This is a genomic window from Sphingobacterium sp. UBA5789 (assembly GCF_002418355.1).
Lineage (GTDB): Bacteria > Bacteroidota > Bacteroidia > Sphingobacteriales > Sphingobacteriaceae > Sphingobacterium.
Map to the genome: position 1 here is coordinate 403,635 of NZ_DIDX01000007.1, position 115,343 is coordinate 518,977.

A 115,343-nucleotide genomic window follows, 5' to 3' on the forward strand; every position below is an offset into this window, starting at 1 on the left:
TCAACAGGCATATTTTATGATTGAGCAAATACTTCTCATCTATTTCTTGAATGAAACTAAAAAAGGAACTATCATCTTCCTTTTTTGCTTCAAGATCATCAATTAACTTACTTATATCCTCTTCAGAGTTTAGAAGTCGATCTTTATATTTAATTATATCTATCATTTATTCTTGTTTTATCCAGTAATCTAGGTATTTGATCAACTAATTTTTTTCGTTTTTTGCAACTTGATCCTCCTTTCGAGCCAATTCTTCTAATTCTGATCTTGTTTATTCCCATATACCGGGCTTGAGGATTTCTGCAAGCCAAACGAATAGTAATCATCTCTCTGCAGTACCTCTACACCTAATAATTATACGTTATTTACTTAAAAATCTCACTAATTACAGGTATAATACCTAATATTATCAAACCCAATGCAGAAAAAAATTTCTTAGCTTTCTCACCTGCTATCATCGGATCATCGTACACTTTATAGAACAAATTTTTATAAGCAAAAAAAGAACCACTTATAATCATTAAAAGACCCAATATCAAATATTTAAATTCCATTTATACTATTTTTCCTTTGATTTATCAAACAATCTATTCCATACATCAGCCGTTTCTTTTATGATACTTTCCACAATCATATTCTCTCCCTTTTTCACTGCTGCATCACCGACGACTCTTCTCGTAGCTTTAACACCCTGTTCTCCAAGTTCACCAAAAGCGAACTGAACTCCTAACTTAACACCACCGTTAACAATACTACTTCGTGAAAATTCATTAGAAATTACATTACCAAACACTTCAACTAAAGACCCAATAGTACCAACAGATTCTCCAACCACCACAATTTCAGGTTGTAAAGATATAAGACCACTATAAGTTGTTATATCTCCAACAGTTGATGTGGCATCACCAAGAGCACTAATAGGTTCTCCTATCTGTTGAGCTCCGGATTTAGCTGTATTGATTCGAACAGCACCTCCATTAGCAACTGCGCCACCCTCTGATAAATTAATATTTCCTGAACTTCCATCTTTTGTGAGAGATCCTCCCTTGTTCATATTATAAGAGCTTCCGGATCTTGTAGCCACATTAGCAGATTCTTTGACCCAATCTACGTTTGCATATCCTTTATCTTTTGCCTGAGCAACACTTGTTACATTCCTGTCATAGGTGTAGTAAGTTGTTCCTTTTTCTGATTTCCATTTAATCCAATCTTTACTTTCCATCCCATCAGGATCAATAAACCTAATCGGATTGCCAAAAGCATAGTTATAAGGTGAGTGACGACGCATCTTTTCCGCCAAAGGATCCACTCTGATAAACATCTGTACAACTTTAGTCTCATGCGAACACAAAGTCCAGAAAGCAATAAGAACCTGTTTATCAGATTGATACATTAGATTAAGACAGCCCATAAACCAAAGTATTCCTGCCAGTAAGGGAACTTTTGATCTTAATACTTCTTTACATATTCCTCCCAACTGTCAGGATATTCCTTTTTTATATCCCTAAGGATATAAGCAGGAACAGGCTCCTGTGAATAATCCACCCCTCTTGACTTTAAAAAAGTGATAACCTGTTTTTTTTTCTGGTATTCATCCGTGTTCATATCGATTATCTTACGCCTTAAAGTACCAAGTATGTAAATAGAATCTCCTTGTACAGTCTTGTACATAATACCATCATATTTCGCTCCTTTCTCCAGTAGATAGAGTGCTATATCGAATCGTTCATGTGTAATTGCGTCAGAAAGAGGCAAATGAGGAGTATAACTATACCAATCATTATAGAAATTAATATCAGCTCTTTCATCTACCAGTAGTTTAACTTTCTCCAGATTGTTTCCGGAAGAATAAGAAATGGCTTTATTCAGAGGTGTTACCCTGCCCCCATATTCCAGAGAACTATTTCTTTTATAAGGAGTCTAAGCTAAGTTCATAAACATCCCCCAATTCACCATTACATTTTATGAAGATATTCTTAGGAACTTCAGAAAAATCAATTTTGGTGACTAAAGATTGGTCACAGTCATTTTTATTTGTGTTATAAAAGAACAGTTCATTCTTGTCTAACTTCATAGGCAAATCACTTATTGCTCCCAACACATACTTCCCAAAGTATTGTTTTTTACTATCATATAACAAAACAGCACCTGTAGTATGATTATTAGGGCCCCATACACGACCCGATGTAACTACATAATATTTCCCTTCGGTTTTTGTATCAATTTTGCCTAAATAAGTTATAGAGGCTTCATTAATATAACCCTCCTTATCGCTCAGATTGAACTTAAAAGTCTCACCAATAACGCCTTTGGATAAAACAGACAATACAATATCTTCTTTATCTTGAGAGAGTCCAGAACAAGACAAACAAAGCAAAATAAACACCATTAAAAGCTTATTCATAATTCTAATAGTTTTGTGGGCTTGGTTTTACAGAGCTTCTGATCATATCTTTTATAGATTTCAGATAGTCCTGTCCATATTTAGCAGCGCCACCTCCGTTGTAGTTATTAATAGCCTTATCCCATCCCTGAAATTTAAAACTCATTTGATCAGTTTTAGGGTTATATCCGACTCCACCCTTAAAGCCTTTGGTTGCTAAATCTTTTATACCCGCATTAATTGATGTAACAGGACCAGGTACAACCCCTTTTGAAAGACCATAATTCGCTTTATAAGGGCTATAATCTGCAAAATTACTAACACCATTATTAACCTGCATAATATCTTTTTTCTCATTCGCCTCCGCCCCTGTGCCAACACCAGATTCTTGCATTGCAATAGCTTTTACCGTAGTAGGATCTAGATCAGGTATTTGAGATGTAGCAGATGATGGTATTGATTTCCCTCCATCAGTCACCAATGATAGAGAACCTTCGTTTTTATCCATATTGAATACAGCTGTACTTGCCGCTATTTGGTAATCGTATTTTTGATAAACAGACCCTGTTGTATTAGAACCGCCTTTACCTGTTATAACATTAGGCATTGTAACTAGTTGATAATTACCATCCGAATCTTTCACATAAGTTTTAAATTCAGTTTTTGAGATAACTCGGCTTGTTTCTTGTCCCTTTCTATTAAAATACACAATATCTGTTGGTCCCATTCCATCTGGATCAATAAACCTAATCGGATTGTCAAAAGCATAGTTATAAGATGAGTGACGACGCATCTTCTCCGCCAACGGATCCACAACATTCCATCTTCCAATCACAGGGTCATAGAATCTGGCTCCATAGTCCAGTTGGCCACCTAACTCCTCCTGCTTCTCTTTCCCATTATAAAGATACTTATTATTTCCATATACAGGGTTTGGGGATTTCTGTAACCCAAACGAATAGTAATCATCTCTTTGCAGTACCTCCACTGCATTTGTACTTGGGTTACGGTAGACGGTAGCTCTGACATTTCCCAGGTGATCCGTCAGGTTATAACGATAAGTATAAGTGCCGTTTGCATTTCGGTAGGCCACGCCTTCTGCAGTATGGATCAACTCAATCGCTCCGTTCTGGTATTCTATTCCTCCTGCATAATCCCGCTGTCCGATGGTGTTTGCTGTTTTACGAAACTTATTGCTTTTTATAACACAGTGACACACTCCAGCAGCCTGTCAATTATTAGCTAGATATACCACAAAATATAGGAATAGACAAACCGTAATCAGTATGTTTGAAATTAATAAGGCCAGATTTTTTACAAGTATTTTCTTTTTGTATAGGAATAGCAATATCAAGATCTGTAGAAGCAAAAAGCAAAGTGATAGCCACAATGAAGATCTATTATTTGTTGCTCCCGTACCAAAAACTAAAAAATCTACTAATACATCAATGATGGATAAAAGAATATATACTCCAACATTCAATACTATTGAAAGTATATAAAAAAATATTTTTTTCATATGATTATTAATTTACCGTTACTTTTATCCCGTAAGACTTCATTTGGTTAATAAAATCGTTTATTAATTTACTATTATCTCCCTTGCTTTTCTGATACGCTTTTATAAATGCACCGACCTCAGTTGTAAAGGTTTTATTTCTATGAGAGTTTTTTACCTGTCCTGCTTCTGTACTAGTTCTAAAACTTGTATTATTTCCCATATCATTTCCTGAGAGCATATCCCAATTATGATCGATAGAAAATGAATTTACTTCATTGGGGGCATCTATAGAGTTTGATTGGTGAGGTGCCAAGTTCAACACATAGTCAATAACATTGTTTGGATCTGTAAATTGATCTGCATTTTTCTTAATTAGCTTTAAAAGAGCATCAGTATAGCCAGCTCCAAATGCAGCCCCTCTACTATGCGTATAAATTTGAATTTTCTCTGTAATTTTACCACTCAGAGGATCTCGCTCTAACATAGAGAGAATTTTCTGAAAGTCCGCCCTTGCGGCATTTTGTCCCCCATTAAACCTGTCAGTTGCTCCAATTGCATAGTAATTACTCATAACCCTCTCTCTATTGCGAATTACGCCTCCTCTATTCCCATCAACGAATAAGACTTGACCTCCAGGATTGGGTATTCCTGAACTTGCAATCGTTCTCAATAATTGTACATCCCAATAAGATTTATTTCCTCGTTCACTGTCACTGTCTGTATTTCCATTAATGTAGATCGGCAATTCACCATCCGTATCAATAAAGTTAACGGGGCTATTTAATGCATAAACATAAGATGAAGACATTTCAACTAGTTCTGCTTTAGGATCCACAACATTCCATCTTCCAATCACAGGGTCGTAGAATCTGGCTCCATAGTCCAGTTGGCCACCTAACTCCTCCTGTTTCTCTTTCCCATTATAAAGATACTTATTATTTCCATATACCGGATTTGGGGATTTCTGTAACCCAAATGGATAGTAATCATCTCTTTGCAGTACCTCCACTGCATTTGTATTCGGATTCCGGTAGATGGTGGCTCTGACATTGCCCAAGTGATCCATTAGGTTATAACGATAAGTATAAGTGCCGTTTGCATTTCGGTAGGCTACCCCTTCTGCAGTATGGATCAACTTGATTACTCCATTCTGGTATTCTATTCCGCCGGCATAATCCCGCTCTCCCGTGGTGTTTGCTGTTTTTCGAAGTTTATTGCCACCTGCATCATACAGGTAGGTAATCGTGTTCCCTGCTCCTGTCACCTGCTGTGGTAGATTCAGGTGATTGTAGCTCAGATTCATTCCCATACGGTCGGTCTTTGCATTGCCGTTTTCATCATAGCTGTAGCTGCCATTGATACCACCCGATACGGTATTTAGTCTATTGCCGGTATAGCTGTAGCTGATCCCGGATCCATCACGGGTAAGTTGGGTGATATTACCCATATCGTCGTAGTTCAGGATTTCAGACATGCCGGATGTAGGACTGCTTCCAGTGGTCAACCGGTTCAGTTTATCATAACTGTACACAAAGTGCTGATTGAGGCTTGTCGTCTGCCCCCATTGCTGTTCGGAGATGTTGCCGTTCCATTGTGCTGCTGCTCCTTTGACCGGATCCTGATAACTGAGCTGCTGACTAAAGTGAGGTGAAGTAGTGTTTGTCATCCATCCCCGCTCATTGTACCGGTAATCTGTCGTATTCACAGGGTTATTTCCCTGTTGATCTGCTCCTACTGTCTTTGTCTTGAGCTGTCCGATCTCATTGTAACTGTTGGCCAGTAAGGTAATTTCTGGTTGACTGTTGATCTGTTGTCTGCTATTGACCAGACGACCTATATGGTCGTATTCGTTGGTGGTTATTATGGTAGTGGTTTGTCCGTTAACGGTATGTCTGCGGATGCTGCTTTCCAGTTCTCCGGTGAAGCTGTAGCTGTTGTCCGTGATATCTGTACCACCAATATGGTTCTGACTCTTGCTCTGGATTATTCTGCCATAGTCGTCATAATAGTGGGTGGTCAGCAGCATAGTACCTGTGCCCAGGGTGGTGGTTTTGGTGCCGGTCAGTAAGGTCTTGACCCTTGCTCCGGAAGCCTGATTTCCTGCAGGAGCGCCAAAGCTGTTCTCCGGAAAGTCATACCGGTCGTAGTAGTGGATCGTATGGTAATACGCAATATTCGTCGGAAAGACAGCATTGGTATACCCCTGATCTGTGGTTGTCGGGTTTTCCCAAAGCCGGCCTGCTGTCTGGCCATTGCTGTTGATCTGGGCAGTAAGCGCAGCTGCACTCTCTGTGCTGGTATAGATACCGGTCATAATCACCCGGCCGAATGCATCGTATTTGCTGAACAGCCATTCTCCGGCTGCTCTGCGGTTGGCATCACGGCTCAGTACTATTTGGTCATTGTTATTATACACCAGCTCTTCTTTTCCTTTGCCCGGGATCTTTTTCTCTGTCAAGCGTCTGCGTCCGTCATATTTATAACCATAGATGTATGCATCGTAGCTGGGGTCTGCAGCATCTTCACTGAATGTGTTTACAGTTACTGCAGGAGGGACCACATAGCGAAGATCGCCGAAGTCATCGTAGACATAATGCGTCTCCAGTTTTTTGCTATCTGTTTCCCACACCCGTTTCAGGACTACTCTTCCATCAAAGTCTTTGTATTCTTCTACGGTGCCACTCTTGCCACTGCTCCAGTTCTCATCCTTGATGGTGGTTTTATATAGCCTGCCCGGTTGGTAATAAGTGGCTGTGGCGCCGTTTTCGGATGCATTGAGCTGCCATAGTTTCACATCATTAGTTTCATTGGTGCCATAGTCTGTACGTACGGTATGGCCTGAACTCAGCTGCCAGGCTTCGCCGGGTGAGCCTTGAGCCTGCACCCGGTTCAGCGGACTGTTCTCAAACTGGGTTTCCGAATAGGGATAGCCTGTTTTCTTTACTGCTGCATCCCAACCGGAGGTAGGATTATAGAAATTCATTACATCCACTCCGGCTGTGGGCTTATAGCTGCCATCCATGCTTGCAGAAGTGGCATAAGGAAGATACTTTTTGCTCTCTCTGCCGAAACCGTCGTACTCTGTATGCTGTACGATGTCCTTGTGGGTAGGGGAAGCCATGACCTGTACACTCTGCAGTGGCCGGCCTAAGCCGTCAAAGTACTGTACTGTCTGGTTCTCCTCTTCTACGGTGCGGGACTGGGATAAGTTTGCGAGCGTCACCCCTGCCTTGCGAAAGGTACGTGTCAGGATATAATTCTGGTTACCACTCGGCTGGGTTTGTAAAACCGGATGTGTCTGCAGGCTGCTGCTGGTATAGATCCGTACCGTACTGCCTGAAGGGATATGGAAGCCCGGCTTCAGGGTAACACTCCCACTGGCTTTGATCTGACTCTGACCGCTGTAGCTGGTCAGAATCAGACCCGTATTTTGTCCCTTAACCGTTGATAGGGTTAGCAGGATTGATAAGGTTAATATCGTGGATAAAAGCTGTCTTTTCATAATCGGACTTATTAAGGGCGGTAATGGTAATGGTAGCTCTGTCTGAGCTGCTGAAACTGATCCAGAATGTGCTGCAACCGTTGCAAACCATCATATTGATAATACTCCGTCTGCCCTCTGGCATCGGTCTTACTTGTCATGCCGACCAGGGGCTTGTAGGTATAAGAAGTGATCTGAGAATTGCTTAATCTGGAATTATTACGGAGTAAATCAGAGACAAACTTAAGTTCCTGATCAGACGGAATTTTATTTTCGAGATCTTTTAAAATTTCATTTCCGCCCATAACAGAAACTACAGTATTGATATCTGCATTTTTAATCTCAAAAATGGGATATGAACCTCTATAACTATATAGGTATATGGTATAGATGCCGTCATTCCTTTTGTAAGACATCACATTAGCATTCCCGGAATATTTATTAACAGATAATAGGGATTCATAAATATTATTTTTCAGATTACGCGACTCTACGCTACCCAGAACAAAAAAATGAGGATAGGGATTAACGTAATTATATTTATCTAAAATGAAATTTGAAGAAAAAACGGTCTTTTTTTCAATTATTGAATTCAGCATATTTCGCTGAATCATGTTATTTACTATACTATTTCCAGTTCCTTCTACATCTGAAGTATATGTATTCTCTTCTGAATAACTTGTTCCGTCACTTCGGTTGACAATCTTTTTTATGACCTGATATTTATCATTATAAAAAAGATTTGTACTGGAAGTTAGTGGATTACTGAAATTATCATAATTTTTCTCCCATATATTTTTCAATCTTCTTACACCAGAATAAATAGGGTAATCAAAAATATAATAATCTGAATATTGATCAGTTAGTGCAACAAATTGATCAGCACAGCCCCCTCTGACGACTCCTTTTCCAATCTCAATTCCTTTTCCTACAGACCTTTCAACATTCTCATAATCATATAGGGATTCTTTAGTGAGTACATAAGAGCCGTTAATCTCCTTAAATACAGAAACTGACTCTACTTTACCATTTGGCCATGAAAACGGAATCTGATATATAGTATTAGGGTATATAGGGGATCCATATAGACCACGATCCGTAAAAACAGTATACTTTGAAACCATTTTACCATTTGCTTTATTCATATTTGTGGTGTATTCGGCTACCTCTTCATAACAAATCGGATTTCCGCTAAAAGAACTCAGATTATAAAAAGAATTTCCCAGATAAACCTTTCTTTTAGTATTACATCTTGTACAACCTCCAAAACCGCCCGAACTTCCCGTAATATATTCTCCGGTATATGCATAGCCTATTTTATTAAACTGTGCTGAAATAATTATTCCGGTTCCTTCTTCCTGCTGTCCATATCTAAAATCTTTAGCTACAGCTATACTATTATCAGCATTATAGTTAACTATTCTCCGTACTCGCAGTCCAAAACCTTCCCCGATTTCTTTAACATCCTGTTCAACGGGGATTTTTATTGTAATCTCAGCAAATGCTCTCCTGTTTCCGATAGCCTCGGCATAAAGCTGATACTTTCTTCCGGCTATCAATGGAGCAACGTCGTTTCGCAAAAGATCATTATGAGGATCTCCACCCATTACAAAAATAACCTGATTTGTAGTTAAATCAGTTAAACGTATAAACGGTCTGCTGTTGACTCCCGGCAAATCTGCAAACTTCCGGATATTAACAGTCATTATGGCGGGACCTGTTAAACGCTCTGGCATAGTAAATGTAAGTGAATTAACCGGAGTCATATCTCCATTTGCGACACAGGATATGTATTCATTTGACTGCTTTCTGTAACTTTTGACAAACTGATTGTTTGAATACTCAAACACGGAATATCCTTTTGTTGGATAAGTAACCTTCTTAAGTATTCCGGCTTCTATATGGGCTGAGGAGATATCTCTTTTCGCAGATCCGACATTGACTATATTCTGATTCACTATATCTTGTCTTGCTTTTAACAATGATGTGTTTGTCAGTTGTCCGTTATAGTATCCCCACTCGTCCTGAGCAAAACTATTTACTGCAGGCAATTTTATTTCACTGTAGTCAAAACGATATTTCTGGTCTTGATCTATTGTAAGGGAATCCAGTTTCAATCTTTTTTTCAAGAAACTGTTCGTCACATTTTCATTTGCTGTAAAATAATCGGTATGAAAATCTATTGTTCTGATCTTTTCGTACCTACTTAAGTTAGGGTTTACAGCGTAAACCTCCATTTTACTTAATTTCCTTCCACCTCCATCCTCACGATGATCTACAGAAGTAAGTTCAATATAACCTAAACTAAAGCTGATTTTTTTAAGTCTCAATGAAGTGTATTTCCGGGTTGTCATTCCACTGATTTCAGGTCCCAGATTATATATGCCGGTACAATTATCATCTGCCTGATAACTTTGCGAAAAACTATGTGAATATTCCTGTGTCGGATAGGAATCACTTATGTATTCAAACTTTATAGTATCTGTTTTATCAGCAGATATCATTTTGGAAAGATACCATGTAGAGCAACCGCTGGGAAGAGGTACATCCCCACGAAAATAAGCCGATACGTATTCTTTGTCATAAAACTGATATTCATTCCCATCTTCATCTGTCAGGATAAAACTATTTCCATTATCCTCTTTTACCTTTACAGCATTAGATTCTATCATCTCGACCTGACCTCCGGGAGTAAATATAAATTTGCCACTCCGACCATTTATATTGAAATAGAAATTGTCCGGTTTTGTATCCTCATAACCCTCTTCAATCCTTTTTAAGTAATTCAGATTATTTTGGGTTGCACCCTCACGTACTATACTTTCCACAGATCGGAGTCCGATACTTTTGAATCCTGTAGGTCCAAAATCATCACCTCCGTTTATTGTTCTGGAAACAGCTCCACCTAAATCCAATACCCAACCTAAACCTGTCCATCCTGATCTTTCATCAACCCGGACTCCATTAAATGCAACATAATTTAAGGTAATAGGTAACCTGAATCTGGAGGTTCTCAATTCATATAAAGGGATAGTAAGATTGGTTTTTCCAGAATTATTATCCATTTTATATTCTCCGAAGACGCCCAATCCTGCTGCATCAGGAGAAGGTGGAATAGAAACAGGATTTACAACCTTTTGTTGCTGACCATATATCGGATAACAACATAAAATCAATAAACAAACCGATAGATAAATACGTATTTTATTGTAACATAAAATAGATTTTAACACCATTTTTAGTATGACATTTAACATAATAGCAATTAATAATTTATTTCAATAAAAAGTCAAAATACATCCAGATATAATTGATCATAATCAATACCGTTAGCTTCCTAAAGCCGATATGATATATACATTTAGGTACGGGTATTATTTATAGTAAATTTCTTAAGAAACAAATAGCAATAAAAATTCTACGAAAAAAATATTACTTAAACAAAACAAATATAACGCAATTACAACTAAAGTAAAACAAAATTTAAAATAAAAGAAATACCACAACCCTTACAGATGCTACATTTCAAAAAATAACCCCTTAACTATTCACCCCTATTCATCAAATTTCTTATCTTTATGAAATAATATTAACCCGAATATGAAGATACCATTCCTTATCGCTGCTATAGCTTTGTTTAGCTCATGTGCTGATTTTATAGAGTACCCTTTAGAGAAGGAACAGGTAGCTCTTCTTGGTCCTGCAGACAATTTTTCTACTGCAGATACACTGATTACATTTTGGTGGAACACACATCAGGATGCCAAAGCTTACAGACTACAGATAGTAAGTCCGGATTTTGAAAAGGTCGGAAGTGATGTTATCGATACACTGGTTGCAGGAGATAAAGCCAGATTGCCACTCAAAGCAGGAGCTTACACATGGCGTGTACGGCCGGAAAATAATGGCAGCGTAGGGATTTACACTTACCGCAAGCTGGAAATCAAGGCAAAGAATTAAATGAAAAACAAAGCACTGACATATGGACTCATTATTGTAGTGATCGCACTGTGGGGCTATATTATCTACACCATATTCGCTTCAGTATCTGAAGACAATACAACTGCTGTTATACGGGCTTCAACAATAGAAAATGAAACTGTCAATCTCAACTATTACCGGATCAAAGATGATGTACTGCTGACTCTGGATTATGAAGACCCTATGCTCAGAGGCATGGATATTCCTCAGGAAAATATAGATGCACCAGCTGTAACCAGCACTAATCCTGCTCCTTATTTTACTCCGGCTCCTGTACTTCCACAGACTAAAGTAGATTATCTGGGTTACATCGAAAATGAAAATGGCAGAAATGCAACAGCCATCCTGGCTATACAGGGGAAACAACATATGGCCAATGCGGGAGATCAATTACAGGGTGTAAAAGTGCTACAGATCAAAAGCACTTTTGTAAAAGTTCAGGTAGACGGCGAATCCAAAATTATATATAAAGATGAAGATTAGAATTTATTTAACCTTGCTCGGCCTTTCTCTGGTTTTATCATCGGGAGCGCAGAAAAGACAAGAGGTACAATATAACCGTTTTACCATAAACGGTGAAGACGGGTCAAAGCAGACTTTTTTTGCGGAAGACAAAAGAATAAATTCAAAATCTGACAGAATATATTCCTGGTATGCCTCTAATAAAATAACACGTACTGCCGGAGGATTCAGCGGCAAACTTCTCGACGGAGAGTATACCCGCTATTATCCCAATAAAAATCTCGCTGAGAAAGGTATTTTTAAGTTTGGCCTTAGAAATGGTTTATGGCGTAGCTGGTCTGCTGAAGGTCTGCTGACTAAAGAATCCAACTGGGTAGAAGGTATAGAAACAGGTGCATTTGTCCAATATAACTCCGATGGCAAACAGGAAAAGAAAGGAGAACTGAAAAACGGAAAATTGCACGGTGCTATCCAGCTATTTTCCGGATCAGACAGTACATCTGTACAGTACTACAACGAAGGAAAATCCATCTCCGAGGAAGAGTACACCAACAGCAATCTATTCCGGAAGTCCGGCAGTTATCTTGGTCGTACATTCGGTAAACTGTTTAATAAAAATAAAGAACCCAAACAGAAATAATTATGCTGAAGGCCGCAGCATTACATCTGGCAATTATTATCTCGCTGATCATAACGCTTATTCTGGGATCTATGCTTTATCTGGCCTTCTTCTTCAGAGATCAGACAGCACGATTCAACCGTTATGATCTTCTTCAACAGGAACTGGAAGCTGGTATCACCATTATGCAAACGCTTGATTTTCCATATACCTCCGGAGACAGTGTTCTGCATTCTGTATTGTATTCCGGAGACTCCATTTCGGTGAACAAGCAGCAATGGGGAATATTTGATATCGGATATGTCAGAAGCTATATTCAAAAAGACACTCTTCAGAGAGTTTTTATGATGGGTATACCATTGCAGGATAGTCTTGTTCTGTATGTAGCGGATGAAGACCGGCCGATATCTGTAAGTGGCAAAACCGACATTGTGGGAAATGTTCAGCTTCCTAAAGCCGGAATTCAGCCAGCCTATGTGGATGGCAAATATTATTCCGGACATAAAGATATTGTACAGGGAAAAAAGAAAGACAGCGAACGTCAACTTCCCAAATTACAAAAGAAACGGCTGGATCATATACAGCAATTATATGATCTGCTGGATAATGAAGATTTAGCTTCTATTCCGTCAGGCAGTTTAAAGGAATCCTTCTACAGGTCTGCAGCACAATACAGAAGTATGGAAGCACTGAAACTGACTGCAGACAATATATCCGGACATGTCATTTTAGTAGTGGACAGCACTTTACATATCTCCTCCAATTCGGCTATTCACAATGCCATAATTGTAGCGCGATCCATCAACATTGAAAAAGGTTTTAAGGGCAGTGCCCAATTCTTTGCTTTGGACTCCATTATGGTAGAAGATGAGGTACATCTGCAATTTCCATCTGTCTTGGGGATTGTAAAATCGTCAAAAGAAGATTCAAAACCTCAGATACGTATTGGTAAGAAATGTCGTATCGAAGGAACAGTGTTCTATTATGAAGATAAACGATCGCCTGTACCAGCTGTTGTCTCGATAGGAAAAGAATCTATAATTTCAGGTGATATGCTTGTATACGGCATGTTGCAGTATGAAAAGCCTGTACAGTTTATAGGGACTACTTATTGTTATCGTTTTCTTGTCAAAACACCGGCTTCCATTTATGAAAACTTCCTTATCGATCTGACCCTGGACCGCAAGAAATTAAGTCCGTACTACCTTCGCTCTTTTTTATGGGATCCTGCACAGAAAACAGTTTCTGCTTCACTTCTTCAGTCGCTGAACAATGGTCAATAAGATGAATATATCTTTACGGGCATCTACTCTGGTGGAGGTGCTGATTGCATTACTGATTATTATGTCTGTATTTGCAGCAGGAATGGTTATATTCGCTAATATAAACAAAGCATCCCGAAGCCAGACACAGCAGCAGATAAAAATGCAACTCAAGGATCTGCAAAAAGAATATGAAAAGTACCCTGTCACAACGGAAGAACATATCATCAGAGACAGTATTGCCTATACCATTCGTATTGTGGCCAGTCAGGATTATCCCCGATTAAAAAGAATAACGGCTTCTGCCCGACATCCTCACAGCGATCTTATTTTGGACAGTTTAGTGGTATTAAAAGAGAACAGAGATGAATAAGGATAAGTTAAAAGCATTTACCCTGATTGAGATTACGATAGCAATGCTTATAGCAGCTGTAGTAATCGGTCTCTGCTATTATACGTTTCAATTGTTTATGAATCTGTCACATGAACAGCAGCAAAAGAAAAATGAGCAGTTTCAGGCAGAGCTTTTACAGCATCTGCTTGTCCGGGATTTTGACCATGCAAGAGCTATTTATCTGGAAGATGAACGGTTAACAATACAGGATAGCAGCGGAGAGATAAAATATACACTCTCTGCAAATCATATCTTACGAAACCAATATAATCTTCGTACAGATACTTTTCAGATGAAAGTACTGGAACACAAAGCTGAATTTGAAGGTCCCAAATTACCCGACCCAAATCTGATCAACAGACTTTCCTTACAGCTGCAGCAGGAAAAACAAACATGGAGTCAATCCTTATCTAAGAACTATACGGCACAGCAGCTGATGCGTATAGAAAATCTGCAATACTCTTTTAATTAACACGACTATGCCGAATATTGACATCTCCCAATACAAGAAAAAGAAAAAAACGACAACTGCGGGACGACCTGTTACTGATCAGGAAGCAAGCATATGGTCGTTTATGAACAAGGATATCAGTTTTGGAGATGGTCAGTTACCGGATCGTAAAAAAGAAGAATTTTACCTTGAACTGAGCACGCTTCTGTTGTCAGGAGTAGACCTGAGGACATCCTTTGATCTGGTTTTACTGGAAAAAGAAAAATCCAAGAATGGAAAAATTTTTACCGGCATAAAAGATGAAGTACTGAAAGGAGATGCACTTTCTGAAGCCATACGTAAGACAGGTAAATTCAGTGATTATGAATATTACAGCATCAGGATCGGAGAAGAAACAGGCAAATTAGGGCAGGTCCTGAAAGAACTGGCTCAGTTTTATAAAAATAAGATCAGCCAGCGTCGCAAGATTGTATCCGCGCTAACTTATCCAGCTATTGTATTTTCAACTTCAATAGGAGCTGTATTCTTTATGCTGAAATTCGTTGTGCCTATGTTTGCAGATGTCTTCACCCGATTTGGTGGTCAGCTCCCCTGGATCACGGCTTTTATACTCAAGGTTTCTAATTTTCTGGATCAGACATTCTGGGGATTTATCCTGATTGTTTTTACTGTAATCATTATTGCCTATGTCAACCGTAAGAAGCTGTGGTGGCGAAAAGGTTATGCCAAAGTACTGCTTAAGTTACCTCTATTCGGGGATATTATACGCAAGATACATCTGGCCAGATTTGCCAATACTATGCGCCTTTTGGTCAGTACAAATACACCATTACTAACATCTATACAGCTTGTACAGCAAATGGCGGACTTCTATCCTATTGAAGACTCTTTACGGCAGACTGAAGCACTTATTATGCGAGGAGAATCACTACACCAGTCATTAGGTAAGTTTTCCTTCTATCCGGCCAAGATCGTACAGCTTATCAAGGTTGGAGAGGAAGTAAACCGACTGGATTTTTTCTTTGAAAAAATAGCTGATCAATTGACCGAAGAAGTAGAATACCGTACCTCCACTATCTCCAATTTACTGGAACCTTTTATTATTATTTTTCTCGGATTAGTGGTCGGTCTGATTCTGATCGCCATGTACCTTCCGATGTTCCAGATGAGTAATAGTTTTTAGAATAATCAAAATGAAATTCATACTTTACTATCCTTATTTTTAAGTTTAAATAATACGTTTTATTCTCTGATAGCTCATTCTAAAGAACCAGTTATCTGTTGAAGTCCTTTGTTTGCATATTTTTATTTATCTAGACTGTGATATTCAGGAATTAAAAAAAACAATTTTCTGAATATCGCAAGGATTCCGGATGATTTTCATTTCAGCTGTCCTAGATAAATTAGGGTAAAAGTAATATCGCACAACAATGATTCTAACTATTTATCTTTTTAACTTTCTGTTATGATATATCACGTAGCTTACATAAATTAAGATTAAATAATAATGTATTTGAAATATTCTTGAAGGGTAAAATTCCAACATTTTTTCATATGGTCTAATCTTTCTGTAATCAATTCCTACATATTCTAAAAACAAAGGTTCTACAAAATCTGTTATTTTGTTTAATGATAACAGGATTAATAATGAAATAAGTATTAGACTTATTTTTATTTTAGGCACAAACTTCACAAATATTATTTCGCCAATAATAACAAAGCTAATTACGCCAAAGAAAACTACTTTCCAAATATCCAAATTTTCCGAAAACAAAAGTGTTAAAATCTTAGATGCCTGAAAACTAAAATCAATCACTTCCCTCAATAAGAAAACAATCAAAATTCCTTTTAGCAAGATTTTATTTGGCATTTCATTTTTCATCAACTTCTTAAATTTATAGTCTAATATTTCAAAATACTAATTTACTTTGCTTCTTCTTGTTGTTATAAGTGGCATTCAAATACCATGAGTGTCCCCTTTTTAATTTTGTCTTTTGCTACTTTTTCTTTTTTAAAGCTTTCCGATATTTCTTGACGCGGTTAGAGGGTTTTTAACAATATCGCCAACCAATTCTTTGCCATTAGTAGGCTAATTTTATTTATTCACTACTAAATGTTATTATTTAAAATATTATTCAATAATAAAAATCAATTTCTCCTCTAAAAACACTTCCATTTGTAATAAGTATTTATCAGCATCTTCAAGAGTCACACTATTTCCTTTTGTTGCATTTAAAATTTCCAAAGGTGTCCAGAAATCATACCATTTCATAATAAGATCTTGATCCTTAAATTCTCCTGCATATAATGCTCCTTCTAATTCGTTTACCAAATCAAAAAAAAATAGTTTTCCAGTACGAAAACCTGCGATTAATCCAATCATTTTACGCCAAAGTCTAGATTGATGTTTGCTGAACTGCATATTAATTTCCAATTTTAATTATAGTAATTACCTGCCCCCACTCCTTTTGTAGTTTTTAAAGATTTATCAGCTCCAAAACCCGCAAATAATGTCCGAATTTCTAATAGTGCTTTATTAAATACTAATAATGTTTCATTTTGCCATTGTATAGATTTTTATTTTTCAAATTCTTGTTTCAAAAGTTTCTTTTTTGGAGGGTCTTGTTCATTCTGATCCAAATATTCATTTTTCAATTGACTGAACATAGCTACAGCATCTTCTTTGGTATACTTGAATCTTCCCTCGATTTCCTCAACAGCCATCCCATCAGGATCGATAAAGTATATCGGATTGTTAATAGTTTAGTTATATAGAGACCAATCTCTGTATTGCTCCGCCAACGGATCCACCACATTCCATCGTCCAATCTCCGCATCATATAACCTAGCCCTGTAATCGTACTGGCCGCTTAACTCCTCCTGTTCTTATTAGCCAATTCCCAGATTATCGGAAAGTAATTACAATACTTATCATTTCCATTTCACTACTATATCACTTCCACAAATAATATCTATTATATTGTTAACATTTCCTATTGAATAGTGTTTCAGTCCCCAATCCTCAAACATTTCCCTACTTTCCATATGAAACCATTTTAAATAACTGGAATTATCAGAGGTTACAAATCTCCTGTAGGATGAGTTTTCATATAATGTTTTTAATCGAGCTCCCTCATCAACAACTCGATACGCCATTACTCCTTTAATATTAAATTCTAATATTTTATTATCCTCCATTTCTGCTAACCGAATGGTGAGTATACCTTCACTATCCGATAAACTTACAAAATACAAATCTTTAGGAATTGGAGTAATAATAGGTTCCCATTTTATAAAATCATTCATAATTAATATGTAAATTTTGTTTCCTTATGTTTTGTTGTTGGGTTATAAATTTCTATAATAGGTCCATCATCTTGGGAACTATGATCTTTAACATTTAAAGTTTTTCCTCCTGTTTCTCTTCGCCAACACTTGTCAGCCCACTGTGGCTGATAAGGATACTTATTATTTCCATATACAGGATTTGGGGATTTCTGCAAGCCAAACGACTAGTAATCATCTCTTTGGTAGGCTGTATTTATTATTTTTACCATAGTTGCAGACTCTTATTCACATGAGTACGTTAGGAAGAAGAGTAGAATCTACTTTAAAATTAATTTGTATAAGCTTTTCACGATATCCGTATAATTTTCATTTTATTTAACGTGAATAATACCTATTCCGGGGGTAATCAGAAACAAAAATATTTATAGAAATCGTATAATAAGCGAATTACGCCTATAACAATAAAATAAAACCAATATTTTTTGAGTGCAGACCAACCATCATATACAGAATATCGAACCATAAGTCCTGCTGCTATAAAGAAAGCAGAAATAAACATGCTTATTAAATACGAAAGTTCCATGTAATTAATTAAAAAATTTCATAACGAAATACAGGCCGCAAATTATACAACCAACATACTATTGAAATCCATAACCGTATATAATTACTGGGCAATATATCTGTTCTTGTTTCATCATAAACAGGAGATTTCTTTCCTTTTATAAAAACTTTAAAAATAAATATTGATATCAAAAGCAGTCCTACCCCAATTAATAATTCTTCATATTTTATCATCACTTATTTTTATATTTATCTAATGTCTTGTCCGTATTATTTTTCGTCATGATAGGCTCCACCCTAATCCAACTTCTGTCTCTCTCTGACTAACTTTGATCCCTGAAGCATGGTAGTTTAAACTGAATGGCAGGCTCTTGCCTCCAACTGAAATTTCAAACAAAGGGATGGAAACAGGAAGTACACCAGTGTATTCTGCTGCAGGATACACCCCATACTTCCCAAGTTCTGCAGCATTTGGTGGTTGCGGATCAGGTAAACGAATTACTTCAGGCTTTTGCCCTGCCGGGCCTTGTGCTCGTGTTTCATATTGTGTTAAAAAAACACAAACAATTGAGATAACAGTGTATAAAATATGGTTACTTTTCATCAGATTCTATTTTAGGTTTATTCTGTTCAGTTGTTGCTCAATTTCAGAAATACGTTTATTCTGTTGCTGCAGCTGATTTTCCTTTTCAATAAGATGAAGCGTCAGCTCTTCTACTTTCTTCAGTAGAAGTTTGTTCATTTCGCCTAATGACACACCTTCCTTTTCGGCTTCTGCAGCCTTTGGCATATCCGGCAGATGACCATGTTCTTCGATGTAAGTCTGAAGCTCGGAAAGCGATCTCAACTCATAGTCTTTCTTAAATACATAATCCGGCCAGTTGGCAGCTTCTACTTTGACTTCCTGTGAACGGATTTTACCGTTTACTGCCAGATCATACTCCCGCGGGGTACTGGTTTTGATACCAACTTTTCCGGAGAAATAGGCTACATCAGCCTGACTTTTATTGATTCCCAAAAGTGCTTCTATGGTCGGCTCATTACCATCTACAACTTCTGCTCTGGGACCGTAAAAATATTGACGATCATTTGGATTAGTATCGTAATGAAGATAAGTTCTGTGTAAAGTAGTGGTGGCTAAATCAGGAAACTTAAAATCCTGTATTTCGGCGACCTTGGTTCCTGTGACACCATCGTATATACCTCCGTAATATGTTGTTGACGGATCAGCACTTCCATGAATATAGCCAACGACCAGATACCATCTATCCAGTTCGGGTAAATCACCATACCAGAAATAAGGATTAGCATCAGGTACATTATTAAGTGTATTTACATTCCGACAACCAAAGTAACTGTAACCATCTGTAGAATTCGTTTTCTTCAACCAGACCGTAAATCGATACATTTTCCGATGATCGATTTCAAAAGGTTTGGAATTCCATCCCGCATTCGCATCATTTATTCCCCCAACTCCTTTCCATAATATTACGCGGTTACCATAGGGTCCGACACCCCATTCTCTTATACTGTTACCTGGATCTCCATGCACCTCCAAAAAAGCAGTACTTCCGGTACCCGGCACCCAATCACTGAGATTTACAATGTTCTGGGCAAGGGTATAATGACAAAGCAGCATAAAAGCTATAAAACTGGTAAGAGAAAGTGTGATTTTCATATTCTATTTTTTCTGAAGTAATAACTGGTTTATCTGCACTTGTTGTACTTCACTATTCTTTTGCATTTGCAGAATATACAGCGTCAGCTCTTCTACTTTCTTAAGCAGAAGCTTATTCATCTCACCTAATGACACCCCTTCCTTTTCGGCTTCTGCAGCCTTTGGCATATCCGGCAGATGACCATGTTCTTCGATGTAAGACTGAAGCTCAGAGAGTGGCTTTAGTTCATAGTCTTTCTTAAATACATAATCCGGCCAGTTAGCTGCTTCAACCTTGATCTCCTTTGCTCGGATATTTCCATTGACGGCCAAGCGTTCTGTTGGTGTAGTTGTACCAATACCGGTATAGCCATTAGCTAAAACTGTAACTTTGGAAGCCCCGTTTGTAATAATGGAAAAGGGATGATTGGTATGCGTACCGACTATACCTCCTGCAACTGCTCCATAATACCCGCTTTCATGTGACCACAGACCACTTCGCACGACTCCTGTAGTCACCAGCATCTTGGCATGTCCTTCTCCGTTGACCTGAAAAGCTCTATGCCAGCCCTCGTTGTTCTCAACTACTGTTGTACCTACACCGATATTGCCATCAGGCTGAAATACCATATAGGTTTTATCAAAGTTCTTTCCGATATAAGAAAACTTCTCAGAACTAATCCCATTACTATGATTACCGTATGAACCTAACATAATAAATGTCTGGCTTCCATCCTGATTGGATATACGATACCCTCTGGACCATCCACCACTACCTATAAAGTTCATATTCATATTTATCCCACTTGCAGGTGCATCCAAACCAATCTGCACCCGATAATCCTGCTGTGCAGATACTATTTGAGTAAGAAGTAAACCCAGAGCTACTCCTGCTGATTTTATAGTTTTCATATTCATTATTTCTCCTCCAGTTTTTTTAATCTTTCAACCATATCAGCCAATTGCTGCTCATGCTGTTTTTGAATTTTTTCTTTTTCTATAAGATGCAATGTCAGTTCTTCGACTTTTTTCAGTAACACCTTATTCATTTCCCCCAGAGAAACTCCATCCGTTGCAACCTGCTTAGCAGAAGGAACTTCAGGAAGATGCTTATGTGTTTTGATATAGAGCTCCAGATCTGATAACGTTGGTAAAGTATAACGTTCTTCAAATACATAATCCGGCCAGTTGGCGGCTTCCACTTTGATCTCCTGCGCACGGATATGACCGTTGACGGAAAGAAGTTCACCTCTGGAAACAGTTGTTCCCAATAACAATCTTCCTTCTGCATCCAGACGCATACGCTCAATATTGTTATAGGTATTAAAGGTTAGAAAACCTCCTGTCGCATCACCCCCTCTTAGAAAATTAATAGAACTGTTAATGTATCCGTAAAAGGAGTGTTCAAGAGCAAAACTTTTCCACCCATACTGCGTACTGTATTGGGTACCATATCCGCGCACGCCCAGAAAGGTACCTTCTCCTGTAACATCACCTTCAAGCAACCGGCCTAAAACCGTTCCCAATTGGCCATTATGAATATAAGGGGCAGCTACATCCAATATCGCTTTTGGAGAGGTTGTTCCTATTCCGACCGGACCTGAAGCCGGAAAGGTATTAGTCTGTGCAACTCCCTGTACAGACATTACAACATAACACAGCATAGCTATTACTCCGGTTCTGGTTAACTTTCCTAAGATAGTTTTCATGTTTTTGAAATTTAATTTTTCTTTAACGTGTCAATTTGTTTTTGTAGATCAATAATATACAGCGTTAGTTCTTCGATTTTTTTCATCATGAGCTTGTTCATCTCCCCTACCGAAAGACCGTCCTCTTCTATCACTTTAGCAGAAGGAACTTCAGGAAGATGACCATACTGTTTAATATGGTTTTCTAAGCCTTCCAGAGACTGTAATTTATACTGAGGCTTAAATACATAGTCCGGCCAGTTGACGGCTTCTACTTTGACTTCCTGCGAACGAATCTTCCCATTAACGGCAAGATCATACTCCCTAGGTGTATTCGTTTTGATACCTACCTTACCTGAGAAATAAGCAACTTCACTCTGTCCCTTATTTATACTCAGCAGCGCTTCTATTGTTGGTTCATTACCATCTACCACTTCCAGTCTCGGAGCATAAAAATATTGATGGTCGTTAATATTGGGATCATAATAGAGGTATGTACGATGATTGGTATGCCAGCTGCCAGGCAAAAATTTAAAATCAACCATATCTATCACTTTTTCTCCTGTAGTACCATCGTAAATTGCTCCAAAATGTTGAGTGGAAGGATCATCCGCAGCGTGAATGTATCCGACCAGCAGATACCAGCGGTCCAGTACCGGCAGATCCCCTTGCCAGAAGTAGGGATTATTATCCGCCACATTATCGAGTCCCGCAACAGATACACAACCAAAATAAGTAGTCCCGTCGCGTGAATTTGTTTTTTTGATCCAAACAGAAGAACGATACATTTTTTTATAATCTATTTCTACCGGGTTACTATCCCAGCCTCCGTCACCGTCAGCATTTCCTTCCGGACTCGCTTTCCAGAGTACGACCCGATTAGCATGTGGCCCGACTCCCCATTCTCTTGTATTTTCGATCGTCTGACCATTCTGATTAAACATTCCAGCTGAGCCAGCTCCTGTCTTCCAGTCGGTTAGATTTAATAAATTCTGTGCATAAGATAATGATGATGACCCAGCCAGCAAGAGTCCAAGTAAGTAGTATTTTATGTGCATTTTCATGTTATTTCATATTATTTTTAAGTTCATTTATCTCCTGGCGCATTTCTTTTAATTCCCTGATTTCCTTATCCTTTTCTATCAGGTATAACGTAAGCTCCTCAACCTTTTTAAGCAGCAGTTTATTCATCTCACCCAGCGATATTCCTTCCTTTTCAGCTATCTCTGCTTTCGGTATATCCGGAAGGTGTTTATTGTTTTTAATAAATGCTTCTATTTCAGAAAGGGATGTCAGCGGATAATCTTCTTCAAATACGTAGTCCGGCCAGTTAGCTGCTTCGACCATGATCTCCTTTGCACGAATATTGCCTTTGACAGCCAGTTTCTCTGAAGGTGTGGTAATACCGATTCCCAAATTACCATCTTCATTTAATACCATTTTAGGAATACTCCAATTTGTAGAATTAATCTTACTTGTAAAGAATTTAATAGAGTGGTTCTCTGTGGAAATTGCCCCTAGTTGTCTGAAATGTCCGGAGTAAATATTCAGATCATTTCCATATGTTCTTATCTGTGCATCATAAGTATTTTCTATCCCTAATTCTAAGCTCGGATAATTGCTATCTGATCCAATACGCAACCCTACAGTCCCATTAATTCCCCCAGCACCCAGATTAATATTTAAAGGTGCCAACGGTGAAAGTGTACCAATTCCTGCATAGCCGGTAGTTGGAAACGTATTCGATTGAGCCATTACCCATGAAGCACTTGTACTGAGAAGTGCAGTACACAAAATTCTAATTCTTTTTTTCATAATTTTCTATTTTATCCAATCGCTTAAGAACCATATCCAACTGTTGCTGTTGCTTCTTAATAATGGTATCCTTTTCAATCAGATACAGCGTCAGCTCTTCAATCTTTTTCATCATAAGCTTGTTCATTTCTCCGACAGATAGTCCATCCTCTTCTATCTTTTTAGCAGAAGGGACATCCGGAAGATGTTTATTGGTTTTAATAAATGCTTCTATTTCAGGGAGGGGTGTCAGCTGATAATCTTCTTCAAATACGTAGTCCGGCCAGTTAGTTGCTTCGACCTTGATTTCTTTTGCACGGATATTACCGTTAACTTCCAGTTGCTCTGTAGGCTTGGGTATGCCAATACCTACTTTTGCGACAGTATATAAATCAGATTGCAGTGTGTGCTCTTCCGGCAATATCTGTTTAACAGCATGAGCAGGAGGTTCTGCTTTTTCAAAAGCCGGTTGCCATTGCCCTGCCACTGATTCCAGATTTAGCACAGCATAAAAACCTGTATAATATGGAAAAACAGCATAGAAATCCCATGTATTCTGATTGGTCTGTACAATGGTCAGCTCCGATATAATCTTTGTTTTTCCTGTAATATAATAAGTACCAGCACCGTAAAAATTATCGGTATGATGAATTCCGTTACTGGTTCTGAAATGAATAAAACATTCGCCATTCTGGAGAACATCGGCATTATATCCTTTTCCGCTAAGAATACTGATCCGGGCATCTGCACCTCCCTGAGGCAGGGTCAGTCTTCCAAATTTATACCATCCGGGAAGATGTTCTGAATTTCCCAGATTGAAATTCTGAGCATACACATTGGACACCAATACAGCCATAACTGCAGTTAATACGATTTGCCAGAAAATTACTCTTCTCATTTTAGTATCCTTTTGTTAGTTCGCAGCTTCTTTATTTCTTGCTGCTGACTATGGATCTGCTTCTTCATTTCTGTCTGTTCATTTTTTAATTGCTTATTGGCAACAGACAATTCTATCATATATAAAGTAAGCTCTTCAACCTTTTTGAGCAGGTCAATCTGAAGATCACCTACGTTAATACCATTCCGGTGCATCTCTGCCGCTGAAGGAATATCCGGCAGATGGCCATTTTCTTTGATAAATTGTTGCACACTCTTCAGATCCGGTAAGTTATAACTTTCTTCGAATACATAATCAGCAGTTTTTGTCGTTTCCACACGTAGCTCATGCGCTCGTACTCCACCTACTACATCCAGACGATACTCCGGATCGGAAGTCCCGATCCCAATACGCGAGTCCGCAAAAAAACGGTATGGACGTATTGCTGTATTCGCTTCGAAAACAGCTTCAGACATAGTGATTCCTGATTGCAGCGGAGCTATATAATTTTCATGGAGCAAATTCATACGGATGGTTACCGAAATATCATTTCCGAATGATGTCAGGTGGTAGACAGGGATAACGGAACGAACAGAATCAAAATCACCGATATTCCATTGTAAGGCAAGCGGTTCAGAAGCAATTGCAATCTCAGAAGACTGACTAAGGTAAGTATTAACGGTCCCTCCACCATATACGATATCTATTCTCTTTGATAACAGCCCACGGTTCAGTTGATAATTATATCCTCCGGTAAGGGAAACTTCTACAATACCGATAAAGGGAAGTCCCTTTGGAATCTGAATATAACTGACCATTCCGGATTGGTTATGCGGAAAGGAAACGGTAAAAGATTTTTCAAAAAAATGCTGACTATATCCTGCTGAAGGCCACAACATTATGATTAACAGCATGCAGCTATAAAGCTTCCTTAAATTATTCATTTTTAATTATTTATTTTTTTAAGTGCTATAATTTCTTTTTCCATTTCAGTCATTTTTTCATTCAGTTTATGAACTTCCTTATCCTTTTCAATTAAATAAAGCGTCAGCTCTTCGATTTTTTTCATCATCAGTTTATTCATTTCTCCTACAGACAGACCTTCTTCAGCAATCTTTTGAGCCGACGGTATATCCGGAAGATGTTTATTGATTTTAATAAATGCTTCTATTTCCGGGAGGGGTGTCAGCGGATAATCTTCTTCAAACACATAGTCCGGCCAGTTAGTTGCTTCGACTTTAATTTCTTTTGCACGGATATTACCGTTGACGGACAGTTTTTCCTGTGGAGTAGTGGTACCAACTCCAACATATCCATTAGTCAGTATACTTAAATGATCTTTATCAAAATGTCTTATACTAAATTTTGATGCCAGCTTTTCAGGAAATTTAACTAATGACCATTGACCAAATCCGGTACCTGTTGTTCCTGCTATAGCTCCCAAAGCAATGCAAGAATAACCATATTGAGAACTGGGTAGCCGAAGGTTTTCATTATAATTATCACCGTTCTTATTATAAATAATTGCCGTTCCCTGGACTTCCAGTTGTGTTTGTGGATTATTCGTTCCTATTCCGACATATCCTTTCCCATCAGCTACAATAATTTTTCGCCATGCTTCCCAACCGGCATCGTATCCGGATCTTATATAAAGATCAGCATCTGTAAAGGCTAATTCATGAGCCTTACCTCCTGAATCATCTCCCCAGCCTCTGATGCCTAAAACGGTAGAATAAAACCCGGGAGCATTTAAACCCAGAACAGTGTTAAATTTAAAAGAAGGCTTAAGTTTAAAATTGTATTGCAGAGGAGTAGTAGGTGTACTTCTACTATCTTCCACACTTAACTCCTGCTGTCCATATACCGCGGAAAAAGCCATAGATAAGAAGGCAAAACAAATTATTTTTTTCATTTTAAAATAATGTTGGGCCGACCGAAACATTTCACTCAAGGGCTGTAGACTTTCTGTTTATCTGAAAGAAAAAATAAAAAACCGAATAAATATACTCCTAAGGAAGAAATTAAAAAGTGATCAGCAATTCCAATAATAAAGATTAACGACTCTAATATAAGAAATTTTTTAAAACGAAACGCAATTTATTATTTTCTTCATCATAAGTAAACGTATGAAGGTCAGGTATTAAGCCTGTGCTTTTTATTTATTAAATAAACGGATTTGAAATAATAGCAGGTTGCTATTTTCTTTCGGAGAGGGACTAAGGATATAATAATCGGTTTGATAAGAATAAGTCTGCCTCATAAGCTGTGGACCTTATCTGACAAAAAGCTAAAATAAAGAATATAATCCGCTTGTAAAATCAGGCAATATCTTCAAATCAACCGTAAGATAAAATGCCATCTATACCAAAGGCAACATGCTTATTTTTCTTCTTTGATTAAGATCTGATTCAGTCTTTGGATCTCTTTATCTTTCTGAATCAGATACAGTGTCAGTTCTTCTACTTTCTTCAACAAGAGCTTGTTCATCTCGCCTAATGATACACCTTCTTTTTCAGCCTGCGCTGCCTGCGGCATATCGGGAAGATGACCATACTGAAGGATAAATGTTTCTAATTCGGATAACGGCTGGAGTTTGTATTCCTGTTTAAATACATAATCAGGCCAGTTGTTTGTCTCCACTTTGATTTCCTTAGCACGGATATTGCCGTTAACGGATAGCTTTTCTGCCGGCTCTTCAAGGCCTATACCAACATTTCCGTTGGTCAGAATATTTAAATGTCCGGTATGGAAATGTCTTATACTGAATTTTGATCCTTGTGCTTCTGAAAACTTAACTAAGGACCATTGACCATACCCTGTACCCGATGCTCCGGGTATAGCGCCTAAGGCAATGCTGGCTGAGCCATATTGAGAACTTGGAAGACGCAAATTTTCATTAAAATTATTACCATTCTTATTATAAATGATGGCTGTACCATTAACTTCCAGTTCCGTACCCGGATTCAAAGTCCCAACTCCAACCTTACCATTCGTCTCCAGCAATACCCGACTCCAGGGTCTTCCGGCATCATTATCTGTCTTGCGAAAGTATAGTTGCTGATCTACAAAGCTTCCCGAAAACTGCATGGCATAATTATTGGCCGGATTACTGTGTCTGACATCCAGCAGATGCCACCATCCTGTAGCAGAACCTGGAAAATTGACCGGTGCATTAGCTTCGTAAAATCCGGAAGTCGCTCCCGCATCTCCCCGCAGCCCCGCATCATTTCTAAGTTGTGCTACCCCCGGAAAAGGTGATAAAAGGGTCGCCATTATAAATACTGCTAATTTTTTCATTATCTTTTATTCTTTAGCTGATTGATTTCGCCGGCTTGCTGATCTACTTTTTCTATAAGCATATGTACACGTTGTGACAGTATTTCCTGTCGTTTTTCTTTCTCAATCAGGTGCAAAGTCAATTCTTCTATCTTTTTCATCAAAAGCTTGTTCATCTCTCCTACAGACAGTCCATCCTCTTCTATCTTTTTAGCAGAAGGGACATCCGGAAGGTGCTTATTAGCTTTGATAAAAGTTTCTACTTCAGCCAGAGGAATTAGCTTATAATCTTCTTCAAATACATAATCCGGCCAGTTGGCAGATTCGACTTTGATTTCTTTTGCACGGATATTACCGTTCACAGCTAAGCGTTCCGTAGGCGTAGTCGTGCCAATACCTGTATAACCATTGGATAAAATAGTGACCTTAGACACTCCGTTTGTAACAATAGAAAATGGATGATTGGTATGTGTTCCAACCATACCGCCTGCGACAGCCCCATAATATCCGCTGCTGTGGGACCACATACCAGTTCTCACTGCATTAGTCGTTACTAATAACTTGGCATGATCAGTTCCGTTAATCTGAAGCGCCTTTTCCCACCCTTCATTATTCTCAACAGTTGTTGTCCCTATACCAATATTTCCATCCGGCTGGAAGATCATAAACGGACGATCATAGTTCTTACCTATATAAGAATAGGATTGAAATGATTTTCCTGCTGCATCGAGATACCCATTTGTTCCTAATTGAATAAAGGATTCTGAATCATCATTGTTGGATATACGGTATCCTCTTGCCCATCCTCCGGGCACTCCGGTTCCAAAATTTGCTAGTAGATTAACACCATATGCAGGTGCATCTAAACCAATCTGTACCCTATTATCCTGTTGAGCAGAGGCGATGTGTGTAAAAAAAATACTTAGGGCTATTCCTGTTGTTTTTAAAATTTTATTTTTCATTGCTTTTCTTCGAGTTTTTTAAGTCTTTGTGCCATATCGGCTAATTGTTGTTCATATTGCTTCTGAATCCTTTCCTTCTCAATCAGGTGCAAAGTCAGTTCTTCTATCTTTTTCATCATGAGCTTGTTCATTTCTCCAACAGACAGTCCATCCTCTTCTATCTTTTTAGCAGAAGGGACATCCGGAAGGTGCTTATTAACTTTGATAAAAGCCTCTACTTCAGCCAGAGGAATTAGTTTATAATCTTCTTCAAATACATAATCCGGCCAGTTGGCAGATTCGACTTTGATTTCTTTAGCACGGATATTACCGTTCACAGCTAAGCGTTCCGTAGGAGTAGTCGTGCCAATACCTACATTACCGTCTGTATTCCAGATTCCATTTTCAGGAAACATTACAACTCCATTAAAAGAGTTTTTGTATTGCAATTCGACGATCTCACTGCTACTTAATGCTTCATCAGCCGTGGCCCAACTTGTGTAATATACAGGGGTATTATTAAAACCATGCGTAAACGCATCAACAAAAAAACGTAGAAAATAGCTTTTATCATCTATAAAAATCACCACCTTCCCGTTTTCCTGAGCTAAGAATATTCTTGGTGAGTAAGAACCTGCGGTAGATACAGAAGACGCCCATACTTTAGGTAAGTTTGCATCATTATTAAAGATGTAAAACACAAGAGTTAAATCCATAACTTCACCATTCCCATAGTTGTACCCTTGAATTTTAACAGTCGGCATATCAACCTGATGCATAAAAGGAATATTGGTTTTTATTTTCACACCATGTGTCGGGACACCATTATAAGAATATTCGACTAAGTTGCGATACACCTGTGCCTGTATGGTTAATTTTGTACCTGCCAGATAGAGCATTAATAGTATACAAAAAGCCGTTTTTTTATTTTTCATCTTACTTTCGCATTAAGTTCTCTTTTAGTTGTTGTATTTCTTCCTGAAGCACAACAATTTCTTGTTTTATTCCTTTTAAGTCCCTGATCTCTTTCTCTTTCTCAATCAGATGCAAAGTCAGCTCTTCTATCTTTTTCATCATAAGCTTGTTCATCTCTCCTACAGACAGTCCATCCTCTTCTATCTTTTTAGCAGAAGGGATATCCGGAAGATGCTTATTGGCTTTGATAAAAGTTTCTACTTCTGTCAGAGACTTCAGTTTATAATCTTCTTCAAATACATAATCCGGCCAGTTGTTAGTTTCCACTTTGATTTCTTTAGCACGGATATTGCCGTTGACCTCCAGTTTTTCGGTAGCATCCCGTTTACCAATCCCGATATTTCCGGCAAAATAATTGGTAGCTTGTCCCATAACATGAATAACACCATCCGTATTGGATCCCCTCGAATTTACATACTCTTCCACACTGGTCTTGAAGGTATGCGCAGGTCCGCCTTCCTCTTGATAAGGTAATATATTTTGAACATTATCATATATTCGGGGAGATTGAGCGGCGTTAGATACATAAAAATATGTCGAAGCTCCTTTTAACCATATAATAAATTCCTTATTGTCACTATATCTAGTTGCATCCTTATACCCGGCAATAAATGGAACAATATCGACATTACCATGCCTGCCCTGATAGATATCCGTTTCAATAAAATGGGAACCATGTCCCCAAAGCATATTATGTATACGAAAACGTGCGATCATCGACCCCCTCCATTCTTCATCATAATGGGTATCTGACCGTCCGATTTCTATTACTGTAGCAACGCTGTTTCCCCAATTATTATCCTGAAATATTACCGGATAGAATTTATCCTTGTCACCGTTCACAAAAAATGAGGTAGTAGCAACTTGTGCATCGACCAAAGTGGTTAAAACACTTATCCATAAGACTAGAAGTATTGTTTTCATGTGTACTTTTTGTATTGAAATTTTAAAGATCTATTTATTTTGAAAAGCTCTGAACTGCGTCTTTAACGTATTCAGCTCTTCCTGTTGCGTCTGCAGTTGCTTGTCTTTCTCTATCAGATGTAAAGTCAGTTCTTCTATCTTTTTCATCATAAGTTTGTTCATTTCTCCTACAGAGAGTCCATCCTCCTCTATCACTTTGGCAGAAGGGACATCCGGAAGGTGCTTATTGGCTTTGACAAAAGTTTCTACTTCAGCCAGAGGAGTTAGTTTATAATCTTCTTCAAATACATAATCCGGCCAGTTGTTAGTCTCCACTTTGATTTCTTTAGCACGGATATTACCGTTGACAGCTAATTTATCCTGCGGAGTAGTAATACCAATTCCAACATTCCCGTTATCCATAATGGTAAACCTGTTGGCACAGAGGCCTCCTGAATTACATCCTGTTGCGTCATATGCCCAGAACTGCAGACTATTACCATATGCACCAGCCATGTTATATATTCTCCAGTACATGGCTGCACCATTAGCTGTTTTTGCAGGATTGCTAAGTAAAATAGTGCCTCCTATATTTGGATCAGAAAAAGTAGATATTAATGTACCTTCTGCAGAGATATGCCCTTTTACATCCAGCTTTTGCTGCGGGTCATCAGTACCTATTCCGACTTTACCATTTGTCTCCAGCAATACCCGACTCCAGGGGGTAGCCGGATTATTATTTGTTTTCCGGAAGTATAAATGCTGGTCAAAAAAACTTCCCGAAAACTGCATGGCAAAGTTGTTATTAGGATTTGAGTGCCTGACATCCAGCAGATGCCACCATTCACTGGCTACACTTGGAAAATTAACAGGGATATTTGCATCAAAAAATCCGGAAACGGCTCCGGCATCACCCCGCAGCCCAGCATCATTTCTGCTCTGTGACCATACGAGTATTGGAAATAAGCTTAAGGCGATTAAAAGTCCGGCAAATCTTTTCATTATCATTTATTCTTTAGTTGGTTAATTTCGTTAGCCTGCTGATTTACTTTTTCTTTCAGCATATTTACATCCTGTAAAAGTGTTTGTTGAAATGTGTCCTGTTGTTGCAGCTGCTTGTCTTTCTCAATCAGATGTAAAGTCAGCTCTTCTATCTTTTTCATCATAAGTTTGTTCATCTCTCCTACTGACAGTCCATCCTCTTCTATCTTTTTAGCAGAAGGGATATCCGGAAGGTGCTTGTTGGCTTTGATAAAAGTTTCCAATTCAGCCAGAGACTTCAGTTTATAATCTTCTTCAAATACATAATCCGGCCAGTTATTAGTCTCCACTTTGATTTCTCTGGCACGGATATTACCGTTGACAGCTAATTTATCCTGCGGAGTAGCTGTACCAATTCCTACGTTCCCGTTTGCCTTGACAGAAACCAGATTAACCCAACTAATACCAGTCGTTCTATTCCATATCTGCCATGCATCATCTACAGGTCTGACTCCATAAGCAAAAGATCCTGACTGAATATCATCCGATCCATTATAGGAAGAAATTATATCCATATTGGGGCTATCATCAGTTCTTATAATTGAAATATAGTCTTTATCATTTGTTTGATTTTTCAAAGTCAAAAATGTTTGTGGATTATTTGTTCCGATTCCGACATAGCCATTAGCATCTGTCGTAAGAATTTTCCGCCAGCCTTCCCAGCCGCTATCATATCCGGACCTTATATAAAGATCATTATCTGTAAAGGCTATTTCGTGAGCTTTACCTCCGGAATCATCCCACCAACCTCTCAAACCCAAAACAGTAGAATAATTCCCGGGTACATTTAGTCCAATATCGGTGTTGTACTTAAAAGAGGGTTTCAATTTAAAATTATAGTGAACCGGAGTGGATGCTGTACCTCTACTATCCTCCATACTTAATTGCTGCTGACTATATACCCCATTTATGGCCACACCTAACAGCGCAAGACAAATGATTCTTTTCATTTTTAATTGATTTTTACCGAATCTGAGAATTTCACTCCTATAGCATTTCCAGTCTTTTACAAGAAAATAGTAATCCCCGTAAACACCTTTCAGGAGAAAATTAAAAATTGATCTGTAATTCCACTAATAAAGATTAACAGCCCTAATATATGAAATATTTTAAATAAAAAGAAATTTTTTACACCCATCATCATATTCCAAAATAAAACCGTAATAGATTAAACCTTTGTTAGTTAACTGTTAAATAAATTGACAAAAGAACAAGAATTGAAAACCTTCACGGAAAAATCAGTTCAGATTAACCGGTACCCGGGTTATATCATATTTAGCATTTTTTGAGCGAATCAATCCGGTTGTATTATCGCAGATTTTTTCCATAACAAAAAAAGCCATTCCGGAATCCGGAATGGCTTATATAAACAAATTGTAAAATAAAGGTATTCTAGTGTTTGACAGACATCTCGTCTACATAATCCTTATTCGGCTCGTAATCAGCTTTCATTAAAGCTTCATAATCAAGCTTCTCATGCTGACCAAAGCGTTTCTGTAAACTGTCGAATATCGAATAGACAACAGGTACAATTACCAGTGTCAGGAATAAGGAGGAAAGTAACCCTCCGATAATTACGATCGCAAGACCTCTGTTCATATCTGCACCCTCACCCGTAGCTATCGCAATCGGCACCATACCGAATACCATCGCAATAGTAGTCATCAGGATCGGACGGAGACGGGCATGGTTGGCCGCAACTAATGCATCATGTGTATTGTCACCGGCGTCTTTACGCATATTGGCAAAATCGACCAATAGAATCGCATTTTTACAGACCAGACCAATCAACATGATAATCCCCAGAATCGTAAAGATATTCAGAGAAGTATCGGTAAGAGCCATTAACAGTAATGCTCCGATAAAAGACAACGGTACAGAGAAAATAACGATAAATGGTGTGACAAAACTGTCATATAGAGACACCATCACCAGGTAGACAAGGATAATAGATGCTAACAACGCAAATCCTAATGTACCGAAACCTTCCTGCTGGTTTTCCATATCACCACCCCACATATAACTCACTCCTGGTTTACGCGGCAACTCTTTAAATTGTGCTTCCCATTCTGTTGCAATAGTACCGGAAGGACGTCCGATAACCTGCGCCTGTATAGATACAGAAGGAGATTTATCACGACGTTCCAATAAGGTCGGACCCGAACTGTAACTGATTGTTGCAAATTGCTCCAGACGTATTTTCTGACCCATATTATTGATAAACAACAGGTTTCTTACGTCTTCAATATTCTTACGGTCTTCTTCTCCAAAACGGATGTTAATATCGTACTCATACTCTCCGGCTCTGAATTTACCATCCGTGTTACCACTGAAGGCAGTCTGCATGGCCATACCTACTGTAGAAAGTCCCAGACCAAGAGAATTCATCTTATCGCGGTCCACCTGTACATTGATCTCCGGGTTACCATCTTCAGATGTCAGCTTGACCTCTGTAGCACCCTCAATCTTACGCAACTGATCAGCCGCTTTATTCGCAAATTCAAGAGCATCTTTCATATCCGAACCGATTACAGTCATTGTGATAGGTGCCTGTTCAGCTCCCATCATACCAACGGTTACTGTTTTCACTTTAGAACCGACAAGTTCTTTTTCAAGTCCTCTCTTCAGTTTGGCCCCAAAAACTTTCGTACTCTCTGTTCGTTCCTTCTGGTCTATCAGAATGACATGGATCTCGGCCTTGTATTTCGTACCGGTAGTTCCTCCCATACCATCACTCGATTGTCCGACAGTCGTAATCGTACGTTTTACTTCCTTAAATTTAGAGATATAAGCTTCAGCACGCTGCGTCATAAAGTTGGAAGATTCGATAGAAGCATCCTTATTCAGTTCCAACTGCACCAAAAATTCTCCTTTATCCGAAGACGGGAAAAACTCTCCACCTATATATCCGGCACCCACCAGACCTAAAGATGCGACAAAGACGATCAATACAACAAACAGGGTAATTACCTTATTTTTGCGGGAATCGATACACCATTTCAATAAATCTGAAATACTGTGTGTAAAAGCTGTCAGACCAGCTTCAAAACCGTGTATGATCTTACCAAAGAAAGTATGCGGATTGATATGTTCTAATTTACCAAAGCGGGAGTATAACCACGGCACTACGGTGAATGATACCAATAAAGATAATCCTGTCGCAATAATAACCGTCACACAGAACTGAGCCAGGATATTAGCAACCAGACCACTTGCCATTGCAATAGGAAGGAATACCACCACGATTACCATAGTAATCGCTGTTACTGTAAATCCGATCTCCGCCGCTCCGTCATATGCAGCTCTGATTTTACTCTTACCCATCTCCATATGCCGGTGAATATTCTCCACGACTACGATCGCATCATCCACAAGAATACCAACCACGAGACTAAGTCCCAGAAGACTCATCAGGTTGAGTGTATAGCCCATCAGATAGATACCGATAAATGTTGCAATCAGTGACAATGGAATCGCTACCATGACGACTGCCGCATCCCGTAAACTGTGCAGGAAGAATAACATGATCACACCTACAAGTACAATCGCCAGGAAAAGGTCAAACAAAACGTTATTAGCCGCTTTCAGCGTATATTCAGATGTATCATTCGCCACCAGGACTTTAATACCCTGTTCAGCATAATCCTTCTGTACCGTTTCAATTGTTGCTTTTACAAGCTTACTCACCTCTACCGCATTGGCATCAGATTGTTTTTTGACCTGCATCAGGATGGTGTTCTGCTGATCCAGACGAGCGATCTTTTCAACCTCTTTCTGACCGTCTTCGATATCTGCAATATCACCAAGCCGGATCGGAATATCCAGAGATTGTCCTCCGCTACCGGCTGCTTTAGCCGTAATAGGCAGATTACGCATATCCTCAATAGATCTGTATTTACCGGACAGCCTGATCAGGATCTGACTACTTCTGGTCTTGACGTTACCAGTAGGGAAATCCAGATTGGATGATAAGATATCCTGCTGCACCTGAGCGATACTCAATCCGTAACCTTCCATTTTCTTAGGATCTAGCGTTACTTTGATTTCACGCTCCTGTCCACCGATCATATCTACCTGTGCAACCCCGGTGATACGGGAGAAGATAGGCTGTATTTTCTTATCCAGAAGATCGTAAAGTTCTTTCTCAGACAATTTGCTGGTCACGGAAAGATTCATGATAGGCATGTCATCCAGTGAAAATTTAACCAGAGAAGGAGGATCCACATCATCCGGTAAATCTTTCAGGATAGCATTTATCTTACGTTGTGCATCATTCAATGCGTAGTTGGCATCTGCATTATCATTAAGGGTAATCATCACTAATGATAAACTCTCATATGACTTTGTCTCTACACGTTTTACGTTTTCCAGGGAAGATATCGCATCCTCAATTTTCTTGGATACCGTATTCTCTACCTCAGAAGGTGAGGCTCCCGGATACACCGTCTGTACTGTAATAACGTTGACCTCAAACTTAGGAATCAACTCGTAGCTTAACAGCTTATAACTAAACAAACCGCCCAGCGTAAGTATAATAAACAGTACGATGATTATACTGGGGCGCTTTATCGAGATTTCTGAAATTTTCATGAAATATCTTTTGTTTCAAACAATTATTTAATAATGCTGATCGGCGTATTGTTCAGCAAGTTGATTTGTCCACTTGTAATCACGATCTGACCTGCAGAAAGTCCGTCCAGCACTTCTACATAGTCACCGAAATTGCGTCCGGAAGTGATCGTCTTAAGGACTGCTTTATTGTTTTCATTGACAAATATCTGATTGGAACTTACACTACCAACGAATGCTGTTCTAGGGACAGTAAGTACCGGTAATAACTGATCTGCACCAAATACTGCAGTACCGTACATACCTGCACGAAGTTCATTGTTAGGATTGTTTTTTACCTCGATCTCCACAGGGAAATTAAGACTTCCGTCTGCTTTAGGAGCAATGAAGGTAATCTTTCCTTCGAAAGATTTGTCCGGATATACACTTGCAGTAATTTTGATATTCTGACCAACTTTTAGCTTTACAACATTCTTCTCGTCAACATTCACTCTTAGTTTCAACGTACCGACATTCACCAGTGAGAACATTTCAGTACCCGGAGATACATAAGTGCCCGGTTCGATTTTACGTTCGTTGATCGTTCCGCTGATCCCTGCTCTTACCGTTGCATCAGAAGCATTCAGCTGCGCACTTTTCAGGTTATTCAGATCACTCTCCATTTTTAATTTGGCCTGATCCAGTTGTTGCTGTGTCACACCTCCTGTCTGAAAAGCATTTTTGTATCGTTCATAATCTGCTTTAGACGTGTTATAGGAAGCCTGTGCATTCTGTGTATTCACATTAAGCTTGTCTCCTACTACAGTTGCAAGTACTTGTCCTGCGGTCACAAAATCACCTTCATCGACCAGTACAGTTTTCACTCTACCCGGTGTTTCGGCAGATAATCTCATCTCTTTAAATGGCATAAATGTACCATTAGAAATATACTGGGCATTCATTTCGCGAACAGCAACAGTATCAATACGTACAGCTACCGCTGCATTCTGTTGTGCTACGATTTCAGTTTCCGCTTTATTCTTTTCTTTATTCTTATTCAAAATAAACATAATACCAGCCAGTGCTGCTACTATAATTACGATGGTTATGATTGTCCGTTTCATCTGTGGTTAATTATTCGTTGATAAGTGATTTTAAATTCCCGTTTGATTTAATAATTTGTATTTCAGCAACTTTGTAGTTCAACAAAGCTGTAGAATGATTGTTTTGAGCTTCAGCATATGCCTTTTCTGCATCCAAAAGATCTGTTAATGTAGCCAAACCATTTTTATAGTTATTCTCGACATTAGACAAGACCTCTTTTGCAAGTTCCATATTTGCCTGTTGCATATTGATGTTCAGAAGGCTGTTTTTCAATTGCTTCTGTGCATTATTCGCATCGGTCATCAGACTTAGTTTTTTATCCGAAATATCCACATCCAGCTTATCGATATCGATCTGTGCCTGTCTTACTTTAGAGCGTGTCGAAAATCCGTTGAATATAGGGAAGGAAAGATTCACACCGATGGAAGCAAAATTCGCCCATACCCCATTGTTGTTAACCAATGGAAATTTCTGTCCGAAACCGGCATATCCATAGCTTGCCTGTAGAGATAAAGTCGGATAATACTGAGCTTCTATTGATTTTTTATTGAATACATTCAGTTCTCTTTGTGTAGCCAGCAATTTTATCTCCGTTCTGTTATCCAGTTGTGCTGTATCCAGATTAGCGATTTTAAGATCTATATTAAATGTACTTTTTGGCATCTGAATATCTTTATTGACATCCATACCGATCACAAATTTCAGGGCATTCTCTTTCAACTGGATTTCATTCATCTTTTGCAATTTGGACGATTCCAGATTGTTAACTGCTACATCTGTACGGTCCAGATCTATTTTTTTAGCCAGTCCGTTTGAATATGAACCAAAGATGACATCACGTGTTTTCCGGGTACTTTTGAGATTGCTCTCTATAGTTTCCAGTTGCATTTTTGCCTGATATACATCGTAGTAACTGTTTGCTACACGCTCGATCAACTGTTCTTCCGTCATTTCATGATTGATCTGATAGAAAGCACGGGTTGTACTTGCGGCTTTCAAACCCGTAAATACCGATTGGTTAAAGATCTGCTGAGTCAGTGAAACGGTTGGAGTCGCCTGCCATTTCTGTCCCATCTCGACTAATGTCGTTCCGCCTGTCTGTCCTGTAAAATCCGGAAGAGCAATTTTCTGTATAATCGGATTGTAGGTCAAACCTGCACTCAGGTTAATTTGAGGTAAAGCATTGGAACGCACTTCGCTGATCTTATTTTCTGCATTGATTACATCCAGTTTTGATTTTTTAGCATCAGCTTTATTCTGAAGCGCATACTGTATGGCCTCTTTGAGTGTCAGTTCTTCCTGAGCATGTGCAGAACCGAAGATTCCGAAGCTCAGCAGGACCATTAACAATTTGCTTATTCTATTCATATTTATATTTAGTATGTACATTGTGATTGTCTTCTCTATTTTTTGCGCATGCCGTAGAACATAATCTCAGTGACCTCTTTCTGTCTTTCCAGGATATCATCCAGATTATCAATACTCGGATAGCCCTGTATAATATTGGTCACATTTCCCATCAATCCTAGTCCCCGCATAGTATCGCTGTAATTTTTGGCCAGATAACGTGGATCCAGATCGGCTAATTCGCCCTGTTCCTTGGCCTTTTCAAAGATTTGACAATATTGATCTTCATCCTGCTGAATAAGAGAATCTATCTCTAATGAAATACTCGGATCTTTGATCCAGTCTACATTTTCAAATATGTAGAACATGTAATATTTCTTTACGAAAAAGGCCCTTATATCCAGTAATCTGTTCAACAGTACCAGTACCCCTCCTTTTTCGGTATTCATGGCATCCCGTTCCACAACATCCATTTCAGCCACTATAGCCAGAATAGAATCTTTGATCAGGGAAATTTTATCAGGAAAATAGTAATAAAGATTAGCTTTTGTCAAATGCACATCATCCGCTATCTCACTCATGGTAGTTTTCGGAATACCGAAATGAGCAAAGCGTTTGAGAGCGGCTTTAACAATCTGGTTTTTCTTCTTTTGTGTATTATCCATTTTTTTATTTTTGACTTTTTACAAATCAGGGTCAAAAGTAAAAAAAGAGCAACAGAAATCAAATTCCAGAGATATAATCTTGAAAAAAGTATTAAAAAAAGACTTTAAGATGACAATTATCCCTTGTGAAAGAAATAATTAATCTTCATGCGAAAATGCTTTATGGAATTTGCGTTTATCGAGTTTATATAATCGGGCGGCCCGATACGACACACCTTTCTGAAATTCAGAGAGTTCCTTCAGGAAGCCGTAATTGAGCATTTTTTTTCTAAAATTACGTTTGTCAAGCTTCTTTCCAAGGATAGCTTCGTAAACGAGTTGTAATTGGGTAAGAGTAAATTTTTCAGGTAATAATTCAAAAGCTACCGGACTATATCCGATTTTGCGTTTTAATTTTTCTAGGCTGAGCTCTATAATTTGTTTATGGTCAAAAGCCAGATCAGGAAGTTCATGTACAGAAAACCAATTGGCTTGCCGCATATAAGATGTCACGGGTTTTACTTTGATCTTGGCATGATCCAGTTGCATAAGTGCAAAATAGGCAACAGTCAGAATCCTTCCCTGCGGATGACGTTTTAATCCGGCTAATGCGGCCAGTTGCTCCATATAAATATCTTTCAACCCTGTATTTTCATACAGAATACGCTTGACCGCGTCCTCCATTTCTTCGTCATTGTTTACGAAAAAACCAGGAAGAGCCCACCAATCCTTGAAAGGATATTCATTTCTTTCTGTCAATAAAACTTTTAAATAACCGTCATGGAAGCCAAATATGACGCAATCAATGGTGAAATTTGTAAACAATGCTCAATAATTTATTAGTTTAAGACTTCTAAAAGCTAGACCTGCATGAATTTACACATGCCTTATACACAAGTATCCGTTAAATATAGCAAAGTAACAAAAAAAATAATCAAAAAATTTAATAGTGTAAAAAATACACTGTATATTCGTGAAACCTGATTAAAGAAATAAACACGTGAATACAATATCAAATATAGGAGTTTTTACATCCGGAGGAGACGCACCGGGCATGAACGCCTGCATTCGTGCAGTCGTACGTACAGCAGTCTACGAAGGGAAGAAAGTGACAGGCATATACCATGGTTATCAGGGTATGCTGGATGGTACATTTGTCGAAATGAACAGCCGCTCAGTGAGCAATATTATCCAAAAAGGCGGAACCATCCTCAAAACGGCAAGATGTATGGAGTTCAGAACTCCGGAAGGAAGAGCCAAAGCTTATGAAAACCTAAAAGCACAGGGCATAGATGGTTTAGTCGCCATCGGCGGTGACGGTACATTCACAGGAGCAGATTTTTTCTCCAGAGAATATGATATCCCGGTTATGTGTATACCCGGCACGATTGATAATGATTTGTATGGATCGGACTATACATTAGGATACGATACCGCTACAAATACAGTTATTGATGCTATAGATAAAATTCGTGACACTGCAGCTTCTCATGGCCGCCTGTTTTTTATAGAAGTAATGGGCCGTGATTCAGGATGCATCGCGCTTAATGCCGGTATTGCCGGAGGAGCCGAAGCCATCATGCTGCCGGAGAAAGAAACAGCTATAGACGAGCTGATTGATCTGCTGGAACGCGCAGCCTTTAAACAAAAAACTTCAACTATCGTTATCGTAGCCGAAGGGGATAAAAATGGCGGTGCATACAATGTAGCAAAGCGGGTCAAAGAAAAATTTGATTATTATGACACAAAAGTTAGTATATTAGGGCATTTACAAAGAGGGGGTTCTCCAAGTAGTTTTGACCGCGTACTGGCGAGTAGAATGGGATATGCAGCTGTAAAGCACCTCCTTCAGGGGAAAACCAGAATGACGGTAGGCCTGAGAGGAAATGAGATTATCCTGACTCCTCTGGAAGAAGCCCTCAATAACAAGGAATTTAAATTAAGTAACGATATGTTAGAGATCTCCCAGATCATGGCGATCTAGACATATTATCTATAAGCAATATGATTGCAGTCGTTTTTAGTGGATCAAGGTATGCGGATTGGCGATTGGCCGATAAGAGCCGTGTTGTCAGTGGTTTCAGAACCACAGGAATCAATTCTTATATTCAGGATGAAAGATTTATTACCCAGCTCCTGAATAAGAATACGAACCTGATTAATTATGCAGAAAAAATAAAGCGCATTTATTTTTTCGGTGCGGGTGCATCGTCTCTGGAGAGACAATCCAAAATCAAAAAGGTATTCGAATCTTTCTTCAAAAATGCAAAGGTAAAAGTCAATCATGATGTACTGGCCTCTGCTATCTCTACTTTCGGAGATGAAAAAGGAATCATCGGTATACTGGGATCCGGATCCAATGCAGCATACTATAACGGCAGGAAAATACTGAAGAACAATTTCGGAATGGGCTATATTCTGGCAGATGAAGGTTCGACAAACTGGATAGGCAGACAGCTATTAAAAGATTTTCTAAGCGGCACTATGCCGGTAGATATCCGAGAAAAGCTATTATCCCGTTACAATCTGGACCGGAAAATTATCCTTGAAAAAGTCTATAACCATCCCAATCCCAACATTTTCCTTACCTCTTTTGCTGACTTCGTACAGGAAAACAAAGATGAACCTTATTTGTCTACTATTATAAAAGAAGGTCTGTTCTTGTATTGCGACACCTATCTTGTACCGTTAAGCGAGCGCTATCCGGATCACAAGATCAACTTTACCGGATCTGTAGCGACACATTATGCAGATTGGCTGAGAGATATAGGCGAAAATGAATTTGGCCTGGAAATCGGAACAATCATTAAGGAACCCATTCACAACTTAGTAAAATATTATTTAAATCTCAATAAAAATTAAAAAGATGAAAATTGGAATCAACGGATTTGGTCGTATTGGCCGCTTAGCATTCAGAGCTGCGATCAATCGCCAAGATGTAGAAGTAGTAGGTATCAATGACCTGGTAGAGCCAGATTATATGGCATATATGTTGAAATACGATTCAACTCATGGTAAATTTGACGGAACTGTTGAAGTAAAAGACGGCAACCTTGTTGTAAACGGAAAAACTATCCGTGTCACTGCAGAAAAAGATCCGGCTAACCTGAAATGGAATGAAGTAGGTGCTGAAGTGATCATCGAATCTACAGGTCTTTTCCTTACTCAGGAATCAGCACAGAAACACATCGATGCTGGTGCTAAAAAAGTTGTTATGTCTGCTCCGGCAAAAGACGACACCCCTACTTTCGTAATGGGTGTAAACCACAAAGAATTAAAAGCTGATCAACATATCGTTTCTAATGCATCATGTACAACTAACTGTTTAGCTCCTGTAGCAAAAGTATTGCATGACAATTTTGGAATTCTGGAAGGTCTGATGACTACTGTTCACGCGGTTACAGCAACTCAAAAAACAGTAGACGGTCCTTCAGCAAAAGACTGGAGAGGCGGACGTGGTGCTTATCAGAACATCATCCCTTCTTCAACTGGTGCTGCTAAAGCTGTAGGTCTTGTATTACCTTCTCTGAAAGGTAAATTGACAGGTATGTCTCTTCGTGTTCCTACTGCTGATGTATCTGTAGTAGACTTAACAGTACGTCTGGAAAAAGGCGCTTCTTATGAAGAGATCAAAAAAGCAATGAAAGATGCTTCAGAAGGCGAATTGAAAGGTATTCTGGGTTATACAGAAGATGAAGTAGTTTCTACTGATTTCTTAGGTGACGCACGTACTTCTATCTTCGATGCAAAAGCAGGTATCTCTCTTAACGACAACTTTGTAAAAGTTGTAGCATGGTACGATAATGAGTGGGGTTACTCAAACAAAATCGTAGATCTTGTACAAGAAGTAGGTAAATTATCGTAATCTTCGATAGGTTTACACCTTATATAACAGAAAAGGTCATGGTATCACACCATGACCTTTTTTAATTAAAGAAGGAATAATAGATGATGAAGCAAAACATCACCACAATAAATCCGAATAACCTGATTTCCTTCGACTTCCTCATCATCTGTACTATAGATGCAGGAAAGCTAAAAATTCCATAAATAGTGATTATTGAGTACCCACTACGATTGTAAGGGAGGAATAGACCCGGAGGGGAAGCAAACTGATGTGCCAATAGCTATGGAATCAGCTATATGGCTTTATTTTCGATATGTTATTGTTGCAGTTAATGAAGAAAGTAACTAATGAGAAAAAAGAGAGGTCGCCAAAACTCATGTTATCGGACAACCTCTTTTTCTTCTGTACATATTATTTCATTAAAAATCCGCCACCGATCAGATCGTTTCCTTCGTAGAATACGGCTGATTGTCCGGGAGCGATTCCCTTTACATGATGTTCAAAATCCACTTTCATAATATCACCCTGTTGCGTAATAGTAGACAATGCACCGGAATCCTTGTAGCGTATTTTTGTCACAGCTTCCATCGGCTCGGAAAGACTGGCATATTTCACCAGATTAATATTACGAACATAAGCTTCCGCTCTTTCCAGTTCATGCTCTTCTCCGAGCATCACAGAGTTACTTTCAGGTAAGATCTCAATCACAAACATTGGTTTTCCCAATGCTATTCCAAGACCTTTACGCTGTCCGATTGTAAAATACGGATAACCGATATGCTGACCTACAACAGTACCGTCAGAAAGGATAAAATTACCCGGACCTACCTTTTCATCCAGATCAGGCATTTTATGTCTTAGAAATGCTCTGTAGTCGTTATCCGGCACAAAACAGATCTCATAGCTCTCTGACTTATTCGCCAGCTCCATTTGTCCCATATCCGCAGCCATCTGACGGATTTCCTTTTTAGTAAAACTTCCCAACGGAAACTGAGTACGTGCCAGATTCTCCTGTGTCACTCCCCACAATACATAGGATTGATCCTTATTCTCGTCTCTCCCTTTGGATATCACATGACGCCCGTTTTCATGCAGGCGGATATTAGCATAATGTCCGGTAGCGATAAATTCGCAATCCAGTTTATTTGCACGCTTGATCAGCGCTTCCCACTTGATATGTGTATTACACAATACACAAGGGTTTGGCGTACGACCTGCAATATATTCATCTACAAAATTGTCGATTACATAATCTCCGAATTCATCCCGGATATCTAATATAAAATGTGGAAATCCATAGTTTACAGCCAGTGCACGTGCATCATTGATGCTATCCAGACTGCAGCAACCTGTCTCCTTGGATGAACCGCCTGAAGATGCATAATCCCAGGTCTTCATCGTGATCCCTATTACTTCATATCCTTGTTCGTGGAGCATTACGGCTGCGACCGAACTATCCACTCCACCGCTCATTGCTACTAGTACTCTTCCTCTTTTACTCATTTTAACGTATTGAAGTGCAAAGATAAGGCTTATTTCAATTGCAGCGTGTTTATTTGGTGTAATTTTATCTTAATCAAAATCAATGCTTTGTCGATTATATGTAAAATAATTGAACCAAAAAGTTTCGGAATTCAAAAAAAGAACATACATTTGCAACGCAAAGAAAAATTATTCTCTGCTGCAAAAGGTGCCATAGCTCAGTTGGTAGAGCAAAGGACTGAAAATCCTTGTGTCGCTGGTTCGAATCCAGCTGGCACCACCTTAAAATCTGACAAGAAACAGATTCAAATAAAAATCTTGGTAAGGTGCCATAGCTCAGTTGGTAGAGCAAAGGACTGAAAATCCTTGTGTCGCTGGTTCGAATCCAGCTGGCACCACACACCTGAAAAGCTTCGGAACTATCCGGAGCTTTTTTTAAAATGTTCCAATTGGGAAATTAGCTCAGCTGGTTTAGAGCACTACCTCGACAAGGTAGGGGTCACTGGTTCGAACCCAGTATTTCCCACATTCTTTTCTTAACTTCACCCTTACATGACAGAAATAGACAAAGTTGCCCTGATATATATTCAGGATCGCAGGATTCTGACCGCACGTTCAAAAGGAAAAGACAAATATTATATTCCTGGAGGTAAACGGGAAGCCGGAGAGGATGATACCGCAACACTTATACGGGAAATAAAAGAAGAGCTTGATGTTGACATCATCCCTTCTTCTATCCGGTTTTGTGGCATTTTCAAAGCACAGGCCGACAGCCACCCTGAAGGGAAAATAGTCCGGATGACTTGTTATTCCGCCTTGTTTGAAGGGGAATTATCGCCTATGAGTGAAATAGAAGAGCTCTCTTTTATGTCTTCCGCAGATGCAAAAAAGTGTTCAGCTGTAGATGAGATCATCTTCAGACATTTGCTGGATGAAGGGTTGATTGACTAATCTTAAAGAATATCCCTGACATCCAGATTAGTTCCGTAATATTCTTTAAGTAGTCTGCCGTCTCCGTGTATGGTCCATATCTGAAGGGGCTGCACCTGATCTACGTAATCCAGAATATCCTGCCAGTCTACATGATCCGAAATATACAATTCTATATCATTGTGCTGCTGCAAACGCTTCCATCCTGAAGCAAATGCCCGTTGCACCTTAGTGGCTCTGAAATAGCTGTTAAAAGTCATCGGAGGTACTAAATAAACCTTATCCGGCTCCCCCTGTTTCATGACCTGCCTGTTGTAAGGCTCATACTTCATAGGGAAATTACCCAACTGATCGTAGATGCGATGGAAGGGCAATATATTATGATGCACGAGTACATGCCGTTCGGGGCAATGCTGATTTAAGAGTGCTGTAATCCGCTGTGCTTTACCCAGAGCATAACACCCCAATAAAATATTAAAAGGACGATCCTTGAGCTTCAGAATCTCCGCCACTGCATCCGGATGACTCACTTCCGGATTAGCAAAGGTACTTTCCGTAATCAGCACATCAGCTTTTACAATATGTACAGGCTCACATGTAGGATCCGAATCGATTTTATAATCTCCTGTGTAGAGGTAACGAATACCTTTATACTCCATCAGTATCTGTGCAGAGCCCAGAATATGCCCCGCAGGGATAAAGGTCAGCACGACTTCAGCAATGTTAAACGATTCTTCAAATCTTTTTACAAGGAAGGTATTGAGAGGTTGCTTACTGTATCGGTACTGCATAAAAGCTGCAGTAGCTTCAGTAGCTATAATCTGCGCATGTCCTTTGGTCGCATGATCACCATGTGCATGTGACACTACGTCTATACGTACAGGCTCTAAAGCGTCAATATAAAAATCTCCGTAACGGCAATAATATCCTTCTGGTCTCCGAACTAAAAAATCGGCCAGTATATCGGGCATAATTTGAATTTAAAATGTTAAAAATTGTTGATGCAAATGCAGTACCTGTGGTAAAAGAGGCTGTATACCATCGTTGATTACGATAAAATCTGCTAATTCAGATTTTTCTTTGTCACTCATCTGCTTACTTATTCTGTCCCTTACTTTCGCCTCATCGGTATGATCACGGGCAACGACACGGGCTATACGGATATCTTCGGGAGCTGTAACCAGTATGGTATAATCAAGCTGACGGTAAGAACCTGTTTCAAAAAGCAAGGCAGCTTCTTTTAAAGAATATGCAGCTGTCTGCTTTTCCGACCACTCCTCCCCTGCACGAATCACAGCAGGATGCACAATACCGTTCAGTAGTTTCAACTGAGCCTCATCTCCAAATACTTTTGAAGAGAGAAAAGCTCTGTTTAAAGAACCGTCTTCAAAATAGGTTTCGTTTCCAAAAGTCTTTTTCAATGCAGCCTTTACCTCTTCGCTTTTGATCATAATATCTTTAGCTTCCTGGTCAGCATTGTAAACAGGTACTCCCAATACTTTAAAAATATTACAGATAATACTTTTACCGGCACCGATACCTCCTGTGATTCCTATTTTCAATCCCATATCACTATCTTAATCTGCTTGTTTGTTATGTTTTAATATTCCTGTAGCAGGACTATTTATTTACGAATGAAAAAGTCTACATTCTGAGGTTCTACACTCACGACCTTACAATAAGGCGGTATCTTGGTCAGAATGACAGGAAGGTTAGGAACTCTGTTTTCTTCCCAGTCTTCTATATCTACTACTGCTTCAAAGTCCCGTTGCGTCCATTTATTATAGTCTTTAAGCGAGACAAGGATAATTACTTTAACCTTAGTAGGTAATGTTCTTACGGAAGTATACTTCTCGGCATTTTCGACCTTGATCGGAAGTTCCATTACTTTCTCTGTCAGCTCTCCCACCGGGATGGTCACTTCCGCATAGGCAGGATATACATTGATATTTGCTTTTTGATTACGATCCAGATACGCCATTGTACGGATATCGGCATTGATTCCCGTTCCCCGGATAGTGTCGGTTTCCCAGGACTCAATATTAGCCACATCTTCCAGAGGGCCTGTTATCGTGACGTATTCAGGCAAACTCCTGGTATCACCGATAATACCGTACTGCTTTGCAAAATCCACACTGTATACCGCTTTAATCGGCACCTTGCGCTGTGTTTGTTTAGAAAAATCGAAATATAACGTATCCGGACTTACGGATACCACATGCTTATCACTTGGAAATTGCCTGTTGATGAAACCAATCTGATTGGAGAACACGATCCAGTTGCGATTTTTCAGTCCGCTCAGATCTACCTGAATATTAGCCGTGTCCTGTCTGAAGCGTGAAAGCAGCAGTTTCCAGCCACTCATTTCGACCTTTAGACTGACCGTGTCAGACTGCAGCGGATGAAAGGCTTTATTGTCCGGAAGATTCACGTACTGAATTCCGGCCTTCATAGAATAAACGTATTTATTGGAAATGGCAAATAAAGTCCACGCAATAAAAGAAATCAGAATACATCTTAAGAAGATGGAAATTTTTCTTTTTTGGGATTTATTAAAACGTCTTAAAGCCATATGTCACAAACTTAAGCATTTTTCACCTTTGATCAGAAGATGAACAGTATTCTTCACAAAAAAGCCGCCAAATTAATATTTAGCGGCTTCCTCATCAAAGAACACTTTCGTGACTTCTTATTTTTCTTTATTAGCATCATTAGCTGCTTTGGAAGCATCCAATGCAATTGCTGATTTATCAAAACGGATCTTAACTCCTGAACCTACATCAACAAGGAAAGTAGTTTCACTTACTTCCACGATACGTCCATGAATACCAGCAGTAGTTACGACTTTAGTATTGACACCTAACTCTTCAATATATTTCTTGTGATCTTTTTGTTTCTTCATCTGTGGTCTGATCATAAAGAAATAGAAAACCACGATGATTAAAATCATTGGAAGGAATGTCATAAAACCACCGCCTGATCCACCGGCTTGTAAGAATATTGTACTTATCATTTTTGTGTGTTATTTATTTTTATTTCTGTTCTAAAATTAATTAGCTTTTTGCACTTCACCTCTTAACTGTACTGTAGAGATGCCGTTGGTTGCATTAGACATGACCGTCACGATCTTCTGCTGTTTACCAACCTGACCTTTACTGTCAAAGGCAACTTTTACTTCACCTTTCTTACCCGGCAATACAGGTGACTTGGAGTAGTTAGGTGTAGTACATCCACAGGATGCATTTACCTCAGAAAGAATAACCGGAGCCTCACCTACATTGGTAAATGTAAATGTATGCTGTACGATTTCCCCTTCTTTAACCTGACCAAAGTCGAATGCGGTTTCTTCAAATTCAATTTTACCCAATGCTTCCTGTCCCTTTTGCTGCGTTGTATCTCCGGCAACACTATCACCCTGTGCTGCCTTTGCAACGTTTGTTTTAGTACTGTTACCACAGGCGCTTACCAGACAAGCCATTGACAATATACCTGCAAAAGCTAATTTGTTAATTTTCATTTGTATTAATCTTTTAATCCACGACCTTGTTTACGGATCCGTCCCTGCTGGTTCAGATCAGCCAATATTTTGTCTAAGATACCATTAATAAATGTATTACTTTTCAGTGTACTGAAAACTTTTGACAATTCTATGTATTCATTGATGGTTACTTTCACCGGAATAGACGAAAAATTGATCAGTTCACAGATCGCCATACGCATCAGAATAGTATCCAGCAATGCTATACGATCAGCTTCCCAGTTTTTGGTTTTAGCAGCGATCAGACTTTGATATTCTTCTCCGTAACGGATTGTATTTGCCAGCAGATCCAACACAAACTCTCTGTCATCAAGCCAGTTTTGTGTCAATTCCGCCAGTTTATTCTGTTGTGGAATCTCACTGCTGAAATTTTTAAAAGTCTTGGCGATCAAAGCCTGCAGTACTTCTTTGTCAACCGGCCAGTTGATGAATTTATCCTCAAAGGTCTGCTCAATATTAGGCGACTTCAGAATAATCTTCTTAAAGATATGTTTGATAATATCTTTTTCAGTAGCAATAGAGCGGTCTTCCGACTGCAGATATTCCAGATAGATATCCGATTCCTTGAGCTGAGCAAAGATAGAGCGTACAATCTCGGGGTCAAAGCTCCAGTCCACCTTATACTTCTTGACACCTTCCAGATAATCTCTGTTTTGTCTCAAGGATTCGATGAACGTATTGTTGTTCAGTCGTGTCGTCAATGACAAATCCTTTTCCGTAGGCAAGAATTTATTCGCACGGCCTTCGGCATCGATAAGTACATACTCGGAAACCTCATCCAAAAGATTCAGCGTCCAGATGTACATTTCATACACCTCATCCACACTTTTTAAAAGTGCCTTTTCATAATTTTTGACCTGCTTGTCCGATGACAAACTGTATGCATACAATGTCTGCATCACTTTCACCCGTAGGTGTCTTCTATTTAACATAATTTATAAAGAACGATTTTTAATATAAGAACGATTGTAAATTTTCAGAAAACACTAACGCTTGATTTTCTTTACATCAGCGATACGTTGCTCGGCAATCTGATTTGCAGCGACCAGCGTAGTTATACTTTCTTCTCTTGATTTTTGAATCACCTCTCTGGTGATGGTATATATATTACGGATCAATGATTCAGTACGCTCCGAACCATATCCTTCTAATTCTGAATAACAGCTGATCAAAGCTCCTGAATTGATCAGAAAATCCGGCACATACAAGATATCATGCTCTTTCAGCATACGAGTCGTTTCCTGCTCGTTTTTCAGCTGATTATTTGCAGATCCTGCAATTATCTTACAACGCATACGCGGAACAGTTTCTGTATTGACAGTACCGCCTAATGCACATGGTGCATAGACATCCACATCCATTTCAAAACTTGTAGAATCAGTGATAGGTTCTGCTTTATACTTTGCCGCAATTTTCATTTTGCGTTCTTCAGTCATATCACTGACATACACACGTGCATTTTCGTTTCTCAGCATAGCCACCAAATGCTCTCCCACACTACCGACTCCCTGTACAGCTACCTTACGGCCAGCAAGACTATCGTCACCGTAAAGCTCTTTTATAGCCGCTTTGATTCCGTAAAAAACTCCTCTTGCAGCAAAAATTGTTGTATCTCCTCCCCCGTTCAATGACTCCGGGAGACCAGCTACATAGTTTGTTTCGGTGTGAATATATTCCAGATCTTTTTGAGTAGTACCGACATCGATAGATGCGATAAAGTTACCATTCAGTCCTTCGACAAACTGCCCCAGTCTTCTCAACAGGATCTCAGTCTTGTCTGTACGGTGATTACCAATGATAATGGCACTTCCTCCGCCGAGGTTCAGGCCAGCTACAGCAGCTTTGTAAGTGATCGCTTTTGATAAGCGAAGCGCATCTTCTATGGCTTCTTCAGTCGTATTGTAAGGAAGCATTCTAACTCCGCCTATCGCTGGTCCAAGGGTGGTATCATGGATAGCCACGATAGCTTTCAGACCGACTGCCTCATCATTACAGAACAATAAATTTTGATGGCCAAACTGACCCATCATTTCAAATAGCGACGCATTACTATTTTGCATAACAGATAACTCTTAAATATAGTTAAAATCAACTTTTACAAAAGTAGAAAAATAATTACACTCCACTGGATAAAAAAGCCAAATAAATGCGTTGTATCAATTAATGACAGTAATAAAACTATAGGTTCGCCAAGTTTATTGAATAATACTGTATTTTTGTTCCTGAACTATGAAGGAGCTCGCTTACCTCAATAAATATTTTTACAAATATCGCTGGAAACTTATTCCGGGAACTTTGTTTGTTATTATTTCGAATTACTTCGGTATCCTGCCGGCAAAAGTGATTCGTGTAGCCTTTGATCTCGTCAAAGAAAATATTGATCTGTTTCGTCTGTACGAAGGTTTTGACAGACAGGAGATCGTCTATCAGGTGTTCGGCAGCAGCCTTTTATTTTTCGGTTGTATAGTATTGATCCTTGCTATACTAAGAGGAATTTTCCTTTTTATGATGCGCCAAACGCTGATTCTGACGTCCAGACATATTGAGTACGATCTCAAAAATGAAATATACCAGCATTATCAAAAGCTCGATTTTGCATTTTTCAGAAGAAACAATACCGGAGACCTTATGAACCGGGCTACGGAAGATGTCAATCAGGTAAGAAACTACCTCGGCCCCGGCATTATGTATGCGATCAATACAGTTGTGCTATCCATCATGATTATCTACGCCATGTATGATGTCAACCCTACATTAGCGACCTATTCCTTGCTGCCCATACCGATTTTATCTGTTATTATCCTTGTCATTAATAAAATTATCAATCGCCGGAGTGAGCGGATTCAAAGACAATTATCCCAGCTCTCTTCTTTTGTACAGGAGACTTTTTCAGGTATACGGGTAATTAAGACGTATAACCGTGAGCAGGATAAAATGAAATCTTTTGCGAAGGAAAGTAATGTGTACAGAGACACTTCTCTGGCTTTGGTAAGGATTCAGGCTATCTTCTTTCCTTTGATCGTATTTCTGATCGGATTAAGTACCATTATTACTGTATATATAGGCGGACTGGAAGTAAATAAAGGAACTATTACAGCTGGTAATATCGCTGAATTTATTATTTATGTCAACCAGCTTACCTTCCCCGCTATGTCTTTAGCCTGGGTAACTTCACTGGTACAACGTGCAGCAGCATCTCAAAAAAGGATCAATGAATTTCTAAAGACAGAGTCTGATATTAAACAAGGTCCGGTTGAAAAAACACTGGCGGGAGATATAACCGTTAAAAATATCAGCTTTACGTTTCCGGAGACAGGTATCAAAGCCATAGACAATGTTTCTTTTACGCTCTCTGCCGGTAAGACGCTGGCCATCATTGGCAAAACCGGTTCGGGCAAATCTACTCTGGCAAACCTGTTGATGCGTATGTTTGATACCGATGCGGGAACCATTACTTATGACGGAACGGATATCAGGGCGTTCGATTTTGAAAATCTGCGTTCACAGATCGGTTACGTACCACAGGAAGTCTTTTTATTTTCAGATACGATTGCCAACAACATCGCTTTTGGCCTTGATACATTTACAACAGATCAGGTCGAACAGGCCGCTAAGGATGCTGCTGTATACGATAATATCATCGCTTTTGAAGAGGGATTTGAAACCTCAATAGGTGAACGTGGTATTACCTTATCCGGAGGCCAGAAACAACGTGTCTCCATAGCACGGGCATTAGTAAAAGAACCCAAAATTCTGATTTTTGATGATTGTCTGTCAGCAGTTGACACCAAGACAGAAGAGCAGATACTGAATAACCTGAGCCGCATTATGAAAGGAAAATCTTCTATTTTTATTGCGCACCGTATCTCAACTATCAAAAATGCGGATCATATCCTTGTACTGGATCAGGGACGCATTGTGGAACAGGGTTCACATGGGGAACTGATGGCTATGGGTGGAGAATACTACGAATTGCATGAGAAACAGCTTCTGGAAGCAATATAGTCTGACAGCTTCCCCGGATTATCAGATCTGCGGAAAGCAATAAAACCGCAATACGTCAACAGGCAACTGCATTTCTGTTTAATCTTACTATAAGTACGGCTTAGATTGCATCATTCATTCATTGGCTTTCACAGCAGAGTAAATATCTGTAAGGAAGCTCTCTCATGGCTCATCACTATATATTGTATCACTACAGCATTTATTTCTTTGTACACAAAAGGACTATGAATGGTTCTTTATGCAGGAATGCTGAGAACACTTCCTTGAAAAAAAGTAAAATCAAGAATACCATCATCACCTCGAATATTGAAAGTTAAAACAGAACGTCTTTTTCTTATCATAAAGCACAAAAAAAAGCCTTTCGGAATTCCGAAAGGCTTTTTAATGATTTTAGGCGAAGCCTTATGCTTTCTCTTCTGCAGGAATTACAGAAACATAAGATTTGTTATTTGCTTTTTTACGGAAAACTACTTTTCCATCTACTAAAGCAAACAATGTATGGTCTTTACCAATACCTACGTTCAAATCAGGGTTGTGTTGAGTACCGCGTTGGCGAACGATAATGTTACCAGCGATAGCAGCCTGACCACCAAAAATTTTGATACCTAAACGTTTACTATGTGACTCACGGCCGTTCTTCGAACTACCCGCACCTTTTTTATGTGCCATTTCTTTATCTTAATTTAAGACTAATGTCTGATTAAAAATTCAATTATAATGTAATATCTGTGATCAAGATCTTAGTGAACTGTTGACGGTGTCCGTTTTTCTTTTTGTAACCTTTACGGCGTTTTTTCTTGAAAACGATCACTTTTTCACCTTTCAAATGAGACAAAATTTTAGCTGAAATCTTAGCTCCTTCTACACTTGGTGTACCAATTGAGAATTTACCTGCATTTTCTGCTAACAATACATTGTCAAATTCAATACTAGCGCCTTCATCTCCTTGTAAACGGTGCACAAAAAGATACTGGTCTTTTACAACCTTGAATTGCTGTCCTGCTATATTTACTATTGCGTACATTGTTAATAAATTATTTATGTTTCTATTTAATGAAGGGCAAAAGTATAAACTTTTTCCCAATTTTCAAACATCTTTTATTAAAATTTCTCTACCACACTCTTACTCTGTTCTCAGGCAACACATAACTCTTGGCATTCGGCTGTATATCAAAGGCTTTATAAAAAGCTTCCATATTGTACAGCGGACCGTTTACTCTGAATTCTTCAGGACTATGCGGATCCATTTTCAGACGGAGACGCATTGTTTCGTCACGTGTTTTAATCCGCCATACCTGTGCAAATGCCAGGAAGAAGCGCTGATCAGGCGTAAAGCCATCTATTTTATCAGTGGTTTGCCCTTGTTTAGTCAGCTTGAAAGCATCAAATGCAATACTCAGACCACCGATGTCTGCAAGATTTTCACCCAGCGTAAGCTCTCCGTTGACATGCTGGTTGTCCAGTAATGTAAATCCACTGTACAGATCGGCTACTTTTTTGGCTTTCACATTAAACTGGTCTGCGTCCGCTTTAGTCCACCAGTCATTCAGATTACCGTCTTTATCGTACTGCCTTCCCTGATCATCAAAGCCATGTGTCATTTCATGACCTATAACTGCTCCGATGGCTCCGTAATTGATAGCATCGTCTGCATGGAAATCAAAGAACGGAAATTGAAGAATTCCGGCAGGAAAAACAATTTCATTATATGGCGGATTATAATAGGCATTCACCGTAGGCGGAGTCATCAACCATTCCGTCTTGTCTACCGGCTTACCCATTTTATTTACCATTTCCTTGTATGCATGGCGTTCTGCAGATTGGAGATTAGCGTAGTAAGTATCTTTGCTGATCTCTACATCACTGTAATCTTTCCATTTATCCGGATAACCAATCTTTTTTGTAAATGCTTCCAGTTTTTCGATAGCTTTCTTTTTAGTTTCCGGAGTCATCCAGTCCAGCTTTTCAATACGAGTGCGGTAAACTTTCTGAAGGTTATCCACAAGGGTCATCATACGCTCTTTGGCTTCCTTCTTAAAGTATTTCTCGGCATACAGTTTTCCAACGATTTCACCCAGACTTTCATCAGCAGCACTTACCATTAGCTTCCAGCGTTCCTTCTGTTCTTTCTGTCCATTAAGTACTTTACCGAAGAAATCAAATTTGGCATCTCTGAAGCTTTTTGGCAATGCGCTGGCGGCATCATTAAGTGCGTCCAATTTTAGTTTCTGTTTCCATACATCTAAAGGTTCTGACTTCAAAAGCGTATTGAGTGCTACGTAATACTTAGGCTGCTGAACGAGTAAGGTATCCGTTTTAATAGACAGACGGGACAAAATATCCTGCCAGTTGAGGTTTGGAGTCTGTTTTTGAAAAGCGGCTACAGCAAATTTGTTATAATTCTTTACCGGATCCCTCAGTTCTACAGGGGTGAGATGGGACTTAGCGATAGCTGTTTCCAGCTTTATAATATTATCCGCATACAGCTGAGCCGATTTCTCTTCACCGCTTAGCGTAAATAATTTTACAATATAGGCTTTATAGGATTCCAGTATTTTTTTTGACTTTTCATCTTTATCCAGATAATAGCTCGCCTGCGGAAGGTTTAATCCTCCCTGCACGAAAGTAGCGGCATTTTTATTGGAAATCCTGTCATCCGAAGCTACATAAAAGTGAAACAGATCTCCGTTTCCTTCTTTAAAACCATCTGCACTGAATGCAATGAGTTCATTGATATCTTTCAGCGCATTGATCTTGCTGATCAAAGGTTCAACAGGCTTTGTACCCAGCTTTTCAATAGCCAGGGTATCCATTCCGCTGGCATAGAAGTCTCCGGCTTTTTGCGCATCTGAGCCTTTGGCGCTGTTTGCTTTAGCAGCTTCTTCCAGTATAAGATGCAGTTTGGCTGTATTCTCATCCTGCAGGACATAGAAAGATCCCCAACCTGTTTCTGAAGCAGGAATTTCTGTTTTCTTAAGCCACCCTCCATTGGCATATAAGAAGAAATTGTCTCCCGGACTAATGGTTGTATCCATACCGCTGACATCGAAAAAATTAGTTCTTACCTCTTCAGATGTAGACGTACTGTTGTTGGATTGGCAGGAGCCAAGCACAGCTAGTGCCGGCAATACCGCCCATAATTTGTTTTTGGTAATCATATGATGTGATTTAACAAAAATAAAGGTAGTGATAATTAACAAGTTGCCGCAAATGTTATCTTTTCTTTTATATTTTTATACGGATTATGCAGAAATGTTTTGGTTTATTGCCGGAAGATATTAATTTTGTGGCTCCTAACGGAGAGGTGTCAGAGTGGTCGATCGAGCACGCTTGGAAAGCGTGTGTACCGCAAGGTACCGCGGGTTCGAATCCCGCCCTCTCCGCAAAACCTTCATCTTTCGATGAAGGTTTTTTTTATGCATTGCACTTGCTATTTTCAGCAAGCAATTCACTAACTTCATGTAAAATAACCAATTAGAAATGAAGAAAGTATCCGGCTACCTGAAGGTAATTATTTTTTATCTCTTCACATTGCTCGTCTTTATCGGCTCTTCCGCCCTTACAAAGCAAAGCTCCTTACCGGATTTATTGTCTTTAATCACTGCACCTATATTTACTTTTATTTTGATTTACTGGTTTGTACGAAGTGACAAAAGTGTACTTTCCAAAAACGGGTTAGGCTTTGATGAAAAGAGTCCGGTAAGGTTTGTATCCGGATTTGGTATTGGCGTGATTATGGTGCTGCTGATGACTATAATTACCATCACATTCAGCGATGTTACTTTTACCCGATCTCAAACATTTAATCCTAATATTCTATCCCTGAATATCCCCCTGTTTCTTTTTGTTGCTTTTCGTGAAGAGCTAGTCTTCAGAACATATATGCTTTGGAAATTAAAGACAATGACCGGATCTGTGGTTGCCATGATTATCGTCACTGTTATTTTTAGTATTGAACATCTGTTAGGCGGATATTCTGTTGTAAATGCATTTCTGGGATCTGGACTGGGCGCAATCCTGTTTGGGTTTGCTACCTTGAGAACAGGAAACATTGCACTCTCTATCGGAATTCATTTTGCCTGGAACCTAACACATTGGCTGTTTGGATTCAAGGGTAACACCGGATTTTTAACAGAAACAGTACACAAAGGAACCGAACAACAGGTTGAAACAATTGCATTTATCGGGTATATAGCAGCAATGATAATGGGAATATGTATAGTTTATGTATTCTTTAAGCCACAAAAGAACAGGGAGTATAATTAAGAGGTAAGATATAGATAAGAATTTACAGATTGATTCTATCCTCTGGAAAACTCAATTAAGCTATTTATTTTCTTCGCAACAGTACTGTTGGTCGGCATCACACAATTTATTAAAAATGACAAAAGAAAGTAAGTACAGTAAATGATGCCTTAATTACTTTGATTATTCCTTTACGAAGGCATCTCTTTAATCACAAAAAATACTCCTTTAGACGTATTGCAGTGTAAAACTTATGCATCTAACTTTGTTGAAAAACTGATAAGCCCATATTTAACCACCCACTTATGAAAAAGCTAATTACAACACTACTCTTTGGTCTTCTCTGCGTATCGTTATATGCACAGGATTTGGAACCCTTAAAAGACGAAAATGATAAAATCGCTTTCTTTGATGAAAATGAAAAAGCCGTCACTCCATTCAAATATGATGGCGTAGGATATTCCGGAGACGGCTATTACGGAGTAAAAGCTAATAGAAAATGGGGATTTATCAATGAAAAAGGAAAAGAGGTTATTCCCTTGATCTATGATGATATAATGGGTTTCAACGAAGGCTTCGCACCCGTAGGACGAAATGGAAAATGGGGAGTGATAAATAAAAAAGGACAAGAAATTATTCCTACAAAATATGACAATATACCTCGTATATATGAAGGACTTGCACAAGTTGAAATAAACGATAAATGTGGTTTTCTGGACAAGACAGGAAAAGAGATTATTCCCTTAAAATATGACCTGGCTTCTGATTTTCAAAATGGATATGCTCGTGTAAGACTGAATGATAAGTGGGGACTAATTGACAAAAAGGGTAATGAAATCATTCCTCTGAAATACGATGACGTATCCGGATTCGAAAATGGTAAAGCTGAAGTCGTAGAAAATGGCAGGAAGTTCCACATAGACAAATCGGGAAAAGAGGTGAAATAGGAGTTCTCCAAAAGAATCCTTTATTGTCATTATTCCATCAACGGTACAGTTACAATCAATAAAATAATAAAAATGCAGTATCTAAATTGGATACTGCATTTTTATTTCCTTCCATTTGTTACAAAAAATCAGACCTATAAGTTATTTAATAATTTATTAATCAATAAATATTAAAAACATTCCCTATATGTAATTTTTTTATTCTATTTTTATATAAGATTCTCACTATATCTATGTTATGATTAAATTACACTCTTACCTTATTTTGTATTTGACTGTTCTCACTGTAGTATCATGCAAAAAAAATGGTATCGACGAACCAAAACCACCAATAATAGAGCAGCAGGCACGTTCAAAAAAAGAGATTGTTGATTCTCTGAAAACTGACCTTGTAAAAAAGGGGTATTCCATATCCAGTCAGGTTATCAATCAAGACAGTACAAAAGTAAATTTCCGGGTTTCCCGTGCGAATAGTATAAAAGAATTCGGTGTTTTTGAACCCGGGGGTAGCTCAGACCAAAAGACATATCCGGATCTGTATACAGGCAGTGTTTTCAATGGAAATGTATTCGTAAAAGATGGTGTATATTCTACGGGATTACCCCTTGAAGGAAAAACGTTACCTCTCAATCAGGATATTGTAATTGTCGGAAAGGATAAAGTCAAGATAGCTGAAGCAAAGCAGTTGGAACTCCGAAATTCCAGTCTCAAACAGTTTCAATCTGATATATTGAGACAAATCGGTGAACCCGGTATAAATCAGCATGTAGGGGATGTATCCCTCAAAACCGGATTCTTCTCCAGTTTTACTGATGTAAAAGACTCTGTATTCTTTAACAGATCTAACATGTATTTGGACAGCTTTAAACCGGGTGTAGGATTACTGGAATACGCTCCGGATAATACACCCGTACCGGGAAAAGGTGTTTTTGCGTTCTTCAGACAAGACTATTACAGTATACAAATAGATAAAACAAAGGCCGGATGGAAATTCTTAGAAGAAGAGTTAAGTAATGCTTTACAAGTGGAGCGCATGCCAATTTTTATAAATTCCATAACTTATGGACGATATGGATTTGTAACCATAGAAGGTAACCAGTCACAAGAAATAATGGCAATGCTAAATAAGGCTATTGCTAATTTTGACAGTTTATCTGAATTTGAACGTACTATTTTAAGCAAGTCCACTATACGCTGTTACTTTTTTGGAACGCCTGAAGACTGGAGATTCAGTCAATTGCTTCAGTCATCCTTAGGAAGATTACAGTTGTTTACTGAAATCATGAATCAAAAGACCTACAAATTCAGACCATTTGGAGATGCTCCAACATTCTATTCCTTTTCTTCTGTGAAAGACAATTCAGCATTTATGGGTTCTACTTTAGAAAGAGATATGGAATTTGACCTGAAGGATATTTTATAGGCTTGCTGTTTTAGCCGATAGCGAGGTTAAACTTGTATTAAAAATTAAGTCAGGGCGCTGTATTATTCTTAAATGCAGCGCCCTGACTATTATAATAAAAACCAATCATCAATTTGTTATTCCTGGAAAAGCTGCATATATCTACTTTAGAAGATAAATCTTTATAAAGTGTTTGAATGTTAGTTTTGAGAAAAAGTCATTTTGGTAGGAATAAATAATATTTTTAAATTAGATCATGACTAAAAACAGCTATTTGTTATTATTTATATATTGTTTATTTATTAATTATGGTTGTTCGCAAGCTAAAAAGAACGACATCGAACAAACCAGAGCTGAACTAGAGGAGTATATCGGGGAATCTGAAAATATGATCGATTTAGCACAGCTGGAGTTTAGTGTAAAACCTGTACAAGCAAATTCGAACAAAGCTTTTGACGAAAAAGACGAGCATAATTTTACAGATCAACAAACACAATATCTTTCGATAGATGATTTCCTTTCGACAGTAAATAAAGATTTTTTCATGACGACTGAAGTCGGAAAGCCAAAGAGTTTTGTCTCAATTTCACTTAATCTATTGGAAGCAAATGAATTGTTAGGATTAGGAGATGGTGTGGATGAAGTTTATGCAGTGGCGCCTCAGTTTAAACCAAGTATATTACATTTCTGGGATGGAACTTCAGCAGATGCTAAGTATAAAGCAGATAAAAATGTAGAAGAATTAGAGTATAACCATTTTCTGGTAGATGCTATAAAACCTATACGCTCTGTTGATTTTGATGTTGAGTTCAGGCATCATATTTCTACTTCTTATCGATTGGATAGCTCACATCCAAAAGTAAAAATTGGGAACGATTGGATAGAAATGAAAAACAACGCTGAAGGCGAGGTAAAATTGAGCTATCCAAAATCTTTGTCAGAGAAGCTTAACGATGTACAGGGTTTTTATAAGAACGATAGGGCATTTAAGAAATCAGGAAGTAGTTCCTACAGTATTTCATCTGCAGAAACTATAATATGGTTAGAAAAATCACTACCTGTTTATAAAGAAGCAATTGCGTTAATTGATCAGCAAAAATTAAAGTCAGATCAGGAAGTTGACGCCTTTTTAAAAAGTAAACTACCTAAAAAGCCTGCTGAAGATGCTCAAATGGAGTTTGCAAAATATTATTTCTCAGGACCTGTAAACTATATAATGGTGTATGTGAAAAATGACAAACCGCAGCACGTCACTAAAAAAGTAAACGTTAAATTGCTAAAAGAAATAGAAGCAATTGGTAAAGAGGGTTATTTCACAGCCGTTGACGGAGCCGAAGAATTGAAGGGCATAGTCAATGTAAATGGTGATTGGATTATCAATCCTATTTACGATGATATTAAAGCGATGGGTGAAGAGAAATTTAGCGTAAGAGAAGGCAGGATTGGCACACCGAAAAAATTAGATGCCAAGAACAAGAAATTCATTGATTTACTACCTTAAAAATTTAACAGGACATCTGTTATTTCCAAATTGAGCTTGTCAAAGTCTTCCGAATACTTTGACAAGCTCAATGAAACAAAGCCGTGCTAATTTATACGATTTAGTTTTCTAATGATGTGACCATAGCTTTAATGGGGAGTATAAACAAAAAGCACAGCCGCTATATTTCACATAGATACAGCTCCAGGACTATTTAAAAAAACCAATCATCAAATCTGTTATTCTTCGAAGAGCTCTACTTCCGCGTTCTCTTCATTTATAAGAATAACATTTCCTGTAAATTTATTGTCTTCCCATACTTCAGCCAGATACTTATTATCCAGATAGGCGGGCATATCCCCACCTTCTTCCGTGTTGCTATGAACATACACCAGCTTAGCAGTATCTACACGTTTTAATTTAGCCAGAAACTTCAGGTGTTCACTCTTTAGGGTAATGTTCACCAATTTCTTAGTGTCAAAAGCCTGATCTTTAAATATTACAATACTCATAATTTCATGTATTTAGTATATTTCTTTTTGATCACTCTATATCATCTTCCGTTTCCGATCGTGAATATTGAAAAGGGCATATTCAAGGGAATGATGTTACACAATATAACAATTTCTGATGGGTTTATTTTCATAAGCAGGAAATTATTTCAGATCATCCTCCGCATTAAGTTCTTTTATATGAAAATCTTACTTATTAAAATTTATCCCATTCTTATTCCATCGGTTGTAGAAATAGGGTAAAGATTGCTGAAAGCGTTCATAATCCTTATTTTCAACTTTAGTCCACCCAACCTCAGCATAGGCGGCTATACGCGGAAATGTTTGCTTATACATATTGTTTAGATCAGATATCCATTCTCCCCACATCTGACATCCCAGACCTAATATCTTAGCATGGTATTGTTTATCCAGCCCCTCAGGAACAGGGTCAAAGCTATAAGCTTTTTCCAGAGAAATATCACTGTAATCCAGATAAGTAGCTTCATGATAGGAATTAACAATGTCATACCCATTGCGAGCTGCATCTTTCATCATATCGACATTACCTTTCCAAAACTGAATAATAGCTGATTTTGAAAGTTTACCCGTCACAGGCGGAGCATCCTGATTATAGTCATGTAATTTTGCACCCATAATATCATTCCATCCCATCATACGCTTATTATTTTTTTCCAGAAAATTGGAAATATCATTGGTAAACAGGAGCTGAAGATCGGCAGGCGAAGTCAATGCATGCTCTTTCATGTATGCCTGTACTTCGGGAGATTTGTTCCAATGATCATATTTCACCTCATCTCCTCCGATATGAATTACCGCAGAAGGGAACATATCTATTACTTCTTTCAGTACATCGTGAAGAAATTCTATAACCTTTGGATCTGTCACATCAAATATGTCGTATTTGACACCAAAACTTGTGGGAACTTTTATAGGAAGTTTTGTAACGCCCAGCCACGGATAGGAAGCTATTGCGGCACTGGCATGTCCGGGCATCTCTATTTCCGGCATAATGTTGATATGACGTTCTTTGGCATAGGCTACAATTTCTTTTATATCTGCACGGGTGTAATGACCTTCTAATGGTTTTCCATCATACTTCGTACTGTTCCATCCTCCTATTTGTGTTGAATCCCGTCTTCCACCAATTTTCGTGAGGTTCGGATATTTTTCTATGGCCAGTCGCCAGCCCTGATCTTCAGTCAGATGCCAGTGAAAAACATTCATTTTCAGTGCAGCCATTTCATCCAGGAGCTTTTTTACCACAGCTTTGCCTTTGTATGCACGGCCTTCATCCAGCATATAGCTCCGCCATGAAAACCGTGGTATATCACTGATGAGTACAAAGCCAACTCTGGCTACACCGGTTTCCTTTTTCACTAACTGTCTTAAAGTCTGGATGCCGTAAAAAATACCTGTTGAAGAAGGAGCTTCAATCAAAACACCTTTATCATCGACTTGCAGACGATAACCCTCAATACCCAAATCATGCTGTAATGTTTGATTAAGTAACAACCGAATACCTGCACGTTTCGCTGATGTGACTTTGGATACTTTCACCCCCTGCTCCTCTTCTAAAATCTTTGCTAAGCTGGAAATCTCATTATCCAAACTCCTATTCGCATAAATACCAATATTGTTATTAATTAAATATTCACCCTGCCTTTGTGATACAGAAGAAGGTCTCGGTATCACATCGATAGCCTTCGCATTTAAAGATAATACAAAGACTGCCACACAGATACAGCATACTACTTTACAAATTCTACTCATATAGTTATTATTTAGATTTTAATATAATCAGAACCTTTAAGCTCATAAAACTTTTTGCAATTATTTGCAAAACTTAAGCACACTTCTTAACTTAGACAATAATCACACTAAGAAAACAACAGCTTTCTTAACAAACGAATATAACCATTAATCTAAACAACAGCAAATCACCAATTGCTGCAATTATATTGATCATGAAACCTTATCCTACTCTTTCGGACAAAGAGTTAATTATATTGACAAAAAAAGATAATCAGCATGCTTTTTCGACTCTGTATAGCCGGTATAAACTGATTCTGTCGGTACATGCATATCAGAAAACAGGAGATTTGGAGCAAGCTAAAGATCTGGTTCAGGAGCTGTTTACAAATCTATGGGACCGACGTAATACATTACCGGATATTATAAATGTTCAGGGATATCTGCATACCATTCTCCGTAATCGTATACTGGATTATATAGCACGTCTTCGCGTAGAAAGTAAATATGTAGATTCACTTCAGGAATTTATAAATACAGGGCAATATGTGACGGATCAACATGTAGCAGAGACAGAATTTACACGATTTATTGAACAAACAGTCCATGCATTTCCTCCTAAAATGCGCAAAGTGTATATCATGAGCAGACACACACCCAAAAGCCACAGAGAGATTGCTGAAGAATTGGGTATTTCAGAATTTACTGTAAAAAACCATATAAAAGCAGCACTGAAAATTATCAGAAGTAAATTAGATCATTTGCTGACGATTTTGTTATTTATCTAACAGCAGTCCTCCTCTTAAAAAATTCGAAGCATTATACACTTTTAATCAATAATCTAAACACACTCTTCTCCTACTATAATGACCGGATACGGGCAGCATTACTGCTAAATATACATTCTACATCTTTAATCAACTGAAAAGCAGCTACACTAAACTCCAGACGAATACCACTTTCCAGCTCTAATTGTTTCTCTCTGTTATGGATACATTTTAAATATTTAAGATTTACAACTACTGATCTGCTCACCCTTATAAAGTAAGGATGAGAAAGTTCCTCCAGAACAGTTTTAATATTTTTTTTGATAATATATACTTTCTGATTTGCCTTGATCAACTCCGTATATGCTCCTGTGGAAATACAGTGTGTTATATCCGCTGCAGAGATCACAATCGTTACATCTCTTTCTTTAATCAGATACCTGAAAGATTCTATATTATCCATATCATTTGAATACGTTTATTACTGTTCCTTTTCTTAACAACATCATTTATTTTTGTTAACAAAAGATCCTCTTCATCTTTGATTTGTAAAAATAAAAATGGTCCCTTTGGAACCATTTTTCACCACCCATTTATGTGACATATTCAGGAAAATTCCATTTCCAAAGAATGTTCAATAATTTAAATTCAGCACGCAACAACTTTCTTCCCAAAAAAAAGTTGATAAAAATGACTACGTATGTCGACCTGTAACGTATATTTTACGACCCTTGACCTTGAATTTCACCTCTCCTGTAAGTGTCATGATTTCCAGGATATCCTGAACATTGCTAAATCGTGACAACGTACCGGAGAATACCTTACCCTCCATATCTCCTTCATACACTACCTCTACATCATACCATCTGGAGATTTTGCGCATTACACTTTCAATATGCTCCGCATTGAAGTTAAAATATCCCTGTTGCCAGGCTAATGCTTCATCCGGATCAAAGTTTTTTATTTCTGTTTTATCCGTACTCTTATTATAAACCGAACTCAGTCCGGGTTTAAGAACCAGTTGTTTACCCTTAATTTCAACTTGTACTTTACCCTCTATCAGCGAAGTCTGCGCAAACGATTCATCGGAATAAGCAAAAACATTAAACCGGGTGCCCAAGACCGTAATCTTCTGATCATCAACCTGCACAACAAAGTGCTTACCATTTTGCTTTTTAACCTCAAAATAAACCTCTCCGCTGATCTCCACCTTGCGCTCTGACCCGACAAAAGCTGTAGGATATCTTATTGAAGAAGCAGCATTAAGCCAGGCCATTGTTCCATCAGGTAACCGAAGTTGAAACTGCCCTCCCTTTGGTGTCCGTAAAGTATGATAACTAACAGCAGAAGTGGTCTTAACGTCCCCATCGTTATATTCCAATTTACCATTGCCCACCTTTGTCGCCACAAACTTTCCATTTTCATTGATCTCACCTGAAACTGTATTTTCCAGATCAACTTGTGTACCGTCTTCCAGGATAAGTATTGCCTTATCACCCCCCGGAGTAATACTGTTTTTAGTTAGGGTTGATGCAGATCTGACAGGCTCACTGTTTTTTTGCATCATCCATACTGCTCCCATAATAATTAATATAACAGCAGCAGCAACAGCCGATTTAAGCCAGAAGTAATTACTGTATCTTGTTTTTGAATTTTCATTCATCTCAGATAACAACCTTTTATAGATACGACTCTTTACTTCGTCAGCATCTCCCATTATCGTTTTATCCCATGGAATATCTACAAATTGAAAGTTATCTTTGTAGGTCTCCAATTGTTGCAGTTCTTCCTTGCTGCAATTACCACTTGTATATTTTTCATACAGCTGTATATATTGTTCCTTAGATAGCATTGCTTTTCATATGAGGTTTAATAACCAGATAGAGCCTTTTTTAATCTTACACACACATAAATATTTGATTTATTTTTTTAATCTTTCAAAAAAGGCTGAAATATGTTTGCTTATAGCTTCACCTGTGATAAACAAAGCCCGTTGTAAACAACGGGCTGAGCGTCCTAAGGACTTAGATAGTTAGTGTTCAGATTCTTATGTTATATAAAGCAGATCCAAGTCTGCCATGTTTGATAATCTCTGCACTATGTGTAATTAAATAGAGACAATTTTAAGCACACACACACATAGATATTTAATTTTATTTCCAATTTTATTTCATTTTCTAAATTTTAGCTATATTTACAATAGTCTCATTTTAAAAATTATCACATCCAAGAATTATAGTTGTCAGTGCGTATGGAGTCAGGGAAGAAGTCATCAATTAATAATCTAACAAAGACCGATCAGGAGCTCTGGTTTTCCATCCAGACACAAGACTGTCAATCTTCTTTTGCTTTACTTTTTGATAGATATTGGTCTTTATTATTTCGGACTGCTTTTTCTTACCTGAAAGACAAGGAACAAAGTGAAGAGATAACACATGACATTTTTTTTAATATCTGGAATAAGCGTCATCAATTGCAGATTACATCATTTCCTGCCTATCTGCATGCTTCTGCCAGATACCATGTATATAAATACATAAGAAATAAAGAAAAATCCCGGTTACAGTTTACGGATGACTTGTCTGCTATCAGCCATGACACAAACTATAATATAGCAATTGATAAATTAGAATCTGAAGAACTGGACATTACCTTACGCAATATCCTGTCAAAACTTCCAAAAAGATGTCAGGAGATATTTATCATGAGTCGATTCGAAAACCTTAAGAATGAGGAAATTGCAGAAAAACTACAAATTTCTCAAAGAACTGTTGAAAATCAAATCACCATCGCATTGCGTCATATCAGAGAGCATTTGCATAAAGCCATTATTGCCTTGCTGGTTCTGCTGAACCATTTGTAAATCAGAAAGCATTCAGACTCCAAATTTTGAAAATTAATTAAATAAATAGTTTTATTATAAACAGAACCAATTCTATACGAGCCTCCTCTTGTTTTTATTCAATAAATTCTGTAATGTTGCATAAATAATTCTCTCACACTAACGGAGAAACATATTCTTAATAATAAACAATAAAAACACTAATGTTTAACAACTTTAGGAGATAGTGTTATGCTCTTCTTTAACTGTAAGCAATGGTCTGTGCTGATTTTTAAATTAAAAACAGAACAACACCTGAGCTCCGGCAATGAATGGTGTACATATACTCATATAGTTAATTCATTTACGCTTTTATAGTTTTCACATTAGGCATATGGCAAACAGAATAATTTCAAAATATGTTAACAAATGTCAACAAGGAATATATTAATTGCTGATAGTCATCCTGTTGCAAGATTAGGTCTTTCAACACTTTTAGAGCAATTTCTCAATGATATCGATATTTATATAGCTGGTAATTTTGAAGAATTGCAATCCATGCTTCTTGTCGTTAAATACGATCTTCTTATTATGGAAATCGAATTGCCGAATTGTGATTGGGTATCTATAATTGATCAGATTCTGGATATACAAAATGACCTTAAGATTATTCTTTTAAGTAAGAAGGATATAAAATTTCTGACTTCATCAAATTCTATTAAAAAGACATTCGGGTATGTATGTAAAGATCAATCTATAGAGCATATACGAGATGTCATACAAACCGTATTATCAGGAGCCAAACATTTTAGAAAAGAGAAAAGCAACAAGCGGTTTACTTTAAAAGAATCAAATAACGATACAAAATCTATTAGTATAATACTGTCTCCCCGCGAGCTGGAGGTTTCTTTTTTACTGGTAAGAGGATCGAGTATAAAGGACATAGCACAATTGCTGAACTTAAGCAAAACAGCTGTGAGCACCTATAAAATCCGGTTGTTCAAAAAACTTGGAATCAAAAACATAGCTCAATTATACAACTTGCTCAATGATAAACAACAGCCAAGCTTTTATAACTGAGATTCATTATTATACAAAAAGCCCCGTCACCGGGGAGATGCAGGGCTTTTTAACCAATTATTAACCTAAATTATGAGTTAGATATTATTCAATATGCGTGCCAAAGTTACTCAGCAGCTGCAATTATTCTGTTACATTACTTCGTTTTCCTGCTTCCAATAACGGAATATTAGCTTCTGTAGGTACATAAATAATCTGACTAATGGTTCCGGCTTTCAGGGCTTCTCCAAATGCTCCAATAAATTCCTGCTTACGATACTCGGGATATTTTTGAGCAGCCTCCCCCATGATTTTAATTGCTTCCGCCTGTAAAACAGCAGCTTCCTTTTCAGCTCTGGCCTGCTCAATCAGTATCTGACGGGATTGAGTGGCCTCTGCCAGTCGTGCTTTACCGGCCATTTCCTGCTGCCATACAGAATACTTGGGTAACCCAAACATCAATCCTACAATTACTGCAATAGCTACTACTGCAAGTAATATTAAACCTTGTATTTTCATATGTATATAATTTTCAGATTTTTCAGTTCATAAGTTAATGAACAAAAATAAGGACACAGATTGGAATTAACTATCTGTTTTTAATTCAATTTCCGCATACGGGTATTATCCGGTTCCGGTTTAAAGGCACCGGCAATTCTTGATTGCCTGTATTCCAATGGAGTACACCCCCGGATCAGATTAAAATTGCGGTAAAAAGAAGCTTTTGAATTGAAACCACATCTCTCAACCAGATTATCTACATTATCTGTAAAATCCTGATTTTCAAGAATTCGGCATGCATATTCGATCCGGAGCAAATTAATGTGTTTGTTAAAATTACTTTTAAAATATCGGGCAAAAACCTGAGAAAGGTGATGCTTAGGAATCCGGGTATGACTGGATAATACATCCAGACTAAAGGTATTGTCCAGATACTTTTCCGTATTCAGATATCTTGTTATCTTTATTGCATAGGCCTCCATCTGCGAACTGTCCAGAGATGAACTTTTATAACTGGGATACTTCTCTTCTGTTATTTCATTATCTGTACCAACACTCTCCAGGAAAAGTAATTTGAAATAATACAAGTATAGAAAAATGACCGTGATAAGTACAGGTACAAACAACAAGAAATTAGATAGATTGGTAAGCAGCATTTTGGACTCCTCATCTGCATCAAAAACATCAATTACCAGAACTGTTAATGAAGACAATCCTCCTGCCGTGGCAATCCAGTATAATCCCCTGGAACGATAATGTTGACTATCCTGATGCAAAGCCATATGAATCCATATGGCGATAGAATAGACAAGCCATGAGCACGCCACAATATAATCATGCAGATCATAAAATAGAGTGAGGTATGTTTTTTCAGAATCAAATACAATGATAAAATAAAAAACACAGGCTAATCCAAATGGAATAAAATGAAAGAGATACCGGTAGGATAATTTTCTCGTATCCGAAATGACGCATATCAGATATAACAGCGGTCCATACAAAAACTCAAATGGGGCGATTTTGAACATGAGTACATTATCGACAGATGTACTTCTGAATATTGAATTGTGTATTACATGAATCCCTGCTACGATCAACAGCCCTACTCCTACCCAGTCGAATGCTCTACGCTCTTTCAAAGAGTAGATAAGATGCAGGGAGAGCAGACAAGCTGTCATCAACAGGGTATAAACAATATAAATCATCATGCCCATAACAAGAATTGATTGCGTATATCCGAATGACAAATCCTAAATGTATGCTTCAGACACGGCCCTACTGCATAAGGCGACGTATTTTCCTCGCTTGCGTAAGGATACACAACCTGACAAAAATTAAAATTGTACAGTCTAAATTCAGAAGTTAATATTTCCATCAGGTTGATATTCCGTCAAATGATTACATTATCACTTTTTCGGAGTATTGCTTAACATGCTGTTAAAACGAATAACAAATATACCTTACCTGTCAGGATTAGGGGAATTAAAATAACGTAAGTATGCAGTAAATCAAAAAGTTGTAGCTATACAGCTACAAAACAAAGGTAGAATCGTATTTCCTATAAATAAAAAATGCAGAACCTTAATTCTGCATTTTAAAACATTTAATCTTTACAAGGATCATATGCTATCACACTTGAAATATATCGGCAATACTGGCTTCTGCATATCCTGCACTCGCAGTCATGCCTTTACCTCCTATACAAGTACGGATATGAATACGCTCGTCAATATTGTATTCCAGAATACCGTCTTCATGTTGTGCATAGAAACCGGCCCAGCTACTTGCGAGCTGATTGATATCAAAATTCACTATTCTCCCGGCCTCTTTTAGCATAAGTTCATTAATGTAGGAATCTAATGAAAATCCAAGGTCATCAAATCTTGAACCAGAGGAATACTCATGTGAATCTCCAATAATAATGCTGCCATCCGGAGCCATCTTAAAGAGTATATGTATGCCGTACTTCTTGAGTTCGTCATAATGTGCTGGTGTCGCTATTTTACCAAAAGACGTACAATTGTCTACAAAGCTCTCATATCTTCTTATCGTAAGACCTGTCAGAATATTTCCGTTAAGACCAATATCTTTTAATGGTTTTGTGCGCATCATCTGCAATTTACTGATAACCTGTCCGCTGTTCTCGAATAATTCTTTGAAAAGGAGTTTAAATTCATATCCGCAGCACAGAACCACTTTATCAGCCTGCAGTTTTTCACCGTTCGTTAATACCACTTCCGCAGTCGAACCCGTTACTGCACAATCAATAACCGGCGCATCAAATCGCAACGTATAGTTTTTAAATTTCACTTTCAGATATTCCTGTAATCTGCGAATCATGACCAGTGGTTCAACACTGAGCTCCTGTGCAAAAAACAAGGCCTCTCTTGCATACGAATCTTTTATAGCAGGATATTTATCCGTTATCTGCTGCTTATTTAATAACTCCTGTGTATATCCCAGTGTATCATAGTAATTCTTGAGTTCATGCAGGAGTGTCTGCTCATCTTCATCAGATGCAATATATACACTTCCGTTACTGCGTACAGAAAGATCAAATTCCTGCTGGATTTCCTGATAGATATCCAACCCTCTCACTCCATATCTAAACCATTTACCAGACATTCCGGACGGAACTACCTGACCAAAATTGCGAACAGTGGAGCCTACCGGAAAATTATCTTTTTCCAACTGGAGTACTTTTTTACCAAGCTTCAGGGCATGATAAGCATGAAAAGTACCCAGAATCCCCCCACCAATAACAATTAAATCATAAGATTGCTGTTCCATTATTCTTTTTCTTTATTAAAATTTAGTAGAAATAATACTTCGGCTGAAGTGTTCATTTACGTTTAAATCCTGCGTTTGTATAAATATATTCTTTTTTGATTTTGTTTTATTTGCAAAGTAAATCCATGAAGCTATCACACAACCTGCACCTATGACAGCCATCACAAATACCAGCTGACTAAAATACATAGCCCAGCTGATTTCAACAGGGCTGAATTCCTTGATGACAAGAATTGAAAGACTTCCCAGGTATCCGATAGAATCGGCCAGATACATGATAAATCCTATATTCCCTTTTACATGAAAATTGGCAATCATACGTTCAAAGAAAATGGCATTGTACGGGATGTATGCCATGTAAAGTCCCAGACCTACTGCGCTCATCCATGCTACACCTCCGATATACTGTCTGTCGAAGAGGTAAGTGGACAATCCGGCAATTACAAATCCACAGAAAATCAACAGATGAATAGCTTTAAAAGCTTTCAGATTGTCTTTTACCAATATCAAGAGACTGATTAAGATCAGTACAGCAATGGATATCAAGCCATCTACCTTTGCATATATATGATTATCCTGTACATGGATCATCTGCCATATTTCGACCTCAAAATTATCCCGTATATCCCGAAGAGCTGTCAGCATCACATAGATCCCAATCGTGATAATGATCCCCGGCAGAAAAGCCATTAGAAATTTTCTGCGTTGCAGCGCATTCATAGGCTCTCTTTTGGTTCTTAGCCTTTCATCCTCTGCTGTTGGCATGGGAATCATTTCCAGACAAAATACACTGATCAGAAAAGGTAACATAAAAACTAACCCGGTACAAAATGGCATCCAAAACTCATTAATCGAAAATAAATCCATCAATGTCCGCCCTACAGTCTTGACAAATCCTGAAGCAAAGATCAGACTGACAGACATGACAGCTCCCATGAACTCTGTACTTTTACGTCCTTCCAAATAGCTAAAAACTAACCCCCAGATCATTCCTAACGGAAAACCATTGACAGCCAGACACAGGATATTATAAGGTGCCGGTATAAGTGCAAATCCAAGTAGCCCTAACCAGGAGATACCAATTAAAGTCAGCAGATACTTTGCTCTGTTCTTGCCTTTCGATTCTGAAATAAAACGTATACCATAAAACTTACTGCACATATAGCCCAACATCTGTACGACAACAAGCCAGACCTTATAATCCAGTCCCAAAAATTCAGCTTCGTGAAATGTGGCTGCCGCAAAAGATTTCCGGAAGGCGTACATACTCGTATAACAGCTAAAAGCTGCCAAAGCCGCAAAAACGGAAACTATCATATAATTCCAGTTTGATGCTTTGTTTCGTAAGAACGTGAGCAGTTTCATAACTATTACCGGATAATAGGTAAGATATCGGCGATAGAATCGATAATATGTGTCGGTCCGTATGGTTCAAGCTCGCTTCGTGAAAAGGAGCCTGTAGTGACGCCAACCACATATTTACAACCTGCCTGGAGCCCCTCATTTATATCTACTTCCGTATCTCCTACTTTAGCTACTTCTTCTGCAGAAATAATTCCGAATTTGTCCATCATCCTGTAAATCATATAAGGATAAGGACGTCCGGCTTCTACTTCATCGCTGGCCACCATGATATCTATTTTGTTATTCCAATCCAGTCTGTCTATGATAACCTGTGCAATATCTTTTGAAAAACCGGTATCCAGCCCGATGTGTACACCTGAAGAACGAAGCTGCTCAAAAGTTTCTTCAACGCCTGGCAAAGGTGTAATATCCGGTGATGTATGATAAAAATCCAGCATCAGCGCAACAAAATCGTCATGAATAATATCGATTAATTCATCTGTAATTTTCGTTTTATCCTGCTCATATTTTTCCAGCATCATACGTATCGCTACAGGTTTTTTGTACCCCATAATAGGGTTTACATCTTCCACACTAACATTATAGCCTTGCTTAAGCATAGCCTCTGTAAATGATTGTCCAACATAATTTTTGTCTTTGACCGTAGTTCCGGCCATGTCGAATACAACGAGTTTAATTGCCATCCTTTGTTTTTATTAATACTTTGTTTTAAAAGATTCATTCAGTAGGCGCTTATTAAAAAAGCGTTTAACTGCATTTCAAAAATAAAATTCAGATATTACCTAAAAACTAAACTTTTGTTAAGTATTTGTAAACAAATAAAATTAACAAAAATGCCTTAGACAAACATTTAAACACTATTTATACAACCAAAATGACATAGAAAAACGAATATGTTTACAACTGTTAAACATAAAAAAATGCATACTCCTGACAGGTTTGTCAGGAATATGCATTCATTAACTATACAGGCCATCAAACCCGGAAATTAAAAAAATGCGATTAAGCATACAGAAATCAATTTGAAAAATTATTCTGAACTGATTCCTGTAGCCTCATCAGTACTTACCACCCAAGTGTCTGTACCAGATTACTTCCTTCCAGTACCAACTGACTGTTGGCCACCGGATAATAGTAATACTTAGGTTTAACAAATTCTTTCTTTTTGTCTCTTGCTATGGTAAACATGATATGACCGCTGTTCCCGTTTTCGAGATAGATAGTCGTATTATTACCATTCGCATCTTTGAGATAGTACAACGTGATGTTCTTTAATTCTGCTTCTGTAAGATGACTTATCGGTCCTGTACTGGTCGCTGATTCCAATATGGCGATATCTACTTTACCGTCTCCGGTTACATCCATAGGTCCTAATGCTTTTACATACATTCCCTGTTGCTGATCTGCAAGCCGCTGCCCGACTTCCCATCTGAAAACATCTCTGTATCGCTGACCTTCGCATGCCAGCTCTACACGTCTTTCCCTACGAATTTCCAGAATCAGACCGATATCACCTTCATTCACATTGCTGTAATAAGCTTGTTGTTTGGGATCTATTGATGCACTCACCTGACTAAGGATCATATTCGGCATGCCTACCCGGGCACGCAACTGATTAACAGATTTATCCAGATCGGCCTGATTATTCAGAATACCCAGCTCTGCTTTTGCTTCAGCAAAAATCAATAATACTTCGGCGTATCTGAATACAAATGCATCTGTATATGCAGCTTCCCAGCTGATCATGTCCGCTACTTCCGGATAAAATTTTATCTGATTGTATCCACCTAAGGTCGGTTTGAGACGATGAGGAGCAGTAGCATTTACAGCCTGAAACCCGGGTTTCATAAATGTTTGCTCAAATCGCGGATCTCTGTTTACAAATACTTCATCAATATTTTTAGTTTTATAATCCGGCTGATCCGTAAAGCGACTTCCGTCTTTCATCAGATAGCTCTCCATGAGTGTCTGGCTTAAAGCCCATTCGTAATCCAGTACCGTATGCGCATTTCGTCTGCGTCCCAGATCTTTATCGTAATCTATAAACAGGATCGTTTCCGGATTTGCCTGCAGATTCTGACTGATAAAAAGATCACGGTATGCCCGGTTTACTCCTCCGGTTTTACTGATCTGAAACCCGCCCTCATTTATTATTTTCTCCGATGCGGATACCGCTCTTTCCAGAAATTTCTTGTAACTGTCTTTCAAGCCCAGATAGGTATGGTATTTTCTATATGTACCTTCCTGTAATGCAAATTGTGCTAACTGAGCCAAAGCTCCCCATCTGGTAATTGTTGATTTATGTCCGTCAGGCTTTATATTCGCTGCTGCAAATTCAAGATCCGCCATAATTGAATCTACAACCAGGGCACGGCTATCCTGCTTTTTATTAAGCAGTTCATTATCTCCTGTACCCATTGTACTGCCATACCACGGCACATCGTTATACGTATTGACTTTATCTATGTAAAACCGTGCTCTGAAAAATTTAGCTACCCCCACATAATGATTGACATCTTCTGCTTTTGCATTTTTTACCCGTCCGTAATTTTCCAGAAAAAAGTTGATATTCCGAAGTCTGGTCCAACTCCATACAGATGCATTCTGAGGTGTAACTCCTCCCCTCATTATTTCATCAATAGTACTTCCTGAATTGTGATGTGCTAAGTTGTCCGTACCTAAATCCGCAATAGGTGCATCCAGATATCCGTAAAAACCATCCGTATATGTCTTTAAATCTGTAATACTGGTAAAAAACACCTCTGGTGTAATAGATGTAGTCGGATATCTATCCATAAAATCATCATTACAGCCTGTCATCAGAGACAGTATTCCAAGCAAAGCGCCTCCTGCTATTATCTTTCTTATTATATTTTGCATGATCGTGTTCCTTTTTTAGAAAATAAAATTTAGGCCTAAAGAATAAGTTCGCTGAAATGGATAAGCCGTTCTGTCTCCTACGATTTCCGGATCCAGATAGTCCATGAGTTTGGTAAATTCAAACAGATTTTCTCCGCTTCCGAATATACGTATGCGCTCTACCCCCCATTTGTCTGTCAGATATTTGGGTAATGTATACCCTACAGTCACGTTTTTAACACGCAGATATCCTGCATTCTGGATATATTTGGTCTGCGTTGCTGCCAGTTCGATTCCACTTTGCTCAGCAACATAAGATTTTGGTCTTGGCAGATAAGCATTAGGATTTTCCGGAGTCCAGTGGTCCAGATTAAATTTAGTAAGACTAGCCCACGGTTGTGCATAAATACCCCAGAAGTAATGATCTCCACCAGACGGATAATAATTTCTTTTACCTACACCTTGCAGAAATACGCGGAGATCAATACCATTCCAGGCCGAACTCAGATCCAGACCATAGGTGTACCGTTGTCTGGAATTACCGATAATTTTATAATCACCAGGATTAGCAAGTGTCCAGTCGCCACGGTTTACTTTGCCATCTCCGTTGATATCCGCAAACTTCAGATCACCTGGTTCGAGTCCACGCGTTCCCGGATAAGAAGTGACATCATACTGATTCGCATGAGCCGCAATTTCTTCTTTAGACTGGAAAAATCCTAAAGTGGTCAATCCCCACATTTCTCCTATTTCCTGTCCTACGTAATAATCGTTCAGATTATTCTTGGGATTATTGTATTTTTCAATAAATGCTCTGCTGTCTGCCAGATTAAATCGTGCAGAGAAAGAAAGAGGCTTATGTCCGAGCATAAATTCTTTATTATAGCCCAACGTCAGCTCCCAGCCTTTGGTCATCAGGTCTGCTGCATTCTCAACTGGCACACCTACTCCAAGTACAATCGGTAAAACACGACCTGCAGTCAGCATGTCTTTTGTATACCTTCTGTACATATCAAAGGATCCGAAAAACTGATTATTAAACAGGCTGACATCTACCCCGAAATTGGATTGTGTAATTGTCTCCCAGGTAAGTGTTGAGGATACCAAACCGGGGCTACTCACAATTGGAGGACGTTTGCCATCCAGAATTACACCTGTTCCTTTTGGCATATTAGCGATATACGGATAATAATTATCCTTAAGATCCTGATTAGCCAGAGATCCGTACGAAGCCCTCAGCTTAAAATTATCAACCGTATTTTTAAGGGGTTCAAAGAATTTTTCCTGAGAAACTACCCATGCTCCGGAAACAGACGGGTTAAATGCAAAGCGATCCTTTTTAGGGAATCTGGATGATCCGTCATACCGCAGATTAGACTCCACTATATACTTATCTTTATAGGAATAATTTAACCTTGCAAATCCTCCTCTTACCGCCCAGGCATAATCTAAGGCTCCTACAGTAGGGATCTCTCCTGTCGCCAGACCAATAGTAGGAAGAGAATTGGAAATTAACTGATCTCTGGATGCAGAAAATCCTTCATATATACGTTCCTCCTGATTAAAACCAAGCATGACCGAAAAGTAATGATCTTGAATTGTCTGCTGATATTGCGAATAGATATTGTAGACATTGTAACGTGTCTCATCACTATTATTGGAAGCCATACTGTTAAAATTCTGGCGATTTAATATTCCTGGACCTGTACTGAACTGTAGTGGTAACTGAAAGAAATGACTTTTACCGGAAACTCTCCGGAATGTAGCATCTCCATTCAGACTCCAGACGCCTTTGATAAAGTCTATTTTCGCACCGAAGCTACTCTGGAAATCATTTACCCGTTTAATACTTCTTCCGCCTTCCGCAACAGCACCTATCATATTGACCCCTGCCTGCGTGTATGTTCCGTCAGGATTGTAGACCATATCCAGAGAAGGTTGACGGTTTACATTATGCCAGTACAGATAACCCTGGTCTATTGCAGACGGCTGATCGTATTTATCATTTGTATACGTTGTATTATTTGATAAGGTAAACCAATCCGTTATTTTATAATCACCTTTGGCTCTGAAGTTGTAACGGTCGTATGTATCAGGGCTGATTCTCAACATACCGTTCTGTCTGAAATATTCCCCTGAAATATAATAGGAAGAACGTTCATTTTTCTGTGATATACTGATGTTATTGGTATAAGAAGGCTGTGCATCTTTATAAACTTCCTTAAACCAGTCTGTAGATCCCAGATAGATGTAAGCATTCGGATTTTGCGGATCTGTGATCACACGAGGCAAAGAAGGATTTTCACTTAGCTGTTTACCATATTCCAACATTTTTTCGTCATACAGATTATACCAGGGTGCAGACATTATATTCCGGTACTTCATGACTTCATACGGATCATCTTCAATCTGTACGGAGCGGGTAATTGCTTTTGCCGCAAAAATAGAATTTAAAGCAATCTTAATATTTGCACTAGTCCCTGCTTTGGTAGTGACCAATACAACTCCGAATGCCGCTCGGCTACCGTAAATCGCAGCAGAAGCCGCATCTTTGAGTACCGTTACACTAGCGATATCCATTGGATTCATACGGTTCAGTTCATCATTGGTTGTAGGTACACCATCGATGACAATCAGCGGCCCTCCTCCCGAAAGCGAGGTATATCCCCTCACATTGATCTCAGGAGAACTGTTGGCTCTTCCGCTGGTAGGTGTAATATTCAGATTGGCCATAGCTCCCTGCAAGGCTGTTCCGACATTTGTAATCGGACGGCTATCTAAGAATTTTTCACCAATCTGATCCACAGCTCCGGAAAGATTCACTCTTTTTTGTGTACCGTATCCTACTACGATGACTTCTTCCAGGTGGGATTCTTCAGTTTCCATACGCACATTGATCTCATTTTTGCCTGATACGACTACCTGCTGGTCTTTGTATCCTATAAAACGAAACAGGAGTATTCCTTTTTCAGGAACACGGATAGAATACCTGCCATTAGCATCCGTTTTGGTCGAAAGACCAGCGACTCCCAATACAGATACCGTGACTCCACGCATGACACCAGTCGAATCACTGACAACTCCCGAAATTTCATTATCTGTTTTTTTTCTTTCTTTGATGACAATAGTACCTCCCAGAATCTCGATGGCTAAATTCCGATCCTTAAGTGCACGATTCAGCACAACCCGGACATCCAATTCGGAAGCAAATACATTGACGCGGCCTGCACGCTCCAATAATTGTTCATCATAAAAGAAACGTAGCTTCGTTTGTTTGGTTATCTCCTGAAGTACATTTTCTATTCTTGCGTTTTTCATGGAAAGACTCACTTCCTGCGCATATCCTGATGCTCTGGCTCCTAGTGTACACAGCAGGACCAGAATACAAATTAACTTCATAGTTAGTAGGACTTTAAAAACAAGTGGATTTGATCGACTTCTCCAGTCAACTTGTTCTATTAATGGAGAAAAAAAATTCATAACTTTGAATTGTTAAAGGTTAATAAATCAATAGAATTCACATTTCAATTAAAAATTTGCCTTTTTCAATACAGGGGGTGCTCCAACACCTCCTTTTTTTATTGTAAAGGCACTAAATCAGAGAGGTCAGGTTCGATTCATATTTTTGTGGTTTGGGTTAATAATTCATATCATTTACTATTTCACGATGACTTTACGTCCATCTATTTCAAATCTGCGTTGTGTTGCTGATGACAGGATATTCAATACTTCAGACAGTTTAGCCTCTCTGCTGATAGCACCTTTATACGTTGTATTTACGATTAAAGATTCCGCATTTACGATTTCAACATCGTACCATCTGGCCACCTCCTTAATAATTTCTGACAGATTATCACTGTCAAAATAAAATTCACCACGCTGCCAGGCTGTATTTTTTTGAATATCAGCTGGTGAGACTGCAACTTCACCACCTTTTATGAGTGCTTCATTTCCGGGAGATAACAAGGTTTCCTTTTGACCGGAAATAATCTTCACCTTTCCTTCTACAAGTGAGGTACTGATCTCATCCGTATAAGCATTGACATTAAAACTGGTTCCCAGTACTTCTATTACAGATCCGTTCAACTCTATGCGGAAGGGTCTGTTTGGATCCTTTGCAACATCAAAATAGGCTTCTCCGGATAATTTTACTATGCGCTGGTCTGAATGAAATACTGTAGGATACGACAGTTCCGAGGAAGAATTAAGCCATACATTTGTTCCATCACTCAAAGTCAGCTTATATTTCCCTGCTTTCGGAACCTCTACTGTCAGTAATCCATTTTCTGCAGTCGAATGCAGGTTGTGATCACTCACCGAATCTATTGCTGTTTCACGCTTGCCATTGGGGTAAGTAATAACGGCATAGGAAGAACCGGGCATAATATCATTTTTATATTGTCCGCTGGAATCCGGAATTACAGCCGCCAACTCCACAGCGTGGGATGTATAATTACTTTTCCAGTATATCCCTAATAACCCTCCCATGACAACAAGCATAACCGCAGCAACAAGCAGACGCTTCCATGTAAAGAATCCTGAAGATGTTTGTGTATCTTCTTCCCGCTCTATCTGATCAAGGATTACCGACTTTGACCTTTTGAGGCTATCTGTACTATCCTGCTCTGCAGAAGGCAGTTCATCCCCAAAAGAATAAAACCATTCTATTACCTGTTGCTCCTCTTCAGGAGTACATTGACCATTCAGATATTTCTGTAATAATTTTTTAGCCTGCTTATTGAGGTTGTCTTCATTCATACAACCTTATAACCTGACTAAACAGAGAAAAGTACCGAAGAAAAATAAAAAAAAATTAAAATATTATTTGACAAGTATTTTAAGCCGCGACATGGCCAGGGAAATATTGTTTTTGACGGTTTGTTCAGAGATTGATAATTGGGAGGCAATATCTTTTATGCACATATCTTCTCCTCTGCTGAGGTTAAATATGGAGCGCATTGTGACCGGCATTTTCTGCACTTCATCTTCCAGTAATTTGGCCAGTTCCTGAGCCATCAGTTTATCCTCCGTATTGTGCAGACAAATTATATCCTTTTCTGCTTTGACCTGTAATTGTTCAAAATGCTTTACCCGCTTTTCACTTTTGACCATCCAGTCGATCACTTCGTAACGTGCAGCTTTGAAGAGATAAGGATAGATCGAATCTCCCACTTCTATATTGGCACGTCTGTTCCATAATGACAGAAACACCTCCTGTAAGATGTCCTCCGTATCTGTAACGGAACGTATTCTTTTCAGGATAAAACGAAAAAGTATATCCGAGTACCTGTCAAACAAAATTGAAAAGGCTTGTGTGTTGTTCTTTTTAATTGCATCGAACAATTCTTTATCAGACCACGTATTCATGACTTTCCATCCCAAATTTAAGTATTCTTTACCTGTGAAATAGTGTATTATCCACAGCACAAAGTTATAATTGTAATGCTAAGCTAATGTTAAATCAATGTTTTTCCAAAAATAATTATATCCGGAAGAATGAAACCATTGTGTAAAGTAAAACAGTGGGATAAAGTTTTTTTCCTTAGCCGGAATAATTATATAAAATAAAGTATGATCAGGCCCGGCACTCTGCTTATAATGACTAACTATTTTTACAGTCCCATTGATCAGGCTTTATCCTGTTCAAAAAAATACACGATCAACATACTTGCTTTTTGTGTACCCGGATTACGTGGAGAATGAGAAAGTCTTCCGTCAAACAGTATAGAATCTCCTTCTTTGAGGTGTATTACTTCATTTTCAAAAATGTATTCCACCTCTCCTGCCAGAATATATTTGTATTCAAAGGCCTCTGTAGTGACCATAGGACGGTTTGCATCCGGCTCTAATTCCAGAAGTACAATATCCATTGTAGAATTGACGATGGAGGTGGTAAAGATCCTTCTGTACATAAATCCCAATGCATGTTCTTTTTCAAAGGGTTCATATTGTTCTTTACGTCGAACAATAACTGGCCCTAAATCTCCATCAGATGTAAATCCTTTAAAAAATTCTGTAAGGTCAATTTCCAGCGCTCCGATAATATTAATCAAAACCAAGAGTGAGGGAACAGTCCGGTTATTTTCAACCTGAGAAATTAAACCTTTACTTACCCCTGCTCTGTCGGCCAGATCCTGTATAGTAATACCTTTTCCTTTACGTATTTCTTTAATTCTTGAACTTATCTTGAATATGGTGTTATCTTTCATTTGTGTATCATTTACTTTTAATACCTGCTCGTCAACCAACAGTTACATTCGCATTTGTTTGCGTTTGTCAAATCTATGTTACAAGAATATTTTCATATTTTAAGGCATCTCTTTCAAACATAATAAATAAAATCAAAAAACGGGTCCTACATGCTCCCTTAAAAGGCTTAATAAGAGCTAAAAAGCCAATATTAACAGCAATTTAACATGTGGCTAACAGAAAAAAATCAGCTGTTTTTTTTATTCTTCTGAAAATCAATATTATGTTTAAAAACTATGTTAAATTGTATTTAACGCATACTATTCGGAATATACTACCCGTTATATAATCAAAGATTTATTTGTCCGATCAAGTATAACAGGTACAAATAATATATCATAAACGGAAAGCCCGGACAGTATCGATACTGTCCGGGCTGTTTATATTAGAAAGATACTGTCAATTTCTTATCCGAAAACAATGTGTCCGTCACCCAGCTCTTTAATTTTTGCCAGCGACTCTACCTGTATATCCGGAATTGCCCTTAACAATTCTCCTCCCTTTTGAAAAGATTTTTCGATGATAAATCCCATTGCCAGCAACGTCGCTCCAGCTTCCTTGACCAGATCATAAACCCCTGAAGCAGCATTTCCGTTTGCCAGAAAATCGTCAATAAATACAACTCTGTCTGAAGGTCCCAGAAAGTCACGGCTTACACAGATATCATATGTCTTGTCTTTAGTAAAAGAGTAAACCGAAGATACCAGCATATTTTGCATAGTTTTAGGCATTGCCTTTTTAACAAATACAACAGGGAGCTCCAGCAGATACCCCAGCATAATGGCGGGTGCAATACCACTTGCTTCAATGGTGATAATTTTATTTACAGAAAGATGGCCAAAACGTCTTACAAATTCTACTGCGATAGATTTCATCAATACAGGATCCATCTGATGATTTATAAAACTATCTACTTTCAGGATACCTCCTTTAAAGCTCTGCCCGTCCTTCAAAATTCGATCTTTCAATATATCCATATCATTTACCTCTATTATAGTACCTTTTATTCTTTTGTCAGGTACTTATTCGCTGAAAAATGTTGCAAATATACAATAATCCGGATACGGGATTATGTATCAGGATACTTTAGCACACTTTTTGTATATCTCAGCTATTACAAATTCATCTTTGGTTTACTCGGATTATTTGATTTTGCTTTGAAATAAAAAAAAGTGGCAGTATATTGAATTAAAAAACAGGCACATCAGGATGACTTAGCAACAGCTATCTAAATTATGAAACAAACAAAACAGGTTTATTTAACTTTTTACCTCATACTCTTATTATCTTCATGTACCTCTAAAAAGAGTCCTGAACAAACACAAGAAAACAACAAAAAGGATTCACTGGAACAGGTAGCCAAAATGCAAAAGGAAGCCGAACGGCAGAAGCCCGTTGAAGCTGCAGATATCAACCTGAAAAAAGAGTTTCTCTATGACAAACATAGTCTGGAAGATACTTATCCCTACAAGGATACTACCCGTAATTTTCAATGGGATAAGATAAAAGAACGTCTGGCATATGTCGTCAATTTTCAAAAGAAAACCGGACAATATGCTATCCTTCAGAACTATAAAAACAAAAACAGGGAAGCTCCTGTTGTCAAGCATTTTGAGCGTAACGCTTATACCCGCGTATCCGATTCTCTTGGAGTGGAGCGCTATCAGTCAGCCCCATTATATGTTGTCGGTGAAACGGACCAACCTATCCGATACGGAAGAGACGGCTCATTGGTCAGACTCATGAGCAGCGATACACTGGATATGGTCAAGATCGAAGGCATTTCATTTGACGGAACCTGGGATGTTCCCAAAAGGTATGTCAAAGCCATCAGTGATTCCACGACTTTCAATCATGTGGTAGTAGTAGATGTGCGCAATCAGAATATATGTACATTAGAAGGTTCGGGTAAAGACTGGACCATACGGAGTATGAATCCGGCCACTTCCGGCAGGCATAAACCACCTCATGCTCAGGAGACACCTGTAGGTTTGTTTATGATACAGGAACACAAGTCTAAAATGTTTTATTATAAGGATGGAACAACCACTATTGATGGCTTTGCACCTTATGCGAGCCGTTTTACCAACGGAGCATATATACATGGCATACCCGTCAATAAACCGGCTACAGCTATTATTGAGTACAGCGCCTCTTTGGGGACAGTTCCCCGTTCACATATGTGTGTCCGCAACGCTTCTTCACATGCAAAATTCGTCTATAATTGGGCTAAACCCATGAATGCACTGGTCATAGTGATAGATTAACGTTATTTAACATTTTGAAAATCATATTATTACTACCTTTGTAGTGGAAAATTGTGATTTTGTGTTATGATTAGATTTTTGTATATTTTCTCGTTAGTATTGTTTACCTCGTCATCAGCATCTGTTTATACAGGTAAGCATATTGAAAAAAAAACCGTTGTAAAACCAATTAAAAAAGTATCTCCTGTTCAACAACTGTACGCCAGCATGCATCTGGAGCCTATTCTGAAATTAGAGGCTTTTGAGCAAGCTATGCGCGGACGGAGTATGTTGTCAACGGATAACAGGGACACGATGACGATTATTGATTTTACACTCCCTTCAACAGAAAAAAGACTGTACGTACTTGATCTGAAAAACAGAAAAGTACTTTATCACAGTCTGGTGTCGCATGGCCGCAACAGCGGCGAAAAATTTGCGACTTCTTTCTCCAACCGCAACAATTCGTACCAAAGCTCACTGGGTTTTTATGTTACAGAAAAGACATACCAGGGTGGTAACGGGTATTCGCTTGTGCTGAATGGTCTGGAAGAAGGAATAAATGACCATGCAAAAGAAAGAGCTGTAGTAATGCACGGTGCTGATTATTGCAGTGAAGCGGTCATTGCCTCTACCGGACGTCTGGGTCGGAGTTATGGATGCCCGGCACTTCCGCGCGAACTTAATGCAGAGATTATCAACACGATTAAAGAAGGAACTCTTCTTTATATCTATGCGGATAATCAGAATTATGCGGCTAAAAGTGACGTTCTTAACCGTGAATCTTCACTGATTGCGCAAAGGGATATTGAAAACAATGAAAAACATCATTTGAATTAGCATAGCTTCTCAAGAGGTATGTTTGAAGATGTTAAAATCAATCCGATTTCAGAAATAGTCTGGACTATGGGTTTATTTTAGCATCTTCTTTTTTGATGTAATATTCCAAATAGGTCAAATTCCTCTACGGAACTATTTTCTTCACTGAAAATCGAACAGCATTTTGGGCTGTTCTGAAAGGATTTGTATCTTTAGTGCTTAACACTATGCGTATATGATCCGGCTGGTTCCGTTCCGACAATCTAACTTTGAGCAATTAATTCAAATGGTGCCAAGTGAAGAATTACTAGTACAATTTGCCGGCACTATTTTTTCATTTCCACTTACCGTTCCACAATTAGAATTCTATCTAGGTGATCCTTACAGACTTGCTTTTGCAGTTTACACGTTGTCTGAAAACAGATATATAGGTCATGCAGAATTGTACAAGAGCGAACAGCTTCAATATAAGATCTGCAGAATATTAATCGGGACATCCGAAGACAGAGGAAAGGGCTATGGTTCTGCATTGATTCATGCCTTATGCAGCTATGCATTCTGCGATCTGCAGGCCGAAGAAATCGAGCTAAACGTATTTGACTGGAATACGGCAGCCATACACTGTTACCAGAAGAACGGGTTCTCCTTTCGATCTGAAAAGGATAGAATCATAGCATCATCTACCGGACAAGTACTGAATTCTCTGAATATGGTATTAAAAAAAGAACTATTTAACAAATCAAATCAAGCTAACACAGATCTATCCCATGAGTGAACACTATATACAGGATGAAACTTTTGAAAGAATGGACTATACTTCCCTTGCGCTGGCAAAAGGAGAATATGACAATTGTACATTTATCAACTGCAATTTTGCGGAACAGGATCTTTCGGGATTCAAATTTATAGACTGCAGTTTTAAGCATTGTAATCTGAGTCTCGTCCGTCTGGAAAAAACAGCACTACGCGATATCCTGTTTGAGGATTGCAAAATGATAGGCATACGCTATGAAAACTGCCTTGATTTCGGACTCGCCTTTTCATTCAAACGATGTCAGCTGCAGCATTCATCTTTCTATGGGCTGAATCTAAAGAAAATAGTTTTTAATGAATGTTCCCTTCAGGAAATAGATTTTTCGGAGAGTGATCTTTCCCAGTCAACTTTTAAAGATTGTGATCTGCTAAGGGCCAGTTTTTATCATACCAATCTGGAGAAAGCCGACTTAAGATCAGCTTACAATTATTCAATCGACCCTGAAAATAATAAACTTAAAAAAGCCAGGTTTTCAGTTTCAGGAATAGCCGGACTACTGGATAAATATAATCTTCAGATTGAACATTAATTGACACATATCTATTGCTTATTTGGCTATATTTGTGGCTATGGATGCAGCTGAACTAAAACAGTATTTTTCAAGCCGAGAACTACCTACCGAAATCCGAATAGCCTCACACATGGTGGTGACAAATATTCCCGAATTTTTAAGAATAAGCTTTATATGCGTGGATATGTGGGAAAAAGATGTAGAAAAATGCCCTTCGTGGGTACGTTTACAATTGCTTAAAGAAGCATTGGAACAGTAAACAATTTATCTCTTTTATACTCTCCTGTATTTAAGAACTTATAAGAATCAAAAAAGCACGTCTTTGCAGACGTGCTTTTTTGATAAAGATCATTATGGATTAGAATCCGTAGCGTAAACCCAACTGAAACTGGTAGGGATTACCGGAAGGATTGACAATTCCGGAGTTGTTTACACGGTAATTGAACTGTTGTTTTGTGACATCAAACTGAGGTACAGCAGGTGTTCCTGTTTCTTTATTCTCAGGTATTCCCAATGCATACAATGCCTGTGAACCCAAAGATTCGTTGACTCCCCAGTCTTTCTTAAAGAGGTTACCAAGATTAAAAATATCAGCTGATACTTCCAGTGATTGTGTACGTCCAAATTTGATTTTCTTCGCAATACGTAAATCTACAATTCCGTAGAAACCGTTTACACCGCCGTTACGCTCAGCTATTTTACCTGAATATTTCAGGATATAATCTTTGAGGCTCTGACTCGCATTCGGATTATTCAGAAGATCATTTAACCCGGCCGCAACATTGGCTGCTGTGTTGGCACTGTTCGGATCAAATATGTAAGCAAGATCGTTCGTATTAGATACAAAGTCACCGTTGATATTACCACCCGCAAGTAAGCTGTATCGTGTACCACCGATTCCGGAGTAACGTACACCGACACTCACACCGTAGAATGTAGGTAAGGTACCATAGAATACTACTTTATGTCTGAACTGGCCGTTTGAATAGCTCATTTTACTCAGATCACGAGGATCATCTTTTACAGGAAGAGAAAGAGTAGCTGTATTTGCGACGTTACCATTGTAAGAAGTATTATCTTTTGTATCATTCCACGTATAGCTCAATGATACAGAGCCGTCCTGAAAGTATTGATATGATCCATCCACGACTACGGCGAATTGATTGATTTTACCTTCACTGTTCAATTCCAATACACGGCCAAATTTGTTACTGATACGCCCTTGTTTCCAGTCAGCAGCACCATTTACAATTGCTGTAGCCGGCACATAAACGCCACGGTTGTCTTCATTCGCTAATCTGAAGAACGGATCTGCGACCATATTGCGGTCTACATACATGTAGTTATTACGTCCTAATGTCGCAAAACCTGTCACCCCTACTTTTATACGATCATTGATGAATCGGGTGTAGGAAAGATTGGCTTTGTATACAACCGGAATCTTTGCATTATCGGAATACGTATTGATGGTTGGAACCTGAAAAGCTTCCAATGTCGGAATACTACCCGGATTCTGACGATAGGCATTAAAATCCGGTCTTGGTACATCCGCACCACGTACGTCTACAGTTGCAAAATGCTTTCCATCAAAAGTCAGGTTATTGATGGTCATATAGTTGTTGATGTCTGAGGCAAAGATACCTGCTCCGAAACGGAGGAAGTCAGTTTTGTTTTCATTGACATCCCAGGTAAACTGTACGCGGGGTTGTACTACAAATGATTTCAGCTTATTATCAGTGCGAACTCCTACTTCAGAAAGTAACAGTTCATTCAAAGGTGAAGTCGGATAGTGGCCATAATCCAGACGAAGACCTGCTGTCATATCCAGACCTCTTGCAAGTTTGGTCTGCATCTGTCCATAGATACCGGCATTAAAGATAGATCCGGTTACCGTTGGATCAGCCATTAAAGGTACCTCACGATAGAATGCATATGGAGTCAGATTATCAAAGTTTTGCAATGCCGTAAACTGATCACTTGGTCTGAACTGAAAACGTCCGTTAACCTCACTGCCATAAAGGGACTTCGCATGCGTATACATAAGGTCTACCCCAAATGTATAGTTTATTTTATCCGTACTTAGATACACGTTATCCACCAGTTGGATTACATTATTTGTAAATCCTTCCTGAGCAAAACGGTGTCCTCCAAGCTGCACATTAGTAGCCAGAGACTTTCCGTCTACAGGAGAAGCGATGTTCTCAACAATAGCTCTTGGAATATTAGCTCCCGGAAGCTGATCACCCGGGCTGCTTTTTTGGTAAGTGTAAAGATGTTGTACTTTTAGTTCATTGGTCAGTCGTGGTGATAATGATGTACGCAAAGTTGCCAGCAAACTGTTATCTATGTTTTTATCATTCCCGTATGATTCAAACATATTAATAGCTGTATTATCTTCCAGTCCTAATTTGTTTCTGTCGTTGGTATAATTATCACGGATGGTCAATAAATTTTTCTCATTGATCTGCCAGTCTATACGTGCAAATACCGCATCTGAGCCACGGGTTTTGTCAAATGATCCGTATTGTGCCCCTTCTCCCAGACCATATTTATTCCGACCTATATTTACAAACTGATCTAAAGTAGCACGTGTAATATTAAAACGACTTTCGTCTGTTGCAGATTGTACATCAGCGATAATCAGAGGACGTGCATCTCTTTGATGATCCCAGGCTACAAAAAAATGAAGTTTATCTTTGATAATAGGACCTCCCAAAGTAAAACCATACTGATACGTAGAAAACTTATTGCTGCGTTTGTTACCACGAATATCATACGGACTGGATAACCAGTCTGCACGAGCATATGTCCAGGCACTTCCGCTCAGTGTATTTGTACCAGCCTTAGTCACGGCACTCACTGTCCCCCCGCCACTTCTTCCATAGGTCACATCATACTGATTGGTAACCACTTTGAATTCACGGACAGCTTCGATTGAAATAGAATATGGTGCACCGCTACGGCTGGTAGTAGAACCTGCAGAAGTCGGATTTTTTGCAGTCATACCGTCGATGGTAAAGTTAGTGGATGAACCTAATTGACCTGAAAGATTATCTCCTCTGTTTAACGGCGAAAGATCCATAAGAGAAGTAAAATTACGTCCGTTCACCGGAAGTTTTGCGATATCTTTTGCAGATACGGCTGTAGCTGCTCCGAGATTCTCGATCTTATTTTTCATAGAATTGGCGGTCACATCTACGATATCCAGTGTATTACTGGATTCTTCCATCGGAATGACAACGCGAATGATATCTCCCTGATTAAGCATAAATCCGTTACGGACCTGCTCACTATATCCTACATATGTAGCTCGTACTACATAAGGGCCTCCCAACGGAAGTTCTTTAAATGTAAAATCGCCGTTAGCTGTTGTAGATGTTTTGGTGTTGAATCCTGTAGATTCGTTTCGGATCTGTACAGTCGCTCCTGCTACTGCATGTCCTGCCCCATCTGTAATCTTTCCGGAAATACTGGCTTGTGTCGTTTGTGCCATGACGTCATAATGACCCCATAACAATAAGCATAAAATAGTAAGTAAATATCCTTTCATATACATTGTTGATTGATGGGGCTAAAATAGTTGTAGCGTATTAACTTATGACCACCAATAGATTAACAAATGATTTAGAAAGTGTAAAGAAATCTTACTCCTTTTGTTTAATGAGATAAGCGCAGCGGCGAGCTCCTGCTACTATATGGCTAATACGATTTACTGTTACCTGTGTACCCAGTACAGACTGAAAAGTGTTAAGTTCATTATCACAGAATCCCTGACACTGTGAAGCGGCCGCACAGATAGGACAATGATTTTCGATAAAAAGATATTCACCATCTGCTTCGCTTCTGTATTCGGCCATATACCCTTCCCGCTGACGAATATCGACAAGTGCTTCTATACGCGGTTCGAGACCTCTTATCCCGGTAAGATGTCGTGTGTAACGGTCCAGAATTTCTTCCCCGTTAGCTTTTATGACTTGCTCTAATGCTTTTTCTCCTAATGTCTCCCGGATAGTACGGATAAGATTAACAGTCAGATCTGCATGTGTATCCGGAAAACGGGATTGTCCTTTGGAAGTCAGTGCCCATATTTGTTGTGGACGTCCCCTTCCTTTTGATTCCGTAGTAGACTCTACCAAACCTTCATTCGCCAGTTTTAACAAATGGAAACGTGCGCCTTCAGTAGTCACTCCCATCTCTTTGGCCAAAGCAGTCAACGGAAGTGCCCCTTTGGTTTTGAGTATCCAAAGTGATTTTTCATTATCCGGCAAACTATTATTCATAATAAACAAAGTAATTATTTGGTTTAATAAACAAAGTTAATACCTTTGTTAAACAAAAACAAAATTACAAAAATTATGGCTTATCAATTACCGGCTCTGCCTTACTCATACGATGCATTAGAACCTTTCATCGACAAGGCAACCATGGAAATCCACCATGACAGACATCATCAGGCTTATGTAGACAACCTGAATAAAGCTCTTGAAGGTCAGACTACTCCTGAATCTTTAACAGCTTTACTGGAAAATATCAGTAACTATTCTCCTGCTGTACGCAATAATGCAGGTGGTCACTACAATCATGAATTATTCTGGAATATTCTTTCTCCATCGGCCCAGACACAACCACAGGGAGCACTTGCAGATGCCATTCTGGCTAATTGGGGTTCTTTAGAAAATTTCAAAGAACAGTTTGGTCAGCTCGCAATGACGCGTTTCGGCTCTGGTTGGGCCTGGTTATATGTCAAATATAATGGCAGTATTGCTATTTGTTCTACTCCTAATCAGGATAATCCACTAATGGACATTAATAGCACAGACAGAGGATTCCCGATAATGGGTATAGATGTGTGGGAGCATGCTTATTACCTAAAATATCAAAACAAAAGGGCTGATTATCTGGCTGCTTTCTGGAGTATTTTAGATTGGGAAGCGGTATCCCGAAATTATGATGCTATACGTAACAGAAAATCATGACAGGAGAAATTGTGAACAAGGTGCAGCAGACAGGTATCATCGGTCTCGATCTTATGGATTATGCACCTCAGGTATCTTTTATACAACTGGACATCAAAGATATGTTGTATATGGGGATGATGCTCAAAGAGAAGGAATTCAGGGAAAAACTGCAGCAACTGGATTTCTCTATATTCAAAGGTAAGGCCGTCACTATTATGTGTTCTTCGGATGCTATCGTTCCACAGTGGGCGTATATGCTGCTGACAACTTTGCTACGCCCTTATGCATTCAGCCTATCCTTTGGTGAGGAGGATCATCACTATCAATCACTTTGGACCAACGCCATTACATCTGCCGATTTTACTCATCTCAAGGAAAAAAAGGTAGCCGTCCGTAACGATATCAAAGTCCCCGAAGGAATCTATATGGCTGTTACATCCAGATTATTACCGTTGGTTTCCGGACTTATGTATGGGGAAGTGGGAATGCCAAAAGTCATTTACAAAAAATAATACAGGTTATGAACATACTTATTTTTAACGGAGCTCTGGAGAGAAGACCATCTTCTACCTCACATAGTATCATTCAATTTTTACAACAAACACTGGAAGAAAATGGGATCCATTCTACCGTATTCAATCTGGCAGGATCTGCCATACCTCTATTTGATTTTACTCTTTCTAAAACACCGGTCGCTGTAGAGATTATGGCGCAGCAATTCAGAGAAGCTGATGCGCATATCTGGCTTACCCCACTCTACCATGGCAGTATGACAGGAGTGATGAAGAACTGTCTGGATTGGTTAGAAATATCAGCAAAGGAACCCAAACCTTACCTGACAGACAAAATGATCGGTCTTATTTCATGGGCTGATGGCGGACAGGCACTTCAGGGTATTAATGCCATGGATGCTATTGCTAAATCTTTGCGTGCCTGGCCTGTACCTTTCAGTGTACCGATCGTAAAACCGTTATTGTATGAAGAGGGATTGCCCGGGCAGATTACTAAAGTATACCAGCAAAAGCTGCAGCTTCTGATCCATATTCTTGTCAGCAAGCAGATATCAGCAAGATCTCTGCAGGACAATGATGTTACACTTTAACATCTCTTAACATTTCGACGCACACTATAGCGATTCTGACAGCGTTATAGTAGTGTAAAAAATGACTTTTCATAATTTAGGTTAATAATTGATAAGATCCTCATTCATCACCCCGGTGTTTGAGGATTTTTCATTTTTCACTCCTCATGGGCAAGATTTCATCAGTTGGTGGGGACACCAACTGACGCCGGAAAGTTTCACTATACTAAAGATCTTTTATTTTCCCTTTTTGCATTTGATGATATTCTCACCACCAAGGTTTTAATAGTTGCTGCAGACGGCAACTGGCGCCGGAAAGTTTCACTATGCTAAAGATCCTTTATTTTTCCATTTTGCATCTGACGAAGTTCTCACCAGCAAAGTAATTATTCCGTAAATCAGGTTCTAAACACAGATCTTAAAATAAAAAGAGAGCCTGAAGTTAGTTCAGGCTCTCTTTGCTCATAATCCGTATCAGGACATAACTTACTTAAAACAGTTGATATAAAGCATGTATATCCCCTTGCTTCAGCTTAATTTCCCCTTTCAAAACAGACCAGTCAGCTGTTGTTCTTGTCGCACTCAAAGTGATATTTTCGATATGATTCCATGCCGATCCGGAATCTTTTTTTACAAATATTCTGTTCCAGCTATCTTCACGCAAATGCATATAGAAGTAATTCGGCACATTATTTCTGGTATCTGTAAAGTCTGCAGGAGTTCCGGTATTCAAAGCTATTAGATCACCTTTTACCTGCTTTTTGAATTTGTAGAACATCTTTTCAGGCAGATAAGCTGCTAAATGTGGAGATGAACGTATGACAAATTGCAGATCCGGCACCTCAGCTTCCCTGACCTCCTTCTTCTCCGACATCTCAAAATTATCATCCAGATCATAGGTGACAATTGTATCGATCTGTTTGACAGGATCTTTCTTCCACTGCATATCTACATAGCCTCCAAGATATTTGGAAAGTGTATCCACCGGAATCTTATGCTTCTCCAGACTGTCTTTATATTGGTTTAAAACAGGTCTGAGATCAGCGTTTAACCATCCATAGGCTACACTTGACGTATCCAGCTGACGCGCTGTTGCCTGCTCCGGTGCATGCCATAAAGCGGTATATATATTACCTTCCAGTTTGATATTCCCATTATAAAAGTTTGTCTTTACAACAGATTTATTCTGCAGATCTGTATACAGCAGATCTGCTTCCAATGTATCTAACTGCATGGATTTGGCAGTGGTGAGATTTTTAATATTCTCTAACAGATCACGCATTATGGTAAGACGTTCTGCCGCTCCCAATCCGAATCCAACTACAAATCTGTCCTGACTGAATAAAACCGCAGAACGTTGGTTTCGTGCCTGTACAAAATAGAATTGGGTTCCTTCCACTAATACGGGTTCCAGCGCAAAATTGACTTTCAAAAATTTAGCAAAAGCCTCCTTATCTTTCAGTGACTGTATAGTATAGTAGGTATTTGGATCATTCTGTAGTGAAAACAGATAGACATTCGCCGGGATATCCCATCCGGATTCCCAGATCTTAATCCGCTCCAGGCTATCTCTTTTTGGTTCTTTTTTACCACCAAAGTAAGTGCCCGGATGAATCAATGCATTTTTCGCAAGTGAAGTCAGCATCCGGTCAACAGAGATACGGACTACAGCTTTACTCTGCACATGTATCTGTGCATCTCCCGAAGCAGATTGCCGCACAGTCAGATACCCCCACACGCCCAACACTACTACAATAATCACAACCAAAATCCATAGGAATACCTTTTTCATGCGCTTCTATCTATTTTGCTGTTTTAAGAAAAGAATCTATTGTACCCATGATAAATGAAACTGCATTCTTTCCTTTTGCCGGAAATTCGACAGACATCTCTCCACTGATCTTATTCCCTTTCATACCCGGAGAAGCAATATAAACCGGACCATATTGTTCCAGCTCATTAACAGTCTCCTGCATCTCTGATATAACAGGAACATTCAGATCTCTTAATAACTGAGGAATGCGGGATGTATTCAGAAAAGCAAGGAAACTGTTTTTCTTCAATAACTTGGTATATGTTGATCCTGCTTTTTTGTGAATTTTATTATCCCGTATATCTTTTAATTCCTGACGGTCATTTCCTACGAATACAATTCCGTTATTGATCAGTACAAACGCATTAAAATCTTGCCCTCTCTTACGTACGAATTCGTATACACCATCATTATACAGCACGACCTTTTCTTTCAGTCCGACTTTCAGCAATTGTTCAAAAATTCTGGGATCCGCAGAAGAGAACATCCACAAAAACTTAGGAAGTTCTTCCATTTTGGTACGTTCTACTGGAATACTATTATAATCTTCATCATATTCGTAGTCTGTATATTTCACTTCTTCTTTGACGACACCATTCAACACAAACAGGTTATCCCCAGGAAATACTTTAGCGATCGCTTTTTCGTCCAGCAGGATATCAAATAAGGTTGTACCTAAAGTCAGTGCTTCTTTGTAATTAGGTAGAAGAGAAGCATAATAGCCTTCCATATACTTCGGCATAAACTTCAGGTAAGCTTCTGTATTGATATTTGCAGAAATCACACCAAGTGCATTTTGATCTACGTATTGGTAAAACTTAGGGTTTGGTTTTTTCTTATAAATATCTTTATAATACCGAACCAGACTTTTATCCACTTCCATATCTGCGACCAGTTGCAGTTTATTACCTTCAACAACAAGATTAGCTGTCAATTCTCCTAATCCAAACTTGAATTTGGAATCATACAACGGGTCGAATCCGGTAGTCAGATACAAGAAGTATTTTGGGAAATAGTCATTGTACAATCCTTGCACACTCTTCACCCAGATATTAGCAATCGCATTTGGATTCAGACGTTTTGCAAATCCGGTATTGGAAAAGTTATTCGCTCCCTGCGCACTAATAATGGTGGATAACCTTTGATTCATCGCCTGAGTAACAATGGCACTTTTGATGGAATCATCATGTACAACCATTTTATAATAATCCGTTTGATCCTCATCATCCTCTTCACTGTCATCATAAGGTACATCCATTACGATTTCGGGAACACCGGTTGGTGGTGTTTCTATCTCCGGAACAGCGATGACTTCAGGAGATTTAGGCGGAGATATAGGGACAGACAGCGTTTTTTCTTCCGTGAGCTCTATAGCTTCTACTTCAGGCACCTCTTCTGCCATTACAGTATCTACCTGCACATCATCATACATATCAGCATAAGTAGTATCCGCCATTGCAGAATCTACCTCCACATCATCATACAGGTGACTCAGTCCCCTGCTTTGCAGACCATAGCGTCCTGCAATACTATCTTGCTGAAAGTATTCATCTGTAATGATTCCTGTCAGCATATACAACGTATTGTTGTCCCAGCTCACACGTGTCTCGCGATCTTTAGAATAGAATGTCTGCATTCCATCTACCATCTCGATCTTTTTATGCGCAGGGATCATAGCGCTGAATTTTTTGGCATCCGCCAATGGAATCAATGCACCTATATAGTTAATACTATCGTTCTTAAGGTTATAAATATAGGCCTGAGAAGAAAGATTTATTCCAAGATCCTCGATGTTCTTTACATTTCTAAAATTGCTTTCATCCATCTTTTTGAAAAATCCGGCCTTTCTCAATGTTTCATTAAAGTCCTGAGGATTGGCAAAAGAAAAGAATTTCTTTGTATCAAGAGTGACAACCAGATTGGCATCTGCAGGTATTTTACGAACCAGATCCTGTGCATAAGCGCTTACAGAGACAGCAGTAGTCATCAATACTGTAAGCAAAAATTTCATATTCATATATTAATATTGGGTTTTTACTAAAAAATAGCGGTATTAGTTCAATTGTATTCGGTTGGACAGATCTATCTGTCCGTTGATCAGATTTACGATACCTGTCTTGAGCATTACAGCCTTTTTATTAGGTGATACTTTAGCGCTGGTATTTTCCTGTTTTTTCACCGGATCTGTAAATCTGTAGATACTGGTGTAATAGGCATCTTTAAATGCGTTTTGATTTTCAGCATTCAGTTTTCCAAATTCCTTTTTTCCTTCCGGAGAGAACTTGTAATTACGTGTAAATGCTTTTTTACCGGAGTCGAAAGCATAGCTGGTATGCCCCGATACTTTAACCTTAAAATGATTAGAAAGTGTAGTTGTAAATGCATTCAATGCTTTTACATCTGTAAAGTCACATTTAATAGAGGCAATAAAGTTTGTAAAATCGACCTTTGAACTAACATTGGAGATACCGGGTGTCTGTTTTAATAGTTTGACGATGGTATTGATTTCTGTCTGAATCTTGGATTTGGATGGAATCTTTATACCATTGACCTGATCAAGCATCATCAGTGAGGATGCTTTTGTTTTGCTTTTACTCAGATTTAGTGTTGCCTGAATACTTCCGGATCCATTGGACTTTAAATCAATTTCTTCTACGATATCCAGACAGCCCGTCAGCGAAAGAGATACGACAAAAAGTATAATACAACTTACAATTCTTCTTAACATAAAAATGTGTTTCTGTTAAAGATATAAAAAATTTGGTTTTGGCCTTTAAATTCTGCACTTGAAACAGCCACAAATGAATAACAAACATCGATCCAAGATCCTGTTTATGGATTATAATTAGCCATTTTCAGGGATAAGGAATCATCAATCTGCCAAACCATTTACTTTCCTGATTGTTAATATGAGGTACATCACATTGAATACCTCTGCTTATGGATATTGCTTATACGTTGAAGAAAAAGGACGGGCCTGTATGGGCCTTTGCTGTACATGATGGCCATGAGGTGCATAAAGATTTGCAGCAATTACTGCATCTCTCCTCTTCAGAACGCCTGCGCGAAGAGGATCCTTACACGGCGATGCTCACAGCTATTAATGTCAGTCAGTTCATAGTAGCTACATCCCGTTTTCAGGTTGATCTGAATCGTCCTTTAGAGAATGCGATCTACCTCCATCCTGAACAGGCCTGGGGCTTACAGGTATGGAAGACGCATCCTGAGGAAAAACAGATTCTTAACATACAGCATGCATATCACAGCATACTGAGCGAGATAGGTTTACTGATAGAAGAGACTATCCGGCAATACGGATATTTCATTATTTATGACATCCATAGTTACAACAGTAAACGTTCCGGTCCGGATGAGATCACGGACACACAGACGAATCCGCAGATCAATGTAGGAACTATCCATAACGATCTTAAGTGGAAACCGCTTATCAATACGTTCATTTCGTACATAGAGACACAAAAGATTGACGGCCAAAAAATTGACATACGTGAAAATGTTAAATTTTCAGGCGGCAATCTGTCTAAGTGGATCAACGAACATTATGGATCATACGGATGTGTATTGTCTATAGAATTCAGAAAAGATTTTATGAACGAATGGACAGGTGAGCTGTATCCCGAACATCTGGAAGAACTTCGTCAGCTATTGGAGCGCTCTGTCGCATTCATGGTACCGGATCAAATCAATTAAAATTATGGAACAGGCTAAATCAATACAGAAAGCTATTCAGGCGATCAAACAAAAAGAGCCTGTACATATTCAGTTTGCCGGAGAAGGCAAGCTGGTTTTCAAACGGATCAACCCTTTTCTGCTGGTATACCGTATACCCGAATCCGGCAAAGATCAAATGATATCCGCTCTCGCCAAATCTGAAGTTTCGTTTCTGATTGGTAAAGAAAAGGATATGAATTTTCAAAGCATAGTACAACCTGTCGTACGTCAGCTCATTGAAGAATTTGGCTCCTGCCTGCTCATAGAAATATGGAGAGAGGAGGATCTGGAACAGGATATTGCGATTCATCTGTCTCAAAAGACCGCTCTTAATATTGCAGAAAAACTGCGTAAAAGTTTACAGAGCAACGATGATCCGTATATTCATCTCCGAATAGATCTTCAGAAAGAAACAAAATTTCCAAAACCAGCAGGAACTGAACCTCTGATTGATCCTCAGGCTCCTGAATTTAAACAATTACTGGGACTGGGCCTCAGCATTAAACCAAGATATATAGATCATAGTACAGGTAAACCCTATCCATTGATCCTGAGAAGCTACCGCGACACTTTCTCAAGAAGCATACGCAAGAGTTTTCTTGAATTTATACGGGTTCATACTTCGATGAAAGTTTCACAGTTTAAAATGCTGGGAACTACAGAACTGCAACCTTTAGTATGGGAAATAGATCGTGCGTTAGCACAGGAAAGCCAACGGTTTGATTTCTTATTACTGGTGAGTCCTGTCAATTCACACGAGGCCTGGCTGCAATTCAGAAAAGATAAATTTATGAAAACACCCCGGTTTCAGTATCGACCAATGCCGATAGACCCTGAACTGGTGAAGCGAAACCTATATAATCTGCGTATAGAAGATCTGGATGACCCGACCATTGCTTATCTGTTTCGTGATAAACGTAAAGAGCTGGATGCAATGATGACTATGCTCATGGATAGAGGTAATAGCGGATTCTTACATGGGAGTCTTCAGATATTCGGCAATGTGGACGACAAATTGCTCGAAACGGCAAAGGCCATTCTGGTTGTTTACGGATCGGAGGGCAAATCTGCAAATACAAATGCCGAAATGCTCAATGCACAGGAATTTGCAAAACTGGCAAGGGAAGAGCTTCGCTTTTTGCAGCAACAACTCCCTGCCTTGGAAAGCGGAGTACGCGTACGGGAGGACATCTCGGGAATTATGGTCAATCGCGGAATACTTAATATCAGCACGCATTATCACATAGAAAAATCACGGGCTTTGGCACTTTTGCAGCATGAAGTAGGCACACATATTGTTACTTATTTCAATGGCAAATCTCAGCCATTCAAACTCTTTAGTCTGGGAGTTCCGGGCTATGAGCAGCTACAGGAAGGGATGGCTGTATTTTCTGAGTTTATGGTTGGCGGGCTTACTCCCGAAAGACTTCGTATCATCGCTGCACGTGTCGTAGCTGTACATCATATGCTTGCCGGAAATTCGTTTGTGGATACGTTCTTCCTTCTTGTGGAAGATTATCTGTTCGATGAGGAAACAGCTTTTCATATGACAAGCCGCGTATACAGGGGTGGCGGCCTTACAAAGGATGCACTCTACCTTAAAGGATTATTAGGTATTATCGAATATATCAGGCAGGGACGTAATCTGTCTGCACTGACTGTAGGTAAAATAAGGGAAGATTACATTCCTATCGTAGAGGAACTTACTCAGCGTGGGCTGCTTCTTGCTCCTGTCCTCAAACCCCGTTACCTTTCAGAACCCTATCTTCACAATATCAATGCTATCACACAAGGTGGTAATATTTTCAACCTTTCGAAGTTCTAAAACACATCTATCTATATATGAAAATCGCATTTGTTATTAATCAGACACACAAAGAAGAAGCAAGCTTTACAACTACCTTGCTGGCATTAAGGGCCCTGCAGCGAGGACATGACATCTGCTATATCGGATTGGCAGATTTTGTTTATCTGGAAGAAGAAAGAGTAGCAGCTCATGCCAGATCTGTAGCTCCTTCACCGGATATCGCAGATACTAAACAGCTTCTGGAAATCCTCCGCACAACGGCCAAACTACGGATTGAGATGGACCATATTGATGTCATGTGGTTAAGATTTGATCCGGTACTGGATATGATCGGCAGACCCTGGGCTGCTACTATGGGACTTCAGTTTGCACAGCTTGCACAAAAACAGTCTGTCTTTGTTATCAATGATCCGCATGCGTTGATTGGCGCAGAAAACAAATTGTATCTGGAAAACTTCCCCGAGGAAGTCAGACCCAAGACTATGGTAACCAGAAGCTATGAAGACGTACTGCAATTTTTTGAAGAACAGGATCAGCATATTATTCTCAAGCCTTTGAAAGGTTCCGGTGGGAAGAATGTATTTCTGGTGAATAAGAATGAAGTCAAAAATCTAAAACAGATTGTGGAAGTAATCTGTAGGGACGGGTATCTGATTGCACAGGAATATCTGCCTGAAGCTCAAAAGGGAGATATACGTTTTTTCCTGCTGGATGGCGAACCTGTGGTTGTAAACGGGAAATATGCGAGTGTCAATCGTGTACAACAGGCTGGAGAAATCCGAAGCAATATCCATCAGGGAGCCAAAGCCCAGGTTGCGCATATCACTCCTGAAATACTGACCCTGGTAGGGAAAGTATCCGAAAAACTAAAAAATGACGGTATGTATTTTGTCGGACTCGACATCGTAGGTAATAAGATCATGGAGATAAATGTATTCAGTCCTGGTGCATTACCTCAGGCTTCTGCGCTTAATGAAGAAGACTACACAACTGTTATCATTGAAAATCTGGAGAAAAAGGTATCTTTAAACAAAAAAGATTAATATAGCCAATATGCTTATAAATACCTTGCAGACACTGTTTGAGCGGGATCTTCAGAAATTAAGAATAGAAATCCTCCTATATAAACATGAAGAAAACCTTTGGATTATAGACAAGGGAATTGCGAATTCTACCGGAAATTTATGTCTCCACCTTATCGGAAATTTAAATACATATATAGGTGCAGAAATAGGCAAAACAGGATATATACGTCATCGGGAGCTGGAGTTCTCCCTTCGGGATATTCCGCGGACAGAACTCATCCGGCATCTGGATGATACGATAAAGATAGTTCACGATGCTCTGAATACATTATCTGAATCAGATCTTCATAGCGAATATCCGATAGTGGTATTTGAGCAAAAGACATCGGTCATGTATTTTTTAGTACATCTTACTACTCATCTGACCTATCATCTCGGTCAGATTAATTATCACAGAAGGCTACTGGATGACTGATCCTATAAAATAAAAAAAGGTAATGATAGATAATCATTACCTTTTTCTTTACTACAGGTAATCCTGTTTTAATTTTAAAACCTGTCCTTCAAAATGGATACCATCCCATCCATTGATCATAAACTGTCGGATATTCTGATGATCTGCTCCCTCAGGTGTTTCCAGCACAGCTGCATAATGCTCTGCAAATAAGGCCAGGGTCTGATCCTGTGTAAGTCCCTGATCCCGGGCAAATGCAAATATTTTGGCACTCCCCTGATTTTCGCTCACTGCGTTATGTTGCAATCCGTTTTGAAAAGCAGCTGGTGTATATTCATAACGCAGAGCAATGTAAGCCAGCACATCTGCAAATCTGGCCTGTCCGGCAGACAATTGAGCAAGTAATTCTTCCATATAATGATGTATTTTATTTATTCCCGATGCGAAGTAAAGATTTTTTGTTCTTGTAGACGAATCTACTTTGGCTGAAATTCAAATTTACTATTTTAGACGGAACGAACGAAGTGGAATCAGGAAATCAAAACAATCAATTTAAGAGCTATAATTCTGTTTTGGAGAATATATCGAAGCGCTTACGCTGTAATTTACGACTACTTTATTATAGAAGTGGAATCGGATCAGAGTCGCGGGGGGAATTACAGCGTGCGCATTCGACAATTATGAAAAAGAACTTAAAAAAAAGCTTCAATAAGCCTTTTTATCAAAAAACTTGCAAAATCTGTGGGTCAAAAAAACACAACAGATCACAAATTACTTTTATTTAAAAAAATTATAAATATGTTTTCATTAAATCTATATGAATTTTTTAAAAAACGAAAACAAACCTTTTAAAATAAATATTTTCACTTTATCAACATTATCAACAATATTAAAGATAATATTTTATTATTCCAAATTTGGAATAATAAAATTCACAAATATGTACTCTTTTTGATATACATGGCAGAGCAGTATATCGATAGAGAAATATTAAAGATGATTCGTGATAATCTCTGGAAGATTGCTAATGAGAAAAAAATTACACTCGAGGATATACAAGACCGAACCGGCTTCAGTTACAGTCAGGTATACCGAATAGTCAGAGGCAATAATAATATCTCCCTAAGCGGACTTATGGCTGTTTGCAGAGCGTTAGAAATTCAGCCAGTCCAACTTTTCGATTTCCAACTGGACATACCTCCTTATCTTCCTATACGCAAAAACAGGAAATAGTATTACATCCCCCAACTTATAAAATAAGTATCTATTATACTGATTAATAACATGTAACATATCTTTTGAAATACAGAGATATTAACTGTATTTCAAGAAGTTAAGCATATTCCTTTGTAACAATCTGCATTATTTTCGACTCAAACATATGATGTTTAAATTAAACATCATATGTTTGTACAGTTTTTATAAAAGATCATGATAAAACAAAAAGAAAGACTATCAGATCAGGTGTATACACGAATCAAAGAAGATATACAGAAAGGCTTATACCTGGCCGGACATAAAATTCCCAGTGAGAGTGAGCTCATGAGTATCTATCAAGCGGGACGTTCTACGATTCGTGAATCTATCAAATCCTTAGCCCGCTCGGGTATACTTGTAGTCAAACAAGGTGACGGCACTTATATCCGGCGACTAACAGAAGAGTCTGCTATAGACGAACATCTGCGAACGGCAAATTTTGAAGAGGTGAATGATGCCCGCAGACTATTGGAAACAGAACTCGTGCGCAGAGCCTGTATTTTTGCCACTTCTGAGCAGATTGATCAAATAGCTCATTATCTGCAACTCCGAAAAGAGGCCATTCTCGCAGAAGATAAATCAGCCTGTATTCATGCCGATATTCAGTTTCATCTCCAGATCGCTTCTGCAGCTAATCATCATGTATTCTTTATTTTATATCAGAATTTTACACATCTAATTTCTAATTTTTTTCAGGAACGTGAAACCCGCGGAATCAGCTACTTTGCGATGAGTCATCATCTGCATGAACAGTTGTTTTCGGCCATCAAAACAAAGGATGAGCAACAGGCTCTTCATGTATTGACTCACATCCTGACTCATAATCATTCATAATGACAATTCTTATCTTTTCACTTATCCTGCTTTTGGGAGCTTATTTTGCCGGTCTTTTGGGATCACTGACCGGATTAGGAGGCGGCGTTATTGTCATTCCCCTTCTTACACTGTATTTTCATGTAGATATCCGGTATGCCATAGGCGCAGCTTTGCTGGCATCTATCGCTACTTCATCAGGCGCTGCTACAGCCTATGTAAAAGAGGGTATCACTAATATCCGACTCGGAATGTTTCTGGAAATCGCGACCACGCTGGGTGCCGTCATCGGAGCGCTCGTAGCGATCTATACTCCGACGAATACTATTGCGGTTCTTTTCGGGGTAGTTCTTATCTTTTCCGCTGCCATGACTTTGAGAAAGAAAAATGAGAGTGCACTTACGGAAGGAAGCAAACTGGCAGAAAAGCTCAAACTCAACAATGATTACCCTGTGAATGGTCAAAATGTCTCCTATAAACTGACTAATGTCGCCGGAGGCTTTTCGATCATGACATTGGCAGGGGTGATATCGGGACTATTGGGCATCGGATCAGGAGCGTTGAAAGTATTAGCGATGGATGGTGCAATGCGCATTCCGTTTAAGGTAAGTACGACGACCAGTAATTTTATGATAGGCGTAACCGCCGCAGCTTCGGCTGTAGTATATCTGCAAAGAGGATATATGGATCCTGGCATCGCTTTTCCGGTGATACTGGGTGTACTCGCCGGAGCATTCACGGGCTCTAAGTTACTCACCCGAATCAATCCCAAAGTATTACGCATCATCTTTGCTGTGGCCATCACTCTGGTCGCCATCGAGATGATATACAATGGTCTTAATCATCAATTCTAATCATATGAAAAAAATATTTTCCAAAGACTACTGGGCAGATCAGGATATCGAGATACTCGTAGGTCAGATATTAAGAATCGGTGTTATCTCTGCTTCCATAGTCGTTGTCATTGGAGGTATTGTTTACCTAATTGCGCACGGGCAACAACTGGTACCGGACTATCAGCATTTTGTAGGTGAAGGTGAAGTTAATACCACAATAAGTGGCATCCTGCACGGTGTAGGTAAATTTCAGGCACCACAGATTATTCAGCTTGGTGTCGTTATTCTTATTGCCACTCCTATTTTACGGATTATCTGCTCGCTATTTGGCTTTGTACTGGAAAGAGACCGTCTGTATATTATCATCACCTTTATTGTACTGGCAATTATCACTTTTAGTATACTGGGTGGAGTGAAAGGATAGGAAAACAATACAACCATAAAACCTCTCCTTAGAAAGGAGAGGGAATTGTGTCAAAAACGGTTTTTCTTTCTACCTGGCTGCTTCTGAAAATAACAGTTCTTTTAATTTAGGGTTTGAAGGACGCGGAGCATCTACAGTAACAATTTTTCCATTTTTATCAAACACTAAAAATCTTGGAATGCTAGTGATGTTGTAATACTTAGAAAAGTCGTCATTTTCCCCGGCAAATAACTGTACTCCTCCCAGATCTTCATCTCTGATCATTTTAAGCCATTTGCTTTTATCTTTGTCATCATCTACTGAAATACTTATCAGTTGAATAGGTTTTCCTATAATATCCTTTTCGAGCTGTTTTAAATACGGAAACTCTGTTCGGCAAGGACCACACCATGTTGCCCAGACATCGATTAAAACTACTTTTCCTTTAAAATCAACAAAACTAACCTGCTTATCCTCCTGATCCGGGAAGTTAAATTCAAATCCATCTGTTCCCCGCTCGTACGTTAGTAAAGGTGCTATTAAGGTTACATTTTCTTGTTTTTGTGTTCCGGTAAGCACATACTTACCAAATCTATCCGTAACAGCTTTGTACATCTTGTAATCTTTAATCCCTGCTAAATATTCCAGCACATGATCTCCCTTTAATGTGTCATTTGGAATGTAATCCAGGGCTTTAGTCAGCCCCTGATCACTTACTTTATCTCGCTCCATATTTATCCAGACTAAGGACGATAATATCTGCAAACCATATGGGTAATTATATATTTTTCGTGTATCAGCAGCTAATTCCTTTATTTTTATTGCATTATAAAAAGCACTATATTCTTCAGGACGGGGATGTACTGTCCGTGGACTGCCTACAAAACTGGTAGCGTAGTTAATCAAATCCATTTCCATGATGTCACTCATTTCTCTATCGAATGTGCTATTACCTGTAGCCTTTCCTTTAAAAAAGCTTTTAGATTTTGCGACTATAGTCTCCTGTTGCGGAAAATAATCAACGTAAGTGCTATGTACACGTGTAAAATGAATGGCCTTTTGAAACAACGGATTAATGAAATCGAACCATTGTTTCAGCACAATATTTTCCTTTGAATTCGAGTCACCGTTAAGGATATAAGCTGTATCTGTCAGCGTTACATCCAACTGATCTCCACCTTTAAGATAAAACCGGTAATTGCTGTTTTGTAAATATTCTTTACCTGTTCCTATTACATAAATCCCTTCGTATTCAGGATAAAAGAGAAACCCAAACTTTCCATTTTTTGCAGGTATAATATTTGCAGTTTCTACAATTCTACCCTTGCTTACCTTAAATAGCCGGACGGGACCTTTTTCTGCTGTAAGTTCTCCTCTAATTTGTACAGGAGCCACATTCTGAGCCCAGAGGCATATCGACAGCAGGCTCAGAAATATAAGAGTTAAGATTTTTTTAATCATTTAATATAGTTTACATTGATAAATACGTTGTCATCTGTGGGATACTATCGTTTATTTTTATACTCCAGATTTTTAATTTTGGCAAAGCCTTTATACTCTTTAGCATATGTATTATTTACAAAATCTCCGGTATTGCCAATATCAAATTTGTAAAGTTTACCTTCACCAGCCTGATAAGTAGCTGCGACAAACTGTTTATGGTCATCCGGATAATCCACAACCATACTGGTTGATTGCTTAATTTTGATAGCTGTTATTTCCGCATTGGCGGGAAAGGCATAGACTAACCTTGATTTTTGAGCAGGCAGATCGAGCAGATAGATCTTATTCCCTACTGCATAATACATGTGAGGGTATAATCCGGAAAAAGCAAAAAGCTTAGCATATAGAAGTTCGGACGCCTCCTTCACTTCATATTTATCTACTGCAATAACATCTGTAAAATAAGAGGCATCTATCGTATAGACAAAGAAATGATCATCGTTGTTATTTTTCATCAGACAATTAAATAAACTGCCGGAATTAGAACCGGCTCCTCCGAAAATCAATTTTTTACCGACATTTCCTGGATCAAAGGCAGATCCAGATGAGTTTGAAAGTTCATATATCGCTGAGTAGATATGGCTTAGAAAACGTTGATTCTTCGTGTCATAGAGTATGGCATAATCACCAAACGTGAAGGGGAATATATAGGGTGAAATTTTCCAGTCTCCCTTTATCGGTGCTCCAAACTTTCGGTTTGTATTATCATTGATTTGACTTAATGAATAAAACTCATTATCGTTTACCATATAAGCGGCAGCTCCTACTCTTCCGTACTCATAATTCTGTACATTGACAGTGGACGGAGTAGTAAAGAACCAGTCTTTCAAACCATTGATTTTCTTAAAGCCGGCATAATTTATCTCTACTGCATTCTTATCCGCCAAAACAAATATATGTTGAATGCCGCCATAGCCCTCATTCAGTATGCGTATCGTATGACTGTTATCGGGTAGATTCTGACCATTATTAGCCATTTGATAAAGGTTATGAAACACTTCTTCTCCGGTATTAATCATTGATATTTCCTGTTTTCCGGTTGGCAAATCTTCCAATACCATCCAGCCTTCTCCCAGTCTGGTATTGACCTCTACCCTGTATTCTTTAAAAACGGACACACCCGTTCCGGGATCTTTGACTGTATAAAGTACCGTATATCTGCCAGGTACTAAATCTATCCGGGCGTCCAATTCTTTGGAACTGCCAATAGGATAAGAGATATCCGGATTGGAATATGCATATGCCGACCAGGAATACTGCAGTTTACTTTCATCTCCAGCTATAGTTTGTTCGAGTTTTGGTGACAACTTCAGATTATCATATTGAAATACCCACACGGATTCTCCGACCGTATCTGTAATAATGATCTGATTGATTGATTTCAAATCATAATTGCCTTTATCTTTGGAGCAACCTGCTATCAGCAATATGCATATTCCCAAAAGTATATTAATATATTTTTTCATTGTTGTTTAATTAAAATGATCAGGGAAAAATAATCTCCTCTCCGTCTTCATCCATCAATGTTTCATTGTGCAGTGATTCATATTCCAATAATGCATTTTTACAGGTTTGGACAATAAACATTATTTCACTTTCATAATCTTGGTTGAATGCAGTATATCCGGTATTTTCTATGATAAACTTGTATTTGGTATTACTGTACTTACCAAAATAATAATCGCTCCATGTAGCCGGCCGGGAAAGAAAATTGTTAATTCTGATCAGGTAAGTAAGCTGACTGACAATACCGGGTTCGAAATCATCTGAAGCTGTAATCTTTAACCACAATCTGCTTTCTTTAACTTTGAGTGAGGTTGTTTTTTTTACCAATACTGGTATCCGGCCTTCAAATTTATTAGCCTTAATCAAAGCAGGAAGGAGTTCATAACTTTCTTTATCCGCATCTGACACTGCCATCAGTTCGTAGTTTACTTTGCGGTCCCGTTCTGCCGCATCACCCATAATCCTGATCGGAATAAAAACAGTATCCATTCTGGCATAATCAGGTAGAACCGCAAATGAGTAGGTGACACTGTCTCTTGTAAGAAACGTTGCCAAATTTATCAAATTGGTTTTATAGATATAAACCTTAGCTTTTTGTTCAAAAGACATGAGTTGATCCCTTTGACAACTCACACTTAAAGATCCAACAAGAATCATTATCAGATATACATAATTTTTCATGATGTTCGTTTTTTATTCCGTGGTATATTCCGTTTCATTATCCGGCACAGGCAACACATATACTTTGCTGCTTACGTCAGGACCATAACCTTCTATTTTTAATCTGTTTTTACGTTTGTAATAATAAAACAGCTGTCCCTCCTGATAAAATTCCTTTTTATATTCCTTAAATATTTCGTTTTCAATCGCCTGATCAGTTAAATTTTTCGCCAATGTTGCCAAACCTCTGTTTAGTCTTACCTCATTTAGAAAATCTATTTTATCAGTACTGACAGTACTGGTTTCGGCGCAGATGTAATACATCTCCGAGAGCCTGATCAGAGGTATTCTTTTTATGGTAGTCGAACCGGCATTGCTACCAATATCATCAAACCGGTACTTCACTGGGTATCTTGCAGCTGTAACACCATCTGACTTCCATAAAAAAAGGAATCGGTAATCGGTACTTCCGCCCGAACTCAATTCATAACGATTATTGGTAAAACCGGAAGTATTAGTGAGGACATTGTTAAAGTTGACAAAAGATCTGAACAGTTCATCATTAATATCTCTCAGATCAGCCACATAAACGGCAAACAGATGTTCGGTACTGAAAATCCTGTCAGGACTGGAATTGCTGCTGATAGAAGAAGAGCTAATAAAAGGAAATATTTTCGCATCTATTACCTCCTTTGCTTTTTGATAAGCTATCGTGTGCTCATTTCTATACAAATATATTCTGGCCATAAGCCCGGTTGCAGCCCAGTAGTTCATATGATTACGGGTATTGGCCTTGTACATTTCACTATTTCCGTAATATACATTTTTGTCAGAGGCCAGTAGTTTACTTGCTTCGCTGAGATCATCCAGGCATTCCTGCGTGAATTGTTTTAAACTTAGGACAGGTTTGACATTCATGTTAAACTCCCTGCTGTAAGGAATAGATTCCGCATCCATATTATTAAGCGGCACCGGTCCAAAAGCTCTTAGCAGATCAAAGTGGAGAAAGGCTCTTAAAGCCAGTGCTTCTCCTTTAATGATCTCATAATTAATACCAGCAAAAACATTCTTTTTCTGGTCTATCTGCCTGAGCAAATTATTAAGATTAGCGATGGCCTTGTAAGAAGAAATCCAAAAATTATCAATTTTACTTCTCGTGCCTATATCAAGATAATTGTAGTTTCTTGCCTGATAATAGACGTGTGTATTGATACTTACATTATAATTCTGTGCCAATACATCCATGAGTCCCATTGTGAATTCCTTTCCATAAAGATCAACGGAGCCTAACTGGGTATAGACGCCCGTCATAGCATCTTTAAAACCTTGTTCATTTTCAAACAAAACGGTCTCACTTACTTCCGTTTTGGGCTTCACATCAAGCCATTTTGTACATGCTGTACCACTGAAGATCAAGATCAGTGACAAAAGCAGATTATATATTCTTTTACGGTTCATATCAATAAGGTATTAGAATGAAGTACTTAAATTGAATGTAAAGTTTCGTGCAAAAGGATAATCAAGTCCCCGTTCGGCTTGTATACTTCCAAATCGGAGTAAGGTATTCGCCTGAAATCCTATCCGTGTATTCCTTAATCCCCATTTAGCGGTAGTTTTGTCAGGAAAAACATATCCGAGTGACAGACTTTCAAGCTGCAGAAAGTTATCCCGCTGAACAAATCTTGAAGTCGTATTAGTGGGAGTCGTAACGGGAAACCCATCCAAATCCCGGATACCCTTAAAAAAGGTGCGGTCACCCGGATTCTGCCATCTTCCCAACAGCACACGTTCATCAACATTGAGCGCCAGATTAGCATTTTCTATCCGGTCAGCCAGTGTCTGATTGTATAGTTGTCCCTTCCATTGGTAATTAAAGTAAAGACTTAGCTGCAATCCTTTATAACTTAAATTAGTACCCATATTCCCCCTTAGTGTGGGCAGGGCATCCCCGACAATCACCTTATCGGAAGCACTCCAGTCGTAAGTGATATCTCCGTTGGTCTTGATATAGATCTCCTGTCCGTTACTGGGATCTATTCCTGCGGAACGAACAGCCCATATCGCATTGACCGATTCTCCCTCCTGAAATCTGAGCTGAGGCCTTACCTGCTTTAGTGATCCGTTAGGATTCAGTTCAGCATCATTTTCCTCGTTTGTCTTTTTCAGGGAATTGGAGATTTCCAGTATTTTATTTTGATTATGGATACCGCTTACAAATACACTCCAAGTGGTAGATTTTGTCGGATTCCGGAGGATAATAAAGTTGATATTTCCTTCAATACCCTTATTTTGCAGCCTTCCGACATTTTCTTTATAGCTGCTTACTCCCAGTGAGGGTGGTGTATTGATGTCTAACAAAAGATCGTTTGTAGTTTCTATATAAGCGTCCAGACGTATGCCGATTCGGTCGTTAAATAAGGAAATATCAGCTCCCAGATTTTTTTTCAGGGTTTGCTGCCATTTCAGTGCTTCATTGCCGTATCCCATCAGCGAGGCTCCCAGCATACCTAAATAATCTTTCGAAGTATTATACTGATAGGTACTTATCCCCATAAAGGGTGGAAATTGCTGATTACCTGTAGTACCAACTCCAGCCCTGATCCTGAATCTGTTAATAACGTTTCCTGTTAATCCTGCTATGAACTTCTCTTCGTGAAGGTTCCAGCCTACACCTGCAGCCCAAAAAGGCGCAAATCGGTTTTGGGCACCAAATTGAGTCGATCCGTCCATATTAAAAGAAAAATCAGCAAGATAGCGTTTGTTGTAGGTATAGTTAAGACTCGTAAAGGCAGAGACTCTTCTGCTAATGTTGTTTTTACCTGAAGGACGGCTGTCTTTGAGATAGCTGTTTCCCAAAAATACCTCATCAAGTCTGGTATTCGGAAAACCGGTAACGGTGATACCATAACTTTCACTGGTTTGCTGAGCAGCTGACAGACCTAACGTACCAAAAAAAAGATGCCTATTAAGACTGCGGCTATAATCCGCAAAGAGACCGGCATCATACGCCATAAAACTCCCGTTACTTTTGGTATACCTTCCCCGGTTAAAATATTCAAGTGAATTATAATTGGTAATGGTAGCAAAAGCAGTATGATCGGCCGGTAAAAAAAGATCGGACTGGTCTTTCTGACTGCTAATTCCCAATCTTCCACTTAACCTCAGACCATTGTCAAGCCGCCACTCCAACATGGTATTATTATTAAAGCCTGTGTATTTGGAATAGTTTGCTGTCCCGAGTGTAGCATTGTACATAGGATTGGTATAAACTCTCTCAGAGTTTCCGTAACCGGGTACAATGGTGACTTCCATTATCTTTCTGAGTTTGCCGTTTTCATCATAGGGTGACCAGTACTGATTGAGTGAAGAATAATTGCCGAAACTTCCCCATGGTGATTCATCGGCACGATTGGCACTAAGGTTTAGTTGATTTCGCACCAGAAGGCCTTTCTTCCGATACGATAACAACATTCCGCCTTCATAATTTTTTCTGGACGAGCTCTTCATTACCCCACTGTTTGCGGTATATCCAAAATTTACGCCATAGCGAATAAACTCATCTCCACCCTCCACATACAACGATTGTTTGTTTCCTATACCGACCTGCAAAGGTTGATACAGCCAGTAGGTATTTACTCCTTTCTCCACATCTGCTCTTCTTTTCGAATACAACCTATCATAATAAAGTTGATTTACTGGATCTTGCCCCCGGTCCTTATACATACCTGCGATCAGCTCGAGTTCAAGTTTGTCTGAGGCATTCAGTAATTTATAGGAGCTAAGATCAGGACCTGTAATCTGCAGCGTTGAGGTATAATTAAGCTGGAGTTTGCCTTCTTTAGGGCGTATGGTTTCGACCACGATTACACCGTTTGATGCTCTAGAACCATATGCAGATGTACCCACTGCATCTTTTAGGATAGTAATACTGGCTACACGGTTAATATCCAGATCATATATCTTTTGCAGACTCACTTCAAAACCATCTAATATAAAAAGAGGCATACTGGGATTAGATATATAAGCCGACATAAAATCAGCTCCGGAAGAAGGGATAGTGGAAGAAGCTCCCTGCGTTGGAAAATTATTGGTACCACGCAAACTGATTTGCGGAAGAGTATTAGGATTACTCCCCATCTGTATATTATCGGGCATACGGATGGCCGGGTCAAATACTTTCAGCGCCTGCAATACATTCATGCTGTTTACATCTCTGAGTTCTTTGCCGGTCACAGTGGTAGCTGCTCCTGTAAAGTTTTCAATGGGTCTGGAATAGAGTCCAGTGACTACTACGCCATCCAGTTCATTACTGGATAACTTTAAGACGACCGGGATAACTTTTTCGTTACCGGGTTTTATCTTGTATACTACATATCCTAAATGTGTAAAGATTAACTCTTCATTGCTATTGGGAATACTAATGCTATACTTTCCTGAAAAATCAGTAATCGTTGTAATTTTACTGTTGGCATAGCGGACGGTTACTCCGGATAGAGGTTTGTTGCTTTCATCCGTTACCCAGCCAGTAATAGTCGTTTGAGCAAATGAAATAAAAGAAACCGTTTTTTTTGCTGAGATTTTAGCTTTAATTATAATACTATTATCATCAATTTGATAATCAAGAGGTTGATTTATAAAGCAGGCGTCTAAAGTCTCCTCTAATGAAGCATTGCTTACATCTACACTTACATTTTGAGTTTTTTTCATAAGCTCCGTACTATATACAAAGTCATATCCGGTTTGCTTACCTATCTCTTTAAATACTTGACTAAGCGGGACATTACTTTTGTGTAAGCTGATTCTCTGTGCGTAAGTGGCTGTACTGATTTGTATAAAAAATGTGGTGAACATAATTACAGTCAGATGAATACGCATCAGACATCTGGTCTTATTTATATGCCGGATCTGACATGAAACCAAATGGTCCAGATAAAATTTCATACATTTAAGTTTAAATCCCTATTTTTTGGAAAACGGGGATACGGTTAATAGTTAGTGTGATTGAGGTTGAGTTAAAGTATCAGCAGATAAAACAGCTGGATATCCCGGGCAGGGCATTCTTTCCGTTCAGCTTTGATCTGTCATGTTTAAGAGATTTATAGCACGATCACCCTCCTTCCTTTTATTTGAAAATCAACTTTCCCCGTTGATTTCAACAGATTAAGCGTTTTTATCAGCGGTCTGTTAACAGATATTTTACCTCCAAAAGTTGCTGTGTTTAATTTATTGTCATATTCAACTTCTATATCATACCAGCGGCCGATTTTTCGCATGATGCTGTAGATATCCTGGTCTTCGAAACTAAATTGTCCGTTTTTCCAGGCAACAGCTTCATCGGTATCTACGTTGGACAATTGCAGGGTATTTCCGTTATAAAAGGCCTCCATTCCGGGCTTTAACAGAACATCTGCAACAGCAGCGTTGTCAGCATGTATCTTTACAGAACCTTCCAGAAGTGTTGTACGGATATAGCCATCATCCAGATAACTGCTTACATTGAAATGCGTTCCTAAAACTTCTATAGATTGCTTTTCCGTAGTCACAATAAATGGATGTCGTATATCTTTTGCTATCTCAAAATAAGCTTCTCCTTTTAACCGTACGGTTCTCTTTTGTTTTCCGGAGAAAGACCCCGGAAAGCTTAAAGACGATTCAGCATTCAAAAACACACGTGAGCCGTCAGATAAGCGTATCTGCCATTGCCCGCCTCGGGGAGTAGATACCGTATTCTCCTGATGTTTTTCTGCACTTATATCTGGAGCAGTATAAACAATTTCTCCATCGGCAGTCTTAATAACCCTGACACCTGATTTCTGAACCAGCTCACCTTGCCCGGCATCTTCAAGAGAGATTTGCTGACCATCAGATAAAGTCAGGATAGCCTTGTTCCCACCGGGTTTTATTATGTGGCTCTCATTTGAAGGTAAAACCTCATGTTTACTATAATACAACAGTACACCTGTAGTTATCAAAAACACTAAAGATGCAGCTACCGCAATACGTTTCCAGCTTACCCCTATTTTTTTAATGGCTTGTGGCTGTGGTTGAACATCCATAAGGAACATCCAGTCTTCAAAAGATAAGTCTTCTGTTGTTTTTGCTTGATAGCGGATATACCATGTATGCAGCAGAGACAGTTCCTCCTGTGTACATATGTTTTCATTATATTTTCTCAGCAATTCTCTGGCTTCCTGATTTTTCATAAACAAGGGTTATATACTATGGTTTTAGTATATGACGGCAATGCCCCCATGCAAGGGCTAGTCAGTTTTAAAAAAAATAACAGAAATATTCTCAGGGAACCTTATAAAGATATCAAAACACTAATTACCAGCACTTTAATAAAAAATACAGAAATAGATTTTTTGTATGTAGATATGAATAAGGTTTGTGGTTGAACAAGACGAGGTAAAGAAGTAATGGAGATGAACATGAAGTAGTTAAATTTCATTATTATATGATGTTATACACTCAGGTTAATACTCTTATTTTTACTTTTTGCGCTATCCGGGGTTTCTGTCTGTAAAACTCACGGTAAAAATCATCAATACCTCCCAGATCGTGATGAATAATGATATGCTCCTTACGGCTGCTGTATAGTCTGATACTCCCTGTATAGCCATTATAGACCGCATGTCTGATGTCCTTCCAGTGAAAGACTTTTGCTTTTCCCCACGTATTATAACAGGTTATATGATGCTTATTATAAAGTACGGTATGTACATAATATAATTTCAGATTATAGATTCCCAGGATACCAAACAGAATAAAAATAGTGATTGCCAGTATTGCAGCAGGTGCATCAATCTTTGAATAGTCATATAACACTCCACCTACAATACCGGCACAGATCATCAGACAGCAATATCCAAAGTACATATAAGCAGCATGCATACGCATCTGCAATCTGTTGTCAGCTGTACGGATGGCCTCAGCAGACGTATTTATACAACGGAAGATGAAATAACAGAGTAGTCCTGCTATAGCTATAGTCACAATGCTTTTCATAGGTTAGCATTTTAGGATTAATAAATCGGAGCGCATAAACTTGAGGGTTTATGATCCGAATACAAGATAAGTAATATTATCATAGTAATTAAATATGATAAACTAAATATTTTTACATCAAACGAATAGTAGAAATTGAAAGTAATATTAATATATCCGGACAATTTGATACTTTTGGATGCTGATATTTGCAATCAATTATTAAATACCTATGAGTTCTTCCCAAAAAGATGTTGAACTATGGATTGAAAACTATTCCGGATCGTTACTGAGACAGGCTTATTTTTTATTGGCCAATAAAGAGGATGCGGAAGATCTGGTACAGGATGTTTTTATGACAGCATTTCTGATGAAAGATCGCTATC

At 38.7% G+C, this 115,343-nt stretch carries 105 protein-coding genes and 4 tRNA genes (1 of these 109 only partly in view); 40 read left to right on the top strand and 69 right to left on the bottom strand.

What is annotated here, in order from left to right:
- Nucleotides 1-559 precede the first annotated feature (559 nt).
- From B4B65_RS19125 to B4B65_RS19150, 6 genes are all read right to left on the bottom strand, one after another.
- Nucleotides 560-1,393, bottom strand: coding sequence for a hypothetical protein (locus B4B65_RS19125; protein WP_293917958.1), 834 nt, complete (start codon nucleotides 1,391-1,393; stop codon nucleotides 560-562).
- A 56-nt stretch (nucleotides 1,394-1,449) separates the two neighbouring features.
- Entirely contained in the window at nucleotides 1,450-1,755 is a 306-nt protein-coding gene (locus B4B65_RS19130; protein WP_293917960.1) for a hypothetical protein, read from the bottom strand.
- 154 nt (nucleotides 1,756-1,909) lie between these two features.
- On the bottom strand, nucleotides 1,910-2,404 hold the full coding sequence (locus B4B65_RS19135) for a hypothetical protein (RefSeq protein WP_293917962.1): 495 nt from the start codon (nucleotides 2,402-2,404) through the stop codon (nucleotides 1,910-1,912).
- 4 nt (nucleotides 2,405-2,408) lie between these two features.
- Nucleotides 2,409-3,602, bottom strand: coding sequence for an RHS repeat domain-containing protein (locus tag B4B65_RS21720; protein ID WP_409590174.1), 1,194 nt, complete (start codon nucleotides 3,600-3,602; stop codon nucleotides 2,409-2,411).
- 307 nt (nucleotides 3,603-3,909) lie between these two features.
- Nucleotides 3,910-7,386, bottom strand: coding sequence for a DUF6443 domain-containing protein (locus tag B4B65_RS19145; protein ID WP_293917964.1), 3,477 nt, complete (start codon nucleotides 7,384-7,386; stop codon nucleotides 3,910-3,912).
- A gap of 11 nt (nucleotides 7,387-7,397) precedes the next feature.
- Nucleotides 7,398-10,430, bottom strand: a complete 3,033-nt coding sequence (locus tag B4B65_RS19150; protein ID WP_293917966.1) for a hypothetical protein — start codon at nucleotides 10,428-10,430, stop codon at nucleotides 7,398-7,400.
- Nucleotides 10,431-10,965: 535 nt separating this feature from the next.
- Here B4B65_RS19150 and B4B65_RS19155 point away from each other — a divergent pair.
- The 7 genes from B4B65_RS19155 to B4B65_RS19185 are packed head-to-tail and all read left to right on the top strand — an operon-like array spanning nucleotide 10,966 to nucleotide 15,717.
- A complete protein-coding gene (locus tag B4B65_RS19155; protein ID WP_293917968.1) occupies nucleotides 10,966-11,325 on the top strand; it encodes a hypothetical protein in 360 nt (119 codons plus the stop codon).
- Nucleotides 11,326-11,829: a hypothetical protein gene (locus B4B65_RS19160; protein WP_293917970.1), complete on the top strand. Its 504-nt coding sequence runs from the start codon at nucleotides 11,326-11,328 to the stop codon at nucleotides 11,827-11,829.
- The gene (locus tag B4B65_RS19165) at nucleotides 11,819-12,448 is read left to right on the top strand and encodes a toxin-antitoxin system YwqK family antitoxin (RefSeq protein WP_293917971.1); all 630 of its coding nucleotides are present in this window, start codon (nucleotides 11,819-11,821) and stop codon (nucleotides 12,446-12,448) included. Before B4B65_RS19160 ends, B4B65_RS19165 begins: the two co-directional genes overlap by 11 nt.
- Nucleotides 12,449-12,450: 2 nt before the next feature.
- The gene (locus B4B65_RS19170) at nucleotides 12,451-13,710 is read left to right on the top strand and encodes a hypothetical protein (protein WP_293917973.1); all 1,260 of its coding nucleotides are present in this window, start codon (nucleotides 12,451-12,453) and stop codon (nucleotides 13,708-13,710) included.
- 1 nt (nucleotide 13,711) lies between these two features.
- Nucleotides 13,712-14,062, top strand: a complete 351-nt coding sequence (locus B4B65_RS19175) for a type II secretion system protein (protein WP_293917975.1) — start codon at nucleotides 13,712-13,714, stop codon at nucleotides 14,060-14,062.
- Nucleotides 14,055-14,555 (top strand): type II secretion system protein, encoded by a 501-nt coding sequence (locus B4B65_RS19180; RefSeq protein ID WP_293917977.1) that lies wholly within the window; start codon nucleotides 14,055-14,057, stop codon nucleotides 14,553-14,555. Before B4B65_RS19175 ends, B4B65_RS19180 begins: the two co-directional genes overlap by 8 nt.
- A 7-nt stretch (nucleotides 14,556-14,562) precedes the next feature.
- Nucleotides 14,563-15,717 (top strand): type II secretion system F family protein, encoded by a 1,155-nt coding sequence (locus B4B65_RS19185; protein ID WP_293917979.1) that lies wholly within the window; start codon nucleotides 14,563-14,565, stop codon nucleotides 15,715-15,717.
- A gap of 261 nt (nucleotides 15,718-15,978) precedes the next feature.
- Here the strand turns inward: B4B65_RS19185 and B4B65_RS19190 are convergent, their stop codons facing one another.
- The 24 genes from B4B65_RS19190 to B4B65_RS19305 form a co-directional block, all read right to left on the bottom strand.
- Nucleotides 15,979-16,416: a hypothetical protein gene (locus tag B4B65_RS19190; protein ID WP_293917981.1), complete on the bottom strand. Its 438-nt coding sequence runs from the start codon at nucleotides 16,414-16,416 to the stop codon at nucleotides 15,979-15,981.
- A gap of 249 nt (nucleotides 16,417-16,665) precedes the next feature.
- A complete protein-coding gene (locus B4B65_RS19195) occupies nucleotides 16,666-16,956 on the bottom strand; it encodes a hypothetical protein (protein ID WP_293917983.1) in 291 nt (96 codons plus the stop codon).
- A 155-nt stretch (nucleotides 16,957-17,111) separates the two neighbouring features.
- On the bottom strand, nucleotides 17,112-17,258 hold the full coding sequence (locus B4B65_RS19200) for a hypothetical protein (RefSeq protein WP_293917985.1): 147 nt from the start codon (nucleotides 17,256-17,258) through the stop codon (nucleotides 17,112-17,114).
- Nucleotides 17,259-17,465: 207 nt separating this feature from the next.
- Complete coding sequence (locus B4B65_RS19205; protein ID WP_293917987.1) at nucleotides 17,466-17,840, bottom strand: hypothetical protein; 375 nt, start codon at nucleotides 17,838-17,840, stop codon at nucleotides 17,466-17,468.
- Between the two features lie 826 nt (nucleotides 17,841-18,666).
- Nucleotides 18,667-18,990, bottom strand: a complete 324-nt coding sequence (locus B4B65_RS19210; protein ID WP_293917989.1) for a hypothetical protein — start codon at nucleotides 18,988-18,990, stop codon at nucleotides 18,667-18,669.
- Between the two features lie 6 nt (nucleotides 18,991-18,996).
- Nucleotides 18,997-20,064, bottom strand: a complete 1,068-nt coding sequence (locus tag B4B65_RS19215) for a tail fiber protein (RefSeq protein WP_293917991.1) — start codon at nucleotides 20,062-20,064, stop codon at nucleotides 18,997-18,999.
- Between the two features lie 3 nt (nucleotides 20,065-20,067).
- Complete coding sequence (locus B4B65_RS19220; protein WP_293917993.1) at nucleotides 20,068-20,955, bottom strand: hypothetical protein; 888 nt, start codon at nucleotides 20,953-20,955, stop codon at nucleotides 20,068-20,070.
- Nucleotides 20,956-20,960: 5 nt separating this feature from the next.
- Nucleotides 20,961-21,752 (bottom strand): hypothetical protein, encoded by a 792-nt coding sequence (locus B4B65_RS19225; RefSeq protein ID WP_293917995.1) that lies wholly within the window; start codon nucleotides 21,750-21,752, stop codon nucleotides 20,961-20,963.
- An 11-nt stretch (nucleotides 21,753-21,763) separates the two neighbouring features.
- Nucleotides 21,764-22,795: a hypothetical protein gene (locus B4B65_RS19230; RefSeq protein WP_293917997.1), complete on the bottom strand. Its 1,032-nt coding sequence runs from the start codon at nucleotides 22,793-22,795 to the stop codon at nucleotides 21,764-21,766.
- A gap of 1 nt (nucleotide 22,796) precedes the next feature.
- The gene (locus B4B65_RS21660) at nucleotides 22,797-23,546 is read right to left on the bottom strand and encodes a hypothetical protein (RefSeq protein WP_313271031.1); all 750 of its coding nucleotides are present in this window, start codon (nucleotides 23,544-23,546) and stop codon (nucleotides 22,797-22,799) included.
- Nucleotides 23,530-24,423, bottom strand: coding sequence for a hypothetical protein (locus B4B65_RS19240; protein WP_293917999.1), 894 nt, complete (start codon nucleotides 24,421-24,423; stop codon nucleotides 23,530-23,532). Before B4B65_RS19240 ends, B4B65_RS21660 begins: the two co-directional genes overlap by 17 nt.
- Entirely contained in the window at nucleotides 24,420-25,316 is an 897-nt protein-coding gene (locus tag B4B65_RS19245) for a hypothetical protein (protein WP_293918001.1), read from the bottom strand. Before B4B65_RS19245 ends, B4B65_RS19240 begins: the two co-directional genes overlap by 4 nt.
- A gap of 32 nt (nucleotides 25,317-25,348) precedes the next feature.
- The gene (locus B4B65_RS19250; RefSeq protein ID WP_293918003.1) at nucleotides 25,349-26,314 is read right to left on the bottom strand and encodes a tail fiber protein; all 966 of its coding nucleotides are present in this window, start codon (nucleotides 26,312-26,314) and stop codon (nucleotides 25,349-25,351) included.
- A 467-nt stretch (nucleotides 26,315-26,781) separates the two neighbouring features.
- The gene (locus B4B65_RS19255; RefSeq protein ID WP_293918005.1) at nucleotides 26,782-27,699 is read right to left on the bottom strand and encodes a hypothetical protein; all 918 of its coding nucleotides are present in this window, start codon (nucleotides 27,697-27,699) and stop codon (nucleotides 26,782-26,784) included.
- The gene (locus tag B4B65_RS19260; RefSeq protein WP_293918007.1) at nucleotides 27,699-28,640 is read right to left on the bottom strand and encodes a hypothetical protein; all 942 of its coding nucleotides are present in this window, start codon (nucleotides 28,638-28,640) and stop codon (nucleotides 27,699-27,701) included. Before B4B65_RS19260 ends, B4B65_RS19255 begins: the two co-directional genes overlap by 1 nt.
- Nucleotides 28,637-29,554: a tail fiber protein gene (locus tag B4B65_RS19265; RefSeq protein WP_201678475.1), complete on the bottom strand. Its 918-nt coding sequence runs from the start codon at nucleotides 29,552-29,554 to the stop codon at nucleotides 28,637-28,639. Before B4B65_RS19265 ends, B4B65_RS19260 begins: the two co-directional genes overlap by 4 nt.
- Before the next feature lies 1 nt (nucleotide 29,555).
- Entirely contained in the window at nucleotides 29,556-30,518 is a 963-nt protein-coding gene (locus tag B4B65_RS19270; protein ID WP_293918009.1) for a hypothetical protein, read from the bottom strand.
- Between the two features lie 30 nt (nucleotides 30,519-30,548).
- On the bottom strand, nucleotides 30,549-31,499 hold the full coding sequence (locus B4B65_RS19275; RefSeq protein WP_293918011.1) for a hypothetical protein: 951 nt from the start codon (nucleotides 31,497-31,499) through the stop codon (nucleotides 30,549-30,551).
- Nucleotides 31,500-31,501: 2 nt separating this feature from the next.
- On the bottom strand, nucleotides 31,502-32,488 hold the full coding sequence (locus B4B65_RS19280) for a hypothetical protein (RefSeq protein ID WP_293918013.1): 987 nt from the start codon (nucleotides 32,486-32,488) through the stop codon (nucleotides 31,502-31,504).
- Between the two features lie 442 nt (nucleotides 32,489-32,930).
- Nucleotides 32,931-36,128, bottom strand: a complete 3,198-nt coding sequence (locus tag B4B65_RS19285) for an efflux RND transporter permease subunit (protein ID WP_293918015.1) — start codon at nucleotides 36,126-36,128, stop codon at nucleotides 32,931-32,933.
- A gap of 23 nt (nucleotides 36,129-36,151) precedes the next feature.
- Nucleotides 36,152-37,210 carry an efflux RND transporter periplasmic adaptor subunit gene (locus B4B65_RS19290; protein WP_201678471.1) on the bottom strand — a complete coding sequence of 353 codons (1,059 nt, stop codon included), beginning with the start codon at nucleotides 37,208-37,210 and terminating at the stop codon, nucleotides 36,152-36,154.
- A 10-nt stretch (nucleotides 37,211-37,220) separates the two neighbouring features.
- Nucleotides 37,221-38,558 (bottom strand): TolC family protein, encoded by a 1,338-nt coding sequence (locus B4B65_RS19295; protein WP_236581899.1) that lies wholly within the window; start codon nucleotides 38,556-38,558, stop codon nucleotides 37,221-37,223.
- A 35-nt stretch (nucleotides 38,559-38,593) separates the two neighbouring features.
- On the bottom strand, nucleotides 38,594-39,202 hold the full coding sequence (locus B4B65_RS19300; RefSeq protein WP_201678469.1) for a TetR/AcrR family transcriptional regulator: 609 nt from the start codon (nucleotides 39,200-39,202) through the stop codon (nucleotides 38,594-38,596).
- A 138-nt stretch (nucleotides 39,203-39,340) separates the two neighbouring features.
- Nucleotides 39,341-40,006, bottom strand: coding sequence for an NUDIX hydrolase (locus tag B4B65_RS19305; protein ID WP_002998718.1), 666 nt, complete (start codon nucleotides 40,004-40,006; stop codon nucleotides 39,341-39,343).
- Nucleotides 40,007-40,181: 175 nt separating this feature from the next.
- On the opposite strand from B4B65_RS19305, the gene pfkA reads away from it, so the two are divergent.
- Genes pfkA through gap form a run of 3 tightly spaced genes read left to right on the top strand, consistent with a single transcriptional unit; the run spans nucleotide 40,182 to nucleotide 43,046 of the window.
- Nucleotides 40,182-41,165 carry a 6-phosphofructokinase gene (pfkA, locus tag B4B65_RS19310; RefSeq protein WP_003004375.1) on the top strand — a complete coding sequence of 328 codons (984 nt, stop codon included), beginning with the start codon at nucleotides 40,182-40,184 and terminating at the stop codon, nucleotides 41,163-41,165.
- 20 nt (nucleotides 41,166-41,185) lie between these two features.
- Nucleotides 41,186-42,043 carry a hypothetical protein gene (locus B4B65_RS19315; RefSeq protein WP_002998724.1) on the top strand — a complete coding sequence of 286 codons (858 nt, stop codon included), beginning with the start codon at nucleotides 41,186-41,188 and terminating at the stop codon, nucleotides 42,041-42,043.
- A gap of 4 nt (nucleotides 42,044-42,047) precedes the next feature.
- The gene (gene gap, locus B4B65_RS19320; RefSeq protein WP_003004380.1) at nucleotides 42,048-43,046 is read left to right on the top strand and encodes a type I glyceraldehyde-3-phosphate dehydrogenase; all 999 of its coding nucleotides are present in this window, start codon (nucleotides 42,048-42,050) and stop codon (nucleotides 43,044-43,046) included.
- 393 nt (nucleotides 43,047-43,439) lie between these two features.
- Here gap and mnmA read toward each other — a convergent pair whose 3' ends face one another.
- Complete coding sequence (gene mnmA, locus B4B65_RS19325) at nucleotides 43,440-44,531, bottom strand: tRNA 2-thiouridine(34) synthase MnmA (protein ID WP_293918026.1); 1,092 nt, start codon at nucleotides 44,529-44,531, stop codon at nucleotides 43,440-43,442.
- A gap of 186 nt (nucleotides 44,532-44,717) precedes the next feature.
- Between mnmA and B4B65_RS19330 the strand changes: the two genes are divergently transcribed.
- The 4 genes from B4B65_RS19330 (at nucleotide 44,718) to B4B65_RS19345 (ending at nucleotide 45,461) form a co-directional block, all read left to right on the top strand.
- Nucleotides 44,718-44,790, top strand: a tRNA-Phe gene (locus B4B65_RS19330).
- Nucleotides 44,791-44,835: 45 nt separating this feature from the next.
- Nucleotides 44,836-44,908 (top strand) — tRNA-Phe (locus B4B65_RS19335).
- Nucleotides 44,909-44,961: 53 nt separating this feature from the next.
- Nucleotides 44,962-45,036: transfer RNA gene (locus tag B4B65_RS19340), tRNA-Val, on the top strand.
- 26 nt (nucleotides 45,037-45,062) lie between these two features.
- Complete coding sequence (locus tag B4B65_RS19345) at nucleotides 45,063-45,461, top strand: NUDIX hydrolase (RefSeq protein ID WP_293918028.1); 399 nt, start codon at nucleotides 45,063-45,065, stop codon at nucleotides 45,459-45,461.
- 2 nt (nucleotides 45,462-45,463) lie between these two features.
- On the opposite strand, the gene B4B65_RS19350 is transcribed toward B4B65_RS19345, so the two are convergent.
- The 7 genes from B4B65_RS19350 to B4B65_RS19380 all read right to left on the bottom strand — a co-directional run bounded on the left by B4B65_RS19350 (nucleotide 45,464) and on the right by B4B65_RS19380 (nucleotide 51,038).
- Nucleotides 45,464-46,411, bottom strand: a complete 948-nt coding sequence (locus tag B4B65_RS19350) for an exonuclease (RefSeq protein ID WP_293918030.1) — start codon at nucleotides 46,409-46,411, stop codon at nucleotides 45,464-45,466.
- A 9-nt stretch (nucleotides 46,412-46,420) separates the two neighbouring features.
- Nucleotides 46,421-47,008, bottom strand: a complete 588-nt coding sequence (gene coaE, locus B4B65_RS19355) for a dephospho-CoA kinase (protein WP_293918032.1) — start codon at nucleotides 47,006-47,008, stop codon at nucleotides 46,421-46,423.
- Between the two features lie 56 nt (nucleotides 47,009-47,064).
- Entirely contained in the window at nucleotides 47,065-47,892 is an 828-nt protein-coding gene (locus B4B65_RS19360; protein WP_293918034.1) for a hypothetical protein, read from the bottom strand.
- A gap of 237 nt (nucleotides 47,893-48,129) precedes the next feature.
- Nucleotides 48,130-48,453 (bottom strand): preprotein translocase subunit YajC, encoded by a 324-nt coding sequence (gene yajC, locus B4B65_RS19365; protein WP_293918036.1) that lies wholly within the window; start codon nucleotides 48,451-48,453, stop codon nucleotides 48,130-48,132.
- A 36-nt stretch (nucleotides 48,454-48,489) separates the two neighbouring features.
- Nucleotides 48,490-48,957, bottom strand: a complete 468-nt coding sequence (locus tag B4B65_RS19370) for a DUF1573 domain-containing protein (protein ID WP_201678461.1) — start codon at nucleotides 48,955-48,957, stop codon at nucleotides 48,490-48,492.
- 5 nt (nucleotides 48,958-48,962) lie between these two features.
- The gene (nusB, locus tag B4B65_RS19375; RefSeq protein WP_037460484.1) at nucleotides 48,963-49,910 is read right to left on the bottom strand and encodes a transcription antitermination factor NusB; all 948 of its coding nucleotides are present in this window, start codon (nucleotides 49,908-49,910) and stop codon (nucleotides 48,963-48,965) included.
- Between the two features lie 54 nt (nucleotides 49,911-49,964).
- Nucleotides 49,965-51,038, bottom strand: coding sequence for a Glu/Leu/Phe/Val family dehydrogenase (locus B4B65_RS19380; protein WP_115169363.1), 1,074 nt, complete (start codon nucleotides 51,036-51,038; stop codon nucleotides 49,965-49,967).
- Between the two features lie 169 nt (nucleotides 51,039-51,207).
- On the opposite strand from B4B65_RS19380, the gene B4B65_RS19385 reads away from it, so the two are divergent.
- Nucleotides 51,208-52,983, top strand: coding sequence for an ABC transporter ATP-binding protein (locus B4B65_RS19385; RefSeq protein ID WP_293918041.1), 1,776 nt, complete (start codon nucleotides 51,208-51,210; stop codon nucleotides 52,981-52,983).
- A 402-nt stretch (nucleotides 52,984-53,385) separates the two neighbouring features.
- On the opposite strand, the gene rpmA is transcribed toward B4B65_RS19385, so the two are convergent.
- The 3 genes from rpmA to B4B65_RS19400 form a co-directional block, all read right to left on the bottom strand.
- A complete protein-coding gene (gene rpmA / locus B4B65_RS19390; protein ID WP_201678458.1) occupies nucleotides 53,386-53,652 on the bottom strand; it encodes a 50S ribosomal protein L27 in 267 nt (88 codons plus the stop codon).
- A 43-nt stretch (nucleotides 53,653-53,695) separates the two neighbouring features.
- Nucleotides 53,696-54,007, bottom strand: a complete 312-nt coding sequence (gene rplU / locus B4B65_RS19395) for a 50S ribosomal protein L21 (RefSeq protein WP_293918044.1) — start codon at nucleotides 54,005-54,007, stop codon at nucleotides 53,696-53,698.
- An 88-nt stretch (nucleotides 54,008-54,095) separates the two neighbouring features.
- Nucleotides 54,096-56,141, bottom strand: coding sequence for a M13 family metallopeptidase (locus B4B65_RS19400; protein ID WP_293918046.1), 2,046 nt, complete (start codon nucleotides 56,139-56,141; stop codon nucleotides 54,096-54,098).
- Between the two features lie 140 nt (nucleotides 56,142-56,281).
- Between B4B65_RS19400 and B4B65_RS19405 the strand changes: the two genes are divergently transcribed.
- The 5 genes from B4B65_RS19405 to B4B65_RS19425 all read left to right on the top strand — a co-directional run bounded on the left by B4B65_RS19405 (nucleotide 56,282) and on the right by B4B65_RS19425 (nucleotide 61,078).
- Nucleotides 56,282-56,366, top strand: a tRNA-Ser gene (locus tag B4B65_RS19405).
- Between the two features lie 97 nt (nucleotides 56,367-56,463).
- On the top strand, nucleotides 56,464-57,249 hold the full coding sequence (locus tag B4B65_RS19410; protein ID WP_293918048.1) for a CPBP family intramembrane glutamic endopeptidase: 786 nt from the start codon (nucleotides 56,464-56,466) through the stop codon (nucleotides 57,247-57,249).
- A 284-nt stretch (nucleotides 57,250-57,533) separates the two neighbouring features.
- On the top strand, nucleotides 57,534-58,175 hold the full coding sequence (locus B4B65_RS19415) for a WG repeat-containing protein (protein WP_293918050.1): 642 nt from the start codon (nucleotides 57,534-57,536) through the stop codon (nucleotides 58,173-58,175).
- 238 nt (nucleotides 58,176-58,413) lie between these two features.
- A complete protein-coding gene (locus B4B65_RS19420; protein ID WP_293918052.1) occupies nucleotides 58,414-59,598 on the top strand; it encodes a thiol-activated cytolysin family protein in 1,185 nt (394 codons plus the stop codon).
- 235 nt (nucleotides 59,599-59,833) lie between these two features.
- A complete protein-coding gene (locus B4B65_RS19425; protein ID WP_293918054.1) occupies nucleotides 59,834-61,078 on the top strand; it encodes a WG repeat-containing protein in 1,245 nt (414 codons plus the stop codon).
- Between the two features lie 218 nt (nucleotides 61,079-61,296).
- Here the strand turns inward: B4B65_RS19425 and B4B65_RS19430 are convergent, their stop codons facing one another.
- Nucleotides 61,297-61,569: a hypothetical protein gene (locus B4B65_RS19430; protein WP_201678446.1), complete on the bottom strand. Its 273-nt coding sequence runs from the start codon at nucleotides 61,567-61,569 to the stop codon at nucleotides 61,297-61,299.
- A gap of 189 nt (nucleotides 61,570-61,758) precedes the next feature.
- Nucleotides 61,759-63,342: a beta-N-acetylhexosaminidase gene (locus B4B65_RS19435; protein ID WP_293918056.1), complete on the bottom strand. Its 1,584-nt coding sequence runs from the start codon at nucleotides 63,340-63,342 to the stop codon at nucleotides 61,759-61,761.
- 194 nt (nucleotides 63,343-63,536) lie between these two features.
- Between B4B65_RS19435 and B4B65_RS19440 the strand changes: the two genes are divergently transcribed.
- Nucleotides 63,537-64,109: an RNA polymerase sigma-70 factor gene (locus tag B4B65_RS19440; RefSeq protein ID WP_293918058.1), complete on the top strand. Its 573-nt coding sequence runs from the start codon at nucleotides 63,537-63,539 to the stop codon at nucleotides 64,107-64,109.
- Nucleotides 64,110-64,182: 73 nt separating this feature from the next.
- On the opposite strand, the gene B4B65_RS19445 is transcribed toward B4B65_RS19440, so the two are convergent.
- The gene (locus B4B65_RS19445; RefSeq protein WP_293918060.1) at nucleotides 64,183-64,551 is read right to left on the bottom strand and encodes a LytTR family DNA-binding domain-containing protein; all 369 of its coding nucleotides are present in this window, start codon (nucleotides 64,549-64,551) and stop codon (nucleotides 64,183-64,185) included.
- Nucleotides 64,552-64,782: 231 nt separating this feature from the next.
- Nucleotides 64,783-65,940: a FecR family protein gene (locus tag B4B65_RS19450; RefSeq protein ID WP_293918062.1), complete on the bottom strand. Its 1,158-nt coding sequence runs from the start codon at nucleotides 65,938-65,940 to the stop codon at nucleotides 64,783-64,785.
- Between the two features lie 399 nt (nucleotides 65,941-66,339).
- Between B4B65_RS19450 and B4B65_RS19455 the strand changes: the two genes are divergently transcribed.
- Together B4B65_RS19455 and B4B65_RS19460 are read left to right on the top strand one after the other, a co-directional pair.
- A complete protein-coding gene (locus tag B4B65_RS19455) occupies nucleotides 66,340-66,951 on the top strand; it encodes an RNA polymerase sigma factor (protein ID WP_293918064.1) in 612 nt (203 codons plus the stop codon).
- Between the two features lie 387 nt (nucleotides 66,952-67,338).
- A complete protein-coding gene (locus B4B65_RS19460) occupies nucleotides 67,339-67,989 on the top strand; it encodes a response regulator transcription factor (RefSeq protein WP_293918066.1) in 651 nt (216 codons plus the stop codon).
- 123 nt (nucleotides 67,990-68,112) lie between these two features.
- Here B4B65_RS19460 and B4B65_RS19465 read toward each other — a convergent pair whose 3' ends face one another.
- The 11 genes from B4B65_RS19465 to xpt all read right to left on the bottom strand — a co-directional run bounded on the left by B4B65_RS19465 (nucleotide 68,113) and on the right by xpt (nucleotide 82,709).
- Nucleotides 68,113-68,487, bottom strand: coding sequence for a hypothetical protein (locus B4B65_RS19465; protein ID WP_201678440.1), 375 nt, complete (start codon nucleotides 68,485-68,487; stop codon nucleotides 68,113-68,115).
- A gap of 80 nt (nucleotides 68,488-68,567) precedes the next feature.
- On the bottom strand, nucleotides 68,568-69,677 hold the full coding sequence (locus B4B65_RS19470; protein WP_293918069.1) for a helix-turn-helix domain-containing protein: 1,110 nt from the start codon (nucleotides 69,675-69,677) through the stop codon (nucleotides 68,568-68,570).
- 421 nt (nucleotides 69,678-70,098) lie between these two features.
- Nucleotides 70,099-71,259, bottom strand: coding sequence for a TIGR03364 family FAD-dependent oxidoreductase (locus B4B65_RS19475; protein ID WP_293918071.1), 1,161 nt, complete (start codon nucleotides 71,257-71,259; stop codon nucleotides 70,099-70,101).
- A 15-nt stretch (nucleotides 71,260-71,274) separates the two neighbouring features.
- Nucleotides 71,275-72,576, bottom strand: coding sequence for a DUF5690 family protein (locus tag B4B65_RS19480; protein ID WP_293918073.1), 1,302 nt, complete (start codon nucleotides 72,574-72,576; stop codon nucleotides 71,275-71,277).
- A 53-nt stretch (nucleotides 72,577-72,629) separates the two neighbouring features.
- Complete coding sequence (locus tag B4B65_RS19485; RefSeq protein WP_293918075.1) at nucleotides 72,630-73,307, bottom strand: HAD hydrolase-like protein; 678 nt, start codon at nucleotides 73,305-73,307, stop codon at nucleotides 72,630-72,632.
- A 382-nt stretch (nucleotides 73,308-73,689) separates the two neighbouring features.
- Complete coding sequence (locus B4B65_RS19490) at nucleotides 73,690-75,504, bottom strand: RagB/SusD family nutrient uptake outer membrane protein (protein ID WP_293918077.1); 1,815 nt, start codon at nucleotides 75,502-75,504, stop codon at nucleotides 73,690-73,692.
- Between the two features lie 15 nt (nucleotides 75,505-75,519).
- Complete coding sequence (locus B4B65_RS19495; RefSeq protein WP_293918079.1) at nucleotides 75,520-78,882, bottom strand: SusC/RagA family TonB-linked outer membrane protein; 3,363 nt, start codon at nucleotides 78,880-78,882, stop codon at nucleotides 75,520-75,522.
- 258 nt (nucleotides 78,883-79,140) lie between these two features.
- A complete protein-coding gene (locus B4B65_RS19500) occupies nucleotides 79,141-80,241 on the bottom strand; it encodes a FecR family protein (protein WP_293918081.1) in 1,101 nt (366 codons plus the stop codon).
- 63 nt (nucleotides 80,242-80,304) lie between these two features.
- Nucleotides 80,305-80,850, bottom strand: coding sequence for an RNA polymerase sigma factor (locus B4B65_RS19505; protein ID WP_293918082.1), 546 nt, complete (start codon nucleotides 80,848-80,850; stop codon nucleotides 80,305-80,307).
- 260 nt (nucleotides 80,851-81,110) lie between these two features.
- Complete coding sequence (locus B4B65_RS19510; protein ID WP_293918084.1) at nucleotides 81,111-81,692, bottom strand: helix-turn-helix domain-containing protein; 582 nt, start codon at nucleotides 81,690-81,692, stop codon at nucleotides 81,111-81,113.
- A 447-nt stretch (nucleotides 81,693-82,139) separates the two neighbouring features.
- Nucleotides 82,140-82,709, bottom strand: coding sequence for a xanthine phosphoribosyltransferase (gene xpt, locus B4B65_RS19515; RefSeq protein ID WP_293918086.1), 570 nt, complete (start codon nucleotides 82,707-82,709; stop codon nucleotides 82,140-82,142).
- Between the two features lie 258 nt (nucleotides 82,710-82,967).
- Between xpt and B4B65_RS19520 the strand changes: the two genes are divergently transcribed.
- The 5 genes from B4B65_RS19520 (at nucleotide 82,968) to B4B65_RS19540 (ending at nucleotide 86,381) form a co-directional block, all read left to right on the top strand.
- Nucleotides 82,968-83,999, top strand: a complete 1,032-nt coding sequence (locus B4B65_RS19520) for a L,D-transpeptidase (RefSeq protein WP_293918088.1) — start codon at nucleotides 82,968-82,970, stop codon at nucleotides 83,997-83,999.
- Nucleotides 84,000-84,065: 66 nt separating this feature from the next.
- A complete protein-coding gene (locus tag B4B65_RS19525; RefSeq protein WP_293918090.1) occupies nucleotides 84,066-84,818 on the top strand; it encodes a murein L,D-transpeptidase catalytic domain family protein in 753 nt (250 codons plus the stop codon).
- A 214-nt stretch (nucleotides 84,819-85,032) separates the two neighbouring features.
- Nucleotides 85,033-85,572, top strand: a complete 540-nt coding sequence (locus B4B65_RS19530) for a GNAT family N-acetyltransferase (RefSeq protein ID WP_293918092.1) — start codon at nucleotides 85,033-85,035, stop codon at nucleotides 85,570-85,572.
- Nucleotides 85,565-86,140 (top strand): pentapeptide repeat-containing protein, encoded by a 576-nt coding sequence (locus tag B4B65_RS19535; RefSeq protein WP_293918094.1) that lies wholly within the window; start codon nucleotides 85,565-85,567, stop codon nucleotides 86,138-86,140. Before B4B65_RS19530 ends, B4B65_RS19535 begins: the two co-directional genes overlap by 8 nt.
- 22 nt (nucleotides 86,141-86,162) lie before the next feature.
- Nucleotides 86,163-86,381 (top strand): DUF6965 family protein, encoded by a 219-nt coding sequence (locus tag B4B65_RS19540; protein WP_293918096.1) that lies wholly within the window; start codon nucleotides 86,163-86,165, stop codon nucleotides 86,379-86,381.
- Between the two features lie 99 nt (nucleotides 86,382-86,480).
- Here B4B65_RS19540 and B4B65_RS19545 read toward each other — a convergent pair whose 3' ends face one another.
- Nucleotides 86,481-89,678 carry a TonB-dependent receptor gene (locus tag B4B65_RS19545; RefSeq protein WP_409590164.1) on the bottom strand — a complete coding sequence of 1,066 codons (3,198 nt, stop codon included), beginning with the start codon at nucleotides 89,676-89,678 and terminating at the stop codon, nucleotides 86,481-86,483.
- 88 nt (nucleotides 89,679-89,766) lie between these two features.
- Nucleotides 89,767-90,402, bottom strand: coding sequence for a helix-turn-helix transcriptional regulator (locus B4B65_RS19550; RefSeq protein WP_293918100.1), 636 nt, complete (start codon nucleotides 90,400-90,402; stop codon nucleotides 89,767-89,769).
- Nucleotides 90,403-90,477: 75 nt separating this feature from the next.
- Between B4B65_RS19550 and B4B65_RS19555 the strand changes: the two genes are divergently transcribed.
- Genes B4B65_RS19555 through B4B65_RS19565 form a run of 3 tightly spaced genes read left to right on the top strand, consistent with a single transcriptional unit; the run spans nucleotide 90,478 to nucleotide 92,182 of the window.
- Complete coding sequence (locus B4B65_RS19555) at nucleotides 90,478-91,098, top strand: superoxide dismutase (protein WP_293918101.1); 621 nt, start codon at nucleotides 90,478-90,480, stop codon at nucleotides 91,096-91,098.
- Nucleotides 91,095-91,592 carry a DUF2480 family protein gene (locus tag B4B65_RS19560; protein ID WP_293918103.1) on the top strand — a complete coding sequence of 166 codons (498 nt, stop codon included), beginning with the start codon at nucleotides 91,095-91,097 and terminating at the stop codon, nucleotides 91,590-91,592. The genes B4B65_RS19555 and B4B65_RS19560 overlap by 4 nt, the downstream gene beginning before the upstream one ends.
- Nucleotides 91,593-91,600: 8 nt before the next feature.
- Complete coding sequence (locus tag B4B65_RS19565) at nucleotides 91,601-92,182, top strand: NADPH-dependent FMN reductase (RefSeq protein WP_293918105.1); 582 nt, start codon at nucleotides 91,601-91,603, stop codon at nucleotides 92,180-92,182.
- Between the two features lie 469 nt (nucleotides 92,183-92,651).
- Here the strand turns inward: B4B65_RS19565 and B4B65_RS19570 are convergent, their stop codons facing one another.
- Genes B4B65_RS19570 through B4B65_RS19580 form a run of 3 tightly spaced genes read right to left on the bottom strand, consistent with a single transcriptional unit; the run spans nucleotide 92,652 to nucleotide 96,702 of the window.
- Nucleotides 92,652-93,953 carry an acyl carrier protein gene (locus B4B65_RS19570; protein WP_293918107.1) on the bottom strand — a complete coding sequence of 434 codons (1,302 nt, stop codon included), beginning with the start codon at nucleotides 93,951-93,953 and terminating at the stop codon, nucleotides 92,652-92,654.
- 10 nt (nucleotides 93,954-93,963) lie between these two features.
- Nucleotides 93,964-95,985 (bottom strand): hypothetical protein, encoded by a 2,022-nt coding sequence (locus B4B65_RS19575; RefSeq protein ID WP_293918109.1) that lies wholly within the window; start codon nucleotides 95,983-95,985, stop codon nucleotides 93,964-93,966.
- A gap of 42 nt (nucleotides 95,986-96,027) precedes the next feature.
- Nucleotides 96,028-96,702: a hypothetical protein gene (locus tag B4B65_RS19580; protein WP_201678419.1), complete on the bottom strand. Its 675-nt coding sequence runs from the start codon at nucleotides 96,700-96,702 to the stop codon at nucleotides 96,028-96,030.
- Between the two features lie 212 nt (nucleotides 96,703-96,914).
- On the opposite strand from B4B65_RS19580, the gene B4B65_RS19585 reads away from it, so the two are divergent.
- Genes B4B65_RS19585 through B4B65_RS19600 form a run of 4 tightly spaced genes read left to right on the top strand, consistent with a single transcriptional unit; the run spans nucleotide 96,915 to nucleotide 101,013 of the window.
- The gene (locus tag B4B65_RS19585) at nucleotides 96,915-97,685 is read left to right on the top strand and encodes an N-formylglutamate amidohydrolase (RefSeq protein ID WP_293918112.1); all 771 of its coding nucleotides are present in this window, start codon (nucleotides 96,915-96,917) and stop codon (nucleotides 97,683-97,685) included.
- 4 nt (nucleotides 97,686-97,689) lie between these two features.
- The gene (locus B4B65_RS19590) at nucleotides 97,690-99,531 is read left to right on the top strand and encodes a flavohemoglobin expression-modulating QEGLA motif protein (RefSeq protein ID WP_293918114.1); all 1,842 of its coding nucleotides are present in this window, start codon (nucleotides 97,690-97,692) and stop codon (nucleotides 99,529-99,531) included.
- 17 nt (nucleotides 99,532-99,548) lie between these two features.
- Nucleotides 99,549-100,556 carry a glutathione synthase gene (locus tag B4B65_RS19595; RefSeq protein ID WP_293918116.1) on the top strand — a complete coding sequence of 336 codons (1,008 nt, stop codon included), beginning with the start codon at nucleotides 99,549-99,551 and terminating at the stop codon, nucleotides 100,554-100,556.
- Nucleotides 100,557-100,566: 10 nt separating this feature from the next.
- Nucleotides 100,567-101,013 carry a DUF1572 family protein gene (locus B4B65_RS19600; RefSeq protein WP_293918118.1) on the top strand — a complete coding sequence of 149 codons (447 nt, stop codon included), beginning with the start codon at nucleotides 100,567-100,569 and terminating at the stop codon, nucleotides 101,011-101,013.
- A 51-nt stretch (nucleotides 101,014-101,064) separates the two neighbouring features.
- Here B4B65_RS19600 and B4B65_RS19605 read toward each other — a convergent pair whose 3' ends face one another.
- Nucleotides 101,065-101,406: a HopJ type III effector protein gene (locus B4B65_RS19605; protein ID WP_293918120.1), complete on the bottom strand. Its 342-nt coding sequence runs from the start codon at nucleotides 101,404-101,406 to the stop codon at nucleotides 101,065-101,067.
- 546 nt (nucleotides 101,407-101,952) lie between these two features.
- On the opposite strand from B4B65_RS19605, the gene B4B65_RS19610 reads away from it, so the two are divergent.
- The 4 genes from B4B65_RS19610 (at nucleotide 101,953) to B4B65_RS19625 (ending at nucleotide 104,322) form a co-directional block, all read left to right on the top strand.
- Nucleotides 101,953-102,225 carry a helix-turn-helix domain-containing protein gene (locus B4B65_RS19610; RefSeq protein WP_293918122.1) on the top strand — a complete coding sequence of 91 codons (273 nt, stop codon included), beginning with the start codon at nucleotides 101,953-101,955 and terminating at the stop codon, nucleotides 102,223-102,225.
- 198 nt (nucleotides 102,226-102,423) lie between these two features.
- Nucleotides 102,424-103,083, top strand: a complete 660-nt coding sequence (locus tag B4B65_RS19615; RefSeq protein WP_293918124.1) for a FadR/GntR family transcriptional regulator — start codon at nucleotides 102,424-102,426, stop codon at nucleotides 103,081-103,083.
- Entirely contained in the window at nucleotides 103,083-103,916 is an 834-nt protein-coding gene (locus B4B65_RS19620) for a sulfite exporter TauE/SafE family protein (protein WP_201678411.1), read from the top strand. Before B4B65_RS19615 ends, B4B65_RS19620 begins: the two co-directional genes overlap by 1 nt.
- A gap of 4 nt (nucleotides 103,917-103,920) precedes the next feature.
- The gene (locus B4B65_RS19625) at nucleotides 103,921-104,322 is read left to right on the top strand and encodes a DUF1634 domain-containing protein (protein ID WP_293918129.1); all 402 of its coding nucleotides are present in this window, start codon (nucleotides 103,921-103,923) and stop codon (nucleotides 104,320-104,322) included.
- Between the two features lie 69 nt (nucleotides 104,323-104,391).
- Here the strand turns inward: B4B65_RS19625 and B4B65_RS19630 are convergent, their stop codons facing one another.
- The 7 genes from B4B65_RS19630 to B4B65_RS19660 form a co-directional block, all read right to left on the bottom strand.
- Nucleotides 104,392-105,762 carry a TlpA family protein disulfide reductase gene (locus B4B65_RS19630; RefSeq protein ID WP_293918131.1) on the bottom strand — a complete coding sequence of 457 codons (1,371 nt, stop codon included), beginning with the start codon at nucleotides 105,760-105,762 and terminating at the stop codon, nucleotides 104,392-104,394.
- Between the two features lie 44 nt (nucleotides 105,763-105,806).
- Entirely contained in the window at nucleotides 105,807-107,270 is a 1,464-nt protein-coding gene (locus tag B4B65_RS19635; protein WP_293918133.1) for a PKD-like family lipoprotein, read from the bottom strand.
- Between the two features lie 19 nt (nucleotides 107,271-107,289).
- Complete coding sequence (locus tag B4B65_RS19640; RefSeq protein WP_293918135.1) at nucleotides 107,290-107,991, bottom strand: DUF4843 domain-containing protein; 702 nt, start codon at nucleotides 107,989-107,991, stop codon at nucleotides 107,290-107,292.
- 12 nt (nucleotides 107,992-108,003) lie between these two features.
- Nucleotides 108,004-109,428 (bottom strand): RagB/SusD family nutrient uptake outer membrane protein, encoded by a 1,425-nt coding sequence (locus B4B65_RS19645; RefSeq protein ID WP_293918137.1) that lies wholly within the window; start codon nucleotides 109,426-109,428, stop codon nucleotides 108,004-108,006.
- Nucleotides 109,429-109,440: 12 nt separating this feature from the next.
- Complete coding sequence (locus tag B4B65_RS19650; RefSeq protein WP_293918139.1) at nucleotides 109,441-112,911, bottom strand: SusC/RagA family TonB-linked outer membrane protein; 3,471 nt, start codon at nucleotides 112,909-112,911, stop codon at nucleotides 109,441-109,443.
- A 155-nt stretch (nucleotides 112,912-113,066) separates the two neighbouring features.
- Nucleotides 113,067-114,173, bottom strand: coding sequence for a FecR family protein (locus tag B4B65_RS19655; protein WP_293918141.1), 1,107 nt, complete (start codon nucleotides 114,171-114,173; stop codon nucleotides 113,067-113,069).
- A gap of 268 nt (nucleotides 114,174-114,441) precedes the next feature.
- A complete protein-coding gene (locus tag B4B65_RS19660) occupies nucleotides 114,442-114,978 on the bottom strand; it encodes a DUF6560 family protein (protein ID WP_293918143.1) in 537 nt (178 codons plus the stop codon).
- A gap of 211 nt (nucleotides 114,979-115,189) precedes the next feature.
- On the opposite strand from B4B65_RS19660, the gene B4B65_RS19665 reads away from it, so the two are divergent.
- On the top strand, nucleotides 115,190-115,343 hold the 5' portion of the coding sequence (locus tag B4B65_RS19665; protein ID WP_293918145.1) for a sigma-70 family RNA polymerase sigma factor. 416 nt of this gene lie beyond the right edge of the window; only the first 154 of its 570 coding nucleotides appear in the window; the start codon lies at nucleotides 115,190-115,192; its stop codon lies beyond the right edge, outside the window.

Coding starts and splice junctions, on each gene's coding strand:
- B4B65_RS19125 (WP_293917958.1), bottom strand. CDS start 1,393: ATGTATCAATCTGATAAACAGGTTCTTATTGCTTTCTGGACTTTGTGT.
- B4B65_RS19135 (WP_293917962.1), bottom strand. CDS start 2,404: ATGAATAAGCTTTTAATGGTGTTTATTTTGCTTTGTTTGTCTTGTTCT.
- B4B65_RS19145 (WP_293917964.1), bottom strand. CDS start 7,386: ATGAAAAGACAGCTTTTATCCACGATATTAACCTTATCAATCCTGCTA.
- B4B65_RS19150 (WP_293917966.1), bottom strand. CDS start 10,430: ATGGATAATAATTCTGGAAAAACCAATCTTACTATCCCTTTATATGAA.
- B4B65_RS19155 (WP_293917968.1), top strand. CDS start 10,966: ATGAAGATACCATTCCTTATCGCTGCTATAGCTTTGTTTAGCTCATGT.
- B4B65_RS19160 (WP_293917970.1), top strand. CDS start 11,326: ATGAAAAACAAAGCACTGACATATGGACTCATTATTGTAGTGATCGCA.
- B4B65_RS19165 (WP_293917971.1), top strand. CDS start 11,819: ATGAAGATTAGAATTTATTTAACCTTGCTCGGCCTTTCTCTGGTTTTA.
- B4B65_RS19170 (WP_293917973.1), top strand. CDS start 12,451: ATGCTGAAGGCCGCAGCATTACATCTGGCAATTATTATCTCGCTGATC.
- B4B65_RS19175 (WP_293917975.1), top strand. CDS start 13,712: ATGAATATATCTTTACGGGCATCTACTCTGGTGGAGGTGCTGATTGCA.
- B4B65_RS19180 (WP_293917977.1), top strand. CDS start 14,055: ATGAATAAGGATAAGTTAAAAGCATTTACCCTGATTGAGATTACGATA.
- B4B65_RS19185 (WP_293917979.1), top strand. CDS start 14,563: ATGCCGAATATTGACATCTCCCAATACAAGAAAAAGAAAAAAACGACA.
- B4B65_RS19190 (WP_293917981.1), bottom strand. CDS start 16,416: ATGAAAAATGAAATGCCAAATAAAATCTTGCTAAAAGGAATTTTGATT.
- B4B65_RS19195 (WP_293917983.1), bottom strand. CDS start 16,956: ATGCAGTTCAGCAAACATCAATCTAGACTTTGGCGTAAAATGATTGGA.
- B4B65_RS19200 (WP_293917985.1), bottom strand. CDS start 17,258: ATGGCTGTTGAGGAAATCGAGGGAAGATTCAAGTATACCAAAGAAGAT.
- B4B65_RS19205 (WP_293917987.1), bottom strand. CDS start 17,840: ATGAATGATTTTATAAAATGGGAACCTATTATTACTCCAATTCCTAAA.
- B4B65_RS19210 (WP_293917989.1), bottom strand. CDS start 18,990: ATGAAAAGTAACCATATTTTATACACTGTTATCTCAATTGTTTGTGTT.
- B4B65_RS19215 (WP_293917991.1), bottom strand. CDS start 20,064: ATGAAAATCACACTTTCTCTTACCAGTTTTATAGCTTTTATGCTGCTT.
- B4B65_RS19220 (WP_293917993.1), bottom strand. CDS start 20,955: ATGAAAACTATAAAATCAGCAGGAGTAGCTCTGGGTTTACTTCTTACT.
- B4B65_RS19225 (WP_293917995.1), bottom strand. CDS start 21,752: ATGAAAACTATCTTAGGAAAGTTAACCAGAACCGGAGTAATAGCTATG.
- B4B65_RS19230 (WP_293917997.1), bottom strand. CDS start 22,795: ATGAAAATGCACATAAAATACTACTTACTTGGACTCTTGCTGGCTGGG.
- B4B65_RS21660 (WP_313271031.1), bottom strand. CDS start 23,546: ATGAAAAAAAGAATTAGAATTTTGTGTACTGCACTTCTCAGTACAAGT.
- B4B65_RS19240 (WP_293917999.1), bottom strand. CDS start 24,423: ATGAGAAGAGTAATTTTCTGGCAAATCGTATTAACTGCAGTTATGGCT.
- B4B65_RS19245 (WP_293918001.1), bottom strand. CDS start 25,316: ATGCTGTTAATCATAATGTTGTGGCCTTCAGCAGGATATAGTCAGCAT.
- B4B65_RS19250 (WP_293918003.1), bottom strand. CDS start 26,314: ATGAAAAAAATAATTTGTTTTGCCTTCTTATCTATGGCTTTTTCCGCG.
- B4B65_RS19255 (WP_293918005.1), bottom strand. CDS start 27,699: ATGAAAAAATTAGCAGTATTTATAATGGCGACCCTTTTATCACCTTTT.
- B4B65_RS19260 (WP_293918007.1), bottom strand. CDS start 28,640: ATGAAAAATAAAATTTTAAAAACAACAGGAATAGCCCTAAGTATTTTT.
- B4B65_RS19265 (WP_201678475.1), bottom strand. CDS start 29,554: ATGAAAAATAAAAAAACGGCTTTTTGTATACTATTAATGCTCTATCTG.
- B4B65_RS19270 (WP_293918009.1), bottom strand. CDS start 30,518: ATGAAAACAATACTTCTAGTCTTATGGATAAGTGTTTTAACCACTTTG.
- B4B65_RS19275 (WP_293918011.1), bottom strand. CDS start 31,499: ATGAAAAGATTTGCCGGACTTTTAATCGCCTTAAGCTTATTTCCAATA.
- B4B65_RS19280 (WP_293918013.1), bottom strand. CDS start 32,488: ATGAAAAGAATCATTTGTCTTGCGCTGTTAGGTGTGGCCATAAATGGG.
- B4B65_RS19285 (WP_293918015.1), bottom strand. CDS start 36,128: ATGAAAATTTCAGAAATCTCGATAAAGCGCCCCAGTATAATCATCGTA.
- B4B65_RS19290 (WP_201678471.1), bottom strand. CDS start 37,210: ATGAAACGGACAATCATAACCATCGTAATTATAGTAGCAGCACTGGCT.
- B4B65_RS19295 (WP_236581899.1), bottom strand. CDS start 38,558: ATGAATAGAATAAGCAAATTGTTAATGGTCCTGCTGAGCTTCGGAATC.
- B4B65_RS19300 (WP_201678469.1), bottom strand. CDS start 39,202: ATGGATAATACACAAAAGAAGAAAAACCAGATTGTTAAAGCCGCTCTC.
- B4B65_RS19315 (WP_002998724.1), top strand. CDS start 41,186: ATGATTGCAGTCGTTTTTAGTGGATCAAGGTATGCGGATTGGCGATTG.
- gap (WP_003004380.1), top strand. CDS start 42,048: ATGAAAATTGGAATCAACGGATTTGGTCGTATTGGCCGCTTAGCATTC.
- mnmA (WP_293918026.1), bottom strand. CDS start 44,531: ATGAGTAAAAGAGGAAGAGTACTAGTAGCAATGAGCGGTGGAGTGGAT.
- B4B65_RS19345 (WP_293918028.1), top strand. CDS start 45,063: ATGACAGAAATAGACAAAGTTGCCCTGATATATATTCAGGATCGCAGG.
- B4B65_RS19350 (WP_293918030.1), bottom strand. CDS start 46,411: ATGCCCGATATACTGGCCGATTTTTTAGTTCGGAGACCAGAAGGATAT.
- coaE (WP_293918032.1), bottom strand. CDS start 47,008: ATGGGATTGAAAATAGGAATCACAGGAGGTATCGGTGCCGGTAAAAGT.
- B4B65_RS19360 (WP_293918034.1), bottom strand. CDS start 47,892: ATGAAGGCCGGAATTCAGTACGTGAATCTTCCGGACAATAAAGCCTTT.
- yajC (WP_293918036.1), bottom strand. CDS start 48,453: ATGATAAGTACAATATTCTTACAAGCCGGTGGATCAGGCGGTGGTTTT.
- B4B65_RS19370 (WP_201678461.1), bottom strand. CDS start 48,957: ATGAAAATTAACAAATTAGCTTTTGCAGGTATATTGTCAATGGCTTGT.
- nusB (WP_037460484.1), bottom strand. CDS start 49,910: ATGTTAAATAGAAGACACCTACGGGTGAAAGTGATGCAGACATTGTAT.
- B4B65_RS19380 (WP_115169363.1), bottom strand. CDS start 51,038: ATGCAAAATAGTAATGCGTCGCTATTTGAAATGATGGGTCAGTTTGGC.
- B4B65_RS19385 (WP_293918041.1), top strand. CDS start 51,208: ATGAAGGAGCTCGCTTACCTCAATAAATATTTTTACAAATATCGCTGG.
- rpmA (WP_201678458.1), bottom strand. CDS start 53,652: ATGGCACATAAAAAAGGTGCGGGTAGTTCGAAGAACGGCCGTGAGTCA.
- rplU (WP_293918044.1), bottom strand. CDS start 54,007: ATGTACGCAATAGTAAATATAGCAGGACAGCAATTCAAGGTTGTAAAA.
- B4B65_RS19400 (WP_293918046.1), bottom strand. CDS start 56,141: ATGATTACCAAAAACAAATTATGGGCGGTATTGCCGGCACTAGCTGTG.
- B4B65_RS19410 (WP_293918048.1), top strand. CDS start 56,464: ATGAAGAAAGTATCCGGCTACCTGAAGGTAATTATTTTTTATCTCTTC.
- B4B65_RS19415 (WP_293918050.1), top strand. CDS start 57,534: ATGAAAAAGCTAATTACAACACTACTCTTTGGTCTTCTCTGCGTATCG.
- B4B65_RS19420 (WP_293918052.1), top strand. CDS start 58,414: ATGATTAAATTACACTCTTACCTTATTTTGTATTTGACTGTTCTCACT.
- B4B65_RS19425 (WP_293918054.1), top strand. CDS start 59,834: ATGACTAAAAACAGCTATTTGTTATTATTTATATATTGTTTATTTATT.
- B4B65_RS19430 (WP_201678446.1), bottom strand. CDS start 61,569: ATGAGTATTGTAATATTTAAAGATCAGGCTTTTGACACTAAGAAATTG.
- B4B65_RS19435 (WP_293918056.1), bottom strand. CDS start 63,342: ATGAGTAGAATTTGTAAAGTAGTATGCTGTATCTGTGTGGCAGTCTTT.
- B4B65_RS19440 (WP_293918058.1), top strand. CDS start 63,537: ATGAAACCTTATCCTACTCTTTCGGACAAAGAGTTAATTATATTGACA.
- B4B65_RS19445 (WP_293918060.1), bottom strand. CDS start 64,551: ATGGATAATATAGAATCTTTCAGGTATCTGATTAAAGAAAGAGATGTA.
- B4B65_RS19450 (WP_293918062.1), bottom strand. CDS start 65,940: ATGCTATCTAAGGAACAATATATACAGCTGTATGAAAAATATACAAGT.
- B4B65_RS19455 (WP_293918064.1), top strand. CDS start 66,340: ATGGAGTCAGGGAAGAAGTCATCAATTAATAATCTAACAAAGACCGAT.
- B4B65_RS19460 (WP_293918066.1), top strand. CDS start 67,339: ATGTCAACAAGGAATATATTAATTGCTGATAGTCATCCTGTTGCAAGA.
- B4B65_RS19465 (WP_201678440.1), bottom strand. CDS start 68,487: ATGAAAATACAAGGTTTAATATTACTTGCAGTAGTAGCTATTGCAGTA.
- B4B65_RS19470 (WP_293918069.1), bottom strand. CDS start 69,677: ATGATGATTTATATTGTTTATACCCTGTTGATGACAGCTTGTCTGCTC.
- B4B65_RS19475 (WP_293918071.1), bottom strand. CDS start 71,259: ATGGAACAGCAATCTTATGATTTAATTGTTATTGGTGGGGGGATTCTG.
- B4B65_RS19480 (WP_293918073.1), bottom strand. CDS start 72,576: ATGATAGTTTCCGTTTTTGCGGCTTTGGCAGCTTTTAGCTGTTATACG.
- B4B65_RS19485 (WP_293918075.1), bottom strand. CDS start 73,307: ATGGCAATTAAACTCGTTGTATTCGACATGGCCGGAACTACGGTCAAA.
- B4B65_RS19490 (WP_293918077.1), bottom strand. CDS start 75,504: ATGCAAAATATAATAAGAAAGATAATAGCAGGAGGCGCTTTGCTTGGA.
- B4B65_RS19495 (WP_293918079.1), bottom strand. CDS start 78,882: ATGAAGTTAATTTGTATTCTGGTCCTGCTGTGTACACTAGGAGCCAGA.
- B4B65_RS19500 (WP_293918081.1), bottom strand. CDS start 80,241: ATGAATGAAGACAACCTCAATAAGCAGGCTAAAAAATTATTACAGAAA.
- B4B65_RS19505 (WP_293918082.1), bottom strand. CDS start 80,850: ATGAATACGTGGTCTGATAAAGAATTGTTCGATGCAATTAAAAAGAAC.
- B4B65_RS19510 (WP_293918084.1), bottom strand. CDS start 81,692: ATGAAAGATAACACCATATTCAAGATAAGTTCAAGAATTAAAGAAATA.
- xpt (WP_293918086.1), bottom strand. CDS start 82,709: ATGGATATATTGAAAGATCGAATTTTGAAGGACGGGCAGAGCTTTAAA.
- B4B65_RS19520 (WP_293918088.1), top strand. CDS start 82,968: ATGAAACAAACAAAACAGGTTTATTTAACTTTTTACCTCATACTCTTA.
- B4B65_RS19525 (WP_293918090.1), top strand. CDS start 84,066: ATGATTAGATTTTTGTATATTTTCTCGTTAGTATTGTTTACCTCGTCA.
- B4B65_RS19530 (WP_293918092.1), top strand. CDS start 85,033: ATGATCCGGCTGGTTCCGTTCCGACAATCTAACTTTGAGCAATTAATT.
- B4B65_RS19535 (WP_293918094.1), top strand. CDS start 85,565: ATGAGTGAACACTATATACAGGATGAAACTTTTGAAAGAATGGACTAT.
- B4B65_RS19545 (WP_409590164.1), bottom strand. CDS start 89,678: ATGTATATGAAAGGATATTTACTTACTATTTTATGCTTATTGTTATGG.
- B4B65_RS19550 (WP_293918100.1), bottom strand. CDS start 90,402: ATGAATAATAGTTTGCCGGATAATGAAAAATCACTTTGGATACTCAAA.
- B4B65_RS19555 (WP_293918101.1), top strand. CDS start 90,478: ATGGCTTATCAATTACCGGCTCTGCCTTACTCATACGATGCATTAGAA.
- B4B65_RS19560 (WP_293918103.1), top strand. CDS start 91,095: ATGACAGGAGAAATTGTGAACAAGGTGCAGCAGACAGGTATCATCGGT.
- B4B65_RS19565 (WP_293918105.1), top strand. CDS start 91,601: ATGAACATACTTATTTTTAACGGAGCTCTGGAGAGAAGACCATCTTCT.
- B4B65_RS19570 (WP_293918107.1), bottom strand. CDS start 93,953: ATGAAAAAGGTATTCCTATGGATTTTGGTTGTGATTATTGTAGTAGTG.
- B4B65_RS19575 (WP_293918109.1), bottom strand. CDS start 95,985: ATGAAATTTTTGCTTACAGTATTGATGACTACTGCTGTCTCTGTAAGC.
- B4B65_RS19580 (WP_201678419.1), bottom strand. CDS start 96,702: ATGTTAAGAAGAATTGTAAGTTGTATTATACTTTTTGTCGTATCTCTT.
- B4B65_RS19585 (WP_293918112.1), top strand. CDS start 96,915: ATGGATATTGCTTATACGTTGAAGAAAAAGGACGGGCCTGTATGGGCC.
- B4B65_RS19590 (WP_293918114.1), top strand. CDS start 97,690: ATGGAACAGGCTAAATCAATACAGAAAGCTATTCAGGCGATCAAACAA.
- B4B65_RS19595 (WP_293918116.1), top strand. CDS start 99,549: ATGAAAATCGCATTTGTTATTAATCAGACACACAAAGAAGAAGCAAGC.
- B4B65_RS19600 (WP_293918118.1), top strand. CDS start 100,567: ATGCTTATAAATACCTTGCAGACACTGTTTGAGCGGGATCTTCAGAAA.
- B4B65_RS19605 (WP_293918120.1), bottom strand. CDS start 101,406: ATGGAAGAATTACTTGCTCAATTGTCTGCCGGACAGGCCAGATTTGCA.
- B4B65_RS19610 (WP_293918122.1), top strand. CDS start 101,953: ATGGCAGAGCAGTATATCGATAGAGAAATATTAAAGATGATTCGTGAT.
- B4B65_RS19615 (WP_293918124.1), top strand. CDS start 102,424: ATGATAAAACAAAAAGAAAGACTATCAGATCAGGTGTATACACGAATC.
- B4B65_RS19620 (WP_201678411.1), top strand. CDS start 103,083: ATGACAATTCTTATCTTTTCACTTATCCTGCTTTTGGGAGCTTATTTT.
- B4B65_RS19625 (WP_293918129.1), top strand. CDS start 103,921: ATGAAAAAAATATTTTCCAAAGACTACTGGGCAGATCAGGATATCGAG.
- B4B65_RS19630 (WP_293918131.1), bottom strand. CDS start 105,762: ATGATTAAAAAAATCTTAACTCTTATATTTCTGAGCCTGCTGTCGATA.
- B4B65_RS19635 (WP_293918133.1), bottom strand. CDS start 107,270: ATGAAAAAATATATTAATATACTTTTGGGAATATGCATATTGCTGATA.
- B4B65_RS19640 (WP_293918135.1), bottom strand. CDS start 107,991: ATGAAAAATTATGTATATCTGATAATGATTCTTGTTGGATCTTTAAGT.
- B4B65_RS19645 (WP_293918137.1), bottom strand. CDS start 109,428: ATGAACCGTAAAAGAATATATAATCTGCTTTTGTCACTGATCTTGATC.
- B4B65_RS19650 (WP_293918139.1), bottom strand. CDS start 112,911: ATGAAATTTTATCTGGACCATTTGGTTTCATGTCAGATCCGGCATATA.
- B4B65_RS19655 (WP_293918141.1), bottom strand. CDS start 114,173: ATGAAAAATCAGGAAGCCAGAGAATTGCTGAGAAAATATAATGAAAAC.
- B4B65_RS19660 (WP_293918143.1), bottom strand. CDS start 114,978: ATGAAAAGCATTGTGACTATAGCTATAGCAGGACTACTCTGTTATTTC.